Below are 115343 nucleotides of genomic sequence, written 5' to 3'. Positions count from 1 at the left end.
AAAATCGGATATTTCGATGAGAAGAACTTTCCGGTAGGTTACGGGGAAGAAGATGATTATTGCCTTCGCGCACGGGCTGCCAACTTTAAATTAAAGGTAGCCACCCATTGTTATATCTATCATCAAAAGTCGGCAAGTTTCGGAACCGATAGAAGAAAGAAATTAGTGCAGAATGGAAAAGCTGCTCTCTATCGCAAGCATGGCGAGGAAAGGGTTAAACAATCGATACAAAAAATGGCCGTGCATCAATCGCTCAGAGAAACAAGGGCAAAATTAAAGTGGCTCTTAGCGTGCAGACGACAAATCACCACAAGTAATCAACGAAAAAACGTAGTATACACAGCGATAACCGGCAATTACGATAAGCTACAGGATCCTTTACTAATGAGCAAGCATTGTGATTACTATTGTTTTACGGATAATCCGAAATTAAAGTCCGGAACCTGGAAAATGATTAAGTTAGATAAAATATTCGCTGATTCGGCCCGTCAAGCTAGATGGGTAAAAGTGATGCCGCATTTATTATTCCCGACCTACAAACACAGTGTTTGGGTTGACGGGAATATCAGAATTGTCGGAGATATCGATCGGTTTATTGAAAAATATAGCGCCTCACCGCTCGTGTTCTACAAACATTCACATCGGAATTGTATTTATAAAGAAGCTGAGGCTTGCATTGCCTTGGGGAAGGATAACAAGGAAGTCATATTAAAGCAAGTAGCCTTGTATAAGAATGCGGGATATCCGAGGGATAACGGACTGATTGAGTCCGGCGTGATCCTAAGGCGCCATAATGATCCTATCGTTACGGGAGCAATGACCACATGGTGGAGACAAATTATAAGTTATAGTAAAAGAGACCAAATCAGTTTTAATTACGTTGCCTGGAAGAATAAGGTTCCTTTTACCGCGATCAATGGCAATATCCGTAATAATGAATTTTTTAATTGGAGCAAGCACCACAAGAAGCCGGTCATGAAAAGATTGAAACGTTAATATGTATCTTAGGGGCCGTTGTCGTACAACGGCCCCTTCGGTATTCCCTTATTTAATGCCGCCCAACTCCTTGCTTATCATGTCATCCTTCGCTAGTTCGTCTGATACAATCTCTTGTACTTGGGAACTCTTCAGCGGAAGTTTCATTTGCCTGATCGATCCGCCGAGGTAGAAGTGGAGGCTATGAGGAAATATCGCATCTATATAATAGAGTTCTTTAAAGGACGTCCCTTCAGGAAATCTCGTAAAATACTCTTTATAATAAGAAGACAACACGACCCTCGGTAATAAATAACGGATATCCTTGATGGGAGAGTCAATTCTTGAATGCTCCAGATCAATGATCCATAAATCTCCTGATGGCGTTTTTATTACATTTAAATGGGTTAAATCCCCATGTACAAGCCATCTCCTATTGTTTACGGATGTGAGATGATCGGCGAGGAGGGGCGCCCTTCGGGAAGAAACTCTTATACATTTCTCAGCTAACTGTATACAGGGTTGAATATACGGCAAGGAGTACTGGTCTTTCCATTTCATCAATTCTTTTAATTTTAATTGATATTCAGATATCCACCTGTTTATTCCATTCTTCAAGGCGCTCGGTTGTTGATTGGATGTGAGTGAACTTGGCCATGTAGCGTGTTGATGATAATCCCCGATTATCCTTACGCGGTCAATTATCGATGCAGGCCCTCCAGAGATATATTTAGACAAATAATACCGATGCTCACCTTGCTTCGTACATAGTTTCCGTTGCTTCGTGGCGATAACCTCAGGAACCTTCAGCCCTTGTTGGGATAGTGCGTATTGTAGAGTGATAGAAGGGGTGAAGCTTTTACTAGATCTGTAATCCGACTTAAGGATATAGGTTTCTTTGTTATCGATTACCTTCCACACCGCCTTATCCGGCTCGTTCTGAATCCATTCGATTTTCGGCTTTTTGATGCCATAATACTGGTTAAGAACCAACGCTGCCTCTTGAATAGTAGGCATGCTATCACTCTCCATTCCAGATAATAGGTCATTATCTATTACAGGTTCTATGGAACGTCGAGCAGGCCTTGAAAAAGAGACTTCCAATTTTTCGCACACTGTTTAACCGTAAAGTTCTTGGCCACGGCCTTTGCGGCCTTTTGTTTAATTTTTTCCCGAAGTTTCGGATTCTCGATCATTTCTCGAATCCCGACGTACCACCCCTGCTCTGTTTGAGGAACAAAGTAACCCGTTTTTTTGTGGAATACGCAATCACGGTAAATGGGGGATAATGAATAAATGCCGGGAATGCGGCATGCAGCATAGTCGCGGAATTTCACATTGCTTTTGCAGTGGTAGAACAGACCATCATCCAGGGGTGCAAGACCGATATCCCAATTGGCCCGATGCAGCTGCTTCATGAATTGGCTGTAATTTTCATTATGTTTCCAATGGGAGATATTCGGATGTCCCTTCAATTCTTCAGGACAGTACCCGTAGAACTCCAGCCTAACAAAATCTCCGTATTCCTTAAGTATGCGCTGCAGTGCAGGAATAACCGGGCGGAAAGAACTTTCCTTTTTGGCACCTTCATATCCGATCACGAGTCGATCTTCCTTTTTCGGACTGTTGGACAATTGTGTATAGGTAACATCAATGCTTCCTGGAAAATAGACCACTTTAGGAGTGAAGTGCATCTTAATCACATCGCGAAAGATGGGTGATTCTACTTTGACTGTGTGTACGTTCTTTAGAAAGTAAGTATAGGTTTCTTTATAAGCGGGTTTTGAGTATATTTGGCCAAGACGGGTGGTTTGAGGAATCGCGAGAAAATGGTCGTCAATGACGTATACGGTCTTCTTTCCCTCACGGTGTGCCCATTCTAAACATTGGAGCGCTGCAGGCTCAATGCTTCTCAGAAACAAAATAATATCATATGAAGAAATGATAGATCGGGTTACTTGTTTATGTGGAAGGATCTTGAACCTGCAGTATCCTTGTCCTTCCAGATAACGGAGAGGGGGAAGAAGAATGATTTGGTATGATGCGGTTTCCTCTGAGCCGACCACAAGAATTTTTCTCATCAAATGACCTCCAAACCATCATGTTTACGGGATGCCCTTGCGGGTAACTCAGTTGAAAAATAGTGCTTGCCCTCACGAGGAGAGCAAGCGTAAAAGCCTTACATACACAAGGAATTTAGAACAAGTTATTATCTGTACCTGTTACGGAGATTTGAGTTGGCGTGTTGCCGGTGAACCGATTTCCGAATGCGGTGTTTTCATCGCCGGAAATGAGGAGTCCAAAATTCTGGTTGAACTCCATTTCGTTGAATTCCACACTGTTAAAATCGGTGGCAATTGCGATACCGGTTTGAGTGTTACGATTCGAATCGTTGGCTCCAAGATATCCGTTATCGCCGGTTGCGATCGAAACACCGGTACCTGTGTTGTTTTCCACGATATTGCGTATCAGCACGTTGTTTGCTGCTGCAACGGTGATTCCGCTTATTCCGTTTTGCGTGACCGTGTTGCCGAATAACAGATTGTTCGCTGCGGTACTCGAGATGCCGATTGTGCCGTTTTGAGAGACAGTATTACCAATAGCCGCATTATTGGCGCCGGCCAACAAAATACCCACACTTGTATTGCTGAAGAATACATTCTGTACGATCCAGCTGTCGGTGCTTACTACGTTGATTCCTGCAACGCCGCCTGCATCTTGAACACTGTTTCTCCAGGCTACATGTCCGGTACCGGCCGCTAAATCAATACCAATACCAAGCGTGTTGTTAATGGTATTGCCAATAATGCGGTGATTGGTACCAGCGGTAACATCAATCGCATCGGCCGTGTAGTTTTGAATGGAGAATCCGTTAATTTCAACCCCCGTAGCTGCTGTGACAATGAACGCACTTGCGGCAGCGTTGAGTCCTTGGCGTATCGCCGCACCTTCATTTTTAGCTATAACTTTTACGTTGGAAGTCGCTACAGTCACCGCCGGCTCAGGATACGTTCCATCATTAACCAATACGATGTCACCAGCGACAGCTGAAGCTACCGCGGTTGCAATTGGCGTCCCTGTAGGTGAAGGGAAGACCGAAATAATGGCCATCACATCTACCTCCTCATATAGAATTGATTAAGGTTTTTGTATTCTTAATCTAGTAACAGTTAATGCAATGGGAGAGATGAATGTAAAGGCAGATGGATGAGATGAAACGCACATTTTCGAAAGGTTGGAAGAACAGATAGATTAAAACCTATGTTCCCGCTGCCAAGGCCGATCAAATGTAAAACCCTCCGCACTATGCACAGCGGAGGGTTCTCCTCATATAAGGTATATACAAATAGGATGATGTGATTTTATCGGCGGACCTGCCCGCGAATTCCACCATTCGGATTTTGGAACGTATGAACGTTCACATAGGCATTGCTACGCCCGAATTCACGGATCACATCCTTCCTATTTAAATGTTCTAGTTTATTCAATTTCGATAGAGTTGGTATGTTTATTGGTCCATCCGCTCAACCCAATTTTATTTCGGTGTAAGGTACGAACGCCGTTACAGTAAATAAACCTATACATAAAATGAGGAGGAACTGTTCTTAATCCCAACTTGGCAGGTGAGAAACATGTCGAAACGAAGTCCTGCGAGTCCCGTTAACAGGAAAAAGAGGAGAAAATCCCTGTCCCCGATCATCAATGCCGAGTTTCCGAAGGTATCCGTCATCATTCCTGCCATGAACGAAGCGAAGACCATTGCGGCAGTCATTCGGCAAGTCAACCAAGTGCACGCCAACACAGAGGTTATCGTTGTTGCCAATGGTTCAACGGACGGTACGGCAGAAATTGCTCAGAGCATCGGAGCGAGGGTGATCCGCCTGCCCTTTCCGCTCGGCCACGACGTGGGACGAAGTATAGGCGCTGCAGCGGCTAGAGGAGACATCTTGCTGTTTACCGATGCAGACATCGTAATCAGGGCAAGTGATTTGACCCCTTTAACAAAAGCCGTAGAAGAGGGGGTGGACGTGGCTTTGAACAAGTATTTGGGTCCGACCGATAAGCATCACGTTCACAGCGTTATCCTCGCTAAGCATACGTTGAACATTTTGGTATCCAATCCCGATTTGAAAGGAGCTTCACTTACAACCATTCCACATGCAATGAGCCGAAAAGCGGTAAATGTGATTGGTATCGACAATTTGGCCGTTCCTCCGAAAGCTCAAGCAATAGCCATTTATAATGGCTTGAAGGTACGGGGGATTCATTACGTGGATGTAGGAAAAAGAAATCCCAGAAGGGGTAGAACCAGAGGCAATGATCCCCTTGAAACCCTGATTGTGGGGGACCATTTGGAGGCAATGGATTGGTTAATCTCTCAATCCGGCATGCGGGGAAATCGATCGGATCTCGCACGAAAAAGAGAAAGCGTGTGGTGATGAGATGGTGCGAAGACAGCGGAGACGAGGAATGATACCCGCCTCAAATTCTTTTAGGAGAGCAATGAAACCTACAAATAAAAGAGCAAGGAGCAAGAGAAAACGGAGCGGTCATCAATCGGGGGCTCTTATTTTCAAGAATCGTCAGATTTCAAACGAAGTGGTCGACAATTGGAAAGAGAGAGCTTATGCTGCCGGTTATCAGCAGGCGGCCCATGAAGTTTCAACAACGTCGGATATACCCCCTCATATCAAAGTGAACGAGAGCTGGAATCGCTGGTACCACTCAGTCAAACCACTGCCATGGACGGTTTACCACGCAGCGGCGTCCAAATTTGTGGAAGGACACAGTAAGCATTCCGGGATATATCTAGGAAATGCCGTACTCCTGCCGACGGACAAAAGGGTAGCGGCGATCGTCTTGGTAATGAACGAGAAAGACACGATTATAAAATTGCTGGAGCAGCTTCATCGGCTGCCGCTTCATGAAATCATTTTTGTGGTGAACGGATCCACCGATGAAAGCTTTGAAATGATCCGAAACCAATCGAAAGCCATCATTGTCCACTACAAACAAGCTTTGGGACACGATGTTGGGAGAGCGGTTGGGGCGAAGCTAGCCGATTCTGAAATACTGCTGTTCCTTGATGGAGATGTTCCGATTTTAGCAGAGCACCTCGTACCTTTCATTGATGCCATTGAACAGGGCAGCGATATTGCCTTAAATGATATCTCTCCATGGATCGGGATGTTTTCCAACAGAGACTACGTAACCATAGTGAAGGAGTTTATTAACCGATCCATGGGCAGGGCGGATCTCGAAGCCAATTCGCTTACCGCGGTACCTCACGCGATGAGGAAGGAGGCTGCCCAAATCATCGGATACGCCAATTTATCTGTCCCACCGAAAGCGCAAGTCATCGCCCTGGAAAAGGGTTTGAAAATAAATGCACCGGCCAGTGTAGACGTTATTACAAAAAACCGGCTCCGTGCTCGAAATGTCGGTCAACAAAATGCAGTTGCCGATTTGATTATCGGAGACCACATCGAAGCTCTCAAAACGGTATTCGACATAAAGGGGCCGCGGCTATCTTTTATGGATCAGATCAGACAAAGGCAGCTAACCAAGGTTTAGAAGGTGGTAGCTATGAAAAAAACAAGCATCATTATTCCGACTTTCAATGGCAGGGAGCTGCTAAAGGATTGCATTTACTCCATTAAACGCCATACGAATGAGCCTTACGAGATCATCGTTGTTGATAATGGTTCCTCCGACGGTACCGTTGACATCTGCCGTCAAGAGGGGATTACCTTCATTTCATTGGCAAACAACATCGGCTTTCCAGCTGCTTGCAACAAGGGTTTGAAAATTGCAACCGGCGATACGCTGCTCCTGCTGAATAATGATGTCATCGTTACCCGGAACTGGTTGCAGAATATGTTGAATTGTTTAAACAGCGAAACCAATATCGGGATCGTCGGGCCGCTTACCAACTATGCAAGCGGGAAACAACAGATCAATATGCCTTATACCAGCTTAGAAGAGATGTCGAACCAGCTGAATGAGCCGGATGCCAGTAAGTGGCTTCAAGTGGATCGAATCGTAGGCCTATGTTTCCTGTTTAAACGGGAATTGATGGATCGCATCGGATTGTTGGACGAACGATATTCACCAGGTCATTTCGAAGACGATGACTATTGTTACCGGGCCAGGAATGCGGGGTATACGTTCAGGATCGCGGGCGATGTTTTCGTTTTTCATCATGGGAGTGCCAGCTTTGCCAAGCAGGACATGAGTCAAGTGAAGCAACTTATCGATACCAACAAACAAAAATTCATGGATAAATGGGGCGTCGATCCAACGATCTATGTATAATCATCTATTTTGCGAAAGGAAGGATTATATGAAGGGCGTTATTCTGGCAGGAGGTACGGGTACCCGGCTTTATCCACTGACCAAAGTCATAAATAAACATCTGCTGCCTGTCGGGAAGGTTCCGATGATATGTCACGGAATTGAGAAATTCAAAAAAGCGGGCATCGAGGAAATTCTCATCGTGATCGGCAAGCAATCGGCTGGTCTGTATACAGACTTGATCGGCAGCGGAAAAGAATGGGGGGTTAGCGTCACATTTAAAATCCAGGAAGAAGCCGGGGGCATTGCCCAAGCATTATACCTTGCCGAACCGTTCATAACATCTGGCGAAAAATTCGTTGTGCTTCTTGGCGATAATCTGTTTGAGGACCATCTAATCACTTTTGTGCAAGCTTTTGAAAAACAGGCCGCTGGGGCGCGCGTACTTCTGAAGAAAGTTCTTGATCCGAAGAGATACGGTGTTCCCGTCTTGGAGAAAGACAACATCGTTTTGATCGAAGAGAAGCCGGAGGAGCCTAAATCCGATTATTGCGTAACCGGTATTTATATGTATGATTCGACGGTGTTTGAAACGATCCGAACCATAAAACCATCGGCACGAGGCGAATTGGAAATTACCGACGTGAACAATGTGTATGCATCGAAGGGGCAGCTTACCTATGACATATTAGACGGCTGGTGGACGGACGCCGGAACCTTCCAGTCCTTGTACCAAGCCAGTGGCCGATTGTGGTGAACCCTATTTCGGGAATGAATAAATCCGGAGGCCTGACCGCATGAGAACAATGAATGAGCATTTGCTGCTTCAGGGGGGAGAGCCATCCGCCCAGTTGGAGGGATATAGAAAAGGTTATTCAGTGGGACGAAGAGAGGGATACCGGCTCGGTTTTTCCGATGCGGTAATAAGGTCCTTACCCAAGGAAGAGGAGCAGGTCCGCGATCTCCGTATTCTTTATGTCACGGCAGGCATTGGCGTGCCGTATCCTGCGCTGGATCAGGCGGTGACTGACGCATTAAAGGGACTGGTTCGAAGTCTCACGGTCGCGAGCCCTTCAGAAGATATCGTCCATTTGGCTAAGGAATTCCAACCGGACCTCGTACTTGCTTTAAACGGTGTCGTTTTGGAAGCCGATACGCTCAAAGCGCTCCGGGATAGCGGATTCAAAACGGCCATTTGGTTTACGGACGATCCGTACTATACGGACTGGACGGTTTCGATCGCACCCCGTTACGATTATATCTTTACGCTTGAATCCAACTGCGTATCATTTTATCGCGATTTAGGTTGTGAACATGTGTATCACTTGCCTTTTGCAGTCAATCCGAACGTATTTCATCCGAAGCATGTGCCGACCTCCAATCAGACCGATATTTGTTTTATCGGAACGGCTTATTGGAACAGAGTGGAGTTAATGGATCGTCTGGCCCCGATATTGAATAATAAAAAAGTCCTCATTTCCGGATGGTGGTGGGACCGGATGAAACATTACGCCCAACTGTCCGACAAGATTAAGCTCGGCGATTGGATGACGCCGGAGGACACGGCAACATACTACAATGGAGCCAAGATCGTAATCAACCATCACCGTTCATCCGACGACGATACAATCAACGCCAACAGCAGAAAGGTAAAGGCGCTTTCCGTCAATCCCCGCACGTTTGAAATATCCGGCTGCGCCACGCTTCAGTTAGCGGATATCCGCCACGATATGGATCAGTTATATTCCCCTGGAACGGAAATCGAAACCTACGGCTCTTATGATGAACTGATGGATAAAATCGACTATTACTTGCGTCATGAGGAAGAGCGGCAGCGAATTGCTTTAAACGGCTTGATGAGAACAAGAAAGGATCATACCTACCATAAACGATTGAGTACAATGCTTCGTACCATCTTTCCTTGAGTCAAGCCAAATTGGATTGTTATACCCGTTTCCTAATGAGTTCCAAAGAATATATTGTGCGTAAGACGGGGTGATCATCATACGGCAGCACTTAGAGAAAAGAAGACACAGGCCGGTAAAGAGGCGACATAAGCGAAAAGTTATTCTTCAGAGAACAAAAGGCCAAACGCCAAGCGACTGCACCCAGAAATTGCTGGAGCAAGCGGCAGCTTCGTTTAATGAAGGCTTTGATACCGGCTACGACCAGGCGATGATGAGGTCGCAGCATTCGGAACCCGAAACGATGGCAAAACCAAGCTCGGGAGAGGAGTACGCGAAGGGATTATATGAAGGAGGAGAAGGGATCGTGGACTCGATACTCCCGGAGCTAGAGATTCTTCCTGAAATTTCGGTCCGCCAGATTATCGAAGCTGGCATGGAGCAAATGAGTTCTCAATATTATCGTCTTCTAAGCGCGGCGGAGGTTGCAAGGAGGCTTAACGAAGCTTTGGATTCAAGCTCCCCGTTGTCCGTTATCCGCTTGGGGGATGGGGAACTGCTTACGCTTGCGCAGGAGTTGGTTTTGAACATGGACGAAGTGCGTAAAGAAGGACATTTTTTAAGTTATGCCGGTGTTCGTTTACCTGATCTAAAAGCAAGAGATATGTTGGCGGCCTCCGTGAGAAAGGCCGATATTGTGGGCATTCCCAAACTAAGATTGCCAAACTTTCAACCTCTGGGTTTTTCTGTTTTTAGAGCCCATGGCATTGATTATCGAAAGCTGCAACTAACGTTATCGACGGTCAACTATGCATTGCATTTGGAAGGTTTACTGCGAGGGATCCTTGAAGGACGTCGAGTTCTCGTGGTGGGCAATTCCGCTCCCGGTCTTTCACGGGTGCTGTCAGGCCGCGGAATCGAGGTGGCGGGCACGGTTGCTCCCGTGGAAGGCATCCACGATATTCCCAGAATCATGGATGAAATTCGAGGCCATCCATTCGACATCGCGCTGGTGGGCGCCGGCATCCCGGCTGTTATCATTACAGAGCGAATTGCCTCCGAGCTCGGAAAGGTCGCTGTCGATTTCGGGCATTTGGCTGATTCCTTAGCAAGCGGGGAGGCAACCTTATGAACCGCATCAGCCATCATAAAACGCACGGTTACAACGACGGGTTTAACAAAGGCTTCCATTCTGGCTATAAGGATGGGTACAGCCGGGGGCGACATATGGGAATATCCCAATTCAGGAATGTTTTTGAGGGTACAAGTATCATCATACCGACCTATAATCAGCTTCCTTATTTAAAAGAATGCATTGAAAGTATCGCTCAATATACCGACACGCCGTATGAACTCATTATTATTGATAATGCATCCGATGACGGAACTGCGGAATTCCTCAAATCTTCCCCAAGGCTCCGCTTTCGAATCAATGAAGAAAATTTAGGCTTTGCAGGGGCTGTAAACCAGGGACTGATGATGGCCAAAGGAACAACGTTGATGATCTTAAATAATGATTCCGTTGTAACGACCAACTGGCTCTCGAATTTGCTCGTCTGTCTGCACAGCGACCCGCAGTTCGGGATTGTCGGTCCGGTAACAAACTATATCAGCGGAGACCAACTTATTCATGTCAGCTACCACGATATCGCCGAAATGCAGCAATTCTCCAAATCTTACAATCACTCTAATACGCATAGCTGGACCGTTACAGAACGATTGACAGGTTTTTGCATGTTGATTCGGCGTGAAGATTTTTACCGATTGGGTTTTTTTGACGAGGGCTTTGAGATCGGCAACTGTGAAGATGACGATTATGGGCTGCGTGCCCGTCTTCTTGGAATGCAGCTCATTATCGCCAAGGATACGTTTATTCACCATTACGGCAGCGTCAGCATGAAGACGTTAAATTCCAGATTCGAACAAGTGTATGCGAATAATCTTACTTTCTACTCCAGCAAGTGGGAAGATCCTCATGAGATGTTGTCCCTGCAGTGGCAGCGGAGCTTGAACCGGGACATGAAGCTGCGGACCGTTGATATGTATCCGACGTGTGTCTTCGTGACAGGGGCAGACTCGGTAATCTATTGGATTGAGAACGGAATCAGGCATCCGATTCATGGAGCCGTCGGGATTCAGGCAGTACGGGTTTCACAGGTTGATCTCCGTTGCTGGGCGCTCGGGGATCCCATGGCTGCGGAGGAAGCCGTAGGGCGTCTGAGGACGGTGTATTTTCCATCCACGGAATCTTGGGAGCAAGAAGGCAAACTGATCAAGCATAAGAACGGCAGCGTTTATCAGTACAAGGGGAATCGGCTGCAGCGATTCATGAATCGGCTCGTCTTAGCGGCTTGGCGCCTTGATTTTTACGAGCCGCTGCTAGTGAACGAGCACGAAATCCAGCAATATGGGGAGGAAATTCCAATCATTTCTCCTCCGGTGATTAAGGCGGATAACATTTAATTAAAGGGAAAAGGGTGAGACGGATGAGAGCAAGGAAAAGAAATAGCGGTGCTGCGTTGAAGAGAAAAGGAATCCGTGGAAGTGGCATAAGAGGCAAGGGGGCGAATCGAGTTTTTGGGGGAAAGAGAAGAAGAGGTCCAGGAAGAATAGCTCCGCGACAAACGGCTGCCGAATACAATCAATCCTATGATGAGGGGTTTGATAAAGCGTACAACGAAGGATTTAACGTTGGTTATGCGGAGGGTATGGAGGCCGGTCATCAAGAAGCTTATAAAGGAGAAGGATAAGATGGCGTTAAGAAAAAAAATCAGGCCTCGTAAGCGAGCTGGAAAACGAAAACACCATCCTGTTCGTCTTAGCGCATATCAAAAGGGCAGTTTAGACGGTTTTCAGCGGGGAAAAGAGGAGGGGCTCGCTCAAGGGCGCGCCGATGCCCAGAAAAGGTCTCAAACCGCTGTTGCCGTTATCGAGACGGCTCTGCCCAAGATGGACGTTCTGGTTATCGCGGCAGGCATGATACCGTCGCTTGAAATCGGCGTTATCCAGCCCCTCCAAACGCTGAATAAACAAGAGAACCTGCAATTCGACGTGAAACTGGAAACCGACGTGACCCACGAAATGATTGCTGCAGCGAACACGATCGTATTCGTTCGCAATGTGGAACCGGCGGCCTATGCATTACTAGAGCTTGCCCATCAGCTGAATAAAAGGACGGTCTATGTTATTGACGATAATTTCTTGGAGATTCAGCCAACAACGCCGGTGGGCGAATATTATAACGATCCGATCCGTCGAGAGACGTTTATTAAGTTTTTGAAAAACACGCAAATCATTAAAGTCGATGCACCCGATCTCGGCACCTATATTCATGAGCGGTACAATAGACACGTTATTTACTTCCCGGCCAGCATCGATTTCGAGTGGCTGGACCAGAACGAGAAGGCGGATAAGGATCAGGGGCAAGTGGTCATCGGTTATGCAGGAGGGGACAAAGAGGAAGATTTCGTGCCCGTCATTTCAGCGTTGAACAAAATTTTGGATTATTATGGTGGATTCGTGAGATTGGAATTTTACGGCTACCTTCCGCCTTCGCTGGCTGATCATCCAAGCGTCAAATATGAAGGCGGGGGAATGGAATACAAGGAATTTTTGAAAAAGCTAAATCAAAGCAATTGGAACATCGGGATTGCGCCGCTTGCGAACAATTCGTTTAACAAGGGAAAAACGAATACTAAATTCCGTGAATACGGTGCCTGCGGCATTCCGGGCATTTACTCGAAGTCTCCTGTTTATACGCATTGGGTCGAGCAGGGCGAAACCGGCTACTTGGTTGAGCATACCGAGCAGCATTGGTATGAGGGAATCAAGGCCATGATTGAGGATCCGACGATGCGGCAAAGAATCAAGGAGAATGCGCATAGGGCAGCCCGGCAGCATTTTTCGATTCAGACGTGCATTGATAATTGGAAGAGATATATATTCAAAACGTAAAATCGGGGGAGAGAGCGGGAACATGGGGAAAAGAGGGAAAAGAGGGGATATAAACGTACTCATCGTCGGATCGGAAAAAATCGCTTCCTATAAAATCGGCATTGAGCAGCCCCTCCGCCATCTGGAGAAGATGGGAGTTTGCGACTTTGACGTCAGATCCGATGATGAGATGGACAGATCAAGGCTGGCTGAAGCGGATATCGTCCTCTTCTTCCGAACGGTTCAGCCCGAAGCTTATAAGTATCTGGAGATGGCCCGGGAGATGGGAAAAAGAACGGTATACGTGATTGACGACCATTTTATCGCGATGTCTCCGGGTTCGGATATGGGACGATATTATCATGATTCTTCACGAAGAAAGACGTATGTTAAATTTCTGAAAAACGCTCAAAGCGTAAAGGTTGCTTCCAGTTTTTTTGCCAAACATCTTGAAACGCATTTTAGTCCCCAAAAAATAGTCTATTTTCCGGGAAGCGTTGATTTCTCCGTTTTTTCCGGTTTGAAAAAGAACCGTAAAGATGAAGGGAGAGTCGTAATCGGGTATGAAGGCGGAAAAAAACAAGTGGCTTTTGAACCTGTTATCGGGGCATTAAACAAAATTATTGGGAAATACGGGGATAAAATCAGAATCGAGTTCTGCGGGTATGCTCCCGATGAACTCAGGGAGAAGCCGCAGGTGTTTGCGGAATCCTATGATGAGAACTACAAAAACTTTCTGAAGCGCCTTTACCGGTCCAACTGGGATATCGGGTTAGCGCCGTTGGAGCGAACGCTGCTGCATGATTGCAAAAGCAACAATAAATTTCGCGAATATTCCGCTTGCAGAATTCCGGGCATATATTCTTCTTCTCCGGCTTACGAGGAATGGGTTGCCGGGAAGGAAAACGGCCTGATTGTATCCGGTGAGAGCGATGATTGGTATGAAGCCATGGTCCAACTGATCGAACAGCCGGAACTACGGCAGAGCATCGCGGAGCATGCGGAACAAGTAGCATGGGCGAATTTTTCAGTGGAAGCTTGCGCCGAACGATGGCGTTCACAAATACTAATGTCGGAATGACGAGGGATTATGAAAGGAGAGGTTCACTTGGACCATAAGCTGATACCCGTTCTTCAACCGAGTATAGGTCAAGAGGAGATCGACGCTGTGGCAGATGTTTTACGGTCAGGATGGCTTGGACTTGGCCCCAAAACGGAACAGTTCGAGCAGGAATTTGCCAAGTATGTCGGCAGCCGTTTCGCGGTTGCGCTTAATTCTGGTACGGCCGCGCTCCATCTGGCCATGGACATTTTGGGTATTGGGCCGGGTGACGAGGTCATCGTGCCTTCCATCACGTTCATATCCACAGTCCATGCGGTTAGCTATGTGGGAGCAACGCCGGTTTTTGCGGATATTGAACCCGATACGATGAACATATCGCCGGAAGATATCAAGCGGAAGATAACAGAAAAAACCAAGGCAATTATCGTCGTTCACATGGGCGGGCATCCCTGTGATATGGATACCATCCATGCGTTGGCGCATGCCAATGGAATCAAGGTAGTTGAAGATGCAGCGCATGCATGCGGCGCGGAATATAAAGGCAGAAAGATCGGCTCCATCAGCGATATTACCTGCTTCAGCTTTCATGCCGTCAAAAATCTGACGAGTGGTGAAGGCGGCGCAATCACCTGCAATACCGAATGGATGAACCGTAAGCTGCGTGAGAAGAGGTGGGTAGGCATTTCCCGCGATACGTGGATACGGTCGTCACATGAGAAGGTGTATGCATGGCAGTATTTCGTTGACGACGTAGGATATAAATATCATATGAACGACATGCAGGCTGCCATCGGGCTCGTTCAGTTAAATAAGCTGAGCCAATTGAACGGGAGACGAAAAGAAATAGCGGTCCGTTACCAATCCGAACTGAAGGATTTGGAATGGCTGGAACTTCCTCATGAACAGCCGTATGCTCAAAGCTCCTGGCATTTGTTTCAGGTTAAATTCAGCAAGGAAAGCCAGAGGGACCGTATGATTGGACACTTGCAGGAACACAATATCGCGACGGGCGTCCATTATTATCCGTGCCATCTGCATCCGAGCTACCTGCATCTAAAAGCGATCGTGCCGCTCTCCTCGGAGATCTGGAAACGAATTCTGACCCTTCCTATTCATCCGAACATTACGGAGGAGGACTTGGATCGGATCATAACCCGTATAAGGGAGTTTAAGCCATGAGAAAACTGTTGGTTCTAGGTGCGGGAATCTCCCAGCTCCCATTAATTGAAACCGCGAAAAGAATGGGATTATACGTTATTGTGGTGAGCCGCCAAGGAAACTATCCCGGGTTTGCCAAGGCAGACAAGGTTTACTACGAGGATACGACCCATATGGATAGGATTGTCGAAATCGCTCGGCATGAAGGAATTCATGGAATCTGTACAACGGGTACGGACGTGGCCGTCAAGTCGATCGGCAGAGTCGTGGATGAATTGGGAGTAAGCGGATTGAGTTATGAATCCGCTCTGCTCTCCTCAAATAAATGGAAGATGAAACAGGCTTTTATGAAACATGGCGTACGAACGGCACGGTTTCTGAAAGTTCATACCTTGCAGGAAGCTTACAGCGCTTTCGAAGTATTGTCACCGCCGCTTATTTTTAAGGCAGTGGACGGGGGGGCAAGCAAGGGTATTGTGAAGGTTGCCGATATGGCCCATGTGGAATACGCATTTAAAACCGTGCGAAAGGATACGAAACTGGATTTTTTCATCGTTGAAGAGTTTATTGAAGGAACCGAGTTTGGCGCACAGGCATTCGTCTACGATAACCAAATTCAATTCATCATGCCGCACGGGGATTTCGTCTTTTATGGCGATACCGGTGTTCCCATTGGTCATTATGTCCCCTATGAATTGCCCGAAGAAGTGCAGGAAGATCTGTTTTCCCAGTTGAAACAAAGTATCGAAGCGCTGGAATTAAATCATTGCGCAATCAATGCGGATTTTATTTTGAAAGACGGGCATGTGTATGTTCTTGAAATCGGAGGCAGAGCAGGAGCTACATGCTTACCCGAATTGGTGTCCACCTTCTATGGATTCGATTACTATGAGCAGATCATCAAGGCTGCTCTTCGCATGAATCCGTCATTTCCCACTCAGAATTCACAGCCTTGTGCTTGTGAACTACTGATCTCCGACAAAGATGGGGATATAACGGGACTTGAGAACGGAAATGATCAGCATGAGAATATTATTCAAATATCATTTGATTATCATATAGGTGAAAAAGTAAATAAATTCAGGGTTGGCACTGACCGAATCGGCCAGATCATCGTGAAAGGGGACCGTTTGGAAGAAGTGCTCAGCCTGCTGGAAGAAGTTAAAGAGAAGATAAGAATCGATTTAGGTTAGAACTTATATATATCATTGCGAAATCCCGATCTGCAGCGGCGATCGGGATTTTTGCATGGGGGAGCGTTATTGCCTATATCCTATTTGGGGATTAGACATATAAATAATCGAGAGAGCGGGAACCGAAGTTTTCGGTAAAGCTCTCTCAAATCCATGTACCGGAGGCAGCAGATGAAAATCACGGATACAAAGCTCCAAGGCGTGAAACGGATTGAACCGGCCGTTCACCAAGACCATCGGGGATTTTTTATGGAAAGTTTCAATGATCGAGTTCTTAAAGGATGCGGCATTAACGACCATTTTATTCAGGACAATCACTCGATGTCACGTGAGGCAGGTGTTATTAGAGGGCTGCATTACCAACTGTCTCCCGAGGGACAGACGAAATTGATCCGCGTTGTAAGCGGGGCGATCTATGATGTGGTCGTTGATATTCGGTCGGGCTCTCCTACCTATGGACAATGGCAAAGCTTTATCTTATCTGCAGCCAATTTCATTCAACTTCTCGTTCCCAAAGGGTTTGCCCATGGTTTTTGTACTCTTGTTCACGATACGGAGGTTATATACAAGGTCGATGCCTACTATTCGCCAGAGCATGATCGGGGAATAGCTTGGGACGATCCGGATCTCAATATCGATTGGCCTGTGAACAAACCTGTTCTCTCGGACAAAGATTCAAAGCATCCTCGATTGGCATCGGCAGAAAATAACTATATATACGAGGGGTGAGGTCGCATGAAGATCGTTGTCACAGGCGGTGCGGGATTTATAGGCAGTAACTTTATACGATATATGCTGTCTCAACATCCGAATGACGAATTTATTAATGTGGATAAACTAACGTATGCCGGCAATTCAGAAAATCTGAGCGAAGTGCGGACAAATCCTAAATATCGTTTTGTAAAAGCGGATATCAGAGACCGGGCAGCTTTAGAACCTCTCTTTAAGGAAGGGGTTGATGCGGTCGTTAATTTTGCGGCTGAATCCCATGTCGACCGCAGCATTTTGCAGCCTGAATTGTTTGTCTTGACGAATGCGGCAGGAACTCAGACGCTCCTCGACCTGTCGAGGCAGTATGGAGTCGGTAAGTTTGTCCAGGTCTCTACAGACGAGGTCTATGGAACCCTGGGAGCCACCGGCCTATTTACCGAAGAATCACCGCTTCAACCCAACAGTCCGTATTCTGCAAGCAAAGCCGGCGCCGATTTGCTTGTTCGAGCTTATTATGAGACGTTTGGATTACCGATCAATATCACGCGCTGTTCAAATAATTACGGCCCATATCAGTATCCTGAAAAGCTAATACCGCTTATCATTTACAACGCTTTGCATAACAAGCCCCTTCCGGTATACGGCGACGGTTTGAACGTTCGCGATTGGCTGTACGTGGAAGATCATTGCCGAGCTGTCGACCTGGTTTTGCGCCAGGGTGTCGACGGCGAAATATATAATATCGGAGGACATAATGAACGGAATAATTTGCAGGTTATTCGAACGATCCTGTCTGAACTGAACAAACCCGAAACCTTGATTCGGCATATCCAAGATCGTCCCGGACATGATCGCCGTTATGCGATAAATGCAGACAAGATAAGGAAGGAACTCGGATGGGCTCCACAATATCATTACGAAAGCGGCATACGTGAGACGATTCGATGGTATCAGGAGAACATGGCTTGGGTGGAACAAGTGCTTGAAAAGTCAGCCAACAGCGGTCTTTAGGAAGGGCTTCTTTAAATTGAATGGGGTAGTTAATGAAATGATCGCCGATGATTCCATCGGCGTTTTTTGTGCATAAATGGCCTGTAGCGCATTATTCTCCATGTTAAAACCTTTCAGCATACCACTTCTGCCGCAAGGTCATCCTATACGATGTTAACACACTCATTATAGAGATGGAGGATGAATCATGATTAAATCCAAGGCCCTCAACCTGACCGTCTCCGCGGCATTACTGCTTAGCATGGCTGCAGTAGCAGGATGCGGTAACGCCAATGACGGTAACACGACACGTACGAAAAATGTGGACGGTGGCCGTATCGGTGTGAAATCCGTGCGCAATAATAACCTGCACGTGCGAAACACGCAGCAGCATGATCTGACGAACCTGAAGTACAGCAAAACGCTGTCCAAAAAAGTGTCAGATATCAGTGGCGTGGGACCTGCGCATGTTTTCGTGACGAATCATACTGCCTATGTTTCGCTGTCCAAAAATGGCGCAAACACCAACAGTATTGACGGGCATGTCACAGGCTTGAGCACTCCACACCGTTATACAGAAGGCCGGACGACGACGACAGGCATGAACAGAACAAATGTTAGGAACCGTACGTTCGGAACTTCGAGCACGGGCAGCGTAGGCCTGCTGAACAACATGGCTAGAGGTACAGAACGTGTCGTGGGAAATACCACGCGTGCTGTAGAAAACACAACAGGGCTTGGTCGCACGGCTGATAACCGTGGCTTCGGTGTAAATGGAACCACAACCCATGGCGGATTTGGCGGCAGCAATTATAATACGTTAAACGGAACACGCACGAATGGACTTATGGGTACCAACGGCACACGTACAGATGGACTAATGGGTACTCGCACGGATGGACTAATGGGTACACGCACGGATGGACTTACGGGTACTGACGGTTTACGAACCAACAGCCTTACAGGAACTAGGGGAACGACTAATAACACCTATATGGGAACAGGGATCAATGGCGTTCCTTATGGAACTTACAACAATAACAACATGGGTATGATGAGCACGCGTGAAGAGGTTCCTCAGCATGTTCATAATGAAATAACGAACAAGATTCGCAAAACCGCTCCACATATCAGTCAAGTATATGTTTCCGCAGATGAAGGATTTTATCAGCATGCCCGTCGTTTTGGAACGGATGGTCATGCAGCGAACACGGTTGGTACGCTTTCGCGCGATTTCGGCACATGGATTAACCGCGTATTCCCGCTTCATGTTGGCGGTCGTGACAGAATGAACGATACCCGCGGCAACCTGATGAAGAATGATACAGATGACGGTTGGTTTGGCGGTAATCGTAACAGCCGGTAAAACCTCAATACCCAAAGGAGCTGCCCTTTAGGAGTGAAAATCATCCTAAAAAGGCAGCTCCTTTCCTATATTTGCTTCAGGTCATGATCAATCAGATTAATGTTTGCGTTGTCCTTGAATCCAGACGCCTTGAAGCTCCAGGTCGCTTGAGAGGGCCAGTATGTCGGCAAGTTTGCCGGACTCAAGGGATCCGGTGCAGTCATCGATGCCGATTTTTCTGGCGGGATTGAGGCTTCCAACCCTGGAGGCCTGCTCAATGCTCAAACCGACCTCTCGGACCAGCAGTTGGAATCCTTTGATCATCGTCAGCGTACTGCCAGCCAGGCTATCCCTGTTGCTCTTGAGCGTAGCGATGCCGTTCTCGACAACGACCGGCAAATCGCCAAGCGTATATTCGCCGTCAGCCATTCCGGTAGCGGACATTGCATCGGTGATCAGAATCAGGTTGTCGTCCTGTTTCATGCGGGCCAGAATCCGAATAGCAGCCGGGTGAACATGGATGCCGTCGGCGATGATTTCGCAGCTTAAGCGATCATCGCCCAGCATCGCGCCCACCACGCCAGGCTTGCGGTGATGCAGTCCTGTCATCGCATTAAACGTATGCACGCCATGGCTCAGTCCTGCCTCAACGGCAGCCTCCACTTCCTCGTAGGTAGCATCCGTATGACCCAGTGCGGCCACGATCCCGTGGCTGCTGAGCCAGGAGATGGCCTCCAGCGCTCCTTCGCGCTCCGGTGCCAGGGTCACCTGGCGGATCAGACCCGGGTATGTGGACACCCATTCTTCCAGCCAGTCGATATTGGCATGGACGATATGCTCCGGATTTTGTGCACCTGGCCATTTTGGACTGATAAAAGGGCCTTCCAGATGTGCGCCTACCAGTTTGGCATAAGGCATGCCTTGGCTGCGGTACTCGTTAACTTCCCGAAGCACATGGTCGATGGCTGCCTTCGGCGCCGTCATCGTGGTGGCAAGCATGGATGTGGTTCCCTGGGAGCTGTGGAACGACGTGATTTTATCCAGGACATCCTTACTTGCATCCATGAAATCTTCGCCGTTGCCGCCATGCACGTGGATATCAATAAATCCGGGAATAATGTAGCCGTCGGGTTGGTTGATCACTTCCGCTGCAGCCTGCTTAAGCTCTGCGGGGAGCCCGGAAACATCGCCGGCGTAAGCAATCTCCTTTCCTTGGATCGCCAGCACGCCGTCTGCACAGAAGCCGTCTGGCGTCAAGACTTGACCGTACAACAATTGGACCGAATCTTTGCGTTCGCTGCTCATACCAGCAGTCTCCCTGCGCCTTGATCCAAAAGGACGACTACGTTCGGATGACATTGAAGCAGCGATGCCGGACACTCTGTGGTAATCGGCCCCGTCAATGCCCGGTGTACGATCTCCGCTTTATCTTCTCCTCGAACGAGCAGAAGAATTTGGCGGGCTTTCATGATGGTGGCAACGCCCATGGTAATCGCGTGGGTCGGCACATCGTCCAGGGTTGGGAAGAATCTTGCATTGGCATTACGTGTTTTCTCTTGCAGCTCAACCACATGGGTGCCGCCGCTTAAGGATTCGCCAGGCTCGTTGAAACCGATGTGACCGTTATGTCCAAGGCCGAGGAGCTGAAGATCAACCGGGCCGTATTCTTCGAGCATTTTGTCGTAATTCAGGCATTCTGCTTCCGGATCGGCAGCATTGCCATTCGGCACATGGGTGCGATCCATCTGGATGTCGACATGATTGAAGAACTTCTCATTCATGAACGTGCGGTAGCTCTCGGGATGATTCTCGGGAAGGCCTACATATTCGTCCAGATTATATGTCGTGGTTTGGGCGAAGCTGACCAGCCCCTGACGGTTCATTTCAATCAGCTTGGCATAGAGCCCGACCGGCGTGCTTCCCGTAGCCAGTCCCAGCGTGGCGCGCGGATTGGTGTGCAGCAGGCTGGAAATCAGGTTAGCGCCTGTTTGCACGAACTGTTCTTCGTCCCGGAATGTGTAAATATTCATTGGTTATTGTCCTCCTCGGCTTTTGCGATAATTTTGAACATTAAGATATGATTGCTCCAGACGAGGGACATACGTCGAGAAGTCCCGGCTGGCCATACCCATGAACAGGATATCTATAATGTGAAGCTGGGCGATGCGCGAAGCCATATCACCCCGGCGCATTCCTTCCTCGAGCGACGATGAGTACAGCGTAATATCAGCAAGAGCGGAGATCGCGCTGCTCCGGTAAGAGGTGATGCTGATCGTGAAGGCGCCGGCGTCTTTGGCACAGGCCAATGCATCGATGGTCTCCGGCGTTTCGCCGGAGTAAGAAACGGCAACGGCCACATCGCTTGAGGTCAGTGTGGAGGCAGACGTGATCTGCATATGGGAATCCGCAAAAGCGGTGCAGTTTTTTCCGATACGGATCAGCTTCTGGTAAAAGTCCTGCGCCACGATGGAAGAGGTCGCCACGCCGTACAGATCAATGCGTTTCGCGCGGCACAGGGCATCCACGGCACGCTCCAGCTGACCCAAATCAAGCAGCTGCGTCGTATCCCGGATGGAAGTCAGATGATTGGATTCGATCGCCTCGACGATCCCGGCCAGCGGGTTGCCCGCCACGATGTCCTGATAGCGCGTGTTTCCCGTGCGCGAGGCCATTTCGGCATGAGCGATCTCGGCCGCAAGCTTGAGCTTGAAATCAGGATACCCCTTACACTGAAAATTCTTACAAAAACGGGTCACGGTGGCAGCGCTGACCTCGCACTGATCGGCAAGATCCTTAATGCCCATATGCACAATCTCGGATGGAGCTGTCAAAATGAATTCTGCGAGCCGTCGTTCCTGACGGGGCAGACCTTCCTTTTCGACAGATATGATATGCAAGATTGGTGTCATCACAAGCCTCCTTCAAGGTTCCCGGTGAGCTTATTGCCTGGGCATAACGAATGGGATTCCGTCCTGAAAATTATTTTTAAAAATATAAAAAAAATAAAGAAAATAATTTTTACACCCCCATCATAGACCAACAAGCGGTGGGAAGCAAGGATAAAAATCGCCAATACGGGCCAAACGCCCATTTTATTCGCCTCTTTCGCACCTTCCCCCTTGATCTGACATAAGATGAGTTGACTGTATCCCTTAACCTTGTTAGACCACACATACCCGGGCAAGGAGGGGTGACACCATTGAAGGGGACCGACCATAACAGCAAGTTCTTGTTAACCCACCGTGAACGCGAAGTGTTTGAATTGCTTGTGCAGGATAAAACGACTCGCGATATCGCCGGGCAGTTGTTTATTAGCGAAAAGACGGTGCGTAACCACATCTCCAATGTCATGCAGAAATTAAACGTCAAGGGCCGTTCGCAAGCTGTCGTTGAGTTGATAAAACTCGGTGAGTTGAAGATCTGACACCATGCCGGTTGCATGAACGAAAGCACAGCGAAAGCCTTCCTTCCCGTTTGCATGGGAGTGAGAAGGCTTTTTTGTGTTTCGGCTCCAAGAATCCGGTTATCGATGGTGACGGATAATGAGCAGGAACCTCTATTAACAATGAAGATATGGTAAAATGTTCGCAGTTGGTATTGGAGGCAGTGACGATCGTTTGGAACAAGCTTGGAATGGCAAACCTGTTTATCGTTTTGTAGCTGTTTTGTACAAATAGCCTGCACATGTCGGAGGTGGATTAAACATGGGATGGATGATCGGGATTACGGCCGGAGCCGTTCTGGTTCTATTGGTATTGATAGGGTTTGGACGCAAGCGAAGCAGCGGAAGCAAGGGCAATGTCATCCAGTTGAAATCCAAAACGCGCTCGAGCAGCGGACAGCGTGGACAAGCCTGCAGCAAATGCCGCCGCAAGCGCCCGCTGACCTTTTATGCGGATGATTCCGGTGCCGTAAGAGGGCTGTGCACCGATTGCAAAAAGGAGCTGGGACGTCATCAGGAATTGTATCCCGTATAGCGGAAGTTTCCGCGGTATATAAGAGGAAGTGCGAGGGGAAACTAACCTGCCCGCACTTCCTTTTTTTATAGTAATAAAGTACATATGGCTTCCGCCCCTGCAGATGAGCGAGGACTCCCTAATTTCTTCAAGATTGTGTATAGTGAATTACAGTTCCAAGCGAAAGGGAGGGTAAGAACGTGAACAGGTTTGGCAGGCTGAATACGCTGCGGAATCAAATCTTCCTCGGGTTTATGCTGGTGATGATCACCGTGTTGGCATTAGTCGGGGTTTTTGTATATGACCAGGTTTCCGCCCTTCTGCGCAACAGTGCCGAGAAGCATATTCAGCAGACGGCCGTGCAGGCCACGGGTAAACTGGATGCGCTGCTGAAGCAGGTGGATACGCTGACGGCCCAAGTGTCCACGAACGCAACGGTTCAGCGTTTTCTTGCGCAAGAGACCGCAGGTCATCCGATTACGTTCGGAGAACGGCAGTCCCTGCAGCAGGAAGTGCGCAAGTATGAGGCATACGCTACGGGCATCCGGTCGCTTGAATTGTATACAACGGATTATCGGCGGCTGTTCCCGCTCGACGAAGGCAGTTTGACCAGCCGGGTCGGGGTCGATTGGATTATAGCGGCTGACAAGGGCATGGGGAAGCTGGTATGGTTCGGTCAGGATCCCCGGGATCCGGACGTGGTGGTAGCGGTACGCCGAATCCGGCTGATCGACCATTCTTTTGCGCATGGCGGGTATCTGCTCGTGAAGTTGGAGAAGGACTATTTTGCGCTAACGGATTCTGCCGGCGGCATGGGCGGCGATTCGCGTGAAACGATGGGGCTGTTTGATCAGTCGGGCCATGAAATCTCGTCGGATTTTGCGACGGCGGTGGATTCGAAGGCGGTTCTGCACCGCGAAGGAGAGACCGTTACGGTCGGCGACGAGGACTATATCGCCGTACAGAGGCAGTCAGCGGCAACAGGCTGGAATTTGGTCATCCTGACGCCCGTAGACTATACGACCGAAGGGATATCGGTGCTGCGGACCGCGATTATCGTATCCGGAGCGGTCGGTGCGCTGCTGTTTCTGATCTTGAGCTTTATACTGACGACGATGATCATCCGGCCGATCCTGAATTTGATCAGAGCCATGAGAGGCGTGAGGCTGGGAACGCTGAAGCCCATTGCCGTCACCTCGAAGACGATGGAGATCAATGAGCTTAACAATTCGTATAACCAGATGGTGGATTCCCTGAACGAATTAATCGAGGTCGTGTATCAGAAGGAGATTATTCAGAGCCGGACGGAGCTAAAAGCGCTGCAGGCGCAGATCAATCCGCACTTTCTTTTTAACACTTTGGAAGCGTTTTACTGGGCGCTCGACGATCAAGGCGAAGAGGAACTGGCCCAGATCGTGGTCGCCATGTCGGGATTATTCCGCTACGTCATCAACCGCAAAGACGAGGATGAATGGGTATCGGTGCGGGACGAGCTGGATCATGCCGAACGTTATTTGATGATTATGAAAATGCGGATGCTCGACCGGTTATCCTGGAGAATCGAGGCGGACGAGGCCAGCAAGAACGTGCCGATTCCGAAGCTGCTGATCCAGCCGATCGTGGAAAATGCGATCCTGCACGGCGTGGAGCAGCGACTGGGGCCAGGCACTGTCATTGTGCGCGCGCAAGCCTCCGATCAACCGGGTTACACGGTTGTTTCGATAACCGACGACGGACCCGGGATGGACGAGGAGACCGTAGCCTCGTTATATTCATCCATGGAAAAAGGGTATGCGGAATCCGCTAAAAAAAGCGGCGTCGGCATAGCCAATGTCGAGCAGAGAATCCGGCTGTATTACGCTTCCGAGCAGGCCGGCCTGCGCATTCACAGCGTGGTCGGTCAGGGGACGACCATTTCATTTCAAATACCGAACGATTTCCCGGCTATCGACAGGGAGGGGGAAAAGCATGAAAACGATACTGATCGTGGATGATGAACCAAGAACGAGGGAAGGGGTAAGAAAGACCCTGGAGGCATGGTCGTCCGGAAGATGCAAAATCGTGACGGCTGCAAGCGGCGTAGAGGCGCTGGAGTGGCTGCAGGAGCAGGTGGCGCATCTGGTGGTAACGGATATCCGCATGCCGGAAATCGGAGGGCTGGAGCTGATTGAGCGATTGCATGAACTGGAGCATCCGCCTGTCATTATCGTCATATCCGGCTACTCGGAGTTCGACTATGCCCGCAAAGCGCTGCAATACGGGGTCGTGGATTATCTGCTGAAGCCGCTGGATAAGCGGAAACTGGTAACCGCGGTTGAATCGGCGCTGGAACGGCGGGAAAAGATCGATCGGATTGAGCGGATGGAGAAACTGGTCGACCCCAAGTTGCTGGAGGCGGCGCAGCAGGATAAGGGATACAGCGTCCAGGTGCAGGAAGCGTTGAAGTACGTGGATCAGCATCTTCAGGAGCCGGTATCGCTGAAGGAAGTGGCGGAGGTGCTTCATCTGAATTCCAGTTATTTCAGCGTGCTGTTCAAAGAGCAGACCGGGCTCACGTTCAGTGAGTATCTGACGCGCCGCAGGGTGCAGCGGGCCAAGGAACTGCTGGCGGGAACGCCGCTGCCGATCTCGGAAATTGCGGAGAAGGTCGGATACCAGACGGCGAAGTATTTCGTGAAAGTGTTCCGGGACCTTGAAGAAGTAAGCCCGAGCCAATATCGCCAAAGCGTATCCGATAACGGAGAGGAAATCTAATAAAAGTGGAATTAGTCCCAATCATTATGACCTTATCCAATCTTCCCCTCACTGATAAAATTTGATTAAAGCGGTTTCATTACGCGAACAGCATACTAGAAAAGGGGTTGTAAACGTGTTCAATAAAAAATGGACGGTTCTGCTTTTGACATTGTGTCTCGCTCTGGTTGCAGCCGGCTGCGGATCGAACAGCAGCAGCACGGGAGAATCGGGCAGCGGCGGCAGCGAAGGCGATAAGGTTACGGTAAACTTCATGCACTTGTGGCCGGCGGGCGTCTCCGCGGGACAGAACAAAATCGTGAATCAGATCATCGAAGAATATCAAAAAGAGAATCCGAACGTGACCATCAAACAGGAAGTTCTGGATAATGAGCAATACAAAAACAAACTGAAGGTGCTTTCCGCATCGAACGAGCTTCCGGACGTAGGCGTGACCTGGGCAGCCGGATTCCTAAAGCCGTACGTTGAAGGAAACCTGTTTGCACCGGTCGACGATTTGCTGGACGGACAGCTGAACGACAAGTTCGTGGCGGGCACGACCGAGGCTTATGCGATTGACGGCAAAACGTATGCGCTTCCACTCGAGTTCAATATCGCTCCGGTTTACTATAACAAGGCGATATTCGAACAACACAACCTGGAGATTCCGCAAACCTACGAAGAATTCAAGACGGTCGTGAAAACGCTGTCCGATAACGGAATTGCTCCGATCGCGCTCGGCAACAAGGATCGCTGGACCGGTTCGCTCTGGTACATGTACCTGGCAGACCGGATCGGCGGACAAGAAAAGCTAGCCGGTGCAATCAGCGGCTCTGGCTCCTTTAAGGACGAATCGCTTGTCAAGGCAGCCGCCGAAGTTCAATCGCTGGTCGATGGCAACGCGTTTGTCAAAGGCTTCAACGGCTTGTCCAACGAGGAAGCGAAATCGGAATTCCTGAACGGCAAAGCGGCCATGTACATGATGGGTACCTGGGAACTGCCGAACTTCACGACGAATGAAGAGATTCCGCAAGAATTCCGCGACAGCGTTGGATTCTTCAAATTCCCAACCGTCGAAGGCGGCAAGGGCGATATTAACAGCTGGGTAGGCGGACCGGGCGTCGGTTTGTTCATCGGGGAAAACTCGAAGGTGAAGGAAGAGTCCAAGAAATTCGTGGAGTATTTCGTGACCAAGTGGGGCGAGCAGTCGGTAACGGGTGCCGGCGTCATCCCGGCAACCAAGGTGGATACCTCGGCGCTTGAGCTTCCACAGTTGTACATCGATCTGTTCGATGAAATGAACAAAGCTAGCAGCATTACCTTGTTTGCGGATGTTCAAATGCAGGCGAATGCCGCCGAAACGCATCTGAACATGATCCAAGCGCTCTTCGGCAAAGCCGTCACACCGGATAAATTCTCCGAAGAGCATGACGCAGCGATTTCCAAAGGGAACTAAGACTTCGGACAACGATGAAACAGGATGCGATTTATCCGGCAGCGATGCCGGATAAATCTTTCCTCAAGACCATAGGAAGAAAGGAGTCGGACACTTTGGATAAAGTGATGTCCAACAAAAAAATCATCGCGCTGTATGTTCTGCCTGCACTGCTTGTGATCATGGCTGTCGTGTATATTCCGATCATGCTCACCGCCTATTACGGACTGAACGAATGGAACGGGATCGGTGCGATGACCTTTATCGGGCTGGATAATTACCAGGCCCTGCTCTCGGACGGCAAGTTCTGGGACAGTGCGTGGCACTCCTTGCTGTTAGCCGTATTCTCGGCTGCAAGCCTGATGATTTACCTGGCCGTGGCGATGGTGCTGGCCTCCAAGATCAAAGGCGCCAACCTGTTCCGCAAAATCTATCTCATTCCGATGCTGCTGTCCTCCGTTGCCATCGCGCAGCTTTGGCTGCGCATCTATCACCCGACGAACGGGATCGTGAACAGCTTCCTGGAGTCCATCGGGATCACGAACCCGCCCGCATGGCTTGCCGAGCCGTCGCTTGTATTATTTGCATTGTTTATTCCGATATTGTGGCAATATGCCGGTTTTTATATCTTGATCTATTATGCAGCCTTGAAGAATATTCCGGCTTCGCTGGTTGAAGCAGCTAAAATCGATGGGGCAACCTCCTTCCAAATTGCGTTCCGAATCAAGCTTCCGCTCATCATGGAAGTAATCAAGGTGACGATCGTGCTGGCGGTGGTAGGTTCCTTGAAATACTTCGACCTCATCTTCGTCATGACGGACGGGGGGCCTAACGGCGCGAGTGAAGTCATGGCGTCCTACATGTATCATACGGCTTTCCGCGCTTATGATTTCGGTTACGGCAGCGCGATCGGGTTCTTCCTGCTTGTGATCTGTCTGATCGTAACGTGGGTCATTCGGAAATTAACGGCATCGAAAGAAACGATCCAATATTCATAAGGAGGGATGCTTCATGATATCTGGAGCCACAGGACAGCTCCAAGAAGGGCGCGCCCGTTCCGGAAACGGAGCGGGAGGCAAGATTGGGTACGCGCTGTTGTACATCGTGCTGATCGGCGTAGCCGTATTCCAGCTGTTCCCGCTCGTATGGCTGCTGCTGTTCTCTTTGAAAAACAATCAGGAAGTATTCGATCTTCCGCCTCTGTCCCTTCCGATGAATCCGCGCTGGGAAAATTACGAGAAGGTATGGAGTGCCGGCAACATCAGCGTTTATTTTCTGAACAGCGTGTGGATCACCGTTGTTGCGACTGCGCTTACGGTCATTCTGGGAAGTCTCGTCACCTTCGCGATTACGAGAATGAAATGGAAGGGCAGCTCTTTCGTGCTCGGGTTGTTTATGGTGGCCATGATGATTCCGGTTCACTCCACCTTGATCCCGCTGTTCAGCATTTTTAACAAGGTTGGTTTGACCGATCATCCGATTTCATTGATATTGTCGTACGTGGCTTTCAATATGCCGATCACGATCATGATTCTGCTCGGATTCTATTACACGCTGCCGAAGGAAGTGGAAGAGGCGGCGGTCATGGACGGCTGTTCGGTTCACCGGGTCTTCTTCCGGATCGTGCTTCCGATGACGGGCTCGGTGCTGGCGACGACAGCCATCATTAACATGATTTATAACTGGAACGAATTTATCTTCGTGAACACGTTCATCAGCTCGGATATGTTCAAGACGCTGACCGTCGGCGTCCAGAACTTTATCGGTCAGTACACGACCGATTGGGGCGCTATCGGCGCAACCCTGATGATCAGCATTTTGCCGATCCTGCTGATGTTCCTTTTTCTCAGCGATCGTATCGTGGAGGGCATTGCGGCGGGTTCTGTTAAAGGTTAAATTTCATAGAACTCATCGTTGGATAAAAAAATCGAGCCGTTCCAAGGGATTTCTTGGAGCGGCTCGTTTTCTATTGCATAATGATTGGCTTGCAGGGCCGCTTGCCATAAAAAAGGCATCCCAAGGTTGGATTAACCTTGCGGATGCCCCATATATGATGAAACTAACCTTTGCCTGCTGCAGCCTGTCGTTTAAACCCATCCCAATGCCCGCGCCGCCTGGGCGACCAGGAAGGTCACGCCGATGGCGATGGCCGTCGGAATGGCAAAGGACAGGAACGTCCACTTCGCGCTTTTCGTTTCCTTCCAGATGTTGACGAGCGTGGTTCCGCAGGGGTAATGGAGCAGCGAGAACAGCATCATGTTCAGTGCGGTCAGCCAGGTCCAGCCTTGGTCCAGGAAGATTTGCTTGAGGGCAAACATATCCTCCACCTCCGTCAGGGAGCCGGTTGCCAAGTATCCCATCAGCAGGATCGGCAGCACGATCTCGTTCGCGGGAAGCCCGATGATAAAGGCCATCAGAATGAAGCCGTCAAGTCCGAGCGCACGTGCAAACGGATCAAGAAAGCTTACAAAGTGAATGAGGATGCTGGAATCCCCGACGTAGATATTGGCCAAAATCCAGGTCAGCACGCCTGCGGGCGCTGCGACGATGATAGCTCTGCGCAGGACATAAATCGTTTTGTCGAGCGTAGACCGCAGTATGGTATTCAGGATTTTCGGTTTGCGGTATGGCGGCAGCTCCAGCGTGTAGTGGGAAGGGACGCCTTTCAATGCCGTCTTTGATAATCCCCATGACACCGTAAGCGTGACAACGACGCCGATCAGCACCATGCCCATGACAACGGAGGCGGTCACGAACGTCTGGGCTCCTCCCGAAAACCCTGCCGCCATGAACAAGGAGGCCAGCAGGATCAAGGTCGGCCAACGGCCGTTGCAGGGCACGAAGTTGTTGGTCAGAATGGCCAGCATCCGCTCCCGCGGCGATTCGATAATCCGGGTCGACATAATGGCGGCCGCATTACAGCCGAATCCCATCGCCATGGTGAGAGACTGCTTGCCGTGCGCTCCCGTTTTTTTGAATAGTCGGTCTAAGTTAAAGGCGACCCGCGGCAAATAGCCGTAGTTCTCGAGCAGCGCGAAGGCCGGGAAGAAGATGGCCATGGGTGGCAGCATCACGCTGACAACCCAGGCGGTTCCCCGGAACAACCCGAGTATCAGCACGCCATGGAGCCAGTCGGGAGCATGGATGGCCTGAAAAGCCAGGGTCAGGTATCCTTCAACCCAGCCAAAGAAACTGGCCAGCATGGAAGAGGGCACGTTTGCCCCGGCGATCGTCAAGTAAAAAATAACGCCGAGCATGGCCAGCATGATCGGGAATCCCCACAGCTTGGAGGTGAAGATACGGTCCAGCCGTTCGGAACGGTACAGCAGCTCCCGGTTGGTCACGGTGACGGCGTCGCTGCACAGCTCCCGGGATTTTTTGAATAATTCGCCCACGATGTCTTCCCGGACATCCTCAACCTGATCAGAAGGAATGGCCGCTGTTAGAGCTTCCAAGCGCTTTAGCTGTTCCAAGTGAAATCCCTCCTTTATCCGCGGCCTTTAATCTCTCTTTCAACGTCGCAATCAGCTTGCGGTCTCCGTCGAGAAAGCGGATGGCCAGCCATCTGGCCGGATATTCGTCTCCGACAATGTCTCGTAATTGGGACTCTAATCCCGAAATTTGCGCCTCCAGCTGTTCGTTGTATTTCATCCGGTAGGGCTTAGTCGGAGTCTGTCCGGTGGACATCAGCAGCAGCTGTTCGGACAATACGTCCAGCCCCTCGTTGTTTCTGGCCGATATGGGAATGACGGGAACGCCGAGCTGATCCGCCAGCTTGCGCGCGTTGACCTGAATTCCCTTTTTCTTCGCTTCGTCCATCAGATTCAGGCAAACGATGACGCGGTCGGTCATTTCCAGCACTTGAAGGGCAAGGTTAAGGCTGCGCTCCAGTGCGGTTGCATCCAGGACCAGAAGGGTGACGTCCGGTTTTTCGAAAATAATATAATCGCGAGCCACTTCTTCATCGGCCGAGTTGGAGAACAAGGAGTACGTCCCGGGCAGATCGATGAACTGGAACCGGGCATCTTTGTATTCGTAATGGCCGCTCGCGAGACTGACCGTTTTGCCGGACCAGTTGCCGGTATGCTGCTTCAAGCCGGTGAGGGCATTGAAAAGCGTGCTTTTTCCCGTGTTTGGGTTGCCCGCCAGCGCGACGGTATACGTTCTCATGATGAGATCACCTTCCCCCAAATCAACTGACTCTCTTCTTTTCTTAACGCAATGACGGTGCCTGCTACTCTATAAGAGGTAGGATCTCCGAGCGGACTGGCCTTCAGCACTTCGATGACGGAACCCGGAACGAAACCGAGGTCCAGAAGCCGCCGTTTATGTTCGCCGCGGATATCCACCTGTTCTATCAAAAATCGTTCTCCGATAGCTGCCTGATGCAGATGTTGCCGATGTTTTGTCTCATCCATAAAGTTTAACCTCTCCCTAATAAATTGGGCCGAGCATATATTGTTTCCTTGAAGCAACTTTATGCCTATAGTATGACCGAATGCGTGTATTGTCAACTGGATTCATCAGATATTTATTCCATTTTCATGCGGATGGTCCCCAGGCCGCTTTCCTTGGTACTTCCATTTTATGCTTGTAAGGGAAGCAAGATGCTTTTAATATGTATATATGAGCAATTATTCATATAAATAAGGGGGATTCTTATATGATTTGGGATGTTATCGTTATCGGAGCGGGACAGGCGGGATTGGCATCCGGTTATTGGCTGCAGCAGGCGGGGATGAAGTTTCTGATGCTGGATCGGGGATCGGAGGCGGGGGAGGTTTGGAAGACACGGTATGATTCCCTGAAATTGTTCACGCCCAGAACGCATAGCGCGCTGTATGGGATGGCTTTTGAGGGGGATCCGCACGGGTTCCCGTATAAAGATGAAGTGGCTTCCTATTTGAAATCCTATGCAGCACGGTTTAGGCTGCCCATTCAGTTCGCAACGAATGTAACATCGGTCCGCAAGGAAGGTGGAATGTTTATCGTCGATACCGATCGAAAAAGCTTCCAAACCAAGGCGGTTATTATTGCAACCGGACCGTTTCAGCAGCCTAGAATACCTGCGTTTGCAGCATCTGTTCCGGGGGATGTTCTCCAGCTGCACTCGTCCGAGTACAAGAGGCCTTCCCAGCTTCAAGAGGGCGATGTGCTTGTCGTTGGCGGCGGAAACAGCGGGGCCCAAATCGCGGTGGAATTGTCCGGGGACCGGGAGACATATTTGGCGCTTGGGCCGCCGCCGCGGTATTTGCCAATGACTCTTTGGGGAAAGGGGATGTTCTGGTGGCTGGACAAGCTCGGCGTTCTCTCAGCCAGCAGTTCCTCCTGGGTGGGACGCAAGCTGAGGGGCCGGGGGGACCCGATTTTCGGATATGAATTGAAACAAGCGGTCAAGTGCGGTAAAGTGGTGTTGAAAACGAGAGCCGTTGGTGCCGGCGCTTCCGGCATGCGATTTGAGGATGGGACGGCGCTCAAGGTCCGGAACATCGTCTGGGCTACCGGCTTTGCTGCCGGCTATGATTGGCTTCATATAGAGCAGGCGTTGGATCGCAAGAAGGCACTTATTCATGCACGCGGCATCAGTCCGGTGAAGGGGCTGTATTATGTAGGTTTGCCTTGGCAGACGCATCGAGGCTCCGCGCTGCTGGCAGGAGTTTCACGGGATGCCCGCGAAATCGTTCAAGCCATTATGGAGAAGAGGGGATAAGTTTATGGAAAAAGAACACCATGAGCTGCTGCACGAAGACCAGGCCATGGAAGCGTCACGACTCCTGAAGGCCATTTCGGATCCGACGCGGATCCGGATTCTTCATTTGCTCTCACAGGAAGAATGCCCTGTCGGTCATATTGCCGAGGTGCTTGGCATGAGTCAGTCGGCGGTATCCCACCAGCTTGGCTATCTTCGCAGTTTGAGACTGGTCAAATACCGCAGGGACGGAAACATATATTATTACACGTATGAAGATGAGCATGTTATCGGGATTTTGCAGCAGGTGCTGGACCATATCGCTCATTAGAACATCCAGTCCTATGGAGACTTGACATTCCGGCCGTACGGCTGTAATGTATTGGAAAATAAAATTCCGTGAATAACCATCATCAAGGACATGAGAATGCAAGATTCGGCGAGACAGAGAGGAAGCCCCCGGCTGAAAGGCTTCTCCCCGCCAGGCTGCATTCTTCCTACCTTGTAGTTGCCCGCCGTAACCAAGCGGCGCCGGTCTGGCCCGTTACCGCCGCATGAAGCATGTTGCTAGGAGCGTCCAGGCGGTCTGCAAGATGGAATCAGGGTGGTACCACGAGCACATTCGTCCCTAGGAGGCGAATGTGCTTTTTTTTGCGTACGGCAGGTGCTAGTTCATGGATAGTAGAAGAAGGAGTATGAGGAAGATGCGGCAAAGCCAATTATTGATGACCACGATGCGCGATGTGCCGTCCGAGGCGGAAGCACTGAGCCATCAATGGATGCTCCGCGGCGGATATATCCGTCAAACGGCGGCAGGAATCTATTCGTACCTGCCGCTGGGCTGGCGGGTCTTGCGGAAGATCGAAGCGATCATCCGGCAGGAAATGGACGTTGCAGGCGGGCAGGAGCTTCTCATGCCCGCTGTCCAGCCCGCCGAGCTGTGGAAGGAATCGGGCAGATACGACGTATACGGCGCAGAGCTGATCAGGCTCCATGACCGCCATGACCGTGAATTCGTGCTTGGACCAACCCATGAAGAAGTGATTACGTCCATCGTACGCCAGGAGATTTCCTCGTATCGGAAGCTGCCGGTCAATCTGTACCAGATTCAGAGCAAATACCGGGATGAGCGACGCCCTCGTTTTGGCCTGCTCCGAGGCCGGGAGTTCCTGATGAAGGACGCATATTCCTTCGATCGGGACTGGGAGGGACTGGACGCCTCCTACCGGAACATGTATGACGCGTATGAGCGAATCTTTAGCCGCTGCGGTCTGATGTTCCGGGCGGTGGAAGCCGATGCCGGGGCGATTGGCGGACAAGGGGAGACCCATGAGTTCATGGCACTGGCCGACATAGGGGAGGATACCGTTGTATCCTGCAGCGATTGCCGTTATGCGGCGAATTTGGAACGTGCGGAGTCTGCTGCTCCGGGAGAGCCTGATGCCATGCGGGATTCCGTAAAAACCGGCGGCAGCTCAGCTATGGAGCGCATATTAACTCCTGGAGTGAAGAGCATTCAGGAACTGACGGATTTCCTCCAGCTCGGTGCGGAGCAATTGATGAAGACGCTGATTTACCGCGTGGACGGTGAACTGGTTGCGGTGCTTGTCCGCGGCGACAGGGAAGCGAACGAGACCAAGGTGAAGTCCTACTTGGGAGCAGAAGCTGCGGAAATGGCGAGTGCCGAAGAGGTCAAACAGGCGACAGGGGCACCTGTCGGGTTTGCGGGACCGGTCGGCTTACAACTAAAGATCATGGTCGATCATGAAGTGGCGGCCATGGCGGAGGGCATTACCGGTGCCAATCAGGAGGACACCCATCTGAAGGGGGTCCGCCCGGGACTTGATTTCGCGCTGGATTACGTCGGCGATTTCCGGAATGTGGCGGAAGGAGAGCCTTGCCCGCGCTGTGGAGCACCGCTGCAGTTTCATCGCGGGATTGAGCTCGGGCATGTTTTTAAGCTGGGAACCAAATATAGTGACGCCATGAACGGCAAGTACCTGGATGCCGACGGCCGGGAAAAACCTCTGATCATGGGATGCTACGGTATCGGCGTTTCCCGCGTCATGGCGGCCATTGCCGAACAGCGAGTTTCGGATGGACGTTTGGTCTGGCCGATGTCCGTCGCTCCGTTCAAGGTCCACATCATCCCGGTTGCAGTGAAGGATGAGACCCAGATGCAATTGGCCGAGCGCATCTACCGCGAGCTGAGCGGTGCTGGTCTTGAGCCTCTTTTGGACGACCGGGACGAACGGGCCGGGGTCAAGTTTAAGGATGCCGACCTTGCGGGCGCTCCGCTGCGCATCATCGTCGGGCGCGGTGCGGCTTCGGGGGAGGTTGAATGGATGGGCGAGGATGGAATCAAGATCAGTCTGCCTGCCGAGGAAGCGGTCCAGCGTTCACGCGAGGAGGCAGCCCGTCAGCTGAGGTGAATGCCATAGGGCCTCTAAGTAAGAGACGAGGATTCATGAAGCTGGAGATGATGAGAAGGATGAACCTGGAAGGTCATGAAGTTGTTGAACGTGCAATTTCCTGAGAGGGACTTCGTGAATCGAAAAGAGAGGGTGCACATCTTTCAAGCCTATAAGAACGACTTACAGGATCGATAATGGAGCATACGCAGCTAGCTCAAGAGAACCTACAGTTTCCGTAAATGGAGAAGGCATCCCCAAGGTTGTATGACGTTAGGGGGATGCTTTTTCGTTTAATGAAGATGGTTCATTTGCTAATAAGCCATAAGGAGCCGTCCAGATGGATAACGCCTTATGATGAACAAGCACGAAGCAGCGGAGCGGTCGCCTTTGCCATCGGATTTTTACAATAGATATATACAGTAAGAAAAATCCGAGGGCAACAGCGATTGGAGGAATCATACGTACGCGCAGCGTCCTTTAATGAGACATAGTAACCCGCTCACATCGATCATTGAATCCTTGCACTAACATTGCTACTACCGCTGACACCTTGCCTTTCCGTAAAACCGACACTTTGGCAAGGCGAGCAAACAAACCATCCAGCCTTCTATACATATCCCGCTTACAAGCTTATGATGAAGGAGTCGGATAATAAGTCATACTGCGGACGGAGGTTGCATCTACGATGAATCAGGAAGAGAAGGGCTCCAGCCCGGATATTCATTATATAGAAGAGCATCAGCTCAGTCAGGTAAAAATTGCACTGTCCAACCCGTTACGATGGGTGAACAGCTATGTGCTGCGGGGAGATGACGGGGTGACCGTTATCGATCCGGGGCCGCGCACGGCTTCCTCGGAGCGGGAATGGCTGGGGGCGATGGAGCAGCTGGAGATGGATTTCAGCGACATCGTCTCCGTCGTGCTGACCCATCATCATCCGGACCACTATGGGCTTGCCGGGTGGTTTCAGGAGCGCTCTGGCGCGAAGGTGTGGATGTCAGAGCGGGCGCATTGGGAAGCGATGCTGATGTGGGGTGCGGATTCCTCGATGGATCGCGCGCTCCCCGCGTTCTTCCGGCAGCATGGCATGCCGGAAACCAAGCTTGCCCTGCTGCCGGAGCATTTGAACAGCTTCTTTCCCCAAGTCACGCCGCAGCCGGAGATCTCGTTCATCGGGGAGGACCTGCCGTTCCGGATGGGGAACCGGATCTGGATGCCGGTGCAAACGGCCGGCCATGCGCCGGGGCATCTGTCGTTCTTCCATGCGGACAGCGGCGTCCTGTTATGCGGCGATGCCGTGCTGCCGCAAATCTCGCCCAACGTGAGCCTGGTGCCCGGCAGCGACGCCGAGCCGCTGGCGCTCTTCCTTGCAGGTCTGCGCCGCCTGCAGCAACTGCATGTCCGGACGGCGTATCCCGGACACCGCCACCCGTTCACGCATTTCCGTGAACGGATCGATGCGCTCCTCCTCCATCACGAGGAGCGCCTGGCCACCATCGCCGCCGGCATGCTGAGCGCCGGAAGGCTCACCGCCTACGAGGTCTGCACCGCCCTCTTCGGCGATAAGCTCGGCATTCACCAGCTGCGCTTTGCCATGTGCGAAGCGCTGGCGCATCTCGCCGAGCTGGCCCGGCGCGGAGACGCCGCGATGATCGAAACCGGGGACGGAATGTGCTATTTTTCTGTACGGAAACCGCCGCATTCCTGATATAATCAAGACATGAATAAAACCGTCTAATTGTACGTTGCTTCCATCATGCGTAGAAAGGGCGGTTTTTTGTTTAATAGATTCAGAAGGCTACATAATGGAGCATCCGTTATTTTGAAGTGGCCCTTAGGCTGCTGGCGTAACGGCCGCGATTAGGATGCTTGGCAAGTGTCGCCACAGCCTTTTTTAGAGAAGAGAAGGCAGGTGATACCTAAGATGGGGGGCCTTCCCTCATTCGAGTCAGAGTTTCTCTCTACCCCGCATATAGTTGATGTACCTTTGCTGTTTGGCAAGGCATTCCCTCAAGCGCTTTTTTTTAACACTGATCACCATGATATCCACCCGCCATTTTTCGTATCGAAGCGTTCCCTTGGTTCACTCTGCAATTTTCATGTTATAGGATTCGTATCTCATTAAGCCCCTCAAAGGAGAATCTGTCATGAAGAAAAAGGAAGTAGTCGCGATGCTGCTCGCAGGAGGTCAAGGCAAACGGCTGAAGGGCCTGACCAAGACGCTGGCCAAACCGGCCGTTTATTTTGGGGGTACATACCGGATCATTGATTTTCCGCTGAGTAACTGCTCCCATTCGGGAATCGACACGGTCGGGGTACTCACCCAGTATGAGCCTTTGGTTCTGCATTCCTACATCGGCGTAGGAAGCGATTGGGATATGGATCGGCTGAATGGGGGCGTTTTCGTGCTCCCGCCGCATGAACGCGAGGACGGGACGACCTGGTACCGCGGGACGGCGGATGCAATCTTCCGGAATCTCAAGTTTATCGACCAGTACGATCCCGAGCACGTTTTGATACTGTCGGGTGATCACATCTATAAGATGGATTACGACCGCATGCTGGCTTACCACAAGGAGAAAGATGCCGATTGCACCATCTCCGTCATCGAAGTAAGCCTGGACGAAGCGAAACGGTTCGGCATGGTGAACACGGATGAGAACTACCGGATTTTCGAGTTCGAGGAGAAGCCGGCGCATCCGAAGAGCACAACGGCTTCCATGGGCGTTTATCTGTTTCGCTGGAAGCTGCTGCGTTCTTATTTACTGCAGAATGCGGACCTTCCGGATACGAGCCATGATTTCGGCAACGACATTCTGCCGAGGATGCTCGCGGACGGCAAAACGCTGTATGCTTATCCGTTCGAAGGGTACTGGAAGGACGTCGGCACCATCGAGAGCTTGTGGGAAGCCAATATGGATCTGCTGAGCGAGCAGCCCAAGCTGGATCTGAACGATCCGCTGTGGCGGATTTACACCCGAAATCCGAATCAGCCGGCAGAGTATATTTCTCCGAACGGCATCGTCCGGAACAGCATGATCAACGAAGGCTGCACCGTGTGCGGCGAGGTCGAGCATTCGGTCCTCTTTTATGGCGTGGAGGTGGGGGAAGGCAGCGTCATTACCGATTCCGTCATCATGCCCAAGGTACGCATCGGCAGCCATGTTCGCATACACCGGGCGATTGTGACCGAGGACATGGTCATTCAAGATCATGCCCGGATCGGTCCGCCGCCGGAAGATCCATCCCAGATTGTGCTTGTAAGCGGTCATGATGAAGACGTCCTGAAGCTGCTTCAATCGTCTTCGTCCCACAATAATCAAGGTTAGGACGGGTGCGCAGATGAGAGAACTCATGGGTATTATAAATTTGGAGCATGAACGGGATGTGCTGAGTGAATTGACGTATTACCGGTGCGGGGCCGCCGTCCCTTTCGCGGGAAGATACCGTCTGATCGACTTTGTAATGTCCAATATGATGCACGCGGGCATTGAGGATATCGCCCTGTTCGTTCGCAGGAAATACCGCTCCTTGATGGATCATCTGGGCGAGGGCCGGCCGTGGGATATGCATCGCAAACGGGGCGGCTTGTTCATACTTCCGCCGGATTGGAACGATGAAACGGATGTGTCCGCCGGCGAACTGCGGCATATTTATAACAATCTCGATTTTTTTGAGCGGGGGGCGGCGAAGTTTATCGTGCATTCCGGCAGCCAGCACATCAGCACGGTGGATTTGAACGAGGTGTACGAGTACCATCTGGAGCAAGGCGCCGACGTTACGCTCGTTTATACAAGAGTGAATGCACCGAGGGAGGAGCATCGTTCCTGCGCCCGCCTGGAAGTTGACGAGGACGGCATGGTCACGGACATTCATTATGAACACAAGCATGATGCGGTATACATGGAGATGTTCGTGATGGAGAAATCGCGCTTTCTCGAGATGGCCGATCATTGCATCGCCCATGGCGGCAACAACTTTTTTCGGGACGCGATCATGCAAAACCGGCACAAGCTGAACATTGCGGGATATGAATATCTCGGATATCACGCGGTGATCAACTCGCTGGAAAGCTATTACCGTACGAGCATGAACCTCCTGAATCCGAAGGCGTATAACAGCTTGTTCCGCAAGCAGGCGGTCCACACCAAGATCAAGTACGAGGTTCCCGCCAAATACCTGAATTCGGCCGATGTAAGCAATGCGCTGGTTGCCAACGGCTGCCAGATCGACGGGGAAGTGAAGAACAGCATTCTGTTTCGCGGGGTACAGGTGAAGCGGGGCGCAAGCATCCATAACTCCATCATTATGCAAAAATGCGTCATTGGCGAAAACGTCAGGCTCGAGAACGTCATACTCGATAAAGATGTGATCATCTCTCGCGATCATAAGCTCCAAGGCGATTTCCGCAAACCTTTTGTCATTGCCAAGGACATTTCGATCTGATTCTAAAATAAAACGATCCGTCAGGAGGAACTTTCTTTTGTTTAACAACAAGGAAACATTCAAGCAGGTCTTTACGGAGCAATTGGTGAGTCGGTTGGGGAAGGGACTTGAGGAAGCAACGGCTGAGGATGTATACAAAATCATCGGCGGCATGATCCGGGAATATGTCGGACGGGAATGGGCCGATGCCAACCGGATATACCGGGATACCGGGCAGAAACAGGTGTATTATTTCTCGCTTGAATTTTTGATTGGCCGGCTGATGGGCAACAATCTGCTGAACCTGGGCGTGCTGGATATGGTCCGCAGCGGCCTTCTGGAACTGGGCTGGAATTTGAATGAGATCGAGGAGCAGGAACCGGACGCGGGCCTCGGCAACGGGGGGCTCGGACGCCTTGCGGCGTGTTTTCTCGATTCGTTGGCATCGCTTAGCTATGCAGGCCATGGCTGCGGCATCCGGTATAAGTACGGTCTGTTCGAACAGAAGATCATCGACGGACATCAAGTGGAGCTGCCCGACAACTGGCTCCAGCGGGGGAACGTCTGGGAAGAACGTCGGGCAGACAAGGCGGTGGAAGTTCGCTTCTGGGGCCGCGTGGAGGTGGACGTGCAGGAGGGGAGGACCGTGTTTCGCACGGCGGACTACGAACGGGTCCTGGCCGTGCCTTATGACGTGCCGGTCATCGGTTACGGCGAGGGACAAGTGAACACGCTGCGGCTGTGGAGCGCCGAGTCCGCCTCGGATATATCCAGAATCCGTTCGGCCCATCATCATAACAGCTATTATAAATTTTTGGAATACAACCGTTCGGTCGAATCGATATCGGAGTTTTTGTACCCGGATGATTCGGCATACGAAGGCAAGCTCCTTCGACTCAAGCAGCAGTACTTCCTCTGTTCGGCCGGCGTTCAGAGCATTCTCAGAACGTTCGACAAGCTGGGCAAGGCTTATCATGAGCTTCCCGAACATGTTGCGATTCATATCAATGATACCCACCCGACCTTGGTGATTCCGGAGCTGATGCGAATTCTGATCGACGACAAGGGCTTCGGCTGGGATGAGGCGTGGGACATTACGAGCCGGACCGTATCGTATACGAACCATACACTGCTTAGCGAAGCGTTGGAGAAATGGCCTGCCGGCATGGTCCGTGAGCTGCTGCCGCGCATTTACATGATCATCGAAGAGATCAACAAGCGCTTCTGCGGCATGCTGCTGGACCGTTATCCTGGCGATCATGAGCGCATCTCGCAGCTCGCCATCTTGGAAAGCGACCAGATCCGCATGGCCAATTTGGCGATTGTGGGCAGCTATCACGTGAACGGCGTGGCCGCACTGCACACGGAGCTGCTGAAGACGCAGGTCATGAAACCCTTCTATGAGCTGTATCCGGAGCGTTTCAGCAACAAAACGAACGGGATTACCCATCGGCGCTGGCTGATGCACAGCAACCCCGGCCTGAGTCAATGGATCTGCGATGGTATCGGCGATTCATGGATAACGGATCCGCGTCAGTTAATTCAGCTTAAGGGACTGAAGAACGACTCCGCCTTCCAGCAGGGCATTCAGCGGATCAAACGGAGCAATAAAGAGCGGCTTGCCGATTATATCGCAAATAAACAAGGGATCGCGGTCAATCCCGATTCCATATTCGATGTGCACGTGAAGCGGCTGCACGGCTATAAGCGGCAATTGCTGAATATTTTACGCGTCATGCATGTGTATAACGAGATTAAGGATCAGCCGGGCATGGATCGCGTTCCCCGTACCGTTATTTTTGGCGCCAAAGCAGCGCCGGGCTACTATCTGGCCAAAAGCATCATCAAACTCATTAACGTCGTTGCGGATGTCGTGAATAAGGATCCGCAGGTCAATGACAAACTGCAGGTGCTGTTTCTTGAAAATTATTCGGTCTCACTCGCGGAGAAGATTATTCCGGCAGCCGATGTAAGCGAGCAGATTTCCACGGCCGGCAAGGAAGCCTCCGGCACGGGAAACATGAAGTTCATGATGAACGGCGCGTTGACCATCGGAACGCTGGATGGGGCTAACGTGGAGATGTTCGAGCTGCTCGGCAGAGAGAATATGTTCCTCTTCGGATTGGAGCTGGAGGACGTGTTAGAGCATTACAGGACGGGATCTTATGTATCCAGGGAGCGGTATGAGCAGGACCCGAGAATCGCCCGCGTGCTGAATCAGTTGATTTCCTCAGGCCCGTTCTGCTGCCACGAGCTGGAGTTCGGGCAGATCCTGCAGTCCCTGCTGGATCATAATGACGAGTTTTTTGTGTTAGAGGACTTTGCCAGTTATGTCGCAACCCAGTCGGCCATGGATGATGCTTATTTGAATGCCCGGTCCTGGACCGAGAAGTCGATTGTCAATATCGCGCACTCGGGACATTTCTCGAGCGATAATACGATTCACCGCTATGCATCCGACATCTGGAATGTTTCGCCTGTGAAGGTTGGACTGAAGGGATAGTCTACGAATTCGATGCTCATAAAAAGAACCCCGTCATAGAAATGGCGGGGCTTTCCATAAGTGCTGGGTGGTTCTTCAACATAACATAGGATCGAGACTCGTAAAAATGACTAGACAGATTTACCGATGTGAAGGGGCCGCCCGATTTTTCATGCGGTGATCAGTCTTCTTATAAAGGAAGAAACTCAGCTTTCGGGTCCGAATCCCGGCTTCGTTTCTACCTGCTATCGTCTATGATTCTTTGAAATCAGCCCGTCGGTTCGAAAATGGCAGGTTGCGGTTGCGGATAAGCCTCACTCTTCCGGCAGGCAGGAAAAGGGAGATTCGCATGCTGAGCGAATCTCCCTTTTTGAAGTGGTTTATTCTTTTGGAAGCTCTTCGGTCGTACCGTACAGCTCGATCTCCCGGTCGGCTTGCTTGCGATGGGCGATCCGGCTGCTGGCGGCGGCGGCTACCGCGCCGACGATGTCGTCGAGAAAGGTATGTACACGGCCGCTTGATTTATCATTCAATTGCTCAAGAATGCCGGGTTTGAGTTTGTCGATATACCCGTAATTGGTGAAGCCGATGCTTCCGTACACGTTAACGATGGAAAATGCCAGGACTTCATCCACGCCGTATAACCCTTCGTCATTGGCGAGCATTTCTTGAAGCGGGGATATAAGGTTGCCTTCCTCGGCCAAAATGTCCAATTGAATCCCGGTTAACACCGCGTTTTGCACTTCACGTTTGCTGAGTACGGCATCCACATTCTCGATGCACTCTTCCATCGTCAAATTCGGGTAGTATTTTTTCTGAAGGATCATCACCAGCTCCGCGATTTCCTCCAACTTGATTCCACGCTTATGCAGCAGGCTCCGTGTCGCTTCCGCTACCTTCTTGCTGTTCAGGCTGTATGGAATGTTTGAATCGTTTTCTGCCATGATGGAACTCACCTCATTTTCGTGGTTGATGAAGATGCTTACGACGATTGTACTTTTTCCGCACCCCTTTGTCCAGAAAGGGCAAAACTGAGAGTTATTTTTTTGGAAAGGGCTCGTATACATAGGAGTACAACCTGTACAAAAAAATGTTAGGGAGGAACAATACATGAAACGTAATCAACGTACTCTTCGCAGGCTTTCCGCCGCCGGGCTGCTTGCTGTTCCGATCGTGATGTCCGGCTGCGGCATGTTATCCGGGAAGCAATCGGAAGCGATTGACCCGCCGCCTGCGCAAGTGGAGAAGCAGATGCTGAACACGGCCGGATCCACGGCGGCTCAAGGAGACATCGGCATGCAGACAACGGTATATCTTGCGGATGCACGGGGGATGCTGGCACCTGTAACCTTGGGCATTCCGAAGGTGGAGGGCGCCAGCGTGGTGAAGGAATCCCTTGAAGTGCTGGTGAACGGAGGCCGTTACGCGGGCTATGTTCCGCAGGGCTTCCAGGCGGTATTGCCTGCCGGTACGCAGGTCCATAACGTAACAGTCGATCCGGAGAGCAAATTGGCGGTCGTCGAATTCAATAAATCGTTTGCGGAATATAAAGCGGCAGATGAACGGAGAATCCTGGAGGCGTTGACGTGGACGCTGACAGGACATGAAGGCATCGAGCAGATGCAGGTATGGGTGGACGGCGTCAAACTGACGGAAATGCCGGTCAATCACACGCCGCTGGACCGTCCGCTTTCACGTTCGATGGGAATCAATCTTCAAAAAGCGGATGATGCCTTGTACACGAACTCTTCACCGGTCACGGTCTATTTCTCATCGGTGACGCCGGAAGGCATTCAGTACTACGTGCCGGTCACAAGACTTGTTCCAACCGGACAAGACGCGGTGAAGGCGGCCTTAAACGAGCTGATTCGCGGACCGCAGTATGGCGACGGACTGGTTGAGGTCATCCCGGATGACACCACGGTTGCGGCGGTTGAAAAAGGGGAGGACGGAGCCGTAACCGTATCGCTTCAGGACAGCATGTTTGAACAGGGAGAGCAGGTTCCGACCGAGCTGCTGCAGGCCGTCGTGCTTACCGTAGCCGAGAATGCGGATGATGCCAAAGTGAAAATCCGGATGAACGACCTCACGGAGGTGGTTGGAACGGATAGCCGAAATTATAGCGAGCCCGTCAGCCGTCCGGAGTTCATCAACGAAATCTCGATCTGACCGATTCTCCGCCATCTTTGGGGAATTTCCCCCGCAAAAGGTGCTTTTGTGCCTGCACTTTGGTAGAATAGGGAATGCTAATCAGGATTGCGATAAGAAGTAGGAGGCAGAAAACATGAGATCTAACGGACGTAAGAGCGATGAGCTCCGACCGATGAATTTATCGACCCATGTGAATAAATATGCGGAAGGCTCCGTGTACATCGAGATGGGGGACACCAAGGTGCTGATTACGGCAACCGTGGACGAGAAAGTTCCCCCGTTTCTGAAAGGACAAGGAAAGGGCTGGGTGACGGCTGAATATTCAATGCTGCCGCGCGCAACACAATCCCGCAACCAACGGGAAGCCAATCGCGGTAAACTCAGTGGCCGGACGATGGAAATTCAGCGGCTGATCGGCAGAGCGCTCAGGTCTGTTGTGAATCTGCATGCTCTTGGCGAGCGGACGATTACGCTGGACTGCGATGTAATCCAGGCGGATGGCGGAACGCGGACCACCTCCATTACAGGAGCATTTGTGGCTTTAGCCATAGCGGTAAATAAAATTGCAGAACAACATAAGTTAGCGGTATTCCCGATCACGGACTACCTGGCATCCATTAGCGTGGGCATTGCCGGCGGACAGGCGCTGCTGGATCTGAACTATGAAGAGGATTCCAAGGCGAAGGTGGACATGAACCTGGTCATGACCGGAAGCGGCAAATTCGTTGAGGTTCAGGGAACCGGCGAAGAGAGCCCGTTTTCCCGCGAGGAGCTGGATCAGATCCTGGAGCTGGGAGAACAGGGGATCCGCGAGCTTATCGAGCGTCAGCAGGAGGCGCTTGGCCCGATTGCGGCCAAGATCGGTTCCGTGAATGCGAGCACCGGAGTCTGATCCCATGAAACTGACACTTGGCGATACACTCATTGTAGCTACTCGCAATCAGGGGAAAGTCAAGGAATTCGCGCATGCTTTTGCTGCTTTCGGCACGGATGTAAAGAGCATGTACGATTACCCTGATCTGCCTGATGTCGTTGAGGATGGAGCAACCTTTGCAGCCAATGCATTCAAAAAAGCCAAGGAAGTCGGCGACGCACTGGGATTGCCTGTGCTGGCCGATGATTCCGGATTGTGCGTGGATGCGCTGAACGGCGCGCCCGGCGTTTATTCCGCCAGGTATGCGGGTGAGCATGGCGCGGACGAGGACAATAACGAGAAGCTGCTCGGCGAGCTCGAACGGTTAAGGCTCGGCGAGGACACCGAGCAGCCCCTGCTAAGTCCGGCCCGGTTCGTCTGCGTTCTGGTGCTGTATGATCCGGTCTCGGGAGAAAAGCTCGAGGCGGAGGGGAGCGTAGAAGGCTGGATCACTTCGGATCCTGCCGGAGCGGGCGGTTTTGGGTATGACCCGCTATTCTATTTGCCAAGCCATGAGAAGACGATGGCCGAGCTTTCCCTGGAGGAGAAGCAAGAGATCAGCCACAGGGGAAAAGCGCTGCGAAAGCTTGTAGCGGACCTGCAGGCGCTTAATTGATATACCATTCGCGAAAAAACCATACCGGCATGTGCCGGTATGGTTTTTTTTGATTTGTCGCAGTCCATAAGGACTTAACGGATGGATACGTTATATTCTTTGAGCCAGAAATGAACCTGGGCCAGGTAGGCAAACAGCTGCGGACCTGACATCAATTGGCCGAACCAAGGCAGATTGGAGGAAGCATCCGGCGAAGATGCCAGCTCCCGGATCCGGGCGGTATCGATGAGCGGCAGGAGCGGCGAAGAAGAATCATCCAGAATGGACAGCACCTGTGCTTTGACGGCCGCCAGATAGTTCGGATTATGGGTTTTCGGATACGGGCTTTTTTTGCGGTACAGGACGTCATCCGGCAGCACGCCTTCAAGGGCCTTGCGCAGAATGCCCTTCTCCCGGTCTCCTGTCGTTTTGATGCTCCAAGGGATGTTCCACACGTAATCGATGAGGCGGTGATCGGTATAGGGTACCCGGACTTCCAGTCCGACGCCCATGCTCATCCGGTCCTTGCGGTCAAGCAGGGTTGGCATGAAGCGGGTGATATTGAGGTAAGACATGATCCGCATTTTGGCCTGCTGCCCGGTTTCCCCGTCCAGCTTAGGCACTTCGGCTACCGCATCGGAGTAGCGGTCTCCGAGGTATTCCAGCGGCTTGATCCAGTCCCGGATTTCGGCAGACAGCAGCCCGGCTCTCATATCCGGCGCGACGGACCACGGAAAGGTACCGGAATTGAGCATTTCTTCCCGGTGGAACCAAGGGTAACCGCCGAATATTTCATCAGCGGCTTCACCGGATATGGCGACGGTTGCGCCTTTTTTAATCTCGCGGCAGAAGAGAAGCAAGGAAGCATCCACGTCGGCCATGCCCGGAAGATCCCGTTTTTGCGTGGAGACATCCAGCGCTTCTACCAGTTCGGGCGTGTCGAATTCGATCCAATGGTGGTTCGTGCCCAGCTCCTCGTGCATCCGTTTAATCCATGGCGCATCCGCTCCCGGCTGGAAGGAATGGGACTTAAAGTGTTTGTTGTTGTCCACATAATCCACGGAGTAGGTATGCACTTGTCCTTGGCCCGTCCGCTTGTAGTAATCGACGGCCAGCGAGGAAAGCGCGCTGGAATCGAGCCCGCCGGATAACAGGGAGCAGACCGGTACGTCGGATACCAGCTGACGCTCCACGGTGTCGCGGAGAAGTTCGCGAAGGAAGCTTGCCGTTTGGACGGCATCATCCTCGTGGGGCTTGCTTTCCAGCTTCCAATAAGTATACTTGCGCAAGCCTTCCCGGTTAAAGATCATGGCCATGCCGGGCCGGAGCTCCGATATGTCCTTGTAGACGCCATGTCCCGGGGTACGCGCCGGGCCGATAATAAATACTTCCGCAAGCCCTTCGGCCCCTACGACGGGCTCCACCTTCGGATGCTGCAGCAACGCTTTCGGTTCCGAGCCGAATACAAGCGTTCCGTCAATATAGCTGTAGAACAGGGGTTTCACACCCACCCGGTCCCGAGCCAAAAATACCTGTTCCCGGACGCTGTCCCAAATCGCGAAAGCAAATATTCCATTGAGGCGCTCCAAACACTCGGGGCCCCATTCGATATAGGAGACCAACAAAACTTCCGTGTCGCATTTCGTATTGAAACGATGACCGCGTCGTACCAATTCGTCCTTAAGCTCCGCAGCATTATATAATTCCCCGTTATATACAATGGCATAGACTTCCTCTTCCTGATGAATGATCATCGGCTGAGCGCCATTTTCGGGGTCGATCACGCTAAGTCTTCGGTGACCGAATGCGCACGGGTTGGAAATCCAGGTGCCGGATCCGTCAGGTCCGCGGTGAGCCAAACTTTCTGTCATTTTTACCAGCAGCTGCGAGTCCTGCGTCAAATCGCCGCTCCATTGTATAAAACCGGTTATTCCGCACATGACGGTTCATCCTCTCTTTGTCTTTGTCATACGCTGTCCACTCTTTTTAATCCTACGTCGCCAAAGTGATACAGATATATGCCGAAGGAAGGCATAAAATGTCTGTCCTTTTACGAAAACTAAGAAAGAGGACGAATATCAAAGAGAAGGAGAGATGCGTCCATGGAGAAGTCAACCTATTATGTTTCCGTACAGAGCCGGTCCGTGCTGACCGAGCAGGGAGCGAGCGCTTATGAATGGGAGATCGAAGCAACGCCCGAAGAGGCCGATCAAGTTCGGATTGAGCTGGATTTAATGCAGGAGAAGGACGAAGAAGCGACAGGCTACATGTTTCCTTGGCCGGATACGCCGCAACAAAGCGCCAACGCCCTGTTTCAATCTTCCTTGGACAAGGTGTATCGAACCATTTATCAATTGGGTACGCCGGCTACGCGCCAGCAAATGGAAGAGCTGCGGCTGCTCTCCGATTTGACATGAAAATATGAAGGATCGTGCTGTCCCAGTACATCTTGATGAAGGAGAATGTATGATGTATGCAATCAGAGATGCAAAAATCCGCCGGATTACGGAAGTAAACGGCGCCCCGTGCGCAGAGGTAGAGGTCTATCCTGCAGCGGAAGGGGAAAGCGCGTTGCTGGCTTATCTGACGCCATCTTCCCCATTGGGAGGCTACGAGCTGGTGAAAATTGTCCGCAGCAACGCCAGCATGGAGGTGGACTGGTTCGACAACAGCATGCATGATGCTTTTGTGGATGCCACGGACGAAGCATTCGAGAACAACGTTCAGTCCACGGCAGAGGAAGACCGCGATGCATTCAAGCAGCAGTTGCTTTCGACAGGCCAGCTATATGAGCAGCTAAACCAGCGGCTCAGCGAAGGCCCTCAATATTTCTAGAGCTTTGACGAACGAAGAGATCTGACCGGATACCATCGGCAGATCTCTTTTTGCATGTGCAGGTTCAACTATGAAAGATTGCATGGGGTTTTTACGCAGTTCTGCAAAAAAGGTCGAACAAAGATAGGTTTCTTGCCGATTTCGAGTTCGCTGCGGTAGGGAGTATGGACCATCCGGTACCCTTGTTTACGAAAGGGATACAAATAGGGCTTTTCCTCTATATGATTACTGGAGAATCCTCCCTATAATGTTGGATTAGTGTCATCTACTAACATAATGGACAAGGGGAGATTGGAATTGGGCAGATGGAATAAACATATCGTCAAGCTATGGGGAGCGGGATTCCTGGCGTTGTCGCTTACCTTGGGATCCGTGCAGATGCCGGCAAGCGCCGAAGCAACGCAGAACGTTACGGTTCTTGAATCATCTCATGAGCTCGTGAACGGCAAGATGCGCGTGACGGCGGACATTCGCAACGGAGGAACCGGAGCGGAAGCGGGATTCTATGTTGTCGGTTACGATGCAAACGGCCAAGCGCTTGAGGCAGTCGGTGATTCCGAATATATGATGAGCGACGAAATCGGTACATATGAAGTGGACCTTGACAGCGGCAGCAGCGTCAAGCGGGTGGAAGTGCTCCCGGCAGGACCGGCCGGTGATCAGGCGCGGCTGCTGGCATCCGGATACTATACGGGCAATGGCGTGGTCAACGTTTCTGGCGTCGTGCAGAATTCTACGGTCGGGCACAATGTGGGTTTGCTCGCCGTAGGGTATGATGCTTCCGGCAAAGCGGTCGAAGTGACATCGGCGGACAGCTACTTTGGCAGCAGCGATGTCGGCACCTTCGTCGTAGAGCTTAAAGCAGCCAAGCTGATCAAGAGCGTAAAGGTATCGGTCGTTGATCCGGTTGAGGATACCGTGAAGCTGCTGCAATCCGGCAGCCGCCTGGAGAACGGAAAGCTTATCGTTACCGGTTCGATTCAAAACCGGAATAAAGGCGGGCAGGCCGGCGTCATCGTTGTCGGCAGCAACGCCAGCGGCAAGGTTCTGGAGGTCAACACGACGTCCGGGTATCTTTCATCCAACGAAATCGCGAATTTCCAGGCCGAGCTGGAAGGCGGCAAAGCCATCAGCGACCTGAAGGTGTTCCTGACAGGCAACAGCCAGACGCCTAAAATCATAGCCGAGGGCAGAACGACCATCAACAACAAGCTTGTCGTTACGATCGGCGTGGAGAACGGGGATGTGTCGCAACGGATTACCGTGAACTCGACGGCGTACGATGCGAAGGGACGCTCCTTGGGGACCGATACGGACTCCATGTTCATGACCGCCAATGAAACGACGACCTTGCGCATTGATTACGATACTCGGGTCAAAAGCGTGAAGCTGAAATATTATGACCAATCCGGCAGAGAAATCGGAGAAGCGCCGATCCGCATCAAAATCAACGGCCAGCTCCAATCCTATGCGCAGTCGCCGGTGATGGTCGGAGGAAGCGTTCTGGTGCCTATGCGTCCGATCTTCGAATCCCTCGATGCTTCGGTCAAATGGGACCAAAAGACGCAAAGCGTATCTTCCTCCAAAGGCTCGACCCAAATCAAGCTGAAGATGGGCTCCAAGCAAGCGGTCGTTAACGGGAAGACCGTCACGCTGGATTCGGCGCCACGGATGGTGAAGGGCACCACGATGGTACCGCTGCGTTTCGTGGCATCCGCGCTGGGCTGTGAAGTGAAATGGGACGGCAATGAGAAAATGGTATTGATTACGACCAAATAATGCGAAAAGGACCATGCGGTAAGCGCATGGTCCTTTTTACATGGTAAGTTCAATAAGCGTGTTCCCTCAGCACTTGAATGCCCATGATCACGTTATACACAAAAGCCCCGAAGTAGATGATGCCGAACAGAATGAGGTATCCGATGACGGAACCGAAGGAGCCCGAGGTCACGGCCATGTAGATTAACGGGATCGCTGCCACAACGGGGAACAGATGGGAGAACAGGGCGCGGCGTGCGTGCTTGGCCACATAGGCGTCCGGAGACAGAATCCATACAAGGACAGGAAGGATGAACGGTGCAAAGAAGATGCTGAAATACGATAAAGAGGATAAAAGCTGTCTCATGGTATCACGCTCCTGAAGTCATTCTCATGTTTACATATTACCCAGTAAGCAGGCTCCTGATTCGGTTAGGTGATCATCCCGAAAAAAAGTGCTTTGAAAAATACAAAAGATGCGATATAATATACTTCGTTACTGTTTAAAACATTTTCATACATATATGTCCCAGTAGCTCAGCTGGATAGAGCAACGGCCTTCTAAGCCGTCGGTCAGGGGTTCGAATCCCTTCTGGGACGTAAAAAAAGACACCGTCATATGACGGTGTTTTTTACGTCCCGTGAGGATGAGAATCCCAACTGGGGGTTCGTCGGAGCATACGCTTCGGTAGGATTACATCGCAGTCGGCCCGAAGGGCCGTATCCCGACTGGGACAAAACGTCCCGTGAGGATGAGAACCCCGAGTTGGGGTTCGCCTGCGCATACGCTTCGGTAGGAATACTTCGCAGTCGGCCCGAAGGTTCTCTTGCAAACGAAAGGTATTCGTGACACGATTAGAACAGTGGAGGGATACATGGGATGAATGATATCACTATGACATTGGTAAGAGAGACTCACAAGGATCTTCAGGAGCTCATCGCGAAGCTGGACGATTACTTATCGACGTTATACCCGGCGGAAGGCATATTCGGGCTGGATCTGGCCGATCCCAAAGTAAGAGAAATGCTATTCGTGGTGGCTTACCATGATGGCCAGCCTGTCGGCTGCGGAGCCATCCGGCCGCTGGATGCAGAATCGGTTGAAATTAAACGGTTTTTCGTGGATGTCCCGTATCGAAATAGGGGAGTAGCTTCCCGGATCCTGCTCTTTCTGGAAGAGCAAGCGAAGACGCGGGGCTATCGTTTCTCGCGCCTGGAAACAGGCGAACCGCAGAAGGAATCCGTTCATTTTTACAAGAAGCTGGGGTATGCTCAGATTGAACCGTTTGGCGAATATATCGGGAGCGAATACAGCTTATGTTTTGAGAAGAGTCTGACATCCTAGCCATTTGGTCTTATAATAGAAGAAAAAATATTTTACGAACCCTATCGAGGAGGCATCGAGCATGCAGCTTACTAAAATATCACAGAATACCGCCATTCTATTGGAGCATGCCAGAAAATCGGGACTGACTTCTTCCGATCTGCTGGAGGCTGTGCGCTCAGGTGAGGCAGAAAGATTCCAAATCGCCAATAACGGCCATTTTCACTATGAGGAATTATTCTCTTACGCAAAAGAGCATGGGGAAGATCTGGAGAAGGCCGTTAGCGAGGGGTATCAAATTACGTTTAATACCCGCAACGGGTTGAAGATCTGGCTGGAGGAAGCCTTCCGCATCAGCTCGGAATCTGATTTTAGCGTGGGCGAGGGCATTATCGAAGGATTGAAGCTCCAGGAGGAGCAGTTGGCTCGCTTGAAGGAAGCGCTGGCTGTCAACTGGACCCTTCAGGAAGAGCCGGCGGCAGACGGCGTACAGGTCAGATTGACTGTCAGAGGATTGCAATAAAATAAGATAGCCACCGTACTTGATCAACACAATAGTACGGTGGCTTTTTTATAAAGCAAGAAACGCTGAGTTCTTCAGAGTGAATTTACATCCGGCTCGGCGTAGGCAAACCCAGCACCTCCAGCGCTTCGCCAAGGGTGTTCTTGAATAAGAAAGTGAGCCATACACGGAATTGGAGTACTTCCTCCGCTGCCTTCAGAATCGGGCATGCCGAGTAAAAATTGTTGAACAGGGAGCACAGCTCATAGGTGAAGTTGCAAATGGCACTAGGAGATAGATCCCGTCCGGCGGCATATAAGGTATCATGCCAGGTGCTGATATGCCGCAGCAGCGCATGTTCCGCTTTTTCCATAGCAGGGAACCGGGCAGGCACAGACGGCGTAACCTCGGCTTCTTGAGCTTTATTAAGCACGCTGAGTGCACGCGCGTAGGAATAGAGCAAATACACCCCCGTATTCCCCGATATTTCAGTGGCCTGCTTCAGATCGAACACCACCTCGGTTTGCAGTGCAAAGCGAAGCAGGTAGTAACGGATGGAGGCGGTTGCGATCGCATGGCTGGACAAACCGTTTTTATCGGATCGGGTGTCCTCGATGACCTTGGCTACTTGATGAATAAGCTCGGTGATTTTGATCCCGATTCCCTGACGTCCGGACATCGCATAGGATGCCTTGCCGTCGGAAGTATCGATGCCGAGATCCGCTGCAGCGGAAGGGCTTAACGAGACGACGCCGTAACTGACATGGCGCAGTTTCTCAGCCTCTTGTTGGAAGCCCAGGCCTTCCAAAGCCTGCTTCACCATCGCCTGCGGGTACTGCTGCCTGTAATCAATGACGTTGATGACCATGTCCGCTTTGCCGTAAGAACGCTCCTCGCCGTGCGAGCTCGTCGTCCAAACCTCGTCGGTGAATTTTTTATATACAAAATCATTGGAAAGCACGCCGTATTTCCACAAGTGGTAGGCGATGTCCTTGGCGGTGTATGTCAGGATGCCATTGGAGCGCACCAGCACTTTATCGATGCTGTGGTCCGACTCCGCCTCGTCTCCGGCTTCGGTTCCTGATTGCTTGAGCACCCAGCAGCCTGCAAGTTTACCCTCGGTTTCCTGATGGAAAAGCGGGGTATTCTTCAACAGTTCGAACGCCGACGCCCAGAACCCCTCCCTAACAATGCTGCTCTCCCATACAAGCAGATCGTATTCAATGCCGAACTGCTTCATCTCCTCAAGATGCTCCTTAACGATTCGCTCGGCAACGAGCAGTCCAATCCAGGAAAGGTTCTGATTGCCCTCTTCCAATGCGTGCAGAACCTCGGTCCGATGCTGAACCAGCCCCGGTTCCCTTTCGTAGGCTTTATTGGTGCTTGAATACACGTCCCAGCAGTAATCGCCGAACCGGGCATGCTCCTTCGTCAGCGGCGTGTGGAGCAAGCCGACCACCGTATCCGCCAGCTGATTGCCCAGGTCGTCGATATAATTATGCACCTCGACCTCGTAACCCAGCTTCCTCATCAATCTCACAAGCGTATCGCCAATACAGGAATTTCGAAGATGGCCGATATGGGCGGACTTATTCGGGTTGATGGACGTGTGCTCAATGACGATCTTTTCGTTAGCTGCCGGGGGGAGTTCAAAATGGTGGCTCGCCCAATACTCCCAATCGATGCGCAGATTCATAAAGCCCGGAGCGACAATCTCAGTCGAGCGGACGAGCTGTTTGTAGGATGCGTCCTGCTCGAGCTCGGCTTGGATCAGCTCGGCGATTTGCAGGGGAGCCTTGCGTAGCACCTTAGCAAGCTGCATCGCAACGTTGGTTGCGTAATCCCCATGCTCCATGTTGGCAGGCTGCTCGATCCGGATCGGAGTGGACTCCGGCAGTTTGGTGCCGTAGGCTTCGCAGACCTGGTTCACGGCTTGTTGAAGGCTCGAAATAATCTGATGACTTAACACGGTAAATCCCCCTTTAAAAATAAAACGACTCAGAAAATCAAAAAAGCCCTCATCTCCTAAAGAGACGAGGACTTGTGCTCGCGGTACCACTCTTGTTGTTAAACCCCGCAAGGGTCTAACCACCTTCATACGATAACGGCGTAAGCCGGGGCTCCCTACAGCATGCTGCTTCGGAAGGCCATCTCCTGGGTCCGCTTCACGGCCGACTTTGTACCGGTTTCCACCCTCCCGGCTCGCTTGGACTAAAGTCAAGTGCAGTTACTCTCCCAATCAACGAAAATAATATTCTCAAGTTTTTTCATATTATAACCATTCTATTTAGAAAAGCAACCCCCCAATGGCTAAATCTTTTCTGCAAATACTCGCAGGCGCCGGTAATCCGCGTAGAAAGCATCCTCTTGCCATAGCGTCGATTGAGCAGCTTGGCTGATGCTAGCGATCGCTTCGTCCTTCGCCTCAGCCGAGAATCCGGCAAAAAAGCAATCGCCAAAATGCAACAGCCAATGCTTTATGCCGTCCTTGCCTTCGGACAATCGCGTGGGACGGTCGAAATGATGGGCGAGATGCACGCGGAACCCTTGGGCTTCAAGCAGGCTGGCATACTGCCCAAGACTAGGAAAATACCACGGATTCCGGGCGTCCGCATCGATTCCATAATGATCGGCGAACACGGTTTTCAAGGCTTGGTAGATGCCGTCTATATTCCCTTTCCCTCCGAACTCGGCAACGAATCGGCCGCCGGGCTTAAGGGCTCGATGAACGGAGCGTATCACGCTTTCAGCATCCTTCATCCAGTGCAGGGCCGCGTTTGAGAAGACGGCATCGTATGGCGTTTCGGTTTCGAAGTTCTCGCCATCCCCGGTTAGGAACGGAAGTCCAGGATATTTGCTTTTGGCCCGCTCAATCATCTCGCTGGCATAATCCATGCCGGTTACATGTGCGCCCGATTTGGAAATTTCGTGAGTCAAGTCGCCGGTTCCGCAGCCCAGATCGAGAATCCGTTCTCCCGGTTGAGGCGACAGCAGCTCTGCCGCTCCTTTTCCATAAGCAGATACAAACGATAACTGTCGATCGTAATCGTAAGGTTTCCATACTTGCTCTGACATAACAACACCCCTCCACGCATGATTTATCCTCATTGTGACATGATCCGCTTATAATTAGAAATATATAAACTTGATAAGAGTTATAGTTTTAGATAATAAGATGAAAAACAAAAAGCCGCTGTGTCAGCGGTTTATGTAGAGGACTATTTAACGGCAACAAGAAGCGCACCAACGGCAATGAGTGCAACGCCGGCTGCGTTAATCCAGGATATTTTCTCACCCAGAAACACAAAGGCCAGGATCACGGCAATGACCACGCTCAGTTTATCGATAGGACCTACCTGCGATACTTTGCCGTATTTTAACGCAAGAAAATAAAATAGCCAGGACAATGCGCCAGCGATACCGCTGAGCACAATAAAGCTGAGTGCCTTTTTCTGAACCAGAATTTCTCCGAGCTCCGAGAATTTCCCCTGAACTCCTACGACCCCCAGCAGAAACAGGGCCATAATGACGGAGCGAATGGCCGTTGCCGAATTGGCATCGATGTTTTGCAGGCCTATTTTTCCAAAAATGGCCACAAGTGCCGCAGTGACTGCCGACAGCAATGCGTATACAAGCCATAATGGCATGCGTACCTCTCCTTTTTGACAAGATAAAGTCTCTGATTAATGTACCGGATTCCTTTATAATAGTATAGAGCAATTTGAAGGATCTCATGAGTGTTCAAAGGATTGAACGACTTGGAAAGGGTTGGATGAAAAATGACACATCATATCGCGGCTTATACAGAAGCTTACCATGATCAGCTGGTGGAATTATGGCTTCGTGCCGTATCCCAAACGCATGATTTTCTGACGGAGGAAGATATCCGGTTCTATTATGGCATGATGCAAAGCGGGGCACTGAGGTCCGTGGAGATCTGGATGTGCTTGAATACGGAACAGGAAGCGATTGGATTTATCGGACTGGACGGCTCCAAAATCGAGATGCTGTTTGTGGATCCCCTGCACCACGGCCAAGGGACGGGAACGAAATTGATCCGGCATGCCGAACGGCTGAAGGGGCCCGGACTTCAAGTGGATGTGAATGAGCAGAATCCCAAGGCCCACGCTTTTTATAAAAAATACGGATTCGTACAGATCGGCCGTTCGGAGCTCGACGGTTCCGGAAAGCCGTTTCCGCTTATTCATATGCAGCTGCGGTAATGTCATGGATCGGCACAGCTGAGTCCGCGATAATCGCGAGTATAATATTTTCGAAAAGCAGCCTATCTTTGGGTGAAAGAACAGCATTTTAACCAATCCAATGAAAAAGGGAGTGCAGCTAAACTGGAGGAGCCAATGAAGCTTTTTCCGAGCAACCTGTCGTTTCGCTATCCTTGGCGCTCCTATCAGAAGCGCGTGCTCCACGGGCTTGACCATCATCTGAAGAATCGTCAATTGCATCTGGTGGCACCGCCCGGTTCAGCCTGCTGTTCTCGGCCGCCATTGCCTTGATCGTATCCAGTCCATGGATATCTACAGCCGTTAAAATGGTAATGCGTCATCAATCGCTGGAGCGGAGCATTCGAGAAGTGGCTCTGGTCGTGTATACGTCGCTATACGATATGGAGCTGGTCGAAACCGAGCCAAGCCTTCACCGGTTGAGAGCGGAGGAAGAAGGAGGAGCCGTCTTGTGTTGGCTGAAGGACGGAACCACCCAGGAAAAAACGCTTTCCCTGAATTCGCTGCAGCAGGTGCTGGACCCGATCGAGAACCCGCGTTATCTTTTGTACCGCGACTCGCGCGGCTGGTTTGCGACTAGGCGGGATTACCATGCTGTGCCGGAGAAAGTCGGACGTCGAAAAGAGCATGCGGAACGCTTTGCCCGGCTGTGGCGCAAGCATATCGGTCCGGCGGAGCTGGTCTACACCCGTATGCCGGAAGGCAGAAAAATGCTCCTGACCGCGCGAACGCGGGCTTTGTCCTCCATATTCGTGAAGAAATCGGAGCGGGTTAGTGCTTGGAGGTAGAGGATCCGGACTGTTCGCGGAATGTGGAGGGAGTCATGGGATGGGGTGATGCACCGCGCTGCGCTGCCTTAACGGACCCAGGGGCCGTTAATTGAGGGGAAAACGCTCTTACAGGTATGGTACCGGACCAGAAGTCCGTTATTACGAAAAATGAGGGTAATTTGACTGTGAATTAGCTAAATAACGGCTGTGGTGTCCGCTAATTTCTAAATCGGGCCGTTTTTGATGAAATAGCGAACCTACGGTCCGCAAAAAAGTCGTGTTAGGGTGTATGTCGTATTGGAATCGGCCATGAGGTTCATATGTCGAATGTCGATAGTGCATTAGTAGGGAGGCGGCCCTTCGGGCCGACTGCGAAGCAATCCTACCGAAGCGTAGGCTCCGACGAACCCCTTTTAGGGGTTCTCATCCTCACGGGACATAAAAAAACACCGTCATGTGACGGTGTCTTCTTTTACGTCCCAGAAGGGATTCGAACCCCTGACCGACGGCTTAGAAGGCCGTTGCTCTATCCAGCTGAGCTACTGGGACATAGAAAATTTTCAAGCAAAAAATATATTATCACATGCAAAGGAGAAATTCAATTATTTTTTATGATATAAGTTTTTCGGATTTGCAAGATTATCGGAGTATCATATCGGGTTATATTGATATAATATATGCCCGGAATCGCCGTCTTAATGTTGCCAGGGGCATGATGCACGCAAGCTGTTACGCCCTTTTTTAAACTTGGCAGTACATATGCTATAATCAACGAATACGAAAAACAGGACCAGAAAGGAGGTGTCCTTATCAAGGACTCTTACTCCCAAGAACAAGAGGATAAGAACATCATCCTGTTTCCGAAGACGCTGGATTATTACCAGATTCAGCTTACGGTTATGCTCGAGAACGAACGTTACGGTGAAGCGATGGAAGTGCTGCGTTTTCTGCTGAAGTGCGGCGGTCAGAACGAACGGCACTATGAAGAGTGGAACTCGCTCCTTGAATGGCTAGAAGCCGCATTTCCGGAACAGGCCACGCCCCGTTCGGTCGATTTCGATGCTGAGCCTGACGAGGATGATCCGGACGAGTCCGAGATGGCGAGGCAGATGGTCAGGGACAAGGTTGCCCAGGATGCCGGATACGCCGACAAGCTGCTGGCTTCGGTCATGACCGGACCGCTGACGGAGCAGACGATTTTGGCGCTGGAACAGCTCGCTTATCTGGACCGTCCGGAGATCGACGCGATTTTGGTCGAATGGCTGCATGATACGCCGCTTCATCCCCTGCTGCAATTCCGGGTGCTGCAAACGCTCCGGAGAAGAGGGATGGAAGGGCACGTAAGCCTTCATCGCGGGCAGGAAGCCGTCGAGATCGAGATCGATACGGTTCCCTTGGATCCGGGAGGATTTCCGGACGCGATTACGAAGATATTGGAGCGCGTTGCGGATCAGACCGAGGTTCATGAGCCGACGCTGTTTTATTTTGCCCAGGAATTATGGTCCCAGTTCATCATGGCGATTTACGGCACGGAGGACTACCATTCCATGCTGGACGAAGAAGAAGCCACGCTCGATATATGGGCCGCAGCGCTGCATGACATCGTGTCGGAGAGCCTGAAAGGGTTTCGCAATGAGGAGGAAATCCGCCCGCTTTACGGCATCACGGACACCATGCGGTTCCGCTATGAGGGAGCCTATCGATCTCTCAAGCAATTCGTCGCTGCAGGCGTGGAAGATTAGCCAGAGAAGATTAGCCAGAGCTGGAAAACGTTTACGGTGTCGCGGCATAAGGGTTCGCCCTTGAAAAAGGATTTAATGTTGTTTATACTATAGTGGTTATTCGGTACGTGATACATTATTGCGTCGACCACGTGAATTATTTTGGAGGGGAAAGCATAAATGAAAGCAACTTGGGAAAAAATAGAGAAGAACCTTGGCGTTCTTGACGTTGAGGTTGATGCGGAGCGCGTTGCATCCGCTCTCGACAAGGCTTTTAATAAAGTAGCTAAAAAAGCAAATGTACCTGGATTCCGTAAAGGTAAAGTGCCTCGGCCGATCTTTGAAGCGCGTTTTGGCGTGGAGAGCCTGTACCAGGATGCAATCGACATCCTTCTTCCGGAAGTATACAGCGAAGCTGTAGAACAAGCGGATATTTTCCCTGTGGATCGTCCGGAAGTGGACATCGAGCAGTTCGCTAAAGGCGAAACTTTCAAGTTCAAAGCTAGAGTAACCGTGAAGCCGGAAGTTACGCTTGGCGAATATAAAGGCATTGAAGTAGCTGCAGTTGCTGCAGAAGTTTCCGAAGAGGAACTGAACGAAGAGCTTGAGCGTCTGCAACAACGTCATGCTGAGCTTACCGTTATCGACGAAGGTGCTTCCCAGTCTGGCGATATCGTTGTAATCGACTTCGACGGTTCCGTTGACGGTGTTCCTTTCGAAGGTGGACAAGCTGAGCGTTATTCCCTTGAGCTTGGAAGCAACACGTTCATTCCAGGCTTTGAAGACCAAGTCATCGGCATGGCTACAGGAGACTTCAAAGATGTGGAAGTGACCTTCCCTGAAACTTACCATGCTGAAGAATTGGCTAACAAACAAGCCGTCTTCAAAGTGAAAGTGCACGAAATCAAACGCAAACAGCTTCCTGAGCTGGATGATGAATTCGCTAAAGACGTTAGTGAATTCGATACGCTTGATGAGTACAAGGAAGATTTGAAGAAGCAATTGCTGACTCGCAAAGAGCAAGAAGCCCAAGGCGTTCGTGAGAACGAAGCCGTTGAAAAAGCAGCAGCAAACGCTGAAGTTGAAATTCCCGAAGCCATGATTCAATCCGAAGTTCAAAACATGATGCGCGATTTCGACAACCGTCTTCGCCAGCAAGGCATGAACCTGGAAATGTTCCTGAGCTTCTCCGGCCAAACCAATGCCGATCTGGAAGGCCAAATGAAGGACGATGCTGAAAAACGCGTTCGCAACAACCTTGTGCTGGAGCAAATCGCGAAGGAAGAGAAACTCGAAGTAACCGAAGAAGAAATCAACAAAGAGCTGGAAAACATGGCTGATACGTACAAGCGTTCCGCTGATGAAATCCGCAGCATCCTCGGTGCTAACGGTTCCCTCGACAGCCTTCGTGAAGAACTTCTTCTTCGCAAAACGATCGACTTCTTGCTGGAAAACAGCGTAGAAGGCGCTCCTGTTGAGAAAAAAGAAGCAACTGAAGAATAATAAATAGGCAGCTGCCGAAGCTGCCCTCACATTAGATAAGGCACGTACATTTCATGCGTGCCTTATTTTTAACTAAGAATAGCCAATTTACTACTAAATGTGACATGAATTGGTTATAAATTTCGACATACATAATGAGACAAGTTGGCAGGATATAATTCTTGGCAAGTTCATAGAATGTAAAGAGGGTTAAAAAATGACATCGTGCTTTGAACATGTTAGAATAACTTTTGTAACGCTGTAGTATATTTTTCAAGGAAAAGAGGTTGGTCGCATGAGTCTTGTACCTATGGTTGTTGAACAAACCAGTCGAGGCGAAAGATCTTACGATATCTACTCAAGATTACTGAAGGATCGCATTATATTCCTCAGCAGTGCGATCGATGACGATGTTGCCAATCTTGTTATTGCCCAGCTTCTGTTTCTGGCTGCGGAAGATCCGGAAAAAGACATCTCTTTGTACATCAATTCCCCTGGCGGTTCGGTAACGGCCGGGATGGGTATATATGATACGATGCAGTTGATCAAGCCTGATGTATCCACGATTTGCGTCGGCATGGCCGCCAGCATGGGATCATTGTTGCTTACTGCAGGAGCGCCAGGCAAACGCTATGCTCTCGAGAACAGTGAAGTGATGATTCATCAGCCGCTCGGAGGCATTCAAGGTCAGGCATCCGATATCCAGATCCATGCAGATTGGATCATCAAGACCAGACAAAAACTGAATCAAATCTATGTGGAGCGCACGGGTCAGCCCCTTGAAAAAATCGAACGCGATACAGACCGCGACTTTTTCATGAGCGCGGAGGAAGCGAAGGCGTACGGTATTATTGATGATGTTCTGTCTTCACCGACCAAATCTTAAGGGGTGGTAAATGCATGTTTAAATTTAACGATGACAAAGGGCAGCTGAAGTGCTCCTTCTGCGGCAAATCGCAGGAGCAGGTCCGCAAGCTGGTTGCGGGGCCCGGTGTTTATATATGTGACGAGTGCATCGACTTGTGTTCGGAGATCGTAGAGGAAGAGCTCGGACACGAGGAAGAAGTGGATCTGAAGGATATTCCGAAACCGCGTGAAATCCGCGACATCCTGGATCAATACGTAATCGGACAGGATCAAGCGAAGAAATCCCTCTCGGTTGCCGTTTACAATCACTACAAGCGCATCAACACCCAGAGCAAGATCGAGGACGTCGAATTGCAAAAGAGTAATATTCTGCTGCTCGGACCTACAGGTTCCGGTAAAACCTTGCTTGCGCAAACGATGGCCAAAATTTTGAACGTGCCGTTTGCTATTGCAGACGCAACCTCGCTGACCGAAGCCGGGTATGTGGGTGAGGATGTTGAGAACATTCTGCTGAAGCTGATTCAAGCTGCGGATTATGACGTGGAAAAAGCAGAACGCGGCATTATCTATATTGATGAGATCGACAAAGTAGCCCGCAAATCGGAGAATCCGTCCATTACGCGTGACGTTTCCGGTGAAGGGGTTCAGCAGGCTCTCCTGAAAATTCTGGAGGGAACCGTTGCTTCCGTTCCGCCGCAAGGTGGGCGCAAGCATCCGCATCAGGAATTCATCCAGATCGATACAACGAACATCCTGTTCATATGCGGCGGTGCGTTTGACGGTTTGGAGCAGTACATCAAACGCCGGATCGGCAAAAAGGTCATCGGCTTCAATGCATCCGGAGAAAGCCAAAAGGATCTGAAACCAGGTGAATACCTGACGATGGTTCTGCCGGAGGATCTGTTGAAATTCGGATTGATTCCGGAATTCGTCGGCCGTCTGCCGGTCGTGTCCACGCTCGAGCCGCTGGATGAGGCGACATTGGTCCGTATTCTGTCCGAGCCTAAAAACGCGCTGACCAAACAGTATCAAAAGCTGCTTGAGTTTGACAACGTGAACCTCAAGTTTGAGCCGGGCGCACTTGAAGCGATTGCCCGCGAAGCCATTAAGCGCAACACGGGTGCACGCGGACTGCGTTCCATCATCGAAAGCATCATGCTTGACGTGATGTATGAAGTGCCGTCCAGAGATGACATCAAGGATTGCGTCATAACGGAGCAGGTCGTTCGGGATAAAGTGATTCCTGAGCTTCAAACCAAAGCTAACGAAGACGACAAGAAACAAGAAGAAAGCGCCTAATGCGTTATAGCGTTTTAGACGTGGAATAAATCTACGCTGATTCTCCACTTCCAGTTATGCCCAAAAGGGCTTTGCTGGAGTGGAGCTTTGGCGTTATATGGGAGAGATCGTACCATGTTTTTGAGACAAGACACACGGCCCGTCAAGGTGGGGAACCTTACCATTGGGGGAAAGAACGAAGTCATTATTCAAAGCATGTGCACCACCAAAACAGCAGACGTGGAGGCAACCGTTGCCGAGATACTGCGCCTGGAGGAAGCGGGATGCCAGATCGTCCGGGTAACGGTAAACAATGAGGAAGCAGCTGCTGCCATCAAAGAAATCAAGAAACGCATTCATATCCCGCTAGTGGCGGATATTCATTTTAACTATAAGCTCGCCCTGATGGCGATCGAGAACGGTATCGATAAAGTCCGGATCAATCCGGGGAACATCGGTAAGCGCGAAAAGGTCGAAGCCGTCGTCAAGGCATGCAAAGAGAAGGGGATTCCGATTCGGATCGGGGTGAATGCCGGCTCCCTGGAGAATCACCTTCTTGAAAAATACGGGTATCCGACACCGGAAGCCATGGTAGAAAGCGCCCTGTATCATATCGGCATCTTGGAAGAACTGGACTTCCACGATATCATCGTTTCGCTTAAAGCGTCTGATGTGCCGATGGCCATTGCGGCGTACACCAAGGCGGCGGAAGTGATTCCGTACCCGCTTCATCTGGGGATTACCGAAGCAGGCACCCTCTTCTCGGGCACCGTGAAGAGCGCGGCTGGTCTTGGGGCGCTGTTGTCCCTAGGCATCGGCAGCACGATGCGTATTTCCTTGAGCGCCGATCCGGTCGAAGAGATCAAGGTTGGCCGGGAGCTTCTAAAATCCTTCGGTCTAATCTCGGATGCGGCAACCTTGGTATCTTGCCCGACTTGCGGACGGCTGGATATCGATTTGTTCTCCATCGCCAATGAGGTGGAGGAGTACATCTCGAAGATCAAAGTACCGATCAAGGTTTCCGTCCTGGGCTGCGCCGTGAACGGTCCCGGGGAGGCCAGAGAAGCTGACATCGGCATTGCCGGCGCTCGTGGCGAAGGTTTGCTCTTCCGTTACGGAGAGATGATCCGCAAGGTTCCGGAAGCCACCATGGTGGAAGAGCTAAAGAAAGAAATCGATCATATCGTGAAGGTGTACGAGGAGACCGGCGAAATCCCGGGCCGCAAGCACAAATCCACGGTCTGAGCTTGATAACTAAGTTATTGTAATAACCACTCATATTGAAACGGCAGTCTCTGGCTAATTGAGACTGCCGTTTTGTTTGTTTTTTAGGAAACAAAAGGTCCAAGGACGTCCAAAGTCTGTTTCTTACATTTTTGTTTGAATGTATTTTTAAGGAATAAGGTATAACAATGTCAAACAAAAGAGCGGTCTACTTATTAGTACAAAGTTGCAAAGAGGCGTTCTGTTGGGACGAATCGATTCCGGAGAAGCGAAGCGGTCGGCTGAAAGTTTTCCGCAGGAAAACTCGCATCGGAAGGATAAGCTGTTGCCGAATTTCTACATTGGTACTCCTCATTCATGAAATTCGGAAACAACAGCGATCGGAGGAATGATACGTACGCGGAGCGTCTATCCGAAGCGTCTCATAGCATAGTCCATTTCAATTTACGGCTTCGTCAAAGCAACCTGATTCAATCATCCCCTCTTTTACAATTTGTTCCGCCTCCAGCGTTTTACCATCCGAGGAATCGGCAATACTACCATGTATTAACGTTTGGATGAAGACATAATGGAGTACAGGAGGAATGACTTGTGAATTTAAGTATCGTGATTATGCTGGTGCAGCTGTTTTTTGCAGTCATCATCGGCATTTATTTTTGGAATTTATTGCGCGGACAGAAGACAAGCAAAACAGCGGTGGATCGGGAATCGCGGAAGGAGCTCGATAAACTCCGCAAACTCCGGTCGGTATCGTTAACGAAACCGCTCGCCGAGAAAACAAGGCCGCAAACCATGGATGACATTGTGGGGCAAAAGGACGGCTTGCGCGCTTTAAAAGCCGCGCTATGCAGCGCGAATCCTCAGCATGTCATCGTATACGGTCCTCCGGGGGTCGGTAAGACCGCTGCTGCCCGCGTAGTGATGGAGGAAGCCAAGAAGAACCCGCAATCGCCGTTTAAATATGACGCGAAATTCACGGAGATCGACGCAACGACGGCACGTTTCGATGAACGTGGAATCGCCGATCCGCTCATCGGTTCTGTTCATGATCCGATTTACCAAGGCGCCGGTGCCATGGGGGTGGCAGGCATCCCTCAGCCGAAGCCGGGCGCGGTGACCAAGGCCCATGGGGGAATCCTGTTTATTGACGAAATTGGGGAATTGCATCCAATCCAGATGAATAAGCTTTTAAAAGTGCTGGAGGACCGCAAGGTGCTGCTGGAAAGCGCATATTATAATTCAGAGGATGCCAATACGCCCGCTTATATTCATGATATTTTTCAAAATGGGCTTCCGGCTGACTTCCGCCTGGTAGGTGCTACGACACGTTCGCCGGAAGAGATTGCTCCTGCACTTCGCTCGCGCTGCATGGAGATTTTTTTCCGTCCGCTTCTGCCTGAAGAGATCGGTAAGATTGCGGAAGATGCCATTCAGAAGATTGGCCTGAACGCTCCGCCGGAAGCGGTAGAAGTCGTGAAGCAGTACTGCTCCAACGGCCGGGAAGCGGTCAATATGATTCAATTGGCGGCCGGTCTGGCATTGACCGAGAAGCGAGATGGCCTGCGCGCGGCGGATGTGGAATGGGTGGCCAGCAGCAGCCAGCTGCAGCCAAGGCCCGACCGGAAAATACCGGAGAAGCCGCAGATTGGGGTAGTTAACGGATTGGCCGTATATGGCCCGAATATGGGGGCTCTGCTAGAAATTGAAGTATCTGCGGTTCCTGTCGAGGAGGGCCGGGGTACCTACAATATCACCGGGGTAGTGGATGAAGAGGAATTTGGCGGAGGCTCGCGCAAGCTGCGCCGCAAGAGCATGGCCAAAGGCTCGATCGAGAATGTGCTGACCGTGCTGGGCTCAATGGGCTTTACGCCCAAAAACTATGACCTGCATATCAATTTTCCCGGAGGAACGCCGATCGACGGCCCTTCCGCCGGCATTGCGATGGCCACGGCCATCGTGTCGGCCATCAAAGGGGTTGAAGTCGATAACAAGGTAGCGATGACCGGCGAGATAAGCATCCATGGAAAAGTGAAGCCGATTGGCGGAGTCATCGCCAAGGTGGAGGCGGCATTCCAGGCAGGCGCGACCCGCGTGATCATCCCTAAGGACAATTGGCAGACCTTGTTCCAGGATTTGAGCGGGGGGTTGCGGGTGATTCCGGTGGAATCGGTGGATGAAGTTTTCGGGCATATCTTTGGCGGTACGTTTGCTCCTGAGGTGATACAGCTTCCCGGAAACGAGGTATTTCCATCCTCTTCCGCTTCATTGCTGCAGGCCACGCCTCCGCGCAACGGAAAAATAACGGATGCCGGAGGATGTTAAGCCTCGTATAGTTGGTTTTTTATACGCAGATTTGATAAAATAGGAATAGTGTCAACATTGAGAGCCATTGGAGGTGCGAAAGCGATGGGACCCAGTAAATCCAAAGGTCGTCGTTTTCCTTTACTGCCTTTAAGAGGGCTCCTGGTCTATCCAAGCATGGTGCTTCACTTGGACGTAGGCCGGGAGAAATCGGTAAAGGCTTTAGAAAAGGCGATGGTTGAAGACAATTTGATTCTCCTATGTTCTCAATCGGAAGTGAACATTGAAGAACCGACGCAGGATGATATTTTTCGGATTGGCACAGTTGCGAATGTACGCCAGATGCTTAAGCTTCCAAACGGTACCATACGTGTGCTAGTGGAGGGTATGGAACGAGCGGAAGTTATTGAATATACGGATCAAGAGGAATATTACGAGGTCATCGCTCGGGAGCTTCCCGAAGAAGAGAACCATGATCCTGAAGTCTCCGCATTAATGCGAACCGTACTGTCTCAGTTTGAGAATTATATCAATTTGTCGAAGAAAGTGACGCCTGAGACACTGGCAGCCGTTTCCGATATCGATGAGCCGGGACGGCTGGCGGACGTCATTACGAGTCATTTGTCGCTGAAGATCAAGGATAAGCAAGAAATTCTCGAAACAATCGATGTTCGCAAACGGCTCGAGAAACTTCTAGATATACTGAATAACGAGCGCGAAGTGCTGGAGCTGGAGCGCAAGATCAACCAGCGGGTCAAGAAGCAAATGGAGAAGACCCAGAAGGAATACTATTTGCGCGAACAGATGAAAGCCATCCAGAAAGAGCTTGGCGACAAGGAAGGCCGTGCCGGGGAAGTAGAGGAACTCCGAAGCCAGCTTCAGGAGCTTGAACTGCCGGAACGCGTCCAGGAGAAGGTAGAGAAGGAAATCGACCGACTCGAGAAAATGCCGGCGAGCTCTGCGGAAGGCGGCGTTATCCGGAACTATGTGGATTGGCTGCTGGCGCTGCCGTGGACGAACAAAACCGAGGATGATCTGGACATCGTCAAAGCGGAGCAAGTACTGGACGAGGATCATTACGGTCTCGAGAAGCCGAAAGAACGCGTGTTGGAATATTTGGCGGTCCAGAAGCTGGTGAAGAAGATGAAGGGGCCTATTTTGTGCCTGGTCGGCCCTCCGGGCGTCGGTAAAACATCGCTTGCCCGGTCCATCGCCCGTTCCCTGGAGCGCAAGTTCGTTCGCGTCTCGTTAGGCGGGGTAAGGGATGAGGCGGAAATTCGCGGTCACCGGCGCACTTATGTCGGAGCTATGCCGGGCCGTATCATTCAAGGCATGAAAACAGCAGGCTCGATGAATCCCGTGTTCCTGCTGGATGAAATCGACAAGATGGCATCCGATTTCCGCGGGGACCCGTCATCCGCACTGCTTGAAGTGCTCGATCCAGAGCAGAACAATACGTTCAGCGATCATTTCGTGGAAATTCCTTTTGATCTGTCCAACGTTATGTTTGTCACGACGGCGAACGTGCTTCATAACATTCCAAGACCGCTCCTGGACCGGATGGAAGTGCTGAACATTCCGGGGTATACGGAGCTGGAGAAGCTCCAAATCGCCAACCGTTACTTGCTGCCCAAGCAGAAGAGCGAGCATGGGCTTGAGCCTGAGCAGCTGATTCTGGATGAGGAAGCGCTGATGAAGGTGATCCGGGAATATACCCGCGAATCCGGCGTGCGGAATCTAGAGCAGCAAGTGGCGGCGCTGTGCCGCAAAGCCGCCAAGCAGATCGTGACCCAGCAATCGGAATCCATCGAGATCAAGGCTGCCGATATCAAGGATTATCTCGGCATTCCGAAGTTCCGTTATGGCATGGCCGAGCTTGAAGATCAAGTGGGTACGGTTACGGGGCTCGCATGGACGGAAGTGGGCGGCGAAACGCTGACCATTGAGGTAACCGTGGTGCCTGGTACCGGCAAGCTGACGCTGACGGGCAAGCTTGGTGACGTGATGAAGGAATCGGCTCAAGCCGCCTTCAGTTTTACCCGCTCGAAAGCGGTAGAGCTTGGCATTGATCCGGATTTCCATGAGAAGCTTGATGTCCATATCCATATCCCGGAGGGAGCCATACCGAAGGATGGCCCTTCAGCCGGCATTACGATTGCGACGGCTCTTATCTCATCTTTAACCAAACGGCATGTAGCCCGTGACGTGGCCATGACGGGTGAAATTACACTTCGTGGACGCGTACTGCCGATTGGCGGCTTGAAAGAGAAGTCGCTGGCAGCTCACCGTGCCGGTTACAAAAAAATATTGCTCCCTAAGGATAACGAACGCGACCTGCGTGATATTCCTGACAGCGTAAAGAACGACGTGGAGTTCGTTCCGGTATCCCATATGGATCAGGTTCTGGAGCATGCGCTCGTTGAACAAGCGGGAGTGCACTAGAGAGGAAAGTCTACATTATGAAAGTTACGAAAGCCGAGTTTGTCATCAGCGCTGTCGTACCTGCCCAATATCCTGAAGACGCCTTGCCGGAGATTGCTCTGGCAGGGCGTTCCAATGTGGGCAAGTCATCGCTGATTAACCGTATGATATCCCGTAAGAACCTGGCTCGTACAAGCGCCACGCCGGGGAAGACACAGCAGCTCAACTATTATCGGGTGAACGACGACCTGTATTTGGTCGATTTTCCCGGTTACGGTTATGCTAAAGTATCGAAGACCCAACGTGCGGCATTTGGCGAAATGATTGAGAGGTATTTGCTGAGCCGGGAAGAACTGAAGCTTGTTTTGCTGGTTGTGGACATGCGCCACCCGCCGTCAAAGGACGACATCAGCATGTATGAATGGCTGCAGCATTACAACCGGCCGGTGTGCGTAGTCGCGACCAAGGCGGATAAAATTCCGAAAACGCGCCGCCAGAAGCATGTGAAGATCGTGAAGGAAACGCTCGGTTTCAAGCCCTATCATTCCTTTGTCATGTTTTCATCCGAGCTGGGTTTGGGTAAAGATGAGTTATGGGCCATTATGGAGTCCCATATGGGCACGAAGAATCATGAGGAAGAGCCGCACCCGGGTTCGGAGAATGAAAGCAGCGAGCAAGTCTGATCCGGATAGGTTTCTGATGTTTTTTCAAGGGTGTTATAGGGAATCGGTGCATTCTTTACAGGAAAGTGAGCATCTTGGGGGAAATATCGCTCTGATTCCGGCTAATTCCGTTTTTTTATGAAATATGATGGATATTCTCATTCGAACGGCAGGAAAGACCGCTTGGATCTGCTGTATAATGGTAGTAAGTTAAAAGAATTGAGGGAGATTTTTATGGCTCAGCGGTTAGCCACAGAATATGTTAATGCCACAATGCAAATGACGGATATTCAAATGGATCAATTTCTGCAATATACCCAAGCTTTCCGGGTCACTAACCGGGTAAAAGTCATGGATAGCGGAGAGCAGGAGTTCGTGCTCGAAGATGAAAGCGGGGAAGAAGTTCATTTGCCCTTTGAACGCAAGAATGGCTTGTACGTCTGTGAGCTGTCATGCCGATTGGTTACTCCCCATCTGACGAATGCCGTACGCAAACTGTTTGCGGCTTTTAAGGGATCAGGTAAAGTGAATCGGATTTATCGCGGCTTTACGATGAGCTACGACTACCATGCGGGAACGGTGCATCGAATTACGCAAGTCGCCGGGAACGACAGCATTGTCATTTATGAGTACAAGAATACGGCAGGCGAGCTGCAGCGTCTCTTTAACAGCAATGAAGCAGAGAAAGAGATCGAATCCATCCAGCATCATATCAACGTGCTTCTGGACCAGCGGATTGCAGCAGGGAATGATAAACTGATTACGAAGACGATAGACGAAAGGCTGCGACGGTTTAATCAGCGCCTGTTCGTGCTTGAAGCTTAGGGAGGGCTGCCCCGCAAGGGGCGGCTTTTTTATGTGTATTTATCGTTAAAAATTCGGTTTCATGCATGTTTATGTAACATAGAACGGGTGATATTTATTTCATGGGCCGGAGACACCAAGTGGTTCAAACGCACATATATTGAGCTGTAAAATATTTATGGGTTATTTTCGAAAAAGGTGTTGCATTTAAGCGTCATAGATGTTATTTTTAATCTCGTTGAAAAGAAAATAGGAACCAGGATTCACTCAGGACATGTAATGTTGCGAGAGATTATTCCCTCGGGAAGTGAATGACGTAGGTCCTAGCGGATGAAATTTTCAAACATTTTATTCCTAGGAAGGGGGAAACCGGAAGATGGAATACTCAACTTTCGGAAGACACGTTGCTGTTGATACTTGGGGAGTCGATTTTGAACTACTGAACAGTGCAGAATTTTTACAAGCTCAGATGGTGGAAGCCGCTGAAGCATGTGGAGCAACGGTATTGTCCGTCCAATCCAAGCAGTTTGAACCACAAGGTGCGACTGTGCTGGTGTTGCTGTCGGAAAGCCATCTCTCGATTCACACATACCCTGAGAGAGGTTTTGCTGCGATTGACTGTTATACCTGCGGGGAGACAGTAGATCCGCAGTTGGCTATTGACTATCTGGTATCCACTTTGAAACCTGAAAAATGCTATGCTAAGAAACTCGTGCGCGGACTCGGCGAAATGACCGTGGAAACGCCCGAGGTGAAACAGGCTGAGCTCGTTTAATCCAGCCTTTAAAAAATGCGTATTCTGATAACCATGGATATTTCCATGGTTATTTATTTTGTGAAGATGGGAAGTTTCATGAACATTCCATGCCGTCGTTCTCTGAAATGAGATTTCGTAGAAAATAATACGTATATCTGAGGTGTTCTATATCCACAATAGTAAGGTGCGATCTAGAGGAAGGAATGTTCAAGAATGGCATGAAGAAGTATGGGGATTTCATAAACATTTCATAAAATAGACAAGGCTGCCCAGCATACTGTGATATAATGAACAGGGTCAAGGCAGTCCGTTGTGAACGGCAAAACTACTCGGAGAAATAGGCAGGTGAACATGCAATGCACATCGTCGTTGTTGGGTTGAACTATCGCACGGCGCCCGTGGAAGTCAGAGAACGCTTTACATTCTCGGAAGAAGACATGCCTAAGGCGTTAGAGCAGCTTAATTCGACCAAGAGCGTATTGGAGGGCGTCATTGTCGCTACCTGCAACCGTACTGAGATTTATGTTGTGGTAGACCGCCTTCATATGTGCGGCTACTTTATCCGCAGTTTTATGGAACAGTGGTTCGGCATTAATCGTGAAGAATTTACGCAGCACCTCTATATATATGAAGATGAACAAGCCATTTCCCATCTGTTTAAGGTTACCTGCGGTTTGGATTCCATGGTCATTGGAGAGACGCAGATCCTGGGACAGGTGCGCAATGCTTTTTTGACGTCGCAGAAGCATGATGCCACCGGAACCTGGTTCAACATGTTATTCAAGCAGGCTGTTACGCTCGGCAAGCGGGCGCATTCGGAAACTTCGATCGGAGAGAGTGCGGTTTCGGTTAGCTATGCTGCGGTGGAACTGGGTAAACGGATTTTTGGCGCATTTAACGATAAAAAAGTGATGATACTCGGTGCAGGCAAGATGAGCGAGCTTACCGTGAAGCATCTTTATGCCAATGGCGCGGCCGAAGTGATCGTGGCCAACCGCACGCTTGGCCGTGCCGAGGAACTGGCTAGCAAGTTCAAAGGTACGCCGTGCACCATCGCCGAAGCTAAGAATTTGTTGAATGAAGTCGACATTGTGATTAGCTCCACAGGCTCGAATGAATATGTTCTGAATGCGGAGCGGGTTAAAGAGAGCATGAAGAAACGCCAGTCCCGCCCGTTGTTCATGATTGATATCGCGGTTCCGCGGGACATTGATCCGGCGGTCGGGGAACTCTCCAACGTATTCCTGTACGATATCGATGATTTGGAAGGCATTGTGGAAACCAATCTGGAAATGCGCCGGGTGGAGGCAGCGAAGATCGAAGTGATGATTCAAGAAGAAATGGATGCATTCCATACATGGCTGAAGACGCTAGGTGTCAGACCGGCGATTCGGGCCTTGCAGGAGAAATCGAACGCTATTCATGAAGAAACGATGGAAAGCTTGTTCAACAAGCTGCCAGAGCTGGACGAACGCCAACGGAAAGTCATCCGTCGTTTGACCAAGAGCATCGTCAACCAGATGATGCACGATCCGATCAACCGGATCAAGGAGATGACGGGCGGCAAGCAGGGTGGCGAGGCATTGGATTATTTTTCACAAATCTTTGCGCTGGAAAGCTTGATCCATGAGAATGAGCAGGAAGCCCGCGGCCGCAACAAGAAAGCAACTGCACCCGTTAAAGCTGGACGGACGAAGAATGCTGTAGATCAGCAGGCAGAAGAGAAGCCGCTTAAGGTGTCTCTGGCCCCAGCCACCCTTTGAGGAGGGTGAGTATAACCCATGCTGTTAAACATAATTTATATCACCGGCATTTGTATCTATGCCCTGAGCCTTCTGTTTTATATCTCGGATTGCATTTCACGCAATTCGGTGGCGAAGCGGATAGGCACAGGGCTTCTTGTCATTACCGCGCTGCTGCAATTCGCGGGCATCGGCATCAGGGCCATGGAGGGCGGACATTTCCACTTCCCGGTATTTACGCTGTTTGATTTCCTGTTCCTGCTGGCCTTTTGCATTTCGATCACTTCGATTGCCCTGGCGTATATGAAACGCTCGGAATTTGCCGTCCTGCTCATCAACCTCGTCGGTTTTTGCGTGATGCTGGTCAATCGTTTGTGGTTCACGGCAGGAGATAATGCATTGTACAGCTGGGAGACGGAGCACCGTCTCTTGCTGATTCATATCGCCCTGGCGAGCATCAGCTTCGCCGCTTTGACCGTCGGGGCCGTGTTTGCGGCGATCTATATGTTTCTCCATCGGAAGCTGAAGCACAAGCAATGGAATGATACGGTCCGCAGGCTGCCGAGTCTGGAGAAGCTGGATGTGTATTCTTATAAAGCGCTGATGGCCGGTACGATTATTCTGGTCATGTCGCTTGTCTTGGCCGTCATGTCGGTGGCCATGGCCGGGCGGTGGACCCTGTTTTTGGATATCAAAGTATTGTCTACGCTGACGGCGCTAGCGATGTATATGGTGTATTTCATCAAACGCCGACTGTGGAGAAGGTCCGGCAGGGAGGCCGCCATATGGGCTTTAATCGGGTATGGATTCATTATATTGAATTTTTTTCTGAATACGTGGTCCGCTTTCCACAGTTGGTCAGGAGTGTGACGACTGATGACGCATGACCATTATGTGCCCGTCCTGCTGAATTGCAGGGGACGTTTATGCTTGATCGTCGGCGGAGGCAAGGTGGCGGAACGCAAAGCGCTCAACCTGCTGAACGCCGGGGCAAGCGTACATATTGTAAGTCCTGTACTAAGAAGCGAGACGCTCCGGCATTTGGCGGGAGAGAAGGCCCTTCAATGGACGGAACGGAAGTACCGGCCAGACGATCCGGCAGGCGCGTTTATGGTCCATGCGGCAACGGATGACGCCAAGCTGAACCTGAAGATAGCCGAGGACGCCGATCGCCTTGGGGTGCTGGTTAACGTAGCCAGCGATGGCGAGGCCGGTACGTTTATCAATCCGACGGTGCTGCGGCGGGGAAGGCTTCTGCTGGCCGTGTCCACGTCGGGAGCAGGGCCGATGGCCGCACGCGATATACGCGATGAGCTCGAAGAACGGTTCGGACCGGAGTATGAGGATTATCTGGATTTTTTATATAGGATGCGTTCGATGATCAAGGATGAGGTGAAGTCCGCCGACGCGCGCAGGCGGCTGTTGCAAAAGGCATACCGCATGGACATGCTCGGGGAGATTCGCCGCGGAGGTTATGTGCCGTGGAGTCCGGACGAAATCAAGCAATGGATTGAGAAGAATCAGGAGGAATGAAGGATGCGCACAATCGTAGTTGGCAGTAGGCAAAGTGCTCTGGCACTGACACAGACTGGACAGGTTATCGAGGATTTGAAGCGTTTGGCCAAGGAGCACGGATTGGAATATGACTTCGCGGTTAAGAAAATCGTCACCAAGGGCGACCGCATACTGGATGTTACCCTTTCCAAAGTAGGCGGCAAAGGATTGTTTGTCAAAGAAATCGAGCAGGCCATGTTGGACGGAGAAATTGACATGGCGGTTCACAGCATGAAGGACATGCCTTCCGTTCTGCCTGAAGGACTGGTTTCCGGGGCGGTGCCCGCAAGAAAAGATCCTCGCGACTGCCTGATCTCCAAAGAAGGGACAACGCTGGATGACCTTCCTCAAGGTGCCAAGGTAGGGACAAGCAGTCTGCGCCGGTCCAGCCAGCTCAAGGCCTATCGGCCTGATCTGCAGATCGATTGGATCAGGGGAAACATCGATTCCCGGATTCGTAAAATGGAGGAAGGCGAGTTTCAAGCCATCATTCTGGCAACTGCCGGCTTGCAGCGCATGGGCTGGGAGGATCGGATCACGTCGTACCTGCCGGTTGAAGTCAGTCTGCCAGCCGTAGGCCAAGGCGCGCTCGGCATTGAGTGCCGTGAAAACGATGAAGAGCTGCTGCATCTGCTATCTCTTTATAACGATGAAGTAACCGCGCGGACCGTCGCCGCGGAACGCAAGTTTCTAAGCGAGCTGAACGGCGGATGCCAGGTCCCGATCGGGGCTTACGCCGTCATGAAGAATGTGGAGGCAGGAGATTCCCGCGGCGAACAAAACGTTATACAATTAACGGGAATGGTAGGTTCTCCTGACGGCGAAATCGTCTTGAAGGAAAGCGCCGAAGGAACCGACCCTGAAGCGCTCGGAGTGGAAGTGGCTGCAAAGCTGAAAGCTAAAGGAGCGGAGAAGATACTGGCACAAGTTAGGGGTTGAGGGGATGGCAGGCAAGGTTTATCTCGTGGGAGCAGGTCCGGGCGATGCGCGCCTGATAACGATCAAAGGCAAGGAATGCATTGAAAAAGCGGATGTCGTGGTGTATGACCGATTAGCCAGTCCTCGGCTGCTGCGCTGGATGAAACCTGGAGCAGAGAAGGTCTATGTGGGCAAGCTTCCGGATCGGCATACGATGAAACAGGAACAGATCAATCAACTGCTGGTGGATTATGCTTTGGAAGGCAAGACGGTGGTCCGGTTAAAGGGCGGCGATCCCACGATTTTCGGAAGAGTCGGCGAAGAAGCGGAGCTGCTATATCGTCATGGCATCATGTATGAGATCGTCCCGGGGATCACCTCGGCGATCAGCGTGCCGGCTTACGCAGGAATTCCGGTGACACATCGCGATCATGCCTCATCCTTATCCATCATTACAGGACATGAAAGCCCTGAGAAGCTGGATCGCATGATTCAATGGGATAAGGTGACCCATGCGACGGGGACTTTGATTTTTATGATGGGCGTGGCGAAGATCGGTTATATCAGCCGTCAGCTGATGAAGCATGGAAGGCCTCCGGAAACGCCCGTGGCTCTAATAAGATGGGGAACCCGGGCGGAGCAGGATACGCTGACGGGAACGCTGGGAGACATCGAGGACAAGGTCAAGGCAGCGGATTTTCAGCCGCCTGCCGTCATCGTCGTTGGCGAGGTGGTGCTTCAGCGGGAGCACTTGAAGTGGGCGGAACGGCTGCCCCTGTTTGGCAAAAGGATTCTGGTCACGAGGGCTCGAAGCCAAGCCAGTTCATTGGTATCCCAAATCGAGGAGCTTGGCGGGGAGCCTTATGAGTTTCCCGTCATTGAAACGGTGACGCCCTCGAAGGGCGAGGTGCTTGCCGGGATTCAAGAAGCACTGGACAAGCTGGGTACGTATGATTGGGTGTTCTTCACCAGCGTAAACGGCGTCGAGTTTTTCTTCCGCCACCTGAAGGAGCATGGACGCGATATTCGCTCCTTGGCCTCGGCGCGCATCGTCGCGGTAGGTCCCGCAACAGCCGATGCTCTTGGGAATTTCGGTATAACCGCCGAAGTGATCAAGGAGCGTTACCAGGCGGAGGGCCTGATCGATGCTTACGGTCCGGAGCTTCAGCCGGGCCAGCGCGTGCTGCTGCCTCGCGGCGATCTCGCGCGCCGATGGCTGCCGGAGAAGCTTATGGAAATGGGACTGCATGTGACGGAAGCCGTGATATACGAGAACATGCTGTGCGGCGAGGACGATGATGAGCTGCTGAAGCTGCTTCAAGACGGCGGCATTCATGCGGTTACGTTCACCAGTTCTTCTACGGTTACCAATCTGCTGAAAGTGCTGAAGGGGATGGGCGTGGCAGAGCCTGCCGATCTACTGAAGGAATCGACGATTGCTTGCATCGGACCGCTGACCGCGCAAACCGCGGAGGAAGCCGGACTGCACGTATCGCTCCTCGCCGAAGAAGCGACGGTCGACAGTCTGGTCAAGGCCTTGTGTGTTTGGAACGAGAGCGATCCACGCCGTATAACGACGCCATAATATCCTTATCTTTTAAATACATGATTTAAATTACATCTTATGGAGGTACAACGTCATGAGTTTTCCAATCGTACGCCATCGCCGGCTGCGTCAAAATGCTGGCATTCGCAGCATGGTCCGGGAGACCGTGCTTCATACGGAGGATCTGGTTCAGCCGATCTTCGTTACCTATGGCAGCGGTGTGAAATCCGAAATTTCCTCGATGCCGGGCGTATATCATTTTTCGCTGGATACCTTGAAGGAAGAAGTGGACGAAATCGTAAATCTAGGCATTCCGGCCGTGCTCCTGTTCGGGATTCCTGAGACAAAAGACAGTGTAGGCACGTCCGGTTTCGCGGATGACGGAATCGTTCAAGAGGCCACCCGCCTCATTAAGTCGTGGTATCCCGATCTTCTGGTCATTGCGGACACGTGTCTGTGCGAATTCACTGACCACGGCCACTGCGGCATGGTCCATACCTTCGAGCGTGACGGTCACACCTGCGGCGACGTATTAAACGACGAGTCGCTGGAGCTGCTCGTTCGCACGGCGGTCTCCCAGGCGAAAGCGGGAGCCGATATCATCGCACCATCCAACATGATGGACGGCTTTGTCCAAGCCATTCGTTCCGGACTCGATGAAGCCGGATTTTATAATGTGCCGATCATGTCGTATTCGGTTAAGTATGCTTCGGCTTTTTACGGACCCTTCCGTGAGGCTGCCGATTCTGCTCCACAGTTCGGCGACCGCAAAACCTATCAGATGGATCCGGCCAATGTGAGAGAGGCGCTTCGCGAAGCGGAGACGGACGTGCTCGAAGGTGCCGATATGCTGATGGTGAAACCGGCAATGGCCTATCTTGACGTTGTCCGATTGCTGAGAGACCAGTTTGATCTGCCGATCGTCGCTTACAACGTAAGTGGGGAATATTCCATGATTAAAGCGGCGGCTCAGCAGGGATGGATCAGTGAGCAGGCGATCGTGATGGAGCTGCTGACGGGGATGAAGCGTGCCGGTGCGGACATTATCATTACGTATTTCTCGAAGGATGCGGCACGCTGGATGCGCGGCTAGCAACGATTAACGACTAAAGAGTTAGGAGTGCATAGAATGAGCCAAGATTTGCGAAAAGAAGAGTTGTCGCGTTCTGCTTTCGAAGAAGCGAAGTTATATATCCCGGGCGGCGTCAACAGTCCGGTACGTGCATTTAAATCTGTAGGACTCACGCCGATTTATATCGATCGCGGAGAAGGCAGCTGGGTATACGACATCGACGGCAACAGCTTTATCGATTATGTAGGTTCCTGGGGACCGCTGATTATGGGCCACGCTCACCCTGAAGTCGTTGAAGCGCTTCAGGAGACTACTGCCAAAGGGACCAGCTTCGGCGCACCAACCCTGCTCGAAACGAAGATGGCGAAGCTCGTGTGCGAGCGCGTGCCGTCGATCGAGGTGGTGCGAATGGTGAATTCCGGTACGGAAGCCACCATGAGTGCCATCCGTTTGGCGCGTGGTTATACCGGACGCAGCAAAATCATCAAATTCGAGGGCTCCTACCACGGTCACGCGGACAGCCTTCTGATCAAGGCGGGATCCGGCATCGCGACGCTAGGCCTGCCTGACAGCCCGGGCGTGCCTGAAAGCGTGGCGTCCAACACTATTGCGGTTCCTTATAACGACCTGGAATCGGTACAGCTTGCCTTCGAGCGTTTCGGCGAAGAGATCGCGGCCGTCATCGTTGAGCCCGTGGCAGGGAATATGGGCGTGGTTCCGCCGCAGCCTGGATTCCTGGAAGGCCTCCGCAAGGTCACTTCCGATTATGGGAGCATCCTTATTTTTGACGAGGTAATGACCGGGTTCCGGGTGGACCTCAACTGCGCTCAGGGACGTTACGGCGTTACGCCTGACTTGACATGCCTGGGCAAGGTGATCGGCGGCGGGCTGCCGGTCGGCGCATATGGAGGCAAGCGTGAGCTGATGGATCAGATCGCTCCGGCAGGACCGATCTACCAGGCGGGAACGTTAAGCGGAAATCCGCTGGCCATGGCAGCCGGATACACCACCCTGAAGCTGTTGACGCCTGCCGTTTATGAGCAGCTGGAGGAACGGGGGGCCCGCCTTCAGGCAGGATTCGAGCAGAGCGCCAAGGAATTCGGCATCCCGCTTACGATCAACCGGATCGGCTCCATGGTCTGCCCATTCTTCACGAATTCGCCGGTCGTGAATTTCGATACGGCCAAGACGAGTGACCTGGACCGTTTCCGCCGCTATTTTGCGGCGATGGTGCAAGAGGGAGTCAGCGTGCCTCCTTCCCAATTCGAGGGCATGTTCATCTCGGCGGCCCATACGGTAGAAGATATCGATGCTACCATCGAAGCCAATTACAACGCCTTCAAAAGCCTATGAGCTACGGGGGCAGCTGGAGTAAGCGCGGCGAATGGCTCGAGATGACGCCCGGCAAGGCGCTGTTGGGCCAGCCGGATCGGGACGAGGCCGCCGCCAAGTGGCTTCTGGAAACGGTCGGTATGCCCGAGAAGCTGTATCGCAAGCTTCATCATGAGCAGGGGATACAATGGAGAGGGGACCGGCTTCGGCTGGTCCTTTTTCCTTATCGGGAATACGGCATCGAACCGAAGTGGCAGGAGCTTCAGGTGTTGTACGAGGACGATTTCTGCCTGGTCGTGAACAAACCGGCCGGTTTGGCGGTCCATCCGGACAACGAAAGCCGGGAGACAACGCTGAATCATGTCGTGGCCGCCTATTACGAAGCAGAGGGGATTCACGCAGCAGTCCGTCACATCCATCGGCTGGATAAAGATACGACGGGGCCCGTGCTGTATGCCAAGAACGAATATGCGCAGCTGAAACTTGACGAGGCCATGCGCGAGAAGAAGATCGTTCGAATGTATGTGGCTATCGTTCAAGGAAGGGTATCGCAGGAGCTGAAGCGAATTGATCTGCCAATCGGCAAGGACCGCTATCACGCAAGCCGCCGGAGGGTTTCATTAACGGGGCAGGCCGCGATCACGCATATTCTCTCAGCCGAAGCGTATCCGAAAGCCAGTCTGCTGCACATCCGCCTTGAAACCGGCCGAACGCATCAGATCCGGGTCCATCTAAGCCATATGGGACATCCGCTTCTGGGGGATGTTTTGTACGGAGGACCAGGGACGTTTGCACGCCAAGCGCTGCATGGCGAACGCCTGTTGTTCCGTCATCCTTTTACGGGCGAGAGCATTGAGGTGCCGGCGCCGTGGCCTCAGGATATGATGGAGTTACGAGAGCGAATCATAGAGGGAGCGAACCGATAGGGGATGCTGCAGCGGCCCTGAACGCCCGGTAACTTTCCAAGCGCAATTCGCAAAAAAGTCATGCTCTCCTGTTTTCGGCATATAGATAAATTGAGTGGCAAAACTTAGGCTCATGCCGTGATGACAGATCACGGATAGTATATGCCAAAAAGGAGGACATTCCCGTGTTTGACCAGTCCTACGGATTGCGGTTCGATATTTACGAGCGTATTAATTTGACGGAAGATTTGCCGGGAATCGAAGAATTGGAAGAGGCGGAGTTGATCCCGCACATTCAGGTGATCAGCCAGCAGGACCAGGCCACGCTTCGGGGCCATTTGCTTCTAGCAGGCCTGTATAAAGGGGATACCGAAGCAGGAGAGAGCGAGCCGCTCGAACATTGGATTCCGGTCGAGATCACGGTCCCGCTGAACCGGGTATTGTCATTGGATGACATCGCGGTCGAGATCGAGAATTTTGACGTGGATCTGTTATCCAAGCGCAGCTTGAACATAACGGGGGTTTTATCGCTCAAAGGAATCCAGGCTGCCGCTCCGGGAGCTCGTGACCAAGTATGGGCCAATGAGGAATTCACAGTGGTACATGCTCCTGAAGCGAATGATATGTATGCAGGCGTAGAGCAGCAGTTCGCAGCCAACCCGTATGAACCGTATCAAGGCGGTGGAGCCAACGCTGAAGCGAATACGCCTTCGCCTTCTTATTTCAACGAGGCTCAGCCTAGAGTCCAAGAGTCCGAGGCGGATGCACGCACGCAGCAGTATCTGGCATCTTGGGCGGAATACGAGAATCAAATTCAGGATACGCAGGACTCGGACCGAACGGTAAGCATCTCCGGTACCCCTGAAGCCCAGGATACGGTCGAATATGCCTTACATAACGAGACGGAATTTCAGTCAGCTGAGCCGTCGACTCCGAGTGTATGGCAGTTCGAACGGGCTGCGGCCCAGCCGGAGCCGCAGCAGGAAGAACCGGCAGCCGATTTCCCGGGCGTTACTGAGCGCAAAGGCGAAGAGGCTCAAGCCCTGCCGGTATTGGATTCCCCGGAAACGGAGGAAGCCCAGCCTGTTTTTGAAGAGGAAGCCGAGCCCTTGGAGGAGATAGAGGAGGAGGTTTCCGTTCAAGCCGAAGAGGCTCCGTCCAAACCGGAGCTGAAGGTTGCCTTCAACGCGAAGAACAGCACCGCCAACACCGCTTCGGGCGTAGGCTTCTCCTCATTGCTTCAATCGAGCAGAACGGTTCAGGATCAGGATCAAGCTGCCCGGGACGAGGAAGAGGCCATTGATGAATCCGTGGATTCCGTTTCGGCCGAGGATGTGGAATGGAAGAGTCTGTTCCTAGGCAACCGCCGCGAGGAAACGCCGTTCCGCAAGGTTCGGATGTGCATTGTTCAGCGTGAGGAGACTCTCGACGTTATTGCCGAGCGCTATCAGCTGACGCCGCGAGAGCTGTTGTTGTATAACCGCATGTCCGAGCAGAATGTGGAAGAAGGCCAGGTATTGTATATTCCACAGTAATCGGGATGTCGTGATGGGCAAGAATGAAGCAGGCCAAGGCAGGCAGCCTTGGCCTGTTTTTTGTGCTATGGGGAATCGGTTGGAGGAGAGGAAGCCGAGCGAGCTTGGATTGTATGTTACAGCGAACAAGGATTTATTTGAATCGGCAGGTATGATGTCTAAATCGTTCGGAAACACTCGAAATATTGACTATATGGAACAACCACGTTATATTTGAATAGTATATGTACAGGTATTCCAAAAGCTAGAACAACGTTGAACGGGAAGAGTAGGAAGGTATGGCCTTCAGAGAGCGGAATTGCTATCAAGCGCTGTGAGATTCCGCAGGAACCAGCTTGCCGAAGTCGCCCCGGAGTTGCGGACTTGAGATAGAGTAGGGATCGATTGCTACCCTGGTTAGAGTTCGCCGGCCGCAGCCGTTATCTGCGTAAAGTGTCGTGCTTGACTGAAAGCCTTTCATGTTCTTCATGGGAGGACAACGGTTGCTGAACCATGTAAGCACGAAACAAAGGTGGTACCGCGAGAGAACAGTCTTTCGTCCTTTGAGGACGAAGGGCTTTTTTTGTTTCACGCCAACTATGATACCCACGAACACGCCCAGAGGCTAAAACGTTTCGGGTTGGCAAAACTGATTAACAGTATCGGAGGTACGAAAATATGGATCAAAGACAAAACCCATCCCAGTTAGAAATGCCGACGACGTATGATCCGAAGGCAGCCGAACAAAAATGGTATCCGTACTGGAAGGAAGGCGGCTTTTTTGAAGCCGGCAAGCGACCGGACGCGGAGCCTTACACGATTGTTATTCCTCCTCCTAACGTTACGGGCATGCTCCATATCGGCCATGCGCTTGACTTTACGCTGCAGGACATCCTGATTCGCGTGAAGCGGATGCAGGGCTACGATGCGCTGTGGCTCCCCGGTTCCGACCATGCGGGCATCGCCACGCAAACCAAGGTAGAGCAGAAGCTTCGCGAAGAAGGCGTTACCCGTTACGATCTGGGACGCGAGAAATTCCTGGAGAAGGTGTGGGAATGGAAGGACCTGTACGCAAACACGATCCGTGATCAGTGGTCCAAGATCGGCCTGTCCCTCGATTACTCCAGAGAACGTTTCACGCTCGACGAGGGATTGTCCGAAGCCGTACGGGAAGTATTCGTCAAGCTTTACGATAAAGGGCTCATCTACCGCGGCAAACGCATCATCAACTGGGACCCGGCTGCCCGCACGGCTTTGTCCGATATTGAAGTGGAGTACAAAGAGGTCAACGGCCATTTGTATCACCTGCAATATCCGCTGAAGGACGGCAGCGGCTCCATTACCGTGGCAACCACCCGTCCGGAGACCATGCTCGGCGATACGGCGGTCGCCGTTCATCCGGAAGACGAGCGCTATAAAGACATGATCGGCAAGACATTGGTGCTGCCTATCGTGGGCCGCGAGATTCCGGTTATTGCCGATGAGTACGTGGAGAAGGACTTCGGCAGCGGTGCGGTTAAGATTACGCCGGCGCATGATCCGAACGACTTCGAGATGGGGCTGAGACATGACCTGCCGCAAATTACCGTAATGGATGAATCCGGAACGATGAATGAGTTTGCCGGCAAATACGAGGGCCTTGACCGTGCAGAATGCCGCAAGCAGATCGTCAGCGACATGAAGGAATCGGGCGTATTGCTTCGCATCGAAGACCATGTCCATCAGGTTGGCCATAGCGAAAGATCCGGCGCGGTGGTCGAGCCTTACCTGTCGACGCAGTGGTTCGTTAAGATGCAGCCGCTTGCGGAAGCAGCCGTGGATGCGCAAAAATCCGGCAAGGGCGTGAACTTCGTGCCTGACCGATTCGAGCGAACCTATCTGCACTGGATGGAGAATGTACGCGATTGGTGCATCTCCCGTCAATTGTGGTGGGGTCACCGGATCCCGGCGTGGTATTCCGAATCCACGGGCGAAGTGGTTGTTGCCATGAATGAAGAGGAAGCCCGCGCGAAGCTGGGCAAGGATGATCTGAGACAGGACGAGGATGTGCTGGATACCTGGTTCAGCTCCGCGCTCTGGCCGTTCTCGACCATGGGCTGGCCGGACCAGGACAGCGAGGATTTCAAACGTTATTATCCGACCAGCGTTCTCGTAACGGGTTACGACATCATCCCGTTCTGGGTGTCGCGGATGATTTTCCAAGGACTTGAATTTACAGGGCAAATGCCGTTTAAGGACACGCTGATCCATGGCCTGGTTCGGGATAGCGAAGGCCGCAAGATGTCCAAGTCGCTGGGCAACGGCATTGACCCGCTCGAGGTTATTGAACAGTATGGCGCAGACGCTATGCGTTATATGATATCGACCGGCAGCACGCCGGGTCAGGATCTTCGATTCCGCTGGGAACGCGTGGAGCAAGCGCGTAACTTCGCTAACAAAATCTGGAATGCGTCGCGGTTTGCGCTCATGAATCTGGAGGGCTTCACGGCGGCGGATATCGACATTTCCGGAGAGCTGGGAACCGCGGACCGGTGGATTTTGCACCGTTTGAACGAAACTTCCCGCGACATTACGCGTCTAATTGATGCCTACGAATTTGGCGAAACCGGTCGACTGCTCTACAATTTCATCTGGGATGATCTGTGTGACTGGTATATCGAATTTGCCAAGCTGTCCCTGTATGGCGAGGATCAAGCAGCCAAGAAAAAGACGCAGTCGGTGCTTGCCTATGTGCTGGACCGCACGATGCGCTTGATTCACCCGTTCATGCCGTTCATCTCCGAAGAGATCTGGCAGCATTTGCCGCATGAAGGCGAGACCGTCATGCTGGCTTCTTGGCCGACCTATGATGAGGCGTTTGAGAATACGGAAGCTGTTACCGAAATGAACCTGCTGATGGATGTGATCCGTGCCGTACGCAACATCCGGGCGGAAGTGAACGTGCCGATGAGCAAAAAAGTAGAACTGCAATTGAAACCGGTAAGCGGGCAAATTGCCGGCATTATCGATCGCAATTCCGATTATATTCGTCGCTTCTGCAACACGTCGGAGTATGAGTCCTCCCTTGCGCTTGAGGCGCCGGATAAAGCGATGACCGCCGTGGTGACAGGTGTTGAGATGTATCTGCCGCTTGCCGGACTGATTGATATCGCTCAGGAGATCACGCGTCTGGAGAAGGAAATTCAGCACTTGAACAGCGAAGTCGAGCGTGTGGAGAAGAAGCTGAACAATCCTGGTTTTGTCTCGAAAGCACCCGAGAAGGTGATTGAGGAAGAACGGGCGAAACTCGCGGATTACTCGGACAAACGCAGCAAAGTGATTGCGCGCATCGAAGAATTGAGAGGCTAATGGGCAAGATGAATCTGGACCAGAAGGTGAGAACGATGGTTGATCAATCGGCAGCGGTAGCGGCAGCTCCGTTCCATACCTATGAGGAAGCGGTAGCTTGGATCAATGGGCTGATTCCGTTTGGGATCCGCCCTGGCATGGATAGAATTCAGCGATTAATGGAGCTGCTCGGCCATCCGGAGCGTCGATTAAAATTTATACACGTGGCCGGAACGAACGGAAAAGGCTCCACATGCGCTTTTTTAACAAAGGTTCTGCTTCAAGGGGGATTCACGGTAGGCACCTACACGTCCCCCTATATTACGAAGTTTACCAATCGGTTTCAGTATAACGGCGAAGACATACCAGAAGAGACGCTGCTGGAACTCGCGAATCGCCTAGAGCCGCTTGTTGCCGAAGTTGCGGGCTCCGGGCTTGGATCGCCCACGATGTTTGAGGTGTCCACGGCCCTTGCTATCCTGTATTACGGCGAGGTGTCTTATCCGGACGTGGTGGTATGGGAGACCGGACTCGGCGGTCGTCTTGACGTGACCAATATCGTTCATCCCATCATTTCGGTGATCACGAACATCGGCATGGACCATACCGACGTTCTGGGCGATACCATTCAGGAGATCGCCATGGAGAAGGCCGGCATCATCAAGCCCGGAGTGCCCGTAGTGAGCACGGTCACTCAGCCTGAGGCTGTCGAAATTCTGAAAGAAACGGCCGCCAAAAACCGTACAAGTCTGTACCTCGTAGACGAACAATTCTCTTATGAACGGCTGCGCGGGGACGAAGAAAGCCAGACTTTCCGTTTTAAGGGACCGTTCCGGGATATGGATCTGGATATTTCGATGCAGGGCGAGCATCAATGCGCCAATGCCGCGGTTGCCATGATGACGCTGGAGGTGCTTCGCCAGTACATGGCTTTTATCGTGGATGAAGAAGAACTGCGTGCCGGGTTTAAGGATACGTTCTGGGCGGGAAGACTGGAGCAAGTGCAGACCTCCCCTCGGATTGTTCTCGATGGCGCGCACAACCCCGAAGGGGCTGAATCCTTGGCCAAAAGCTTGCCGCAGATCTATAAGTATCGGAAACTGAACTTAATGATGGGAATGCTGGCAAATAAGCATCATGAATCATATTTGCAGCATATACTGCCAATAGTGGATACGCTTATCCTGACTGAACCGGATTTCCGGAAGAAACTGGACGCCAAGGCGCTTGGTGACATCGTAGAGCAGGTAAGGGAGAAATACGCCAAACATACACTGCAAATCATCATAGAACCAAATTGGAAAAACGCACTTGAAGAGTTGAAGTCACGGACGGAAGCGGAGGATCTTGGGGTGGTGTCGGGCACGTTGTACCTGATTGCCGACGTGCGTTCCAACCTCCTGGGCCTTTCCGATTCTGAAAAAGGTTGGTGATATCTGTTGAATACATCAGAACATGTTCATTTTATAGGAATTGGCGGCTACGGGATGAGCGCCATAGCGCGAGTGATGCTGGAGATGGGTTATAAAGTCACGGGTTCTGACGTGGCATCGCAAGAATTGACAGAAAAGCTGGCGGCCAAGGGCGCCAAAATATACATTGGACATACCGCCGAGCAAGTCCAAGGCGCGGACCTTGTGGTGTACTCCACGGCATTGTCTAAAGACAACGTGGAGCGTGTCGAGGCAGAGAAGCTGAACATTCCTGTCCTTCACCGTGCGCAGATGCTGGCACGTCTTTTGAACGAACGCAAAGGCGTGGCCGTAGCGGGAGCGCATGGCAAGACAACCACTTCATCCATGATTGCGCTCGTGATGGAAGAATGCGGAGTCGATCCGACATTTATCATCGGCGGGGAAATTATGAACGTGGGCACGAACGCCAAAGCGGGTGAAGGCGAGCATGTGGTGGCCGAAGCCGACGAGAGCGACGGTTCATTCCTGCAATACCATCCATGGCTCGGCGTCGTTCTGAATATCGAAGCCGATCACCTGGAGAATTACGAAGGGGATTTCAATCGTCTCAAGGCCGCCTACGTGCAATTCCTCAGCCAGATCAAGGCTGACGGTACGGCCGTGGTTTGCGCCGACGATAACAACATTCAGGCGATTTTGCCTGACCTGAAATGCAATGTGACCACATACGGCATTCATGCGGATGCGGAGTATACGGCAACCAATCTGGTGCTGGGCGACCGTCACGTCAGCTTCACGATGCTTCATAACGGCATGGAGCTGGGCACCGTCGAGTTGTCCGTACCGGGCAAACATAATGTCTATAACGCCATGGCCACGGTGATATGCTGCTTGAAGAGCGGCATCTCGTTCGAGGCGATTGTAGAGGCCATCGTCAAGTTCAACGGGGCTAAGCGCCGCTTCCAGGTGCTTGGCGAAGCTGAAGGCATTCTGGTGATTGACGACTATGCGCATCATCCGACCGAGATCGAGGCGACGATCAGTGCCGCTAAAGCTACGGGCAAACGGATCATTGCTGTATTCCAGCCGCAGCGGTATTCGAGAACCTTCTTCCTGCTGGATGCGTTTAGCCGCGCGTTCGGGGAAGCGGATGAGGTGATCATCACCGATATTTACTCCCCTGCCGGCGAGAAGCAGATCGAGGGCATCAGCTCGGGTAAGCTGGTGGAGCTGATCGTTCAGAACAGCAATGCCGGTGCCCGCTATTTGCCTACCAAGGAAGATGTCCTGAACGATCTCAAAGGTCGCGTAAAAGAAGGCGACCTGGTTCTCACGATGGGAGCGGGCGACATCTGGAAGGTCGGAGCGGCTTTGGCGGAGTTCATTAAGGGCAAGAAATAAAGGTTGCCTGCCTGCGTTCTTTGCTGCTTCGCTGCAGCAGGGGATTGCATGGGCTTGGCCTCTTGTGAGGGGGCAAAGCCAGCATCGATAACGATACGAAGGGCTGATCAAGATCATTTCTTGGTCAGCCCTTTTGTTTTTTCGCATACTCATAAGTTGCCAAGCTTGATCATATAGCTAGGTGTAGAAGGACAAGTGAGGTGTGTGGATATGAATAAAGCACGGATGACGATTCGTTTCGATCATGAACCGCCGAAGGGCAGGAACAAGGACCAGGCTCGGGAGGAACACGATACGAACCAAAGCGTTCCAGCGGGCAGCAACCCCCGGGTCTACGACCACCATTCCGTCTTTGACGAATATGACACGGCGGCAGCAAATCGGTTTACCGATACGGATACTTCATACGAACCTCAGAGGAGCGTTCAGCAGGATCATTTGCGCGTCGTCCCGCCGCTCCGGGAGGAGTGGGATAACCGGGACGTGGACGATCGTGACTGGAGACCATCGCACAATCATCGGTCCAAGGCGCGGCTGGCTGAGGAAAGACGGCGCCTGGACCATGATAACGGCTGGCCGTACGGCGATGCCCCTGAACATTCGGATACATACCACGACGTGCACGAGGAACTCTACGACCTCCATGATGATGCGTTTTCCGGGAGAATGACCCCCGAAGCGAACGACTCCCATTGGAATCTCGGTCCCGAGTCGGATCTATATGAGACATCTGCCGGCGATTACGGTTATTATCGCTCACGCAAACCCACCTCCTTCTGGAAGATGGCGGTGTCCGTGACCGCCGCCGTCATCACGGGCCTGCTGTTCGGGTACATGGTGCTGTCCATGTTTAACGGCGGCGACGCCGGCGAGAACCCGGCAACGGGGCAGCTCGAGAGCAGTGATGCAGGGAACTTAGCGCCGACCGATCCATCCGGGGGAGCGGGGGCATCACCGACGCCTGATATGACCGAATCGGCTGTTCATATTCCGGGGCAAAACTTTTATCTGCTTCAATACGGCGTGTTCAGCACGCCCGAACGGGCAGCGCAGGCGATCGGGGAACTGCAGCAATCCGGTATTGCCGCAGGCGGCGATCTGGACGAGGAGAACCGCGTGTATGCGGGGATCTCGCCCGACCGTGAGCAGGCGAAGCTGCTCAGCAATCAGCTTAAGGCCGAAGGCGTTGAATTATACGTAAGAGAGATTGCGCTGCCGGGCATAGAGTCAGCGGCATTCGCTGGCGAGGAGCAGACGCTGACGAACTACTTTACGATAAGCGGGGAGCTGGTATCGGAGCTTAGCCAGCTATCGGCCTCCTTGCTGGGCATGCAGGAGCCCGGCGCGGCGACGTCGGAGCATATGAATACCATCACGAATCTGCATCAGCAATGGATCCAATCGGTCAAGCAGCTGGCCGCAGGCTTGGGTCCGGAGACCGGGGCCGCGCTGCCGGCCATGGAGCAGTCGATGAACAGTTCAATCACCGCGCTCTCCGAATACAACAAAAATCAATCCAAGGGGCATTTGTGGGAGATCCAAACAGGCATGATGAACTATGTCATGGGCCAAAAGAAACTCCTGGATGGCCTATAAATTCAAATTTACGTCAAATCCGGCTTGGAACTGGAAATAGTTCCCCATGCCGGATTTCTGTTTGTATTGCTTATCGATTCACCGTATAATAATTAGGGTGTCAAAAAATGGCGAGGGAAGAGGATGCATGAAGAAAAATAAAGGAATGCTCATCTTGTTTTTGCTGCTGGGGTGGCTGACGGGAACATGGCTTGCCAAGGCGCTTCAACCGGTCAAGGCTCTGTCGTTTCTGACGTCTACTACACCGATCAAGTGGTCGCCTTCAGCTGATTTTGACATTATTCGTTATGACATTAACCTTGAACTTAACTTTTGCCTGCTCAGTCTGCTCGGCATGATTGCTGCCGTCTGGTTATACCGCAGGCTCTAAGACATGACAAAGGAGATTATCCCCCTTGAATGAGAAGAGAAACCGCCGCATTATATTGGCTTCCACCTCTCCTCGGCGTCAGGAATTGATTGCCTCCCTTCGTTTCCCATTCGAGATTATGCCAAGTGAAGCTGACGAGGACACACCGCAAGGGTGGTCGCCAGAGCGAATTGTGGAGTCACTGGCGCTGCGCAAAGCGGAAGCGGTTCTCCGGAAGCTGACGGATGATCCGGGAGATGGTATCATTGTGGGAAGCGACACGATTGTGGTCGTAGATGATCATGTCCTCGGAAAGCCGGAGGATCAAACTGATGCTGCAAGGATGTTGTCCATGCTTCAAGGACGGGCACACTTCGTTTACACGGGAGTGGCTTGCATCGACCGGCGTTCCGGTCGCGCCAAGGTATCTCACCGCGTGACGACCGTAAAGATGAAATCGTTAAGTGATGATGCGATCGCGGCTTACGTAAAGAGCGGGGAACCTGCCGACAAAGCAGGCTCGTATGCGATTCAAGGCCTGGGTGCAACCATCGTGGAAGGAATCGAAGGCGACTACTTTAACGTTGTCGGCCTGCCGCTTTCTCTGCTCTCGGACATGCTGTCTGAAATGGGGATGGATGTACTCACCGATTCATAGATATAGAACACGGCATCCGAAGCCAACGGAATAATGGAAGCTTCGGTGACCTGCTGATTTAAATCTTAGAAAAGAGGGGAATATATGGAGTCGCCAACGCTATTGCTGCGCGACATCCCCCATGATGAACGACCAAGAGAGCGCATGATGCAATATGGGGCGAGCGCTTTAAGCCATGCAGAATTGCTGGCGATACTGCTTCGGACCGGTACCCGCCAGGAATCTGCCGTACATATAGCCCAGCGGCTGCTGGGGGAAGCAGGCGGCATCCGGCAGCTCGTTGATCTTAGCATCGAGGAAATTACGCAAATCAAAGGAATTGGAACCGCCAAGGCTGTTCAGCTGAAGGCTGGCATCGAGCTTGGACGGCGCTTGGCCGCATCGAGACATGTAGAGCCGGTTATTATCCGCAGTCCGCATGACGCGGCAGAACTGCTCAGTGAACAGATGCGGTATTTACAGAAAGAGCATTTTGTCTGTGTATTTTTAAATACGAAAAATCATGTCATTGCCCAGGAAACGCTATCGATGGGGAGCCTTAACGCCTCCATCGTTCATCCCCGCGAGGTGTTCAGAGCGGCCATCAAATGCAGCAGTGCATCCCTGGTGTGCGCGCATAACCATCCGAGCGGAGATCCGACGCCCAGCCCGGAGGACATTTCGCTGACTGCACGCTTAGTGGAGGCAGGACAGATTGTCGGGATCGACGTGCTGGATCATCTGATCATCGGGGACGGATCGTTTGTAAGTTTGAAGGAACGGGGCTTGATGTAATATAATAGTTCAGATTGACGAAGAAAGGGAGATACATCATGTTAGGTGGTTTTACGAAAGATTTGGGAATCGATTTGGGGACGGCAAATACGCTGGTTTATGTTCGTGGAAAAGGAATTGTCGTAAGAGAGCCTTCCGTGGTCGCTCTGCGTACAGATACAAAGAGCATTGAAGCCGTCGGGGAATCGGCTAAGAAAATGATTGGACGGACGCCAGGCAACATTCGTGCCATTCGTCCGATGAAAGACGGCGTCATCGCCGATTTTGATACAACGGCTACGATGATTAAATACTTTATTCGTCAAGCGCAGAAGCAGCGTTCCATCTTCCCGCGCCATCCGAACGTGATGGTATGCGTACCTTCCGGCATTACGGCGGTCGAGCAGCGTGCGGTTGAAGATGCGACCAAGCAAGCGGGGGCACGCGAAGCCTACACGATCGAGGAGCCTTTTGCAGCGGCAATCGGTGCAGACTTGCCCGTGTGGGAGCCTACGGGCAGCATGGTCGTTGATATCGGCGGCGGTACGACCGAAGTTGCGGTCATTTCCCTTGGCGGGATTGTAACCAGCCGCTCCGTGCGCGTTGCGGGCGATGAAATGGACGAGTCCATTATTTCTTATATTAAACGCCAATACAACTTGATGATCGGTGAGCGCACATCCGAGCTGCTCAAGATGGAAGTGGGTTCCGCGATGCCGCTGGAGACCGTGGAAACGATGGAAATTCGCGGCCGTGACTTGGTGACGGGTCTGCCGAAGACGATCACGATTACATCGGATGAGATCAGCGAAGCGTTGGCAGACACCATTAATGCCATCGTTGAAGCCGTTAAGGTTACCCTTGAGAAATGTCCTCCGGAGCTTGCTGCGGATATTATGGACCGGGGCATCGTGCTTACGGGAGGCGGCGCATTGCTTCGCAACCTGGACAAGCTGCTTGCCGAAGAGACCGGCATGCCGGTCATCGTTGCGGAGAATCCGCTGGATTGCGTGGCCATTGGCACAGGTAAAGCGCTCGAGAACATTCACTTGTTTAAATCCCGGAGCAGCTCTGCCGTCCGTTCCAAACGGTAGAACCAAAATAAAAGTGTAAACCCCTAATGTTGGGAGAGAAAACAGTAAGTTAGAGGGTGTTGCAACTGTTTAAGCTGCTAGGCAATAAGCGTTTGTTCATTATGCTCATCGGGCTGGTAGCGTTTATCGCTATTATGGGGTTTACGCTCGGCCCGAGAGCTTCTTTATCTTGGCCTGAAAAATTCGTCAAAGATACGGTCGGTTTTGTGCAAAGTGTGTTTTATAAGCCCGCTGCCTATATAGCGGGTTTCTTTGAAGATGTACGGAATATGAAGGAAATCTATGAAGAGAATGAGGAACTGCGGAGAGCGGTAGCCCAATATTCCCGGGAGAGCGCCAGTTACAACAACATGAAAGCTAATTACGAGGCGCTGAAGGATCAACTTAATTTTACCGAAAACCAGAAAAATAGGGACAAATACGAATATCGTACGGCACAGGTTCTCAGCGTCAACTCGGATCCAAACAACCGTACGCTTGTCATTGATCTGGGCGAACGTGATGGAGTCAGAGTAAACATGTCGGTTACCACGGTGGATGGTATGGTTGGCATCATCAGCAGCGTGAGCAATTTCACCTCCACGGTGAAACTGCTGACCACGATGGACGCCCAGGATCCGAATCCGCAGCCGATTTCGGTCACGGCCATCGGCAAAGAGGATAAGACGTTCGGCGTGGTCGAGAGCTACGATGAGAAGACCAACACGCTGCTCATGACGCGTATTACAGAAGATGATCCGATTAAGCCCAAAGATAAAATTATCTCATCCGGTGCCGGAGGCGTTATACCGCAAGGCTTGATTATCGGTGAGGTGAAAAGCGTTCAGGTAAGCCAATACGGACAGAGCAGAACGGCTACGATCGAACCGGCGGCCAAGTTTGACGACTGGAAGTATCTGATCGTTGTCTTTACGCCTGAGGAGCCGGAATAAGATGGCACGTAAACAGATCCTGATTCTGCTGCTGTTCGTGCTGTTCATTCTGCAGGGCACGGTGTTTTTCTGGTTAACGCCAAGCTCGCTGCAGCTTCAGATTTATCCTAATTTCGTGTTGGTTTGTTTGTTTTTTGTATCGATTTATTACCATCGCCACACGGGGCTCGTGCTCGGACTCCTATTCGGCATGCTTCACGATATCGTGTATTACGGCGAGATGATTGGCACTTATTCGTTTGCTATGGGCGTATCCGCATATCTGGTGGGGCTTGTCTTCAAGTCCCCGCGGGCGCCGCTGCCCATGATGATGACCATTGTTATTCTGGGAAGCTTGTTGTTTGACAGTACGCTTTTTGGCATATATAAGGTATTTCGACTCAACCCGACTTCTTATAATTGGTCACTGCTTCATCATATGCTTCCCAATCTCCTTGTTCATTTTGCCTTTGCTCTGGCAATTTACGTTCCCTTACGCAAGCAGATTGAGCTGGTAACGAAGAATCAGAGAAGGAAGGCAACCTGAACCCTCTCCAATATGACATTTTACTAGACTAGCAGGAACTTGTAGGTTTGAGCGCGAAATGTATAGGGATGGGAGGGACAGGCTTATGGCTGTAAAATCCAATCATGTGACGATTAAGGGCATCAAAGATGGCCTGGTATTCCTGCTTGACGATCAATGCGAGCTGGAGGAATTGCTTGGCGAGCTCCGCTATAAGCTGGAGCATAGTCATCAGAATATTCTGACCGGACCCATCATTCATGTGGATGTGAAGCTGGGTTCCCGGCAAATTTCCGAAGAAGAGAAGCAGACGATTCTTGACATATTGAAGCAAAAGGGCAACTTGCTGATACGCAATGTGGAATCGCCGCCGCTTGCGTCCGAGCTCGTTCCGGAGGAAAAGCTTGCGCTTAAGACGGGGATGGTGCGTTCCGGACAGGTGCTGCATCATGACGGCGATCTCTTGTTCCTCGGCGATGTGAATCCAGGCGGGACGATTACGTGCACCGGCGACATTTACATATTGGGCGCTCTGCGCGGAACCGCGCACGCCGGTGTAGAGGGCAACGAGGAAGCGATTATAGCGGCTTCGTATTTTGCCCCTACCCAGCTTCGTATCTCCCAGATGATCAGCAGACCGCCGGATGAATGGGAAACGCGGGAAACGGTCATGGAGTTTGCGTATTTGAAGGACGGAAGCATGGAGATCGACAAGATCAGCAACATCTCACGTTTGGGTCGGGATTTTAATGTGTTTAAAGGGGTGTAGAACATGGGAGAGGCAATCGTCGTAACTTCAGGTAAAGGCGGAGTCGGTAAAACGACGACATCGGCGAACATCGGCACAGCTTTGGCACTGCTCGGAAAAAAAGTGTGTCTGGTTGATACGGACATCGGTCTTCGCAATTTGGATGTCGTGATGGGCCTGGAAAACCGGATTATATACGATTTGTGCGACGTTGCGGAAGGGCGATGCCGACTTAACCAGGCGCTGATCAAGGACAAGCGCTTCGATGAGCTGTATATGCTTCCTGCAGCCCAGACCAAGGACAAGAATGCCGTTTCTCCGGAGCAGGTCAAAGATATCGTACTTGAATTGAAAAAGGAATTCGAATACGTCATTATCGATTGTCCGGCCGGAATCGAGCAGGGATTCAAGAATGCCATCGCCGGCGCGGACAAAGCGATTGTTGTCACAACGCCCGAGAATGCGGCCGTAAGGGACGCGGATCGGATTATCGGCCTGCTGGAGAGCTCGCATGTCGAGTCTCCGAAGCTCGTGGTGAACCGGATTCGCCCGAACATGGTGAAATCCGGGGACATGCTCGAAATCGAAGATGTGCTGCAGGTGCTGAATATCGATCTGATCGGGATCGTGCCTGATGATGAAATGGTCATTAAAGCGGCGAACATCGGGGAGCCTACGGTGATGAACCCGGATTCCCAGGCAGCCATCGCTTATAGAAACATCGCCCGGCGTATCCTTGGCGACACTGTTCCGCTGATGCAAATCCATCAGAAAAAAGGAATGTTCACCAAATTCAAAAAGTTTTTTGGAATGGGTTAAGGGTTTCGACCAAGAACCGGTGCCGGGAGGCATCGGTTTTTTTGTTTTTCACCTTCGGCGGTCTAAGCGGCTTTCGTAGAACCGTCCGCCTCTTCATCAAGGCTTGTTCTAAATCTCTCTCATCTCCTCATAGGATAGAGTAAGAAAACAAGCCCCAAGGGGGAGAGAACAATGGACATCAAAACTTCCGTCAAGAACCGTAGAGAAGCCCGCATTCGCGAACTGCTGGAAGGGGAGCAGTCCACGGCGCAGGACGATAAGCCGTCTTGGACGGCGCTTCCCGATAGAACACCCGCTAATCCCCATAATCAAAAGACAGGCTTCATCAAGGACAACATCGCGAACCCGTCCCCACGTTACGCAGAGCATGAACCGGATCCCGAACGGCTTTGGAAGCAAGGGCATCGCGGTTGGTATGATACGCTGGATCCCGGTGCTCCGGGAGAACCGCCAAGAAAAGCTTCGTTCCTGTCGGGCCTGATTCGCCGCGTCGCCGTCAGTGCGCTGGTGTTTGGATTGGCATGGGGCGTATTTTCGTTTCAGCAGCCGTGGGCCCTTCGCGCACAGGCATTTATCATTGAAGGGCTGAGCCATGAGATGGATTTCCAGGCGGCCCAGGTATGGTACGAGGAGCATTTTGGCAGCGCGCCGTCCTTTATTCCGATTTTTGGACAAACCGACGAGCATTCGACGAAGGTGAATGCCGGGACCTCTTTGGTTCCTCCGCTTTCGGGAAGGGTGGTTCAATCCTTTGCCGTGGATCTGAAAGGCATCGTTCTGGAAGCCGGAGGGGGTTCTTTAGCGGACCGGGCGGTTAAAAGTATAGAGACCGGGCGCGTTCTTGAGGTTAAAGAACATCCTGATAACGGGATTACGGTACGCATACAGCATACGGGAGAGCGAACGGCGGCATACAGCAGGCTGGCGGAAACCGGGCTTAAGGTGAATGACTGGGTTCAAGGCGGAGATATTATCGGGACTTTGGCATCTTCAGGCACAGGCAGCCCGCCCTCCCTTTATTTCGAACTCAAAGAGGGGGATCGTGACGTCGATCCGGCGGAAGTGATTCCGTTTGATTAAGTTTAAGGGAACAGTCTTATCGCTGCATCCGCTCTTTGTCATTGTCATGCTGGCATCTGTATTCACCGGTCGCTTCCTGGAGTTGCTGACCCTGTTTATTATCGTGTTTATTCATGAATTGGGACATGCCGCCGCCGCGGCAGCGATGGGGTTCAAGGTACGAGCCATTCAGATGCTGCCGTTCGGCGGCGTTGCTGTCATTGAAGACGACGGCAGGATGACCGCAATGAAGGAAATCATCATTGCGCTTGCGGGTCCGCTGCAAAATGTCATCATGATTGGCATGACCCTGGCCTGCCAATGGGCGGGGTGGGGTGACGAGCAGCTGCTGTCTTATATCATTCAGGGGAATCTCGTCATCGCGTTGTTTAACCTTCTTCCGATTCTGCCGCTGGACGGCGGCAAAGTGCTGCAGGCCGTCATCAGCCTGCTCGCCCCTTATCATGCCACCTTGCTGTGGGCTTCCCGGGCAGGCATTTTGTGCAGTTTAATTATGATCGGTTACGGATTGCAGCCGTTATTCTCCGGAGGCGGCATTCGTTTAAATGTGCTGATGATCGGCCTTTTCCTGGCGTATTCCAATTTCGAAGACTATCGGAACGTCCATTATCGTTTTTTAAGATTTTTGGTCAATCGGAGCGAGGTTTATGAACGGAATTTGGACGGGCTCGGTCCTGCCCAGCCAATCGTTGCAGATTCTTCGAAACCTTTGGATGATATCATGCGTCTATTTAAACGAGAGAAGTATCATTTGATTTATGTCATGAGCGGACGCGGCAGCCTGCTTGCCGTTGTTCCGGAGCAGCATGTGATCTCTTCTTATTTTGCATCAACTGGTCCGCCCTGGTATGCGTAAATCGTAGACATCATGAGGAAGACGGGGGGCGGGCCAAGATTTTTTATCCATTCATGTCATCAGAGATTGTGTTAGGATAAAACAATAGAATATCGTCTTCCATTTGAGAGGTGAAGCCATGAGGCAAATGATAGTTCATTGTGAACATGAGACCATTCAGATGGCCCTCATCGAAGATGGGAGGTTAGCCGAATTCGCCGTTGAGCGGAGTCGTGAGCAAAGTATTGTCGGAAGCTTTTATAAAGGCAGGGTCGTGAACGTGCTGCCGGGGATGCAGGCGGCTTTTGTAGATATCGGGCTGAAAAAGAACGCGTTCTTATATATCGATGATGTGCTCCATCCGCATTTAGAGAAGCAGCCCAAGCAGAAGCCTTCGATCTCGCAGCTGCTGACGGCGGGGCAGGAATTGATCGTGCAGGTCATGAAGGAACCCAGAGGCGGCAAGGGAGCGAGGGTGACGACGCATTTTTCGCTTCCGGGCAGATGCATGGTGTATATGCCGACTGCGGACTATGTTGCCGTCTCCAAGAAAATCGGACGCGATGCGGAAAGGGCCCGGCTGAAGAGCATCGGCGAGCAGCTCCGCACAGATGAAGAGGGAATCATCATCCGGACGGTGTCGGAGGACGAGCCCATGGAATTCATTAAGGGTGATCTGGAGTATCTGCGAAAAGAGTGGGCCCGGATTATCGACAAGGCGGAATCTGCGTCCGTTCCGGCACTGCTGCATCGCGATTTAGGCCTGCTGCAGCGGTTTCTCCGCGATGCCTTTGATCCGCTGCATGACGAGCTTGTGATCGACAGCAAGCTGAAAGGCGAGGAAACCAAGAGTTATTTGAAGGAAACCGTTCCGGGAATGGAACCCAAGGTTACATATTACTCGGAAGGCAGCCCGATTTTTCAAGCTTACGGGTTGGACGAGCAGATGAGAGCCAGCTTCGCAAGGAAAATCACGCTTCCCGAGGGTGTGACCGTCGTAATAGACCAGACCGAAGCCATGACGATCATCGATGTGAACACAGCCAAATATATCGGCGGGGATAATTTCGAGGAAACGGTACTGAAGACGAATCTCCTGGCTGCGCAGCAGATCGCAAGGATTCTTCGCCTCTGGGATATCGGGGGCATTATTATCGTGGATTTCATCGATATGGATCATGAAGAGCACCGGCAGCAGGTGGTTTCTGTCATGGAGACCGTTATGCGCAAAGACCGCACGAAGAGTTTTGTGGTCGGATGGACCAAGCTGGGACTGCTGGAAATGACCCGCAAAAAAGCCAGGGAAAGCTCGTCCCTCCCCTTTGCCAAGCCTTGCGGAACCTGCGGAGGCCGGGGCGTGGTTATCGAAGAATGATGTTGACGGTGAACGGGGAATATGATAATATCATTGGGTATGTGTCTAGTGATGGATTGCTGCACATGCTGTAACCGCTCCGGTTGGGTTCATAAGAACGTTCCTTTTGGGACGGACACCTTTATACTAGGCGAGTCTGAGACATAGGGAGGTGCAAGCAAATGTACGCTATTATCGAAACAGGCGGTAAACAATACAAAGTTCAAGAGGGCGACGTATTGTTCATCGAGAAGCTGACAGCAGGTGACGGCGAGAGCGTGACTTTCGACCGTGTACTGGCCGTATCCAAAGAGGACGGGTTGGTAGCAGGTACGCCGGTTGTTTCCGGTGCGACTGTAACTGCAAAGGTAGAGAAGCACGGTAAAGGCCGTAAGGTCGTTGTATACAAATACAAGCCGAAGAAGAACTACCACAAGAAGCAAGGTCATCGTCAACCTTACACTAAAGTAACCATCGAGAAAATCCAAGCGTAAGTAGGTGCGGTAATTGATTACTGTACAAGTGCTGCGTGGGGGAGATGGACGGATCCATAGCTTCAAGGTAACGGGGCACGCGGGATATGCCGATCCAGGGGAAGATATTGTATGTGCTGGAGTTTCCAGCATTACCGTGGGAATGGTGAATTCCATTGAAGCGTTAACCGGAACCGTTATGGAGACCCGGATGAAGGGCGGCTTTCTTAGCGCAAATCTTCCGCCTAAGGCAGATGATTCCGTCTCCGGCCAAGTTCAACTTCTTCTCGAATCCATGGTTGTTATGTTACAGGGAATTGCCGATTCGTACGGCAAGTATATAAGAATACAAGAATTGACTACTTGAAGAAGGAGGTAGACAACATGTTGAAATTGGATCTTCAGTTATTCGCATCGAAAAAAGGTGTAGGTTCCACAAAGAACGGTCGCGATAGCGAATCGAAGCGTCTTGGTGTGAAGCGTGCAGACGGTCAAGCAGTGACTGGCGGCAGCATCTTGGTTCGTCAACGCGGAACGAAAATTCATCCAGGCACGAACGTGGGTATCGGTAAAGACGATACTTTGTTTGCGAAAGTTGACGGCGTTGTGAAATTTGAACGTTGGGGTCGTGATCGCAAGAAAGTGAGCGTCTACCCGGTTGATGTCGCTCCAGTAGCGGCTGCAGTTGAAGCTTAATCGTTTCTTATGCTGCATACAGAAGAAGCCTTTCGGCATCGTTGCCGGGGCTTCTTTTTTTGTAAATTGCGCAAAGAATGATCATCCAGGGGATGAACCGTCCTGAACGTCTATGATATACTGGGATTTGGTGAATGTAACCAATTGCTGTTGAAAGACGAGGAGAAGCGATGAAATCCTGGAAATGGATAGCAGCTGTGGCGGGGTTAACCTCCGTAATACCGGTGGCATGGATGGTATGGAAACCATCCTTGGCTGCAGGAGCAGTGTTGACGGCTTGGGCTGTCGCCGCGTCTGCCTGCGGAGCATGGCTTGTCCGTAAATCGGACGAGCGCAGGCAGCAAGCCATCATTCGGAATATGGAGCAGACGGCGATTCAGATGTTGAATCACCATCGTCATGATTGGATGAATGAGCTTCAAATTTTGTACGGCTACATTCAACTGGGGAAGCTTGATAAAACCGTGGGTTCTGTGGAAAGAATAAAGGACAGGATGGCGACGGAGAGCAGGATCTCCAAGCTCGGCATTCCTTCACTGGTTTTTTATTTACATTCATACCGAACGTACAGCAGCAATCTGCAGCTCTGCGTTGAAGTGGTGGACCAGGTACAGCTGGAAGACAAAGTATCGCCACAAACGGCAGAGTCTTTTACCGAAGCGATCATTCAAACGGTGAGAGCCTTTCAATTGAGCGGAACGGCGTCATGGGGAGACACCCGGCAGTTAACATTAACATTTATGCAGCAGGAGCAAGAGCTGATCGTATGGGCTCTAGGAGAAGGTTCCTTTGGAGACCCGGAGGGCTTGAAGCTTCAGATTGAACAATCCGTAAAAGGCGAAGGCATTCGGGTGGAACAGACGGAGCCGGGGGAGACCTCGTACCGCTTGTATCTGCCGTTTGTGACTTGAGGAAGGTGATTTCATGTTTGTAGATAAGGCAAAAGTATATGTAAAAGGCGGCGACGGCGGCGATGGACTCATTGCGTTTCGCCGTGAGAAATACGTTCCTGAAGGCGGACCTGCCGGCGGCGACGGCGGTAAGGGCGGCGACGTGATTTTCCGGGTGGATGAAGGACTGCGCACGTTGATGGATTTCCGTTACCAGAAGCATTTCAAGGCTAAGCGAGGGGAAAAGGGCCGCAATAAAAGCCAGCATGGGGCAAATGCAGAGAGCATGATTGTCCGTATTCCGCCGGGTACCATCTTAACGGATGACGATACCGGTGAGGTGATTGGCGATTTGACCCGTCACGGTCAACAGGTTGTTGTTGCCAGAGGCGGCCGCGGGGGCCGCGGAAACATCCGTTTTGCCACGCCGAACAATCCGGCGCCCGAGCTTGCCGAGAATGGTGAAGAAGGCGAAGAGCGCTACGTCACCATGGAACTTAAAGTGATGGCCGACGTAGGTCTCGTCGGATTCCCGAGCGTAGGCAAATCCACCCTGTTGTCGGTTGTATCTGCGGCTCAGCCGAAGATCGGCGCATACCATTTCACGACCATCACGCCGAATTTAGGCATGGTTGAGGTCGGGGACGGGCGCAATTTCGTCATGGCTGACCTGCCTGGCCTGATAGAGGGTGCCCATGAAGGCGTGGGACTTGGCCACGAATTTCTCCGGCACGTGGAACGAACCCGCGTCATTATCCACGTCGTGGATATGGCAGGCACGGAAGGACGGGATCCGTTCGAGGATTGGCAGAAAATCAACGATGAGATTAGGCTTTATAACCCGGTTCTGATCGAACGGCCGCAAATCGTAGCCGCCAATAAAATGGATATGCCGGAAGCAGAGGAGTACTTAGCGGACTTCAAAGAGAAGGTGAAGGAGATTCGTCCTGACATCGAGGTGATGCCGATCTCCTCGCTGACCCGTCAGGGGATCCAGGAACTTCTTTATCGCACGATCGATGTGCTGGAGAGCATTCCGGATGAGCCGGCGATTGAAGAAGTATCCGAGGTTTCCGAGCGCAAGGTGTATAAATTCAAAGCGCAGAACGACAATTCCTTCACCGTAACCAGAGATAATGAAATGTATGTGGTGCACAGTGAGCGAATTGAGCGAATGCTGAAACGGATGCAGATGAATTCGCATGATGCGATCCTGAAGCTTGCCAGAACGATGCGTCATATGGGCATTGATGAAGAGCTTCGGAAACGGGGCGCGACGGAAGGCACCATCGTACGAATCGGCGATTTCGAATTCGAATTTGTTGAAGGCAGCAGTTACTATTGATGTGCAGCTGAATATATGTATAACAAAAATACCGCAAGGTCTGTGTACAGCAGGCTTGGCGGTATTTTTTTTGCGTGAACGAAGGTGCTTCCCATAAATCGTTATTACGAAATGAAGCGTGCGCAGCCGTATAGTCCAGTGGCTGTGAGGCTGGCTCGAAATGCCGGATCATTCTTTCCAAATTTTGCATCCACTTATCGGATAAATCGTATACAATAGTAGTACAATAGTACCTTTTCCATAGATCTCAGGATGGAAGGAACGGCGCAAAAAGGAGAGTAGAACTATGGCTATTATTGAAGTCGTAAAATACGAAGGCCCGCCGGATGTGTTTGCCTGGCGTTATCCGAACCAGGAGTTAGGCACCTGGACCCAGCTCATTGTTCATGAGACGCAGGAGGCGATCCTGTACAAAGGCGGTCAGGCACTGGACTCTTTCCCGGCTGGGCGGCATACGCTGAGTACGGCAAACATCCCGATTTTATCCAATGTCATCAATCTTCCATTCGGAGGGAAGTCTCCCTTTACGGCAGAAGTCTGGTTTGTGAACAAACTTCGTTCGCTGGACGTGAAATGGGGAACCAGCTCGCCGATCCAGCTGCAGGATCCGAAATACAACATCATCGTATCGCTCCGAGCCTTTGGCCAATTCGGCGTTCAAATCAGCGATCCGCGAAAGTTTCTGGGAACCATGGTCGGGACCCTGCCAACCTTTGATCAGGGAACGCTGGTCAAATATTACCGCGGCGTGCTGATGTCCAACATTACGGAAATCATATCCTCCTATATCGTTCGGAAAAAAATCAGCGTTGTGGAAATTAATGCTTACATAGCGGAAATCTCCAAGCACATCATGGAAGCGATTGCGCCTTCATTTGAAGAGATGGGGATTACCCTGCTGAATTTTTATGTGGATTCCATCAACATACCGGAGCATGACCCTGCAGCTGTCCGAATCAAGGAAGCGTTGGCAAAAAAAGCGGAGATGGATATCATCGGTTATACCTACCATCAGGAAAGAACCTTTAATACGCTTGAGGGAGCGGCGAAGAATCCCGGAAGCCCGGCAGCGGTCATGGGAACGGGGCTGGGCATGGGACTCGGAATGGTCGGTCCGATGTATGAGACCGCCCGGCATATGTTTGACCATGCCAAACCTCAAGAGAAGAACGATATGCAAATCAAGCAGAAGGCGTGCACCAAGTGCGGAATGCTGAACGGGGAAGAAGCGCGGTTCTGTTCGGGCTGCGGCCAGTCGTTTCAGACTCAGGCCGAGGAAGCGCCGGCGAAAGCCATCCTGTGCAACGATTGTGGGCAGCCCCTGGCTCCGAATGCAAAGTTCTGCCTTCATTGCGGCGACCCTTACCATGCATGCCCGAAGTGCGGACATGATCACCCGGCAGGCGCAGCCGAATGTCCGGATTGCGGTGCACCGCTGCCGATGCCTTGCAGGGCATGTGGAGAATTGGTGGATGCCGAAGCCAAGTTTTGCCCGCACTGCGGGTCGAGTCACGCGCTTACATGTCCAGGCTGCGATCATGAGATCAAACCGGGCCAGAAGTTTTGCATGGAGTGCGGTCATAAATTGATGTGAAGCGAAAGCGGGGGAACCACGTGAATACAAGAACCAAGGATCGAAACGGGGCATGGCTGGCAGCCATTGCGCTTCCGTTTGTCACGATCCTCTTATTTGGATGGATCGGCGGGATGTTTCAGCCGAATTCTTGGATATCGGGGATTGCCGTCGGATGCGCCGAAGCGGCCGTTCTCCTATTTATCGGCTCTGTCATCGGCAGGGGGAAGGCAGCTTCGTCAGGCACCCCATTTTATATTGCTTCCGGCATCATTATTGGTATCTATACGGTGTTCGTTGTGCTGGAGGTTATTTTGCTGGGATATTTATTTAAGCTGCCTGTATCCTCGTATTTCATGATTCATCTGATTACGCTTTCTGGATTTTTCATAGTTCTTGGGCTCGTATTCCTGGCGGCAAAATATGCAGGCGCACAGGAGCGGAAGGAAAGCGATCATCTCGCGGTCAAGAGAGAGACTGTAGCCTGGATCGGGGAGATTCGCAGCAAGCTAAGCGAACTGCAGGGAGAGAACATGCCGTCGTTGGAACGGCAGATCGCCGAGCTTGAAGAGACGCTGCGTTATAGTGATCCCATATCACATCCCTCCTTATATGAAGAGGAGCAGTTGATTCAGCAAAAAATTGCGATGCTGGAGGACCAAGTAACGTTGATCGGCGAGGCGCAAGCTGAACAGCGCAAGGAACTGGCAGAGCAAACCGTTCCTATCATCCGCGATATTCTCCGAACGGTGCAGGATCGCAATACGGTGCTTCTGAAGGCAAAGGCGGGATCAACCTAATGCATATGATAGAGGGGATAGCATATGGGAGCTTCTAATCTGAAGCGTTTTAAACTAAAGTTCACGAAAATGGATTATTCGATAATCGCGCTGGCCGTGCTTTTTTTTCCGCTGGCCATCGTGCTGGCAGCCGTTCGGGTGCTAGTCACCCATCGCCACAACCGTTGTAAGGGGAGGAACAACCGCCTTTTCGGCTGGGTGCTCGCCATTACCTATGGAATCATTGAATTGCTCATGATTCTTGCGACGATTGATGACAAAGATATCGAAAGCCTCTATTCGGCTACCGTCGTTTGGGGTGTAATCATTCTGGTTCCAGCCATGATCATGCTGGTGATCGCCAATAAGGAAGACAAGAAATTCGGCAGTTTGCTGCAATTCTATTCGAATGCCATCCTGCATCGTGGGCTCGTCCAGGTTGAACATATTGCCCGTGAGGCGAGACAATCGCCTGCACACGTGATCCGGGATATTACGTTCATGTTTGAAGAGCGTATGCTGCCTAACGGAAAGCTCGACAACGGAGTTGTTCTCATTCCGTCCTTGCACAGAAAGTCCGAACCATTCCGTGGTGAATTCGTTTCGCGCAGCGTGCAGTATTCAATCGGCGATACAACTGCAGGCCCGGCTCCCATATCCCGAACCGAACCTGCGTCCGATCCGGCGCCTAAATCCGTGGAGTGCCCCGGCTGCGGAGCAAGAACGGTCGTAACGCATGTGGAGGGGAAGGAATGCGAGTATTGCGGTACCGTGATTGTGGCATGAGGAAAATAGGGTGAGTATTGCGGCACGATGAATGTTGTTTAGTAACCCGCGAAGGAGGTTCATTCATTGGCAACGCAAAAAAAGGATCAGAAACATTTTAAATATGAGCCGCAGCCTGAGGCACTGGATAACTTTCTGGTAGGTGGCAGCTTGTTTTTGCCGTATATACTGATTCCCTTGGCTATCTGGAGGGCAGTCTCCACTCGGCATCTTAATTATCGGAAAGGATTTACCTTTAAATTAATTTCATCTCAATTAATCGTAAGTTTTGTCTCCTACCTGCTCTATGGTTTTTTCTTCAATTCTATATTTGCTTATATTGTTGGAGTATTTGTTATATCCTTTGTTTTATTGATAATCGCAACTGGATTTTACACGAATCGAAATGAGCATTTTTTCAAATTGGTGGATCGGTATAGGCAAGTGATATTTACACATCAGATTCATCTTATAAGAGAAATTGCAAAGCTAGTAAGCCAAGGAGAGTTGAGCGTAGAGAAGGATTTAGAGTATCTGATGGGTAATAAGCATTTTCCCCGAGGAGCCATCGTTAACGGAAAGTTGATGTTTGAAAGGAATGTGAATATAACTGAGAATCTCTTGTTTGAACACTCCACTCAGGTTGCGGGTCCCCCAAGACTTCAGGAGAGTGATCTTGGAAAAGTACCGGCAACCATCAAAACACAATCAACATCTCCACAACCGAAAAGCGTGGAGTGCTCTGGCTGTGGTTCTAAGTTCATGCTCAGCCATATGGAATCGAAGGAATGTGAGTACTGTGGAAGCTTACTGATGAATAGATGATATCGCTGAAGGAGAATTGAAAAGAATGAACAAAAAAGTAAGGGAAGATCAACAGTTTGAGCCACAGCCAACCGGTTTGGATGCTTTAATTCTACTAGGAAGTTTCGTGTTATTTCCCGTTATTTTACTAGCGGTACTATGGAAAATTATTAGAACGACATCTATGAACTATAGGAAGGGCTACAACTACTATCAATTAACCAATTGCCTGATTGGGGGTTACTTATTTATTGTAATGTATTACTTTTTAGTTCCGTATAGGGAGTACGAGCCTTCTCTACGGGCAGATAAGGCTATTGAATTGGCTTTATTAGTTGGTGTTATAGCTTTATTGATCGTGGCGGTCTTATACGTATTAAGGTTAAAGGCAAATAAGAGGTTTTTTAAACTTGCAAAAGAGTATGAAACGTTGGTTTCAAGCGGCCATCAAAGCATTGAAGACATTGCATCAGAAGTTCATCAGCCGCCATCCTTGGTACTGAAAGATTTGCAGTACCTTCTCAATCATAAATCTTTTTCGAACGGAATCATAAAAGATGGCAGAGTACAGCTAAACGTCTATACACAGCCTTTGAATAATTTTCCCATGGAAGATGCCCATAGTCTGGTGAATGCCTATACCAAGGAACCACAAATATCAGCCGCGTCACTAGGTCCGAAAAGTCATGAGTGTGCTGGCTGTGGAAAAAGCACTATTTTAAACCCAAATGAATCTGTATCATGCGAGTACTGCGGCTTGACCATGAGATACACCAGTTAGCTTGAAGTTATCGGCAGCCTCCGGAATACCGGGGGCTGTTTTTTAACGCATCATTTGCAAATTTGACGTGAATACCGATGAGTTCCGTTTCGAATTGCGATATAGTATAGGCTATAGGGTTGACCCGGAAATATCGGGTTCGCTAAAAATGGGTCACTTATGTATTGCCCTTACGTGGTATATCCAGTATAATGTCCACTATACGAATACAGTAGTCTTTGAGGAGAGGACGTTTGTGAAGGAACGCTACTATCTGGTCCGGGAAGACATCCTTCCCGAGGCTGTAGTTAAAACGATGCAAGTGAAAAAACTGCTGGCGTCGGGAGACGTGAGGACGGTTCATGAAGCCGTCGAGCAGGTAGGGCTTAGCCGCAGTGCTTTTTACAAGTACAAGGACGGCATCCACCCTATCAATCAATTGGAACGTGATGAAATCGTAACGATTTCCATCGATATGGAACATCGCTCGGGCATGCTATCCGAGGTGCTGGGGCTGGTAGCGGGTGAAGGCGGGAATGTGCTAACCATTCATCAGAGCATCCCGCTGCAAGGAATAGCCAATGTCGTTATTTCCGTTGAAGTTTCCCGGCTGAATGAGGAGCTGGATGATCTGCTTGACGGATTGAGGCGGATAGCCGGAGTCAGAAGAGTGCAGATGATAGGGCAAGGTTAGGGTAGGAACGACGAATAAATAGATATCTATGTGATGGGATACAGGAGGTAATGTATTAATGAAACCGGTCAAAGTAGGACTTTTGGGCTTAGGAACCGTAGGAACAGGGGTAGTCCGCATCGTTGAGGGGCACCAGGAGGATTTGAGCAGCCAGGTCGGTTCGCCGATTACGATCGAGCGCATCGCCGTCAAACATTTGGAGAAGTACCGCAGCGTCAATGTGGATCAGAGTAAATTAACGGAAGATCCCTGGGCGGTCATTCGCGATCCCGAGATTGATGTCATCGTTGAAGTGATGGGCGGGATCGAGCAGACGAAAACCTACATCCTCGAAGCGCTAGAGCGCGGCAAGCACATCGTAACCGCCAATAAGGATCTGATGGCCCTGCACGGTGCCGAAATATTGGCCAAGGCGCAAGAGAAGCAGTGCGACGTGTTCTACGAGGCAAGCGTTGCCGGCGGCATTCCCATTATCCGTACGCTGATTGAAGGCTTCTCGTCGGATCGTATCATGAAAATCATGGGGATCGTGAACGGTACGACCAACTTTATCTTGACCAAGATGAGCCAGGAAGGCGCCTCCTATGAGGATGTCCTGGCAGAAGCTCAGGAGCTGGGATACGCGGAAGCCGATCCGACATCCGATGTGGAAGGCTTGGACGCGGCCCGCAAAATGGCAATACTCGGTACCCTCGGCTTCCGCACGAACGTTGAGCTCCAGGATGTATCCGTTAAGGGCATTTCGCAGGTAACGAAAGAAGATATCGCTTATGCCAAGCGTCTGGGCTACGAGATGAAGCTTCTCGGTATCGCGGAGCGTCAGGACGATGAATTCAGCATCAGCGTCCAGCCGACGATGGTTCGCAAAGGTCATCCCATCGCCGCCGTGAACGGCGTATTTAACGCGGTGTATGTATACGGGGAGGCCGTCGGCGAAACGATGTTCTACGGAGCGGGTGCGGGCGAGATGCCAACCGCGACATCCGTTGTGGCAGACCTGGTGGCGGTCATCAAGAATCTGAAGCTTGGCGTTAACGGTCTGAAAGCCATCGTTCCTTACAAACCGAAGAAGCTCAAAACCGATGAGCAGATCATGTACAAAAATTTCATCCTGCTTCATGTCGACGATAAAGCAGGTGTACTTGCCCAAATTACGCAGGTGTTCGCTCAATATAACGTCAGCTTGGAGTCCGTTGTGCAGCAGCCGAACGAGCACAACCCGGACGCGGAGATTATTATCGTTACGCACAATGCGAGCAAAGCCAGCATGGATGAAGTGCTGAATCACTTTGAAGGCCTGGAAGTCATTCGCCGAATTAAAAGTGTTTACCGCGTTGAAGGATAAGGATTGGAAAACATTAAATCAACATATATAATTTTTTTATAAGAAAAGGAGAACATGAGAGATGCCGTATGAAGGATTGCTTCAAACCTACCGAGAATATTTGCCGGTAAATGAGCGTACCCCGCTGCTAACGCTTAAGGAAGGGAATACCCCGCTCATCAAAGCCGTGAATCTATCCGAAGAGCTCGGAATCGATTTGCATTTCAAATTCGAAGGGCTGAACCCGACAGGTTCATTCAAAGACCGCGGGATGGTCATGGCCGTTGCGAAAGCAATGGAAGAAGGAAGCCGTACCATCATGTGCGCTTCTACGGGCAATACATCGGCAGCCGCTGCTGCTTATGCCGCTCGCGGCGGATTAAACTGCATCGTGATCATTCCGAACAACAATATCGCGCTGGGCAAGCTCGCGCAGGCGATGATTTACGGAGCGAAAGTGATCGCGATTGAAGGGAACTTTGACCGCGCGCTGGAAATCGTACGCGAGATCACGGCCAAGCATCCGATTTCGCTGGTAAACTCCGTGAATCCTTATCGAATCGAAGGCCAGAAGACGGCTGCATTCGAAGTTGTTGACCAGTTGGGCAAAGCTCCGGACGTACTGGCCATTCCGGTCGGTAATGCGGGGAACATCTCCGCTTACTGGAAAGGATTTAAAGAATACCACGCAGCGGGCAAATCCACTTCCCTGCCGAAGATGCTTGGATTCGAGGCGGAAGGCGCCATGGCTATCGTCAAGGGAGAGCCTATTCCGAATCCGGAAACGGTAGCGACGGCCATCCGCATCGGGAACCCGGCCAGTTGGAAAACCGCGGTTGCGGCGGCTGAGGAATCCGGTGGACAAATTAACTACGTCACGGACGAGGAAATCTTGGAAGCATACCGCAAAATCGCATCGCGTGAGGGGATTTTTGCCGAGCCAGGATCGGCTGCCTCCATCGCAGGCGTTTATAAAATGAAGCGAGAGGGATATTTTAAAGGTGGAGAATCCGTTGTCTGTGTGCTGACAGGACATGGGCTGAAAGATCCGAATATCGCGATTTCTACCGTGAACGCCGAACCGCTCGTCGTATCGGATACGGAGTCGGCCGTAATGGATGCCATTGCTAAGCTTGAAGGAGCTGCTCGGGTATGAGTTTGTCCCAAGGAGTCCGGGTGAAGGTTCCGGCCAGCACGGCTAATTTGGGACCCGGATTCGATACGCTCGGCATGGCATTGTCCCTGTATTCCTGGATCGAGATGAAAGCGTCGGAGAAGACCGTGTTCCATCTTCATGGCAATGAGATGGGCGGTCTGCCGACCGATAAGAGCAACCTGATCTATAAGGTGGCCCAAATGGTTTTTGAAGAAGCGGGACAGGCAGTTCCTGATCTCGAGATTTCCATGTATTCCGAAATTCCGCTCACCCGCGGCCTTGGCAGCAGCGCATCGGCGATCGTAGGCGCGCTGGCTGCAGCCAATGCTCTAATCGAGTCACCCCTGCCGGATTCCAAGCTTTTCGATATGGCGACGAATCTTGAGAAGCATCCTGATAATGTGGGGGCTTCTTTATTTGGAGGAATCATTGCGGCCGTATGGGATGGATCCCATGCGGATTATATGCGCATTGAACCTCCGGCGGACCTCGGAACGCTCGTGGTGATTCCCGATTTCGAGCTTGCGACATCCAAAGCAAGGGAAGCGCTGCCCGCCCAGGTCAGTTTAGCGGATGCTGTATATAATATTAGTCGGTCCTCCTTGATGGCCGCTGCTCTTTCGGCAGGCAGGCTGGACTTGATTCGTGCCGCGATGAAAGACCGGATTCATCAACCATATCGTGCCCCGCTTGTACCGGGAATGTCCAGGATTTTGGCCGAAGCGCCTGATCACGGAGCACTCGGCATCGCACTGAGCGGAGCGGGTCCGACAATGATTGCACTAGTGGACCGGAACGAACCGCGTGCAGAAGAATTGAGCACTTTTCTTACGGAGACGATGAAGGCGGAAGGAATCCGGTCTTCGTGCTACCCATTGAATCCAGTTGCGGAAGGCGTCCAGCTCTTGGATGATATCAACAATAGATCCTTTTTGGATATGATTAGAGGGGAAGTTACCGCATGAAAAAAATAGCCTTGTTGCCCTCAGGATCGGTATCTCATGAAGCGATACTTTATCTCCTAAATGGTGAGCCGGTGGAATTTGTCCACCATAAACTGATCTCTGATGTATTTATGTCAACAGTAGAAGGGAAAAGCGATTACAGCGTGATCCCGATCGAGAACACCATCGAAGGCTCCGTGAGCCTTCATATGGATTGGCTGGTCAATGAGGTGGATCTGCCGATGCAGGTGGAGTGGGTCTATCCCTCCATTCAGAACCTGATCGGTAATGCCGCCGAATTCCGTTCAAGTGACGGAACGATGGATTACAGTCAGATCAAAAAAATCTGGTCCCACCAAGTTGCGACCGCCCAGTGTCGTCAGTTCCTTGCGAAGGCTGCACCGCAGGCTGAGTTGGAGCAAGTGGGCAGCACCTCCGAAGGGGTTAAGATCGTAAAGGAGAATCCCGGCCGGGGATGGGCGGCAATCGGCACTTCGCTAGGCGCGGCCACCCACGAATTAAACGTGCTTGCCGAGCGTATTACCGACCATGATAACAATTACACACGGTTCGTGCTGATCGGACGCGAGCCGATATTGGTCAACCGTTCGCCGGAACATATCAAGACCAGCATTCTCGTAACGCTTCCAGAAGACGTGCCGGGAGCGCTGCACCAGGTGCTTTCCGCTTTTGCGTGGCGCCGCCTGAACCTGTCGCGGATCGAATCCCGTCCAACGAAGAAGAAGCTCGGTAATTACTATTTTTATATCGATGTCATGGCCGCAGCGGATTCCGTTCTGCTGGTCGCCGCCATGGGAGAGATTGAAGCGCTGGGATGTCTGGTTCGAGTGCTGGGCTCTTATCCGGGCTATGCCTATGAGAGTGAGAAAATGGAGGTTAAGTAAATGTCGGAGCAATGGATCTATCTAGATGGAGAATATGTTACAAAAGAGAATGCTAAAGTATCCGTTTTTGACCATGGGTTTCTGTACGGAGACGGCATATTCGAAGGCATTCGAATATACAACGGCAACATCTTTAAGTGCAAAGAGCACTTGGACCGGCTGTATGATTCCGCCAAGTCCATCGATTTAGTCATCCCCCTGGCATATGAAGAACTGCTGGAGGCTATGGCCGAAACCATTCGACGCAATGACATGCGGAATGGGTATATCCGTATCGTGGTATCCCGCGGTGCCGGCAACTTGGGGCTGGATCCGCGCCGCTGCCCTAAACCGACCGTGTTGATCATTGTGGAGCAGCTGGCGATTTATTCCGAAGAAGCTTATCTCAATGGCCTGAAGGCCGTTTCCGTTGCCCAGCGGCGCAACATACCGGATGCGCTTAACCCGAAAATCAAATCCTTGAACTATTTGAACAATATCCTCGTGAAGATCCAATCCAACTTTGCGGGAGCGGATGAGGCTATTATGATGAACGCGCAGGGATATGTGACGGAAGGCTCCGGGGACAACATTTTCATCGTCAAAAACGGCGTGGTCACTACGCCTCCGTGCTATCTTGGCGCACTTGAAGGCATTACGCGTCAAGCCATTATCGACTTATGCGAGAAACTCGGCATTAAACTGAAGGAAGAGCCGTTCAGCATGCATGACGTATATATTGCGGACGAAGTCTTTTTTACGGGCACGGCTGCTGAGGTCATTGCGGCCCGCGAAATTGACGGACGGATCATCGGAAAAGGCCAGGCTGGTCCCGTTACGCTGCAATTGCTGGAGGAATTCCGCAAAATTGTGGATCAAGACGGCTATAAAGTATGGGAATCCTAGGGTTTTAGGACAACTAAATAAACGACTTAAACCATCCTTTCATGTCGATGAAAGGATTTTTTTTGCCCAGAGGGATGTCAATCGCCCATTCCGTGCATAGGATGTAGTAACGAAAGCGGGCGAATTACATGACGCCTAGAAGAGTGTAGGAGGTTTTAGCGGCGTGAAGATACACATCGTCAAGGAAGGCGACACCCTATATGAGCTGTCCAAAAAATACGACGTACCTTTAGCGAAAATCATCGATGCCAATCCACAGCTGGTGGATCCGAATAAGCTCGATGTCGGTGCCAAAATCAAAGTTCCGACCGAGCCCGTTCAGGTCCCTGACGGCAGCCAACCCATTATCCATAAGCATACGGTAAAGCAGGGAGATTCCCTCTGGAAACTGTCCAAGGCATGGGGAGTCACTCTGAAGGAAATCATCAATGCCAATCCGCAGCTTAAAAATCCGAATGCCCTGCTGGTGGGAGAAGTCGTCAACATCCCTTCATCAGGCGGTTCTATGGAGTCCGACGTTGATGACGGGGTTTCCATGAGCAGTGGCAGCGGTGCAGCTGCAGGCAAGAAGAAACCCGGCAGCAAGGATTACACCGGAGTTAAGGAAGAAATAACAGCGCCGATCGAGCAGCCTCCGGTCGTTCCTGAGGTTAAGGAGCCTGAGCCGCCGATTCTGCCGAAGCTTCCGGAAATTTCGCCTTTCCCCGAGGAGCCTAAGAAAATGGAACCGGAATACAAACCGGAGATATTACCTGAAATCAAGAAGCCGATCATCATGCCGGAAATCAAGAAACCAGAGATTATGCCAGAGGTGAAAAAAACGGAAGTGATGCCGGAATTTAAAATGCCCGTAATCATGCCAGAGTTCAAACCCGAAATCAAACCCGAATTCAAACCGGAGTTCAAGCCAGAGTTCAAGCCAGAGTTTAAACCAGAGTTTAAACCCGAATTCATATCTCCATATAAACCTATGGAGCCGGAGTATACGTATCCTGTCAAAACCATGCCGTTACCGCATCCTGTTCATCCCATAGCCGAACCATGTCCGCCATTTGCCCAGATGCCGATGCAAATGATGCCGCATCCGTGTCCGGAGTTTCCTTTTAAAGAGGCACCCGCATTTGCAATGCCTCCGTTCGGTCTTCATGAAGGCCCCAGCGGGTGTCATGAGCCTATGAAATGGTCAGGCGCTGATTATGGGAATGCCGTCCATCCGTATCACAACATGCCGCAAGAAGCGATGCCGGTTTCCTACAATGAAGGCTGGGGAAGTACAGTTTCAGGATATCCGGGCGTTTCTGAACAGCCGATGAGCATGGAATATTCCCAGTTCTCGATCACGGAATCTTATACAGGGAATATGGTTTCCGACTACCATCCATATCCTGAGCATCATCATACCGCAATGACCTATGGTTATGTTCCGTCTCCTTGCGGATGCCACGGGGGAGAAGTGGGTTCCCACCATCACATGCCGCATTTCGGGTACCCACAACATGGGCATCGTCCGTACGCGCCTGACATGGGGGCACCGTATCAACCGTGGCAGGGGGGAATGAACTACAGTGCTGGCGCATACGGCTCTCCGTCTGCACCTATGGGAACACATGGAGCCTATCCTTCATTTGTAAATCCATATGAACCGAACTGGAATGATCGACAAAATGACCAGCCGATCGATTCCGAATTCAATGCTGCAGCTCCTTTCGAAGCGAAGCAAAGCAATGTGACGGTTAGCAGTGAACTTGAAAACGGTACGGGGCCATCCATATCCGGAGAGGCCGGCATTGAAGAGAATAACAAGCCGAAAGCCAAAGTCCATCGTCAGCAAGCCAAAACAGGACCGGCAGCCAAGAAATCTCGCAGGCCGCAATCTTCTGCTAAAACCAAGCGCGACAATCCTTGGATTAGGGGTTAAATCCTTATGTTGTGATTATAGTTAACAAGAGGGGACCGATTTTCGGTCTCTTTTTGTTGACTGTATTTTTGTTGACTGTATGATGTATTGTCTATGAATCTCTTCATCGTTAGCAGGCAATATAAAAGAATGATCACTTGGAATAAATTGTGTATTGCCTTCGAATCGATAAATATGATAAATTATAAATCCAGTCGCGAAACGTAAGGTTGCGCTGGAGCAGAGGTCAGCCGAGAGTGATGAAGAACATTAAAAACTTCCTAAAAAACCTCTTGCATTATCGAAACAAACATGATATATTATAAGAGTTGCTGATGCGAACGAGATTCGCCGGCGACGAAGAAGTTGATCTTTGAAAACTGAACAACGAGTGAGTAAAACGAACCACTTCGGTGGGGAGTTGAAATAGAGAATTGAACAAATTCTCGTCAGTTAAGAAATGAGCAAGTCAAACTTTATTGGAGAGTTTGATCCTGGCTCAGGACGAACGCTGGCGGCGTGCCTAATACATGCAAGTCGAGCGGACTTGATGGAGTGCTTGCACTCCTGAAGGTTAGCGGCGGACGGGTGAGTAACACGTAGGCAACCTGCCCTCAAGACTGGGATAACTACCGGAAACGGTAGCTAATACCGGATAATTTATTTTGCAGCATTGTGAGATAATGAAAGGCGGAGCA

General features: G+C 51.3%; 108 protein-coding genes, 2 tRNA genes, 1 rRNA gene and 2 other annotated features (1 of these 113 running past the window's edge). Of the genes, 93 read left to right on the top strand and 18 right to left on the bottom strand.

Translation table 11 applies throughout. The annotated features are described in order from the left end of the window. Nucleotides 1-996 carry the 3' portion of a glycosyltransferase gene (locus tag BMX45_RS15920; protein ID WP_090910508.1) on the top strand. Its footprint begins 525 nt before the window's first position, so 996 of the gene's 1521 nt are visible here — the last part of the coding sequence; its start codon lies off the left edge, out of view; its stop codon occupies nt 994-996. Between the two features lie 48 nt (nt 997-1044). Here the strand turns inward: BMX45_RS15920 and BMX45_RS15915 are convergent, their stop codons facing one another. The 4 genes from BMX45_RS15915 to BMX45_RS32250 all read right to left on the bottom strand — a co-directional run bounded on the left by BMX45_RS15915 (nt 1045) and on the right by BMX45_RS32250 (nt 4430). Beyond that, nucleotides 1045-1992: a phosphotransferase gene (locus BMX45_RS15915; RefSeq protein ID WP_175495122.1), complete on the bottom strand. Its 948-nt coding sequence runs from the start codon at nt 1990-1992 to the stop codon at nt 1045-1047. Nucleotides 1993-2039: 47 nt separating this feature from the next. Next, nucleotides 2040-2669, bottom strand: coding sequence for a glycosyltransferase family protein (locus BMX45_RS31815; RefSeq protein WP_254778115.1), 630 nt, complete (start codon nt 2667-2669; stop codon nt 2040-2042). 502 nt (nt 2670-3171) lie between these two features. After that, entirely contained in the window at nt 3172-4086 is a 915-nt protein-coding gene (locus BMX45_RS15905) for a right-handed parallel beta-helix repeat-containing protein (protein WP_090910505.1), read from the bottom strand. A gap of 251 nt (nt 4087-4337) precedes the next feature. Then, on the bottom strand, nt 4338-4430 hold the full coding sequence (locus BMX45_RS32250; protein WP_368087168.1) for a CHRD domain-containing protein: 93 nt from the start codon (nt 4428-4430) through the stop codon (nt 4338-4340). Between the two features lie 177 nt (nt 4431-4607). Here BMX45_RS32250 and BMX45_RS15895 point away from each other — a divergent pair, with 177 nt between their 5' ends. From BMX45_RS15895 to BMX45_RS15825, 15 genes are all read left to right on the top strand, one after another. After that, on the top strand, nt 4608-5414 hold the full coding sequence (locus BMX45_RS15895) for a glycosyltransferase family 2 protein (protein WP_090910502.1): 807 nt from the start codon (nt 4608-4610) through the stop codon (nt 5412-5414). Nucleotides 5415-5478: 64 nt separating this feature from the next. Beyond that, a complete protein-coding gene (locus BMX45_RS15890) occupies nt 5479-6549 on the top strand; it encodes a glycosyltransferase family A protein (protein ID WP_090910501.1) in 1071 nt (356 codons plus the stop codon). Between the two features lie 12 nt (nt 6550-6561). Continuing rightward, nucleotides 6562-7290, top strand: coding sequence for a glycosyltransferase family 2 protein (locus BMX45_RS15885; RefSeq protein WP_090910499.1), 729 nt, complete (start codon nt 6562-6564; stop codon nt 7288-7290). Nucleotides 7291-7318: 28 nt separating this feature from the next. Further along, nucleotides 7319-8026 (top strand): sugar phosphate nucleotidyltransferase, encoded by a 708-nt coding sequence (locus tag BMX45_RS15880; RefSeq protein ID WP_090910497.1) that lies wholly within the window; start codon nt 7319-7321, stop codon nt 8024-8026. A 40-nt stretch (nt 8027-8066) separates the two neighbouring features. Beyond that, nucleotides 8067-9194 (top strand): CgeB family protein, encoded by a 1128-nt coding sequence (locus BMX45_RS15875; protein WP_090910496.1) that lies wholly within the window; start codon nt 8067-8069, stop codon nt 9192-9194. 190 nt (nt 9195-9384) lie between these two features. After that, complete coding sequence (locus BMX45_RS15870) at nt 9385-10305, top strand: GT-D fold domain-containing protein (RefSeq protein WP_090910495.1); 921 nt, start codon at nt 9385-9387, stop codon at nt 10303-10305. After that, nucleotides 10302-11636: a glycosyltransferase family 2 protein gene (locus tag BMX45_RS15865; protein ID WP_090910494.1), complete on the top strand. Its 1335-nt coding sequence runs from the start codon at nt 10302-10304 to the stop codon at nt 11634-11636. Before BMX45_RS15870 ends, BMX45_RS15865 begins: the two co-directional genes overlap by 4 nt. 23 nt (nt 11637-11659) lie before the next feature. Next, nucleotides 11660-11923 carry a hypothetical protein gene (locus BMX45_RS15860; protein WP_090910493.1) on the top strand — a complete coding sequence of 88 codons (264 nt, stop codon included), beginning with the start codon at nt 11660-11662 and terminating at the stop codon, nt 11921-11923. Between the two features lies 1 nt (nt 11924). Beyond that, nucleotides 11925-13127 carry a glycosyltransferase gene (locus tag BMX45_RS15855; RefSeq protein ID WP_090910492.1) on the top strand — a complete coding sequence of 401 codons (1203 nt, stop codon included), beginning with the start codon at nt 11925-11927 and terminating at the stop codon, nt 13125-13127. A 22-nt stretch (nt 13128-13149) separates the two neighbouring features. Then, on the top strand, nt 13150-14187 hold the full coding sequence (locus BMX45_RS15850) for a glycosyltransferase family protein (protein WP_090910491.1): 1038 nt from the start codon (nt 13150-13152) through the stop codon (nt 14185-14187). A 9-nt stretch (nt 14188-14196) separates the two neighbouring features. After that, nucleotides 14197-15348, top strand: a complete 1152-nt coding sequence (locus tag BMX45_RS15845; RefSeq protein ID WP_090910490.1) for a DegT/DnrJ/EryC1/StrS family aminotransferase — start codon at nt 14197-14199, stop codon at nt 15346-15348. Then, complete coding sequence (locus BMX45_RS15840; RefSeq protein ID WP_090910488.1) at nt 15345-16520, top strand: ATP-grasp domain-containing protein; 1176 nt, start codon at nt 15345-15347, stop codon at nt 16518-16520. Before BMX45_RS15845 ends, BMX45_RS15840 begins: the two co-directional genes overlap by 4 nt. A 171-nt stretch (nt 16521-16691) precedes the next feature. Then, entirely contained in the window at nt 16692-17249 is a 558-nt protein-coding gene (gene rfbC, locus BMX45_RS15835; protein ID WP_090910487.1) for a dTDP-4-dehydrorhamnose 3,5-epimerase, read from the top strand. A gap of 6 nt (nt 17250-17255) precedes the next feature. Continuing rightward, nucleotides 17256-18242 carry a dTDP-glucose 4,6-dehydratase gene (rfbB, locus tag BMX45_RS15830; protein ID WP_090910485.1) on the top strand — a complete coding sequence of 329 codons (987 nt, stop codon included), beginning with the start codon at nt 17256-17258 and terminating at the stop codon, nt 18240-18242. A gap of 187 nt (nt 18243-18429) precedes the next feature. Continuing rightward, complete coding sequence (locus BMX45_RS15825) at nt 18430-19587, top strand: YhcN/YlaJ family sporulation lipoprotein (RefSeq protein WP_090910484.1); 1158 nt, start codon at nt 18430-18432, stop codon at nt 19585-19587. A gap of 96 nt (nt 19588-19683) precedes the next feature. Here the strand turns inward: BMX45_RS15825 and nagA are convergent, their stop codons facing one another. Genes nagA through BMX45_RS15810 form a run of 3 tightly spaced genes read right to left on the bottom strand, consistent with a single transcriptional unit; the run spans nt 19684 to nt 22475 of the window. Further along, nucleotides 19684-20871, bottom strand: a complete 1188-nt coding sequence (nagA, locus tag BMX45_RS15820; RefSeq protein ID WP_090910483.1) for an N-acetylglucosamine-6-phosphate deacetylase — start codon at nt 20869-20871, stop codon at nt 19684-19686. After that, entirely contained in the window at nt 20868-21596 is a 729-nt protein-coding gene (gene nagB, locus BMX45_RS15815) for a glucosamine-6-phosphate deaminase (protein ID WP_009591745.1), read from the bottom strand. Before nagB ends, nagA begins: the two co-directional genes overlap by 4 nt. A 3-nt stretch (nt 21597-21599) precedes the next feature. Beyond that, the gene (locus BMX45_RS15810) at nt 21600-22475 is read right to left on the bottom strand and encodes a MurR/RpiR family transcriptional regulator (protein ID WP_009591639.1); all 876 of its coding nucleotides are present in this window, start codon (nt 22473-22475) and stop codon (nt 21600-21602) included. Nucleotides 22476-22765: 290 nt separating this feature from the next. Here BMX45_RS15810 and BMX45_RS15800 point away from each other — a divergent pair, with 290 nt between their 5' ends. The 7 genes from BMX45_RS15800 (at nt 22766) to BMX45_RS15770 (ending at nt 29586) form a co-directional block, all read left to right on the top strand. Next, nucleotides 22766-22990, top strand: a complete 225-nt coding sequence (locus BMX45_RS15800) for a helix-turn-helix domain-containing protein (protein ID WP_006208732.1) — start codon at nt 22766-22768, stop codon at nt 22988-22990. Nucleotides 22991-23270: 280 nt separating this feature from the next. Beyond that, a complete protein-coding gene (locus BMX45_RS15795) occupies nt 23271-23543 on the top strand; it encodes a hypothetical protein (protein ID WP_090910480.1) in 273 nt (90 codons plus the stop codon). A 179-nt stretch (nt 23544-23722) separates the two neighbouring features. After that, a complete protein-coding gene (locus tag BMX45_RS15790; protein ID WP_090910479.1) occupies nt 23723-25516 on the top strand; it encodes a cache domain-containing sensor histidine kinase in 1794 nt (597 codons plus the stop codon). After that, complete coding sequence (locus BMX45_RS15785) at nt 25491-26276, top strand: response regulator transcription factor (RefSeq protein WP_090910478.1); 786 nt, start codon at nt 25491-25493, stop codon at nt 26274-26276. Before BMX45_RS15790 ends, BMX45_RS15785 begins: the two co-directional genes overlap by 26 nt. Nucleotides 26277-26391: 115 nt before the next feature. Continuing rightward, entirely contained in the window at nt 26392-27711 is a 1320-nt protein-coding gene (locus tag BMX45_RS15780) for an extracellular solute-binding protein (RefSeq protein WP_090910477.1), read from the top strand. A gap of 95 nt (nt 27712-27806) precedes the next feature. Beyond that, nucleotides 27807-28688 (top strand): carbohydrate ABC transporter permease, encoded by an 882-nt coding sequence (locus tag BMX45_RS15775; RefSeq protein ID WP_090910779.1) that lies wholly within the window; start codon nt 27807-27809, stop codon nt 28686-28688. A gap of 13 nt (nt 28689-28701) precedes the next feature. Continuing rightward, nucleotides 28702-29586, top strand: a complete 885-nt coding sequence (locus BMX45_RS15770) for a carbohydrate ABC transporter permease (RefSeq protein WP_090910476.1) — start codon at nt 28702-28704, stop codon at nt 29584-29586. Here BMX45_RS15770 and BMX45_RS32135 read toward each other — a convergent pair. From BMX45_RS32135 to BMX45_RS15755, 4 genes are all read right to left on the bottom strand, one after another. Further along, nucleotides 29583-29705, bottom strand: a complete 123-nt coding sequence (locus BMX45_RS32135) for a hypothetical protein (protein ID WP_302847912.1) — start codon at nt 29703-29705, stop codon at nt 29583-29585. The genes BMX45_RS15770 and BMX45_RS32135 overlap by 4 nt on opposite strands. Nucleotides 29706-29777: 72 nt before the next feature. After that, nucleotides 29778-31145, bottom strand: a complete 1368-nt coding sequence (locus tag BMX45_RS15765; protein WP_090910778.1) for a nucleoside recognition domain-containing protein — start codon at nt 31143-31145, stop codon at nt 29778-29780. Further along, complete coding sequence (locus BMX45_RS15760) at nt 31114-31860, bottom strand: FeoB small GTPase domain-containing protein (protein ID WP_090910475.1); 747 nt, start codon at nt 31858-31860, stop codon at nt 31114-31116. Before BMX45_RS15760 ends, BMX45_RS15765 begins: the two co-directional genes overlap by 32 nt. Further along, nucleotides 31857-32108, bottom strand: a complete 252-nt coding sequence (locus BMX45_RS15755; protein ID WP_090910474.1) for a FeoA family protein — start codon at nt 32106-32108, stop codon at nt 31857-31859. Before BMX45_RS15755 ends, BMX45_RS15760 begins: the two co-directional genes overlap by 4 nt. A 248-nt stretch (nt 32109-32356) precedes the next feature. Here BMX45_RS15755 and BMX45_RS15750 point away from each other — a divergent pair, with 248 nt between their 5' ends. From BMX45_RS15750 to BMX45_RS15720, 7 genes are all read left to right on the top strand, one after another. Further along, nucleotides 32357-33400, top strand: a complete 1044-nt coding sequence (locus BMX45_RS15750; RefSeq protein ID WP_254778114.1) for a flavin-containing monooxygenase — start codon at nt 32357-32359, stop codon at nt 33398-33400. A gap of 4 nt (nt 33401-33404) precedes the next feature. Further along, entirely contained in the window at nt 33405-33710 is a 306-nt protein-coding gene (locus tag BMX45_RS15745) for an ArsR/SmtB family transcription factor (RefSeq protein ID WP_009591630.1), read from the top strand. Nucleotides 33711-34083: 373 nt separating this feature from the next. Then, entirely contained in the window at nt 34084-35811 is a 1728-nt protein-coding gene (locus tag BMX45_RS15740) for a proline--tRNA ligase (protein ID WP_090910472.1), read from the top strand. 667 nt (nt 35812-36478) lie between these two features. Next, complete coding sequence (locus tag BMX45_RS15735; RefSeq protein WP_090910471.1) at nt 36479-37501, top strand: MBL fold metallo-hydrolase; 1023 nt, start codon at nt 36479-36481, stop codon at nt 37499-37501. A gap of 439 nt (nt 37502-37940) precedes the next feature. After that, nucleotides 37941-39122, top strand: a complete 1182-nt coding sequence (locus BMX45_RS15730; RefSeq protein WP_090910470.1) for a glucose-1-phosphate adenylyltransferase — start codon at nt 37941-37943, stop codon at nt 39120-39122. Nucleotides 39123-39135: 13 nt separating this feature from the next. Continuing rightward, nucleotides 39136-40239: a glucose-1-phosphate adenylyltransferase subunit GlgD gene (glgD, locus tag BMX45_RS15725; RefSeq protein WP_090910469.1), complete on the top strand. Its 1104-nt coding sequence runs from the start codon at nt 39136-39138 to the stop codon at nt 40237-40239. A 37-nt stretch (nt 40240-40276) separates the two neighbouring features. Beyond that, nucleotides 40277-42721: a glycogen/starch/alpha-glucan phosphorylase gene (locus BMX45_RS15720; protein ID WP_090910468.1), complete on the top strand. Its 2445-nt coding sequence runs from the start codon at nt 40277-40279 to the stop codon at nt 42719-42721. Between the two features lie 359 nt (nt 42722-43080). Here BMX45_RS15720 and BMX45_RS15715 read toward each other — a convergent pair whose 3' ends face one another. Next, nucleotides 43081-43644, bottom strand: a complete 564-nt coding sequence (locus tag BMX45_RS15715; RefSeq protein ID WP_015733980.1) for a phosphatidylglycerophosphatase A family protein — start codon at nt 43642-43644, stop codon at nt 43081-43083. Nucleotides 43645-43810: 166 nt separating this feature from the next. Here BMX45_RS15715 and BMX45_RS15710 point away from each other — a divergent pair, with 166 nt between their 5' ends. From BMX45_RS15710 to BMX45_RS15700, 3 genes are all read left to right on the top strand, one after another. After that, nucleotides 43811-44869, top strand: coding sequence for a GerMN domain-containing protein (locus tag BMX45_RS15710; protein WP_036662599.1), 1059 nt, complete (start codon nt 43811-43813; stop codon nt 44867-44869). A 115-nt stretch (nt 44870-44984) separates the two neighbouring features. After that, entirely contained in the window at nt 44985-45743 is a 759-nt protein-coding gene (gene rph, locus BMX45_RS15705; protein ID WP_015733982.1) for a ribonuclease PH, read from the top strand. A 4-nt stretch (nt 45744-45747) separates the two neighbouring features. Beyond that, nucleotides 45748-46380 carry an XTP/dITP diphosphatase gene (locus tag BMX45_RS15700; RefSeq protein WP_090910467.1) on the top strand — a complete coding sequence of 211 codons (633 nt, stop codon included), beginning with the start codon at nt 45748-45750 and terminating at the stop codon, nt 46378-46380. A gap of 74 nt (nt 46381-46454) precedes the next feature. Here the strand turns inward: BMX45_RS15700 and asnB are convergent, their stop codons facing one another. Then, nucleotides 46455-48299 (bottom strand): asparagine synthase (glutamine-hydrolyzing), encoded by a 1845-nt coding sequence (asnB, locus tag BMX45_RS15695; RefSeq protein WP_090910466.1) that lies wholly within the window; start codon nt 48297-48299, stop codon nt 46455-46457. Between the two features lie 162 nt (nt 48300-48461). Between asnB and BMX45_RS15690 the strand changes: the two genes are divergently transcribed. The 3 genes from BMX45_RS15690 (at nt 48462) to BMX45_RS15680 (ending at nt 50973) form a co-directional block, all read left to right on the top strand. Then, complete coding sequence (locus BMX45_RS15690; RefSeq protein WP_090910465.1) at nt 48462-48776, top strand: hypothetical protein; 315 nt, start codon at nt 48462-48464, stop codon at nt 48774-48776. Between the two features lie 52 nt (nt 48777-48828). Further along, entirely contained in the window at nt 48829-49194 is a 366-nt protein-coding gene (locus BMX45_RS15685; protein WP_036662602.1) for a hypothetical protein, read from the top strand. 297 nt (nt 49195-49491) lie between these two features. Further along, the gene (locus tag BMX45_RS15680; protein ID WP_090910464.1) at nt 49492-50973 is read left to right on the top strand and encodes a copper amine oxidase N-terminal domain-containing protein; all 1482 of its coding nucleotides are present in this window, start codon (nt 49492-49494) and stop codon (nt 50971-50973) included. Nucleotides 50974-51022: 49 nt separating this feature from the next. On the opposite strand, the gene BMX45_RS15675 is transcribed toward BMX45_RS15680, so the two are convergent. Next, complete coding sequence (locus BMX45_RS15675) at nt 51023-51319, bottom strand: magnetosome magnetite crystal formation protein family (protein WP_090910463.1); 297 nt, start codon at nt 51317-51319, stop codon at nt 51023-51025. Between the two features lie 159 nt (nt 51320-51478). Here BMX45_RS15675 and BMX45_RS15670 point away from each other — a divergent pair. The 3 genes from BMX45_RS15670 to BMX45_RS15660 all read left to right on the top strand — a co-directional run bounded on the left by BMX45_RS15670 (nt 51479) and on the right by BMX45_RS15660 (nt 52799). Further along, nucleotides 51479-51552, top strand: a tRNA-Arg gene (locus BMX45_RS15670). Nucleotides 51553-51832: 280 nt separating this feature from the next. After that, complete coding sequence (locus BMX45_RS15665; RefSeq protein WP_090910462.1) at nt 51833-52297, top strand: GNAT family N-acetyltransferase; 465 nt, start codon at nt 51833-51835, stop codon at nt 52295-52297. A 61-nt stretch (nt 52298-52358) separates the two neighbouring features. Beyond that, nucleotides 52359-52799, top strand: a complete 441-nt coding sequence (locus tag BMX45_RS15660; RefSeq protein WP_090910461.1) for a hypothetical protein — start codon at nt 52359-52361, stop codon at nt 52797-52799. Nucleotides 52800-52884: 85 nt separating this feature from the next. Here BMX45_RS15660 and BMX45_RS15655 read toward each other — a convergent pair whose 3' ends face one another. The 3 genes from BMX45_RS15655 to BMX45_RS15645 form a co-directional block, all read right to left on the bottom strand. Then, nucleotides 52885-54747 carry an arginine--tRNA ligase gene (locus BMX45_RS15655; RefSeq protein ID WP_090910460.1) on the bottom strand — a complete coding sequence of 621 codons (1863 nt, stop codon included), beginning with the start codon at nt 54745-54747 and terminating at the stop codon, nt 52885-52887. Between the two features lie 57 nt (nt 54748-54804). After that, nucleotides 54805-55030: a binding site (T-box leader), on the bottom strand. A gap of 58 nt (nt 55031-55088) precedes the next feature. Next, entirely contained in the window at nt 55089-55853 is a 765-nt protein-coding gene (locus BMX45_RS15650; protein WP_090910459.1) for a class I SAM-dependent methyltransferase, read from the bottom strand. Between the two features lie 143 nt (nt 55854-55996). Further along, on the bottom strand, nt 55997-56425 hold the full coding sequence (locus BMX45_RS15645; RefSeq protein ID WP_009591741.1) for an EamA family transporter: 429 nt from the start codon (nt 56423-56425) through the stop codon (nt 55997-55999). A 132-nt stretch (nt 56426-56557) separates the two neighbouring features. On the opposite strand from BMX45_RS15645, the gene BMX45_RS15640 reads away from it, so the two are divergent. Next, nucleotides 56558-57001 carry a GNAT family N-acetyltransferase gene (locus BMX45_RS15640; RefSeq protein ID WP_090910458.1) on the top strand — a complete coding sequence of 148 codons (444 nt, stop codon included), beginning with the start codon at nt 56558-56560 and terminating at the stop codon, nt 56999-57001. Between the two features lie 332 nt (nt 57002-57333). Continuing rightward, a complete protein-coding gene (locus BMX45_RS15635) occupies nt 57334-57807 on the top strand; it encodes a hypothetical protein (protein WP_254778092.1) in 474 nt (157 codons plus the stop codon). Between the two features lie 457 nt (nt 57808-58264). Here the strand turns inward: BMX45_RS15635 and BMX45_RS15630 are convergent. Then, a tRNA-Arg gene (locus BMX45_RS15630) sits at nt 58265-58338 on the bottom strand. A 350-nt stretch (nt 58339-58688) separates the two neighbouring features. Between BMX45_RS15630 and BMX45_RS15625 the strand changes: the two genes are divergently transcribed. The 52 genes from BMX45_RS15625 to BMX45_RS15365 all read left to right on the top strand — a co-directional run. Next, a complete protein-coding gene (locus BMX45_RS15625) occupies nt 58689-59531 on the top strand; it encodes a hypothetical protein (RefSeq protein ID WP_090910457.1) in 843 nt (280 codons plus the stop codon). 159 nt (nt 59532-59690) lie between these two features. Then, nucleotides 59691-61013, top strand: coding sequence for a trigger factor (tig, locus tag BMX45_RS15620; protein ID WP_090910456.1), 1323 nt, complete (start codon nt 59691-59693; stop codon nt 61011-61013). Between the two features lie 274 nt (nt 61014-61287). Further along, entirely contained in the window at nt 61288-61878 is a 591-nt protein-coding gene (gene clpP, locus BMX45_RS15615) for an ATP-dependent Clp endopeptidase proteolytic subunit ClpP (RefSeq protein WP_009590407.1), read from the top strand. Between the two features lie 14 nt (nt 61879-61892). Next, nucleotides 61893-63158, top strand: a complete 1266-nt coding sequence (gene clpX, locus BMX45_RS15610; protein ID WP_009590414.1) for an ATP-dependent protease ATP-binding subunit ClpX — start codon at nt 61893-61895, stop codon at nt 63156-63158. A 114-nt stretch (nt 63159-63272) separates the two neighbouring features. Then, nucleotides 63273-64382, top strand: coding sequence for a flavodoxin-dependent (E)-4-hydroxy-3-methylbut-2-enyl-diphosphate synthase (gene ispG, locus BMX45_RS15605; RefSeq protein WP_009590416.1), 1110 nt, complete (start codon nt 63273-63275; stop codon nt 64380-64382). A gap of 570 nt (nt 64383-64952) precedes the next feature. Continuing rightward, complete coding sequence (gene lonB / locus BMX45_RS15600) at nt 64953-66683, top strand: ATP-dependent protease LonB (RefSeq protein ID WP_090910455.1); 1731 nt, start codon at nt 64953-64955, stop codon at nt 66681-66683. Nucleotides 66684-66767: 84 nt separating this feature from the next. After that, a complete protein-coding gene (gene lon, locus BMX45_RS15595; protein WP_090910454.1) occupies nt 66768-69104 on the top strand; it encodes an endopeptidase La in 2337 nt (778 codons plus the stop codon). Nucleotides 69105-69121: 17 nt separating this feature from the next. After that, nucleotides 69122-69766, top strand: coding sequence for a ribosome biogenesis GTP-binding protein YihA/YsxC (yihA, locus tag BMX45_RS15590; protein ID WP_090910453.1), 645 nt, complete (start codon nt 69122-69124; stop codon nt 69764-69766). A gap of 213 nt (nt 69767-69979) precedes the next feature. Continuing rightward, nucleotides 69980-70570, top strand: a complete 591-nt coding sequence (locus BMX45_RS15585; protein WP_015734002.1) for a hypothetical protein — start codon at nt 69980-69982, stop codon at nt 70568-70570. Nucleotides 70571-70925: 355 nt separating this feature from the next. Next, complete coding sequence (gene speD, locus BMX45_RS15580; protein ID WP_090910452.1) at nt 70926-71324, top strand: adenosylmethionine decarboxylase; 399 nt, start codon at nt 70926-70928, stop codon at nt 71322-71324. 338 nt (nt 71325-71662) lie between these two features. Further along, nucleotides 71663-73069 carry a glutamyl-tRNA reductase gene (gene hemA / locus BMX45_RS15575; protein ID WP_090910451.1) on the top strand — a complete coding sequence of 469 codons (1407 nt, stop codon included), beginning with the start codon at nt 71663-71665 and terminating at the stop codon, nt 73067-73069. A gap of 18 nt (nt 73070-73087) precedes the next feature. Beyond that, complete coding sequence (gene ccsA / locus BMX45_RS15570) at nt 73088-73918, top strand: cytochrome c biogenesis protein CcsA (protein ID WP_009594011.1); 831 nt, start codon at nt 73088-73090, stop codon at nt 73916-73918. Nucleotides 73919-73924: 6 nt separating this feature from the next. Continuing rightward, the gene (locus BMX45_RS15565; RefSeq protein WP_090910450.1) at nt 73925-74581 is read left to right on the top strand and encodes a precorrin-2 dehydrogenase/sirohydrochlorin ferrochelatase family protein; all 657 of its coding nucleotides are present in this window, start codon (nt 73925-73927) and stop codon (nt 74579-74581) included. Nucleotides 74582-74584: 3 nt separating this feature from the next. After that, the gene (hemC, locus tag BMX45_RS15560; RefSeq protein ID WP_090910449.1) at nt 74585-75541 is read left to right on the top strand and encodes a hydroxymethylbilane synthase; all 957 of its coding nucleotides are present in this window, start codon (nt 74585-74587) and stop codon (nt 75539-75541) included. Between the two features lie 4 nt (nt 75542-75545). Beyond that, entirely contained in the window at nt 75546-77105 is a 1560-nt protein-coding gene (gene cobA / locus BMX45_RS15555; RefSeq protein ID WP_090910448.1) for a uroporphyrinogen-III C-methyltransferase, read from the top strand. A 55-nt stretch (nt 77106-77160) separates the two neighbouring features. After that, nucleotides 77161-78159 carry a porphobilinogen synthase gene (gene hemB / locus BMX45_RS15550; RefSeq protein ID WP_090910447.1) on the top strand — a complete coding sequence of 333 codons (999 nt, stop codon included), beginning with the start codon at nt 77161-77163 and terminating at the stop codon, nt 78157-78159. A 36-nt stretch (nt 78160-78195) separates the two neighbouring features. Continuing rightward, nucleotides 78196-79491, top strand: a complete 1296-nt coding sequence (gene hemL, locus BMX45_RS15545; protein ID WP_090910446.1) for a glutamate-1-semialdehyde 2,1-aminomutase — start codon at nt 78196-78198, stop codon at nt 79489-79491. Beyond that, nucleotides 79488-80396 carry an RluA family pseudouridine synthase gene (locus BMX45_RS15540; protein WP_090910445.1) on the top strand — a complete coding sequence of 303 codons (909 nt, stop codon included), beginning with the start codon at nt 79488-79490 and terminating at the stop codon, nt 80394-80396. The genes hemL and BMX45_RS15540 overlap by 4 nt, the downstream gene beginning before the upstream one ends. Before the next feature lie 164 nt (nt 80397-80560). Continuing rightward, a complete protein-coding gene (locus BMX45_RS15535; RefSeq protein WP_090910444.1) occupies nt 80561-81910 on the top strand; it encodes a LysM peptidoglycan-binding domain-containing protein in 1350 nt (449 codons plus the stop codon). A gap of 246 nt (nt 81911-82156) precedes the next feature. Then, nucleotides 82157-82456 (top strand) — a binding site (T-box leader). Between the two features lie 111 nt (nt 82457-82567). Continuing rightward, the gene (locus BMX45_RS15525) at nt 82568-85237 is read left to right on the top strand and encodes a valine--tRNA ligase (protein ID WP_090910442.1); all 2670 of its coding nucleotides are present in this window, start codon (nt 82568-82570) and stop codon (nt 85235-85237) included. A 35-nt stretch (nt 85238-85272) separates the two neighbouring features. Beyond that, nucleotides 85273-86649 carry a bifunctional folylpolyglutamate synthase/dihydrofolate synthase gene (locus tag BMX45_RS15520; RefSeq protein WP_175495130.1) on the top strand — a complete coding sequence of 459 codons (1377 nt, stop codon included), beginning with the start codon at nt 85273-85275 and terminating at the stop codon, nt 86647-86649. Between the two features lie 6 nt (nt 86650-86655). Beyond that, nucleotides 86656-88032 carry a UDP-N-acetylmuramate--L-alanine ligase gene (murC, locus tag BMX45_RS15515; protein WP_036662695.1) on the top strand — a complete coding sequence of 459 codons (1377 nt, stop codon included), beginning with the start codon at nt 86656-86658 and terminating at the stop codon, nt 88030-88032. Nucleotides 88033-88242: 210 nt separating this feature from the next. Further along, nucleotides 88243-89628, top strand: coding sequence for an SPOR domain-containing protein (locus tag BMX45_RS15510; protein ID WP_090910441.1), 1386 nt, complete (start codon nt 88243-88245; stop codon nt 89626-89628). 127 nt (nt 89629-89755) lie between these two features. Continuing rightward, on the top strand, nt 89756-89998 hold the full coding sequence (locus BMX45_RS15505) for a DUF4321 domain-containing protein (protein ID WP_090910440.1): 243 nt from the start codon (nt 89756-89758) through the stop codon (nt 89996-89998). A gap of 25 nt (nt 89999-90023) precedes the next feature. Next, nucleotides 90024-90635: a Maf family protein gene (locus BMX45_RS15500; RefSeq protein ID WP_090910439.1), complete on the top strand. Its 612-nt coding sequence runs from the start codon at nt 90024-90026 to the stop codon at nt 90633-90635. A gap of 84 nt (nt 90636-90719) precedes the next feature. Then, complete coding sequence (gene radC / locus BMX45_RS15495) at nt 90720-91409, top strand: RadC family protein (protein WP_009593994.1); 690 nt, start codon at nt 90720-90722, stop codon at nt 91407-91409. 38 nt (nt 91410-91447) lie between these two features. Beyond that, nucleotides 91448-92482, top strand: a complete 1035-nt coding sequence (locus BMX45_RS15490) for a rod shape-determining protein (RefSeq protein ID WP_009593998.1) — start codon at nt 91448-91450, stop codon at nt 92480-92482. 56 nt (nt 92483-92538) lie between these two features. After that, nucleotides 92539-93414, top strand: a complete 876-nt coding sequence (mreC, locus tag BMX45_RS15485) for a rod shape-determining protein MreC (protein ID WP_090910438.1) — start codon at nt 92539-92541, stop codon at nt 93412-93414. Nucleotide 93415: 1 nt separating this feature from the next. Further along, nucleotides 93416-93940: a rod shape-determining protein MreD gene (gene mreD, locus BMX45_RS15480; protein WP_090910437.1), complete on the top strand. Its 525-nt coding sequence runs from the start codon at nt 93416-93418 to the stop codon at nt 93938-93940. A gap of 85 nt (nt 93941-94025) precedes the next feature. Further along, a complete protein-coding gene (locus BMX45_RS15475; RefSeq protein WP_015734015.1) occupies nt 94026-94688 on the top strand; it encodes a septum site-determining protein MinC in 663 nt (220 codons plus the stop codon). Between the two features lie 3 nt (nt 94689-94691). Then, nucleotides 94692-95486: a septum site-determining protein MinD gene (gene minD, locus BMX45_RS15470; protein ID WP_009594006.1), complete on the top strand. Its 795-nt coding sequence runs from the start codon at nt 94692-94694 to the stop codon at nt 95484-95486. Between the two features lie 171 nt (nt 95487-95657). Next, the gene (locus tag BMX45_RS15465; RefSeq protein WP_090910436.1) at nt 95658-96566 is read left to right on the top strand and encodes a M23 family metallopeptidase; all 909 of its coding nucleotides are present in this window, start codon (nt 95658-95660) and stop codon (nt 96564-96566) included. After that, on the top strand, nt 96559-97422 hold the full coding sequence (locus tag BMX45_RS15460) for a M50 family metallopeptidase (RefSeq protein ID WP_090910435.1): 864 nt from the start codon (nt 96559-96561) through the stop codon (nt 97420-97422). The genes BMX45_RS15465 and BMX45_RS15460 overlap by 8 nt, the downstream gene beginning before the upstream one ends. A gap of 118 nt (nt 97423-97540) precedes the next feature. Beyond that, the gene (locus BMX45_RS15455) at nt 97541-98776 is read left to right on the top strand and encodes an Rne/Rng family ribonuclease (RefSeq protein ID WP_090910434.1); all 1236 of its coding nucleotides are present in this window, start codon (nt 97541-97543) and stop codon (nt 98774-98776) included. Between the two features lie 161 nt (nt 98777-98937). Further along, nucleotides 98938-99249 carry a 50S ribosomal protein L21 gene (gene rplU / locus BMX45_RS15450; RefSeq protein WP_006208810.1) on the top strand — a complete coding sequence of 104 codons (312 nt, stop codon included), beginning with the start codon at nt 98938-98940 and terminating at the stop codon, nt 99247-99249. Nucleotides 99250-99262: 13 nt separating this feature from the next. Next, on the top strand, nt 99263-99595 hold the full coding sequence (locus BMX45_RS15445) for a ribosomal-processing cysteine protease Prp (RefSeq protein WP_090910433.1): 333 nt from the start codon (nt 99263-99265) through the stop codon (nt 99593-99595). Between the two features lie 17 nt (nt 99596-99612). Next, nucleotides 99613-99924, top strand: a complete 312-nt coding sequence (gene rpmA, locus BMX45_RS15440) for a 50S ribosomal protein L27 (protein WP_015734021.1) — start codon at nt 99613-99615, stop codon at nt 99922-99924. A gap of 197 nt (nt 99925-100121) precedes the next feature. Further along, the gene (locus BMX45_RS31810) at nt 100122-100835 is read left to right on the top strand and encodes a Spo0B domain-containing protein (protein WP_254778091.1); all 714 of its coding nucleotides are present in this window, start codon (nt 100122-100124) and stop codon (nt 100833-100835) included. Nucleotides 100836-100848: 13 nt separating this feature from the next. Then, on the top strand, nt 100849-102159 hold the full coding sequence (obgE, locus tag BMX45_RS15430) for a GTPase ObgE (protein WP_090910432.1): 1311 nt from the start codon (nt 100849-100851) through the stop codon (nt 102157-102159). Nucleotides 102160-102445: 286 nt separating this feature from the next. After that, a complete protein-coding gene (locus BMX45_RS15425; protein WP_090910431.1) occupies nt 102446-103753 on the top strand; it encodes an SPFH domain-containing protein in 1308 nt (435 codons plus the stop codon). Between the two features lie 20 nt (nt 103754-103773). Next, a complete protein-coding gene (locus BMX45_RS15420) occupies nt 103774-104532 on the top strand; it encodes a tropomyosin (RefSeq protein WP_090910430.1) in 759 nt (252 codons plus the stop codon). A gap of 24 nt (nt 104533-104556) precedes the next feature. Further along, the gene (locus BMX45_RS15415) at nt 104557-105297 is read left to right on the top strand and encodes a hypothetical protein (protein WP_090910429.1); all 741 of its coding nucleotides are present in this window, start codon (nt 104557-104559) and stop codon (nt 105295-105297) included. A 66-nt stretch (nt 105298-105363) separates the two neighbouring features. Further along, nucleotides 105364-106101: a hypothetical protein gene (locus tag BMX45_RS15410; protein ID WP_090910428.1), complete on the top strand. Its 738-nt coding sequence runs from the start codon at nt 105364-105366 to the stop codon at nt 106099-106101. Nucleotides 106102-106126: 25 nt separating this feature from the next. Further along, nucleotides 106127-106861, top strand: a complete 735-nt coding sequence (locus BMX45_RS15405) for a hypothetical protein (RefSeq protein WP_090910427.1) — start codon at nt 106127-106129, stop codon at nt 106859-106861. Nucleotides 106862-107096: 235 nt separating this feature from the next. Further along, complete coding sequence (locus BMX45_RS15400) at nt 107097-107534, top strand: ACT domain-containing protein (protein ID WP_009594028.1); 438 nt, start codon at nt 107097-107099, stop codon at nt 107532-107534. A 58-nt stretch (nt 107535-107592) separates the two neighbouring features. Continuing rightward, a complete protein-coding gene (locus BMX45_RS15395; protein WP_090910426.1) occupies nt 107593-108879 on the top strand; it encodes a homoserine dehydrogenase in 1287 nt (428 codons plus the stop codon). Nucleotides 108880-108940: 61 nt separating this feature from the next. Next, nucleotides 108941-110014 (top strand): threonine synthase, encoded by a 1074-nt coding sequence (gene thrC / locus BMX45_RS15390; protein ID WP_009594024.1) that lies wholly within the window; start codon nt 108941-108943, stop codon nt 110012-110014. Then, a complete protein-coding gene (gene thrB, locus BMX45_RS15385; protein WP_090910425.1) occupies nt 110011-110979 on the top strand; it encodes a homoserine kinase in 969 nt (322 codons plus the stop codon). The genes thrC and thrB overlap by 4 nt, the downstream gene beginning before the upstream one ends. Beyond that, complete coding sequence (gene pheA, locus BMX45_RS15380) at nt 110976-111863, top strand: prephenate dehydratase (RefSeq protein ID WP_009594007.1); 888 nt, start codon at nt 110976-110978, stop codon at nt 111861-111863. Before thrB ends, pheA begins: the two co-directional genes overlap by 4 nt. Next, nucleotides 111864-112748: a branched-chain-amino-acid transaminase gene (gene ilvE / locus BMX45_RS15375; protein ID WP_015734030.1), complete on the top strand. Its 885-nt coding sequence runs from the start codon at nt 111864-111866 to the stop codon at nt 112746-112748. 163 nt (nt 112749-112911) lie between these two features. Then, nucleotides 112912-114666, top strand: coding sequence for a LysM peptidoglycan-binding domain-containing protein (locus BMX45_RS15370; RefSeq protein ID WP_090910424.1), 1755 nt, complete (start codon nt 112912-112914; stop codon nt 114664-114666). 455 nt (nt 114667-115121) lie between these two features. Then, a 16S ribosomal RNA gene (locus BMX45_RS15365) occupies nt 115122-115343 on the top strand; the annotation flags it as partial.

It is taken from the genome of Paenibacillus sp. cl141a (genome assembly GCF_900109305.1).
GTDB classification, from domain to species: domain Bacteria; phylum Bacillota; class Bacilli; order Paenibacillales; family Paenibacillaceae; genus Paenibacillus_AQ; species Paenibacillus_AQ lautus_A.
This window is presented reverse-complemented; position numbering and strand designations above follow the sequence as displayed.

What these genes read in the sequence shown, in the direction of transcription:
- pheA (WP_009594007.1), top strand. Translation starts at nt 110,976, where the DNA reads ATGAAAAAAATAGCCTTGTTGCCCTCAGGATCGGTATCTCATGAAGCG.
- BMX45_RS15865 (WP_090910494.1), top strand. Translation starts at nt 10,302, where the DNA reads ATGAACCGCATCAGCCATCATAAAACGCACGGTTACAACGACGGGTTT.
- BMX45_RS32135 (WP_302847912.1), bottom strand. Translation starts at nt 29,705, where the DNA reads ATGCCTTTTTTATGGCAAGCGGCCCTGCAAGCCAATCATTATGCAATA.
- minD (WP_009594006.1), top strand. Translation starts at nt 94,692, where the DNA reads ATGGGAGAGGCAATCGTCGTAACTTCAGGTAAAGGCGGAGTCGGTAAA.
- tig (WP_090910456.1), top strand. Translation starts at nt 59,691, where the DNA reads ATGAAAGCAACTTGGGAAAAAATAGAGAAGAACCTTGGCGTTCTTGAC.
- BMX45_RS15465 (WP_090910436.1), top strand. Translation starts at nt 95,658, where the DNA reads ATGGACATCAAAACTTCCGTCAAGAACCGTAGAGAAGCCCGCATTCGC.
- BMX45_RS15915 (WP_175495122.1), bottom strand. Translation starts at nt 1,992, where the DNA reads ATGCCTACTATTCAAGAGGCAGCGTTGGTTCTTAACCAGTATTATGGC.
- thrB (WP_090910425.1), top strand. Translation starts at nt 110,011, where the DNA reads ATGAGTTTGTCCCAAGGAGTCCGGGTGAAGGTTCCGGCCAGCACGGCT.
- BMX45_RS15885 (WP_090910499.1), top strand. Translation starts at nt 6,562, where the DNA reads ATGAAAAAAACAAGCATCATTATTCCGACTTTCAATGGCAGGGAGCTG.
- BMX45_RS15840 (WP_090910488.1), top strand. Translation starts at nt 15,345, where the DNA reads ATGAGAAAACTGTTGGTTCTAGGTGCGGGAATCTCCCAGCTCCCATTA.
- BMX45_RS15640 (WP_090910458.1), top strand. Translation starts at nt 56,558, where the DNA reads ATGACACATCATATCGCGGCTTATACAGAAGCTTACCATGATCAGCTG.
- BMX45_RS15505 (WP_090910440.1), top strand. Translation starts at nt 89,756, where the DNA reads ATGAAGAAAAATAAAGGAATGCTCATCTTGTTTTTGCTGCTGGGGTGG.
- BMX45_RS15855 (WP_090910492.1), top strand. Translation starts at nt 11,925, where the DNA reads ATGGCGTTAAGAAAAAAAATCAGGCCTCGTAAGCGAGCTGGAAAACGA.
- BMX45_RS15710 (WP_036662599.1), top strand. Translation starts at nt 43,811, where the DNA reads ATGAAACGTAATCAACGTACTCTTCGCAGGCTTTCCGCCGCCGGGCTG.
- BMX45_RS15785 (WP_090910478.1), top strand. Translation starts at nt 25,491, where the DNA reads ATGAAAACGATACTGATCGTGGATGATGAACCAAGAACGAGGGAAGGG.
- BMX45_RS15845 (WP_090910490.1), top strand. Translation starts at nt 14,197, where the DNA reads ATGAAAGGAGAGGTTCACTTGGACCATAAGCTGATACCCGTTCTTCAA.
- cobA (WP_090910448.1), top strand. Translation starts at nt 75,546, where the DNA reads ATGGCAGGCAAGGTTTATCTCGTGGGAGCAGGTCCGGGCGATGCGCGC.
- BMX45_RS15405 (WP_090910427.1), top strand. Translation starts at nt 106,127, where the DNA reads ATGAACAAAAAAGTAAGGGAAGATCAACAGTTTGAGCCACAGCCAACC.
- BMX45_RS15425 (WP_090910431.1), top strand. Translation starts at nt 102,446, where the DNA reads ATGGCTATTATTGAAGTCGTAAAATACGAAGGCCCGCCGGATGTGTTT.
- BMX45_RS15700 (WP_090910467.1), top strand. Translation starts at nt 45,748, where the DNA reads ATGAAACTGACACTTGGCGATACACTCATTGTAGCTACTCGCAATCAG.
- lon (WP_090910454.1), top strand. Translation starts at nt 66,768, where the DNA reads ATGGGACCCAGTAAATCCAAAGGTCGTCGTTTTCCTTTACTGCCTTTA.
- BMX45_RS15525 (WP_090910442.1), top strand. Translation starts at nt 82,568, where the DNA reads ATGGATCAAAGACAAAACCCATCCCAGTTAGAAATGCCGACGACGTAT.
- BMX45_RS15860 (WP_090910493.1), top strand. Translation starts at nt 11,660, where the DNA reads ATGAGAGCAAGGAAAAGAAATAGCGGTGCTGCGTTGAAGAGAAAAGGA.
- BMX45_RS15895 (WP_090910502.1), top strand. Translation starts at nt 4,608, where the DNA reads ATGTCGAAACGAAGTCCTGCGAGTCCCGTTAACAGGAAAAAGAGGAGA.
- nagA (WP_090910483.1), bottom strand. Translation starts at nt 20,871, where the DNA reads ATGAGCAGCGAACGCAAAGATTCGGTCCAATTGTTGTACGGTCAAGTC.
- hemC (WP_090910449.1), top strand. Translation starts at nt 74,585, where the DNA reads ATGCGCACAATCGTAGTTGGCAGTAGGCAAAGTGCTCTGGCACTGACA.
- BMX45_RS15520 (WP_175495130.1), top strand. Translation starts at nt 85,273, where the DNA reads ATGGTTGATCAATCGGCAGCGGTAGCGGCAGCTCCGTTCCATACCTAT.
- BMX45_RS15795 (WP_090910480.1), top strand. Translation starts at nt 23,271, where the DNA reads ATGGGATGGATGATCGGGATTACGGCCGGAGCCGTTCTGGTTCTATTG.
- BMX45_RS15745 (WP_009591630.1), top strand. Translation starts at nt 33,405, where the DNA reads ATGGAAAAAGAACACCATGAGCTGCTGCACGAAGACCAGGCCATGGAA.
- ispG (WP_009590416.1), top strand. Translation starts at nt 63,273, where the DNA reads ATGTTTTTGAGACAAGACACACGGCCCGTCAAGGTGGGGAACCTTACC.
- hemB (WP_090910447.1), top strand. Translation starts at nt 77,161, where the DNA reads ATGAGTTTTCCAATCGTACGCCATCGCCGGCTGCGTCAAAATGCTGGC.
- ccsA (WP_009594011.1), top strand. Translation starts at nt 73,088, where the DNA reads ATGCTGTTAAACATAATTTATATCACCGGCATTTGTATCTATGCCCTG.
- BMX45_RS15690 (WP_090910465.1), top strand. Translation starts at nt 48,462, where the DNA reads ATGGAGAAGTCAACCTATTATGTTTCCGTACAGAGCCGGTCCGTGCTG.
- BMX45_RS15625 (WP_090910457.1), top strand. Translation starts at nt 58,689, where the DNA reads ATGCTCGAGAACGAACGTTACGGTGAAGCGATGGAAGTGCTGCGTTTT.
- BMX45_RS15685 (WP_036662602.1), top strand. Translation starts at nt 48,829, where the DNA reads ATGTATGCAATCAGAGATGCAAAAATCCGCCGGATTACGGAAGTAAAC.
- BMX45_RS15770 (WP_090910476.1), top strand. Translation starts at nt 28,702, where the DNA reads ATGATATCTGGAGCCACAGGACAGCTCCAAGAAGGGCGCGCCCGTTCC.
- rpmA (WP_015734021.1), top strand. Translation starts at nt 99,613, where the DNA reads ATGTTGAAATTGGATCTTCAGTTATTCGCATCGAAAAAAGGTGTAGGT.
- asnB (WP_090910466.1), bottom strand. Translation starts at nt 48,299, where the DNA reads ATGTGCGGAATAACCGGTTTTATACAATGGAGCGGCGATTTGACGCAG.
- rph (WP_015733982.1), top strand. Translation starts at nt 44,985, where the DNA reads ATGAGATCTAACGGACGTAAGAGCGATGAGCTCCGACCGATGAATTTA.
- hemA (WP_090910451.1), top strand. Translation starts at nt 71,663, where the DNA reads ATGCACATCGTCGTTGTTGGGTTGAACTATCGCACGGCGCCCGTGGAA.
- glgD (WP_090910469.1), top strand. Translation starts at nt 39,136, where the DNA reads ATGAGAGAACTCATGGGTATTATAAATTTGGAGCATGAACGGGATGTG.
- BMX45_RS15645 (WP_009591741.1), bottom strand. Translation starts at nt 56,425, where the DNA reads ATGCCATTATGGCTTGTATACGCATTGCTGTCGGCAGTCACTGCGGCA.
- BMX45_RS15585 (WP_015734002.1), top strand. Translation starts at nt 69,980, where the DNA reads ATGGCTCAGCGGTTAGCCACAGAATATGTTAATGCCACAATGCAAATG.
- BMX45_RS15635 (WP_254778092.1), top strand. Translation starts at nt 57,334, where the DNA reads ATGCGTCATCAATCGCTGGAGCGGAGCATTCGAGAAGTGGCTCTGGTC.
- BMX45_RS15715 (WP_015733980.1), bottom strand. Translation starts at nt 43,644, where the DNA reads ATGGCAGAAAACGATTCAAACATTCCATACAGCCTGAACAGCAAGAAG.
- BMX45_RS15540 (WP_090910445.1), top strand. Translation starts at nt 79,488, where the DNA reads ATGAGCTACGGGGGCAGCTGGAGTAAGCGCGGCGAATGGCTCGAGATG.
- BMX45_RS15730 (WP_090910470.1), top strand. Translation starts at nt 37,941, where the DNA reads ATGAAGAAAAAGGAAGTAGTCGCGATGCTGCTCGCAGGAGGTCAAGGC.
- radC (WP_009593994.1), top strand. Translation starts at nt 90,720, where the DNA reads ATGGAGTCGCCAACGCTATTGCTGCGCGACATCCCCCATGATGAACGA.
- BMX45_RS15825 (WP_090910484.1), top strand. Translation starts at nt 18,430, where the DNA reads ATGATTAAATCCAAGGCCCTCAACCTGACCGTCTCCGCGGCATTACTG.
- BMX45_RS15810 (WP_009591639.1), bottom strand. Translation starts at nt 22,475, where the DNA reads ATGACACCAATCTTGCATATCATATCTGTCGAAAAGGAAGGTCTGCCC.
- rfbB (WP_090910485.1), top strand. Translation starts at nt 17,256, where the DNA reads ATGAAGATCGTTGTCACAGGCGGTGCGGGATTTATAGGCAGTAACTTT.
- BMX45_RS15475 (WP_015734015.1), top strand. Translation starts at nt 94,026, where the DNA reads ATGGCTGTAAAATCCAATCATGTGACGATTAAGGGCATCAAAGATGGC.
- BMX45_RS15850 (WP_090910491.1), top strand. Translation starts at nt 13,150, where the DNA reads ATGGGGAAAAGAGGGAAAAGAGGGGATATAAACGTACTCATCGTCGGA.
- clpX (WP_009590414.1), top strand. Translation starts at nt 61,893, where the DNA reads ATGTTTAAATTTAACGATGACAAAGGGCAGCTGAAGTGCTCCTTCTGC.
- BMX45_RS15660 (WP_090910461.1), top strand. Translation starts at nt 52,359, where the DNA reads ATGCAGCTTACTAAAATATCACAGAATACCGCCATTCTATTGGAGCAT.
- BMX45_RS15890 (WP_090910501.1), top strand. Translation starts at nt 5,479, where the DNA reads ATGAAACCTACAAATAAAAGAGCAAGGAGCAAGAGAAAACGGAGCGGT.
- BMX45_RS15395 (WP_090910426.1), top strand. Translation starts at nt 107,593, where the DNA reads ATGAAACCGGTCAAAGTAGGACTTTTGGGCTTAGGAACCGTAGGAACA.
- clpP (WP_009590407.1), top strand. Translation starts at nt 61,288, where the DNA reads ATGAGTCTTGTACCTATGGTTGTTGAACAAACCAGTCGAGGCGAAAGA.
- obgE (WP_090910432.1), top strand. Translation starts at nt 100,849, where the DNA reads ATGTTTGTAGATAAGGCAAAAGTATATGTAAAAGGCGGCGACGGCGGC.
- mreD (WP_090910437.1), top strand. Translation starts at nt 93,416, where the DNA reads ATGGCACGTAAACAGATCCTGATTCTGCTGCTGTTCGTGCTGTTCATT.
- BMX45_RS15415 (WP_090910429.1), top strand. Translation starts at nt 104,557, where the DNA reads ATGGGAGCTTCTAATCTGAAGCGTTTTAAACTAAAGTTCACGAAAATG.
- BMX45_RS15650 (WP_090910459.1), bottom strand. Translation starts at nt 55,853, where the DNA reads ATGTCAGAGCAAGTATGGAAACCTTACGATTACGATCGACAGTTATCG.
- rplU (WP_006208810.1), top strand. Translation starts at nt 98,938, where the DNA reads ATGTACGCTATTATCGAAACAGGCGGTAAACAATACAAAGTTCAAGAG.
- BMX45_RS15905 (WP_090910505.1), bottom strand. Translation starts at nt 4,086, where the DNA reads ATGGCCATTATTTCGGTCTTCCCTTCACCTACAGGGACGCCAATTGCA.
- BMX45_RS31815 (WP_254778115.1), bottom strand. Translation starts at nt 2,669, where the DNA reads ATGCACTTCACTCCTAAAGTGGTCTATTTTCCAGGAAGCATTGATGTT.
- BMX45_RS15665 (WP_090910462.1), top strand. Translation starts at nt 51,833, where the DNA reads ATGAATGATATCACTATGACATTGGTAAGAGAGACTCACAAGGATCTT.
- yihA (WP_090910453.1), top strand. Translation starts at nt 69,122, where the DNA reads ATGAAAGTTACGAAAGCCGAGTTTGTCATCAGCGCTGTCGTACCTGCC.
- BMX45_RS15455 (WP_090910434.1), top strand. Translation starts at nt 97,541, where the DNA reads ATGAGGCAAATGATAGTTCATTGTGAACATGAGACCATTCAGATGGCC.
- thrC (WP_009594024.1), top strand. Translation starts at nt 108,941, where the DNA reads ATGCCGTATGAAGGATTGCTTCAAACCTACCGAGAATATTTGCCGGTA.
- rfbC (WP_090910487.1), top strand. Translation starts at nt 16,692, where the DNA reads ATGAAAATCACGGATACAAAGCTCCAAGGCGTGAAACGGATTGAACCG.
- BMX45_RS15510 (WP_090910441.1), top strand. Translation starts at nt 88,243, where the DNA reads ATGAATAAAGCACGGATGACGATTCGTTTCGATCATGAACCGCCGAAG.
- BMX45_RS15880 (WP_090910497.1), top strand. Translation starts at nt 7,319, where the DNA reads ATGAAGGGCGTTATTCTGGCAGGAGGTACGGGTACCCGGCTTTATCCA.
- BMX45_RS15740 (WP_090910472.1), top strand. Translation starts at nt 34,084, where the DNA reads ATGCGGCAAAGCCAATTATTGATGACCACGATGCGCGATGTGCCGTCC.
- hemL (WP_090910446.1), top strand. Translation starts at nt 78,196, where the DNA reads ATGAGCCAAGATTTGCGAAAAGAAGAGTTGTCGCGTTCTGCTTTCGAA.
- BMX45_RS15760 (WP_090910475.1), bottom strand. Translation starts at nt 31,860, where the DNA reads ATGAGAACGTATACCGTCGCGCTGGCGGGCAACCCAAACACGGGAAAA.
- BMX45_RS15675 (WP_090910463.1), bottom strand. Translation starts at nt 51,319, where the DNA reads ATGAGACAGCTTTTATCCTCTTTATCGTATTTCAGCATCTTCTTTGCA.
- BMX45_RS15735 (WP_090910471.1), top strand. Translation starts at nt 36,479, where the DNA reads ATGAATCAGGAAGAGAAGGGCTCCAGCCCGGATATTCATTATATAGAA.
- BMX45_RS15875 (WP_090910496.1), top strand. Translation starts at nt 8,067, where the DNA reads ATGAGAACAATGAATGAGCATTTGCTGCTTCAGGGGGGAGAGCCATCC.
- ilvE (WP_015734030.1), top strand. Translation starts at nt 111,864, where the DNA reads ATGTCGGAGCAATGGATCTATCTAGATGGAGAATATGTTACAAAAGAG.
- BMX45_RS15565 (WP_090910450.1), top strand. Translation starts at nt 73,925, where the DNA reads ATGACGCATGACCATTATGTGCCCGTCCTGCTGAATTGCAGGGGACGT.
- BMX45_RS15490 (WP_009593998.1), top strand. Translation starts at nt 91,448, where the DNA reads ATGTTAGGTGGTTTTACGAAAGATTTGGGAATCGATTTGGGGACGGCA.
- speD (WP_090910452.1), top strand. Translation starts at nt 70,926, where the DNA reads ATGGAATACTCAACTTTCGGAAGACACGTTGCTGTTGATACTTGGGGA.
- BMX45_RS15755 (WP_090910474.1), bottom strand. Translation starts at nt 32,108, where the DNA reads ATGGATGAGACAAAACATCGGCAACATCTGCATCAGGCAGCTATCGGA.
- nagB (WP_009591745.1), bottom strand. Translation starts at nt 21,596, where the DNA reads ATGAATATTTACACATTCCGGGACGAAGAACAGTTCGTGCAAACAGGC.